This window comes from Streptomyces sp. NPDC027185, assembly GCF_055567035.1.
Map to the genome: position 1 here is coordinate 85,368 of NZ_JBVHRF010000005.1, position 115,343 is coordinate 200,710.

Below are 115,343 nucleotides of genomic sequence, written 5' to 3' on the forward strand. Positions count from 1 at the left end.
CTTCGCCCCGCCCGGCGACTTCCCCGCCGACGTCTGGGACGACGTCGTACCGCCGCGCACCCTGTCCGGGCGCCCCATCCGCCGCGTCCGCCGGGTCCGTACCGTCCCGGAGATGATGCGGACGGTCGCCGCCGGTGACGCCGTCCACATCTCGCTGATCTCCCTCGCCGACATCGCGCCGCCCGGTATCGAGGTGGTGCCGATCCACGACCTGCCGCCCGCCCCGGTCACCCTGGCGTGGCTGCGCGGCGCCGAACGGCACGACCACATCCGCGAGTTCGTCACCTCGGCCGAGGCGGCGGCCTCCCGATGAGCGCCGGTCCCGCTCCGTCGGGCAGCGACCGCCGCACACCGGTCGTCCTGCTGCACGCCCTGTCCCTGCACGCCTCGATGTGGGAGGCCCAGGAGCGCGCCCTGCGCGCCCGGGGCCACCGGGTCCTCGCCGTCGACCAGCGGGGCTTCGGCACCACCCCGCTCGGCGACGCCCCGCCCTCCCTCGACGTGGTCGCCGGCGACCTGGTCCGCACCCTCGACGCGCACGGTATGGACCGGGTGGTCCTCGCCGGCGCGTCCATGGGCGGCTACGTGGCCATGGCGTTCCTGCGCCACTTCCCCGACCGGGTCGCCGGGCTCGCCCTCCTGGGCACCCGCGCCACCGCCGACGGGCCGGAAGCCGCCGCCCAGCGGCTGCAGTTCGCGGAACTGGTCCAGGACGCGGCGCTCCGCCCGGTGGTCGTCGAGCGCGTCACGCATCTGCTGCTCGCCGAGGCCACCCGCGCCGAGCGGCCCGAGCTGCTCGCGCGGGTGCTGGCCGACGCCCACGCCGCCGACCCCGCCGCGCTGGTCTGGGCCCAGCGGGCGATCGCGGCCCGCCCCGACTCCACCGAGGTGCTGCGGGCCGCCCGGATACCCGCCCTGGTGATCGCCGGCGGCCAGGACGCGCTGGTCACACCGGAGGAGTGCCGCTACGTCGCGGACATCCTGCCGTACGGACGGCTGCTCACCCTCGCGCGCGCGGGCCACCTGCCGCCGCTGGAGGCCCCCGACGAGGTCACCGACGCGCTCTGCGGACTCCTCGACGAGATCGACGAGATCGACGGGACCGGCGGGAGCGCCACCGACGGGCACGGCGGGAGCGGCAGGGCCGACGGGATCGACGCCGCGGCCGGCGTCGGGAGCGGAGCGGCGGCGTGCTGACCGACGACCACAAGGACTGGGGCTACACCTCGTCGACCGGCCTCGGCTTCACCCACCACTCCATCGTCGACGCGCACTTCCGCGCCTGTGAGCAGCCCTATCTGGACCTGCTCGGCCAGGCCGGTATCGGCCCCGGTCAGCACGTACTCGACGCGGGCTGCGGCACCGGCGACTTCCTGCCGCACCTCGCCGCGCTCGTCGGCGACGGCGGCGCGGTCACCGCCGTCGACCTGGCCGCGGAGAACGCCGCCCTCGCCGCGGAGCGGGTGGCCGCCTGGCGCCTGCCCTGCCCCACCGGCCTCCGCACGGCGAGCCTGCTGGACCTGCCCTTCCCCGACGACACCTTCGACGCCGCCTGGTGCGCCAACACCACGCAGTACCTCGACGACGCGGAACTCGCCCGCGCCCTCGCGGAGTTGTCGCGGGTCGTCCGCCCCGGCGGCATCGTCGCCGTCAAGGACCTGGACGCCCACCTGATCACCGCCCGGCCCGCCGACCCCTACCTCTTCACCGACTTCTTCCGTGCCGCGGGCGCCGGTCCGGGATACGCGCACCAGCTCCTGCGCACCCGGGAGCTCTACCGCCACCTCAGGCGCGCCCAACTCACCGGCGTACGCCAGCAGACCCTGCTGATCGAGCACCACGCCCCGCTGACACCCGCCGCCCAAGACTTCTACAAGGCCGCCTGCGCGCGGCTGGCCGGGCAGGCCCTGGCGCTCGGCCTCGGCGACGCGTGGCGGCGCTTCGCCGACCCGGCCGGCCCGGACCACCCGCTGGACGACCCCGACGGCTACATCAGCGAGGGCAACGTGCTCGCCGTCGGCACCGTGCCCCCGCCCGCCCCCGCATCACGACGGCCGGCCGCCCAGGCCACGACGAGGAGCCCGTAGAGCCATGTCAGCAACGATCACCGCCCCCTGTCCGCCGGCCCCCGGGCGGGTCCCCGTCCTGGGCCATCTGCCCGCGATCCTGCGCAGGCCGCTGTCGTTCTTCGAGTCCATCAGGACCCGGGACCCGCTGGTCCACGTCACGTTCGGCCCCCTCGGCATCTACCTGGCCAACGACCCGGCCCTGGTGCACCGCATCCAGATCGACAGCGACTCCTTCGAACGCGGCCGCTTCTTCGAGGTACTGGCCGGACACTTCGGGAACCCGCCGATCGCCTCCGACGGGGAGGTCCACCGCCACCAGCGACGCGCCCTCCAGCCGGCCTTCACCCGGAGCAATGTGCGCGGCCACAGCCGGATCGTCGTCGAGGAGGCGGAGCGGCGCTTCGGTGCCTGGCAGCCGGGCGTGCCCGTGGCGGCGGACGAGGAGATGGCGGACTACGTCGCCGCGGTGGTGCTGCGCGCCCTGTTCAGCGCCGATCTGGACCGGGCCGTCGTCCACGACCTCCGGCGGACCTTCGGCATGATCGCCCACCGGCTGCTGCCCGGAACCGTCCTCCCCGAGGCCGTGACGTCCCTGCCCACCCCGGCCAACCGCCGCTTCGAGGCGGCCATGGCCCGCTTCCACGCCGTCATCGACGCACTGGTCCAGGACCGGCGCGCCCACCCCGGCACCGGCGCGCCGGACGTCCTCGACCTCCTGCTGAAGGCGACCCACCCGGACGGCGGCCGCCCCTTCACCGCTCACGAGATCCGCGGCGAGGTCCTGATCATGCTCTTCGCCGCCCTCGAAACCACCAGCACCTCCCTGTCCTGGGCCCTGTACGAGACGGCCGTCCGCCCCGAGGTGCAGCAGCGGATGCACGACGAGACGCGCAAGGTCCTGGACGGAGCGCCGCTCGCCTACGAACACCTCGGGGAGCTGGCCTACACCCGCAAGGTCGTGGACGAGGCGCTGCGGCTGCACGCGCCGATGCTGTCCACCCGGCGGGCCCGGCACGACGTCGTCGTCGCCGGCACGCTCGTCCCGGCGGGCGCGGAGATCGGCTACAGCCCGCGCGCCATGCACCGGAACCCGGCCACGTACGCGGACCCGCACCGCTTCGACCCGGAGCGCTCCGAGTCCGACGCCGGGCAGGACCTCCCCCGCGGCGCCTTCTTCCCCTGGGGCACCGGCCCGCACCGCTGCATCGGGGAACACCTCGCCGCGGTCACGATGACCGCCGCCCTGGCCACCGTCACCGCCCGCTGGCAGCTGCGCATCGCGCCGGGCAGCCGGATCCGGATGGTGCCCGCCTCCCTGCCGCATCTGCAGAGCCTGCCCCTGGTGGTGCGGCCACGCGGCTGACGCGGCACCCGTACCGCCGGAACCGACCCTTACGAGGAAGGGAGCCCGTCGTGGCCTTCGCAACACCGCTCGACCTGTCCGACGCCGAGGACGTGACGATCACCGGGCTGCTGCGCCGCAACGCCCGCGACCACGCCGACCGCCCGGCGCTCACCAGCGGCATCGGCCCGGACGCCACCACCTGGACCTGGTCACGGCTGCGCGCCGAGACCGCCGCGCTCACCCACGGACTGGCCGGGCTCGGCCTGTCGCGCGGCGAGCGGATGCTGATCGCCATGTCCAAGCGGCCCGAGCACTGGATCGCCGATCTGGCCGCGGTCCACCTCGGCGCGCCGGCCTGCACCACGTACGACACGCTCAGCACCGAGCAGCTGCGCTTCGTGGCCCGGCACAGCGCGGCCACCGTCGTCGTCCTGGAGGACGCCCGGCAACTGGAGCGCTGGGGGCCGGCGCTGGCGGAGATGGACCGGCTGCGCGCGGTCGTGCTCGTGGAGCCGGACGCCGCCCCGGCCGGCGACCCGCGCTGTGTCGCGTACGCCGACCTGATCCGCGAACTGCCCGACGAGACCGCCTTCGAAGAACTCACCGACGCCGCGACGCCCGGGACGCCGCTGACCGTCGTCTACACCTCGGGCACCACCGGCGACCCCAAGGGCGTGGTGCTCACCCACCACAACGTCATCCACGAGTCGGTGATGCAGGACCGGCTGGTCGCCGTGCCCGAGCACCCGCGCACGGTCGCCCACCTGCCGCTGGCGCACATCGCCGAGCGGGTGCTGGGCATCTACATGCCGATCTGCAACGCCGGTCACGTCACCCTCTGCGACGACCCGGCGCAGCTGCTGCCGACGCTGCGGGCGGTGCGCCCGCACGCGTTCTTCGGCGTCCCGCGGGTGTGGGAGAAGCTGGCGAGCGCGGCCCGCGCCCGGCTCGCGGAGCTGCCGCCCGAGGAGGCCGCGGCGCTCGCGCGGGCCCAGGAGACGGCCGTCGAGGTCTACCGGCTGCGGTCCAACGGCCGGGCCGTGCCTGGTGAACTCGCCGCCCGGCTGGAGAAGGCGGACGCGGCCGTGCTGCGGCCGGTCCGGGCCGCCATCGGGTTCGACGACTGCCACCGCGCCTTCAGCGGCGCGGCGCCGATCCCCACCGCCGTCCTGGAATTCCTCGCCGGCCTCGGGCTGTGCGTGTACGAGGTGTGGGGCCTGAGCGAGACCACCGGCGCCGCGACGATCAGCACACCGGAGCACTTCACGCTCGGCGCGGTCGGCCGGCCCGGCCCCGGCGTCGAGGTACGGACCGGCGCCGACGGCGAACTGTTCCTGCGCGGCCCGGTGGTGTGCGCCGGCTATCTGCGCGCCGACGGCGACAGCCTGTCCGTCGAGCCCGCCACCGACGCCGACGGCTGGCTGGCCACCGGCGACATCGGCACCGTGGACGCCCGTGGCCTGGTCACCGTCACCGACCGCAAGAAGGAGCTGATCATCACCGCCGGCGGCAAGAACATCGCCCCCACCCGCCTGGAGTCCCTGCTCCGCGCCCACCCGCTGATCGGCCAGGCCGCCGCCATCGGCGACCGCCGCCGCTACGTCACCGCGCTCCTGGTCCTGGACGAGGAGGCGGTGCCCGCGTGGGCCAAGTCCCACGGGATCGACCTGGCGGGGACGGACCGGCCGGCCCGCCACCCGGCCGTCCGGGACGCCGTGGCGCAGGCCGTCGCCGACGCCAACGCCGTCCTCGCCCGCGTCGAACAGATCAAGAAGTACCGGCTGCTGTCGGTCCCGTGGACGCCGGAGTCCGGGGAGCTGACCCCGAAGCTCAGCCTGCGCCGCACAGCCATAGCCGAACTCCACGCACACACCATCGAGTCGATGTACGCCGAGGACTGACCGCACCCGCGCCGGCCGCGGGCCGGGACGGCGACCGGCCCGCGGCCGGCGCCCCGCGGCCCTCGACCCGCCCGGACAGCTCCCCCGGCCGGCCCCCACCGGCCACCGCGGCCACGGCCGCCCGCAGGAAAGTGGCCGCCCCGCGCGGGGCGGCCACCTCGCACTCCCGATCCCCCCTCGTACAGCAAGCAGGAGCGACCATGTCCCTTCCGGCACCACGGCCCCCACGGAGTCACACCGTCGCCCTGGCGGTCCGCAAGGACATCCACCGTTACGGACTCGAAGGGATGCTGCGTTCCCTGGAGTCGATCACCGGCATCTTCAGCTATCCGACCATCGCCGGCGCCGCGGAGGCCGCCCCGGAGGCGGCACCGGACCTGCTGCTCACCTCCGCCGCCGAACTGGAGGAGGCCACGGACCCGGCGGTGGCCCGGAAACTGCGCGACCACGAGGTCCGCCTGATCGTACTCATCCGCCCCGACGAGCGGGTGAACTCGTGCTGGGCCCCGCACGTGCACGGCTTCGTGGACCGCTCGGCCCTCCACCTCAGCCTGCTGCGGGAGGCGCTGGACGATGTGTCCGCCGGGCGCTTCCACGTATCGGCGGGCCTGGCCCGGCAGCTGCTGGTACCGGCCGGGCCCGGCCCGTCCGTCGCCCTGACGGCGCGTGAGGTGCAGGTCCTGGAACTGGTCGCGGACGGCCTGAGCAACAAACAGGCCGCCCGCTCCCTGGGCATCTCCGAGAACGGCGTCAAACGGCTGATGGGCAACATCCTCGCCAAGCTCAACAGCCCCAACCGCACGCTCGCCGTGGTCAAAGCGCTGGAGATCGGGCTTCTCGTGAAGTGAGCAGCCGTTTCGCCAGCTCCCGTTTGAGGACCTTGCCGCTGGGCCCCAGCGGCAGGTGCTCGGCGAACTCCACCCGGCGCGGCCGCTTGTAGCCCGTCAGCTCCCGCCGCGCCAACTCGTCGATCCCGTCCCGGAGAGCGGCGTCGTCACCGGCGCCGTCCCGGCGCACCACGACCGCGCAGACCTCCTCTCCGCGTACCGGGTCGGGGACCCCGACCACGGCGATCTGCCCGACACCCGGATGGCGCAGCAACACCTCCTCGACCTCGCGCGGGTAGACGTTGTAGCCGCCCTGGATGATCACGTCCTTCTTCCGGTCCACGAGCGTGAGGTAGCCGTCCGGCGCCAGGTGCCCGAGGTCCCCGGAGCGGAACCAGCCGTCCACGAGCACCTCGGCGGTGGCCTTCGGCAGACCGAGGTAGCCGGCCATCACGTTGTGCCCCCGGATGACGATCTCGCCCACCTCGCCCACGGGCAGCAGCTCCACCCGGCCCTCCACCTCGGCACGGGCGACGGCCACCTCCACCCCCTCGACCGGCAGCCCCACGGTGCCGGGCCGCGGCGGGGTCCCCGGCTGGTTGTACGCGACGCACGGCGAGGTCTCGGTCAGCCCGTACCCCTCGTACACCTCGCAGCCGAAGGTGCGGCGCACCCGCTCCAGGACCGGCACCGCCAGCGCGGACCCGCCGCTGTAGGCGCGCCGCAGCCGGACCGCGGGCTCGCCCTCGGCCACGGCTTCGAGCAGGGCGTGGTACATGGTCGGCACGCCCATGAAGACGGTGCAGCCGTGACGCCGCATCTCCGTCAGCGCCTGCTCCGCGGTGAACCGGGGCGCGAGAACCAGCGTGGCCCCGGCCAGGAAGCAGGTGCCCATGACGCAGATCTGCCCGAAGGTGTGCGACAGCGGCAGACAGCCGTAGAGGACGTCGTCCTCCTGGACCCCGAAGGGCGAGACGGCGGTCACCTCGATGTTGGTGACGAGGTTGCGATGGGTCAGCATCGCGCCCTTGGGGCGGCCGGTGGTGCCCGAGGTGTAGAGGACCGCCGCCAGCTCGTCCGGGGCGACCGCGACCGGGTCCGCGAGCGGTCCGCCGGTGTGCGGCGCGTCGAGACCGATGCCGTCCGCGGGGCCGTCCCCGTGGCCGTCCGCCACGGTGAACAGCGTGAGCCCGGCGGCGGAGGCGGCCGGGGCGCCCTGCTCCAGGGCGGCGCCCTCGCCGATGAGGGCCCGCGCGTCGCAGTCCTTGAGGACGAACTCCACCTCGGCGGCGCGGGACTGCGCGTTCATCGGCACCACCACCGCGCCCAGGGCGAGGACACCGAAGTAGACGGCCGGGAAGCGGGGTGAGTTGGGCAGGAGCAGCACGACCCGGTCGCCGGGAGCGACACCGTGGCGGCGCAGCACTCCGGCGTAGAGGCGGGCCCGCTCCCACAGCCGCGCGTAGCTGACGGCGGTGCCCTCCCACACCAGAGCCGGACGGTCCGGCCGCCGTGCCGCCGTATCGGCGAGCACGGCGGCCAGCGGGCGGGTCACACGAGCTCCTTCGCCGCGGCGGTACGCCCGGCCGCGCGGTCGGACGCCGTAGCGATCTTCAGCTCCTGCCAGATACCGGCGAGCGCCTCGGCGAACTTCTGCACATCGGCCTCGGTGTGCGTCGCCGACGGCGCGATCCGCAGCAGCTCCTCGCCCGCGCGGACGCTGGGCGCGTTGATGGCCTGGACGTAGATCTTGTGCCGGTCCAGGAGCAGCGCCGACGCCTGCTTGCACAGCGCGTCGTCGCCGACGAGCGCCGAGACGATGTGCGAGTCGGACGACAGGTACGGCACGTCCGCCTCGTCCAGCAGCCGGTGCAGCAGCCGGGCGTTGCGGGCCAGGCTCTGCCGCTCGGCGTCGGAGGTGCGCAGATGGCGTACGGCGGCCAGCGCGCCGGCGGCGGTGGCGGGCGGCAGCGACGTGGTGAAGACGAACGCCCGCGACAGGGTGCGGACCGCGTCGATCAGGTCCTGCGGCCCGGCGATGTAACCGCCGGCGGTGCCCAGGCCCTTGGCGAGGGTGCCCATGATGATGTCGAAGCGGTCGGCGATGCCCTCGCGCGGCGCTATGCCCGCGCCCTCGGGCCCGTACATGCCGATGGCGTGCACCTCGTCGAGGAAGGTGGTCGCGCCGTACCGCTCGGCGAGGTCGGCGATCTCGGCGAGCGGCGCCACGTCACCGGACATGGAGTACACCGACTCCAGCACGATCAGCTTGGGCGCCTCCGGGTCGGCCTCGGCGAGGAGTTCGGCCAGGTGCGCGACGTCGTTGTGGCGGAAGATGCGCTTCTGGGCGCCGCTGCGCCGCAGCCCGTCGATGATCGACGCGTGGTTCAGCTCGTCGGAGAAGACCACGGTGCCCTCGGGGTTGCCCGCGATCACCGCGAGCGCGCCGTCGTTGGCGGTGTAGCCGGAGGTGAAGAGCAGCGCGGCGTCCTTGCCGTGCCAGTCGGCGAGTTCCCGCTCCAGCTCCACGTGGCGGTGGTTGGTGCCGCCGATGTTGCGGGAGCCACCGGATCCGGCGCCGAACCGGGCGACGGCGTCATGGACGGCGGCCAGCACGGCGGGGTGCTGCCCCATCCCGAGGTAGTCGTTGCTGCACCAGACGCTGACCTCGGCGTCCTCGTCGGCGGTACGGGCGATCGCGCTGGGGAAGTTGCCGGCCCGGCGGCCGATCTCCAGGAAGGTACGGGTGCGGCGCTGCTCATCGGTGAGCTGGTCGGTGAAGTAGTCCAGGTGGCGGGGCATGGGAATTCCTCTCGGTCAGCAAGGGATGAAGTGGCTGAGCTGGCAGGAAAGCCGGGTGACGCGGTGGATCAGACGGCGGCGGCGCTGTGCGCGCGCAGCCGCGCCTTGTCGGGCTTGCCCCCCGCGTTCATGGGGAGTTCGTCGAGCACCAGGACCCGCTCGGGGGCCTGTGCCGGGGAGAGGGCGGAGCTGATGTGCTTACGTGCCGCGTCGGGCTCGACGCGCGTGCCGGGGCGGCAGGTCACGGCGGCGTGCAGATGCTCGGTGCCGTCACCGTCGCGTACGCCGTAGACGGCCGCGAGGGCGACGCCGGGAAGGGTGAGCAACTCGCGTTCGACGACGGTCGGGTAGACCTTGACCCCGTCGACCTTGACGACATCGGAGACCCGGTCGAAGAGATGGAGGTTGCCGCGTGCGTCGCGGTAGCCGATGTCACCGGTGCGGTACCAGCCGCCGGACAGCACGTCGGCGTCGAGCGCCGGATCGAGGTAGCCGTCCATGAGCTGCGCGGAGCGCATCCGGATCTCACCGACCTGCCCGTCGGCCAGCAGCGCCCCGCTCTCCAGGTCCCGCACCTCCACCTCGACCTCGGGGAAGACCTGACCGACCGTCGCGGCCAGCTCGGCGTCGGCGTGCCCGGCCCCGTCGAGGAAGGCGATACGGCCGCTCTCGGTGGTGCCGTAGAGCTGCAGCAGGACCGGCCCGAAGACCTGGTACGCGGCGGCGATCCGGCTGGGCGCCGCCGACGTCCCGCTGTAGATCAGCCGCCGCAGCCCGGCCAGCCCGGCCGCTTCGGCGTTCCGGTGCCCCAGATCGTCGAGGTGGTCGAGGAGCCGGTACAGCTGGGTGGTGGCCATGAAGGTGCGGGTGACGCGGTGCTCGACGACGGCCCGCACGACCTGCTCCGCGTCGAACTCCGGCAACAGCACCACACTGCCGCCCACCGCCAGCGCCCCGTCGACCAGCAGCCCGGCGCTGTGGCTCAGCGGGGTGCTGAACAGCGCCGTGATCCCGTCGGCCTCCGCGGGCGTCTCGACCGCGATCCGGACGGACCCCTCCCAGGACCGCACCGACTTACGGATCCCCTTGGGACGCCCGGTGCTCCCGCTGGTGAACATGATCACCGACAGGTCGTCCGGCGCCCCGCACTCCGGGGCGACGTCCCCGGGGTCGTCGCCGGGCACGATCCCGGCGGTCCCGGGCTGCCCGGGACCGACCAGCACCGCACCGGAGCCCGCGGCCAGCTCGGCGGCGCGCGCCGCGCCGGTCCGGTCGGCGTAGAGGACGCTCGCCCCCGTGGCCCGCAGGATGCCGAGCTGATCGGTGAGCGGCAGCATCGCGGAGCTGGTACCCGGGTTGGTGGAGCGCAGGTAGCAGACGGCGGCACCGGCAAGGTGCGCGGCGTGCCGCACACTGATCATGTCCGGGCTGTTGGGCGCGGTGAGAACGGCGACCACGGTCCCCGGCCCGACCCCGTTCGCCCGCAGCACGCGGTAGGCCCCGGTGACGGCCCGCAGATACGCGGCCCCGGTCAGCTCCGTACCCGGGTAGCGCAGCACCACCTTCTCGGGGTGCTGGGCAACCACCCCCAGCACCTCGGGCACATAACCACCCACCGCCGCCCACCAGGCCCCGCCCGCACCCACCATGCCGCCGTCTCCTCCCTGCCCCGCAGAACGCGGCAGTCAGCTCTCGCTCCGACGACTGGAGTCTTCCGCCCACCCACCGCCGGGCACAGGCGTGTTCGTCCACCTCGATCGCACCCCCACGCGACCCCTCAACGGGGGTACCCGAACGGGCAGGGCCCCTGGCGCCCACATGTGCGCCCCCTCGGGCGCCCCTGCCCCGGACAGTTGGAACGACTGCCTTGTCAGGGGACCGCACGAGGGCCGCACACGAAACGGCGGAGGCCATCACACTCCGCCCCAGGAAACCCCCCACACAACGAAAAACCCCAGGTCACGAATTACGTGACCTGGGGTTTTCCTCCTGAGCCGCCTAAGGGAATCGAACCCTTGACCTACGCATTACGAGTGCGTCGCTCTGGCCGACTGAGCTAAGGCGGCGTGGTGCGCGGCCCAGTCTACACATGCCGGAGGGGTGGTTCGTACTCGGTGGAGGGGCTGGTCAGAGGGGTGGGGGCGGGGTCAGGTGCAGCGCTTGTTCTTCGGGGGCGGGGTGCCGTCGAGGAGGTAGGTGTTGACGGCCTTGTCGATGCACGTGCTGCCGCGGCCGTAGGCGGTGTGGCCGTCGCCCTCGTAAGTCAGCAGGGTGGCGCTGGAGAGCTGGGCGGCGAGGCCCTTGGCCCAGGTGTACGGGGTGGCGGGGTCGCGGGTGGTGCCGACGACGACGATAGGGGCGGCGCCCTTCGCCTCGATGCGTTCGGTGGTGCCGGTGGGCTTGACCGGCCAGTACGCGCAGTTCAGGGAGGCCCAGGCGAACTCGTCGCCGAAGACGGGGGACGCCTTGCGGAAGCGCGGGAGGTCGGCGCGGACCTGGGCGGGCGAGGTGTACGCCGGGGGCAGGTCGAGGCAGTTCACGGCCGGGTTGGCGTACATCTGGTTGGCGTAGTGGCCGTCCGGGTCGCGTTCGTAGTAGCTGTCGGAGAGGGTCAGCAGGCCGCTGCCGTCGCCCTTCTCCGCCTGGGCGAGGTATTCGCGCAGGACCGGCCACGCCTTCTCGTCGTACATCGCGGCGATCACGCCGGTCATGGCGAGCGATTCGGTGAGGGTACGGTCCCCGCCGGTGTCGAGCGGATGCGCGTCCGCCTTCTTGAACAGGGCGGAGAGGCGTTTGCCGGCGTCCGCGGCGCTCTTCGTGCCGAGCGGGCAGTCGGTGCGCTTGACGCAGTCCTCGGCGAAGGCGGTGAAGGCGGTGTTGAAGCCGGCGGTCTGCTCGATGTTGACCTGGCGGGGGCCGAGCGAGGGGTCCATCGCGCCGTCCAGCACCACCCGGCCGACGCGGGACGGGTACAGCCCGGCGTACGTCGCGCCGAGGAAGGTGCCGTACGAGGCGCCGACGTAGTACAGCTTGCGGTCGCCGAGGACGGCGCGCAGCACGTCCATGTCGCGGGCCGCCTCGACGGTGGAGACGTGCGGCAGGAGCTTGCCGGAACGGGCCTCGCAGCCCTTCGCGAAGTTCCGGTAGGCGGTGGTCAGCTTGTCGGCCTCGGCGGCGTCGTCGGGGGTCTGGTCGGTCCGGGTGTAGCGGTCCATCTGCTGGTCGGAGAGGCACTCCACCGGGGCGCTGCGGGCCACCCCGCGCGGGTCCATCGCGACCATGTCGTAGCGGGCGCGGACGGCGGCGGGCTCGGGCGCGTACTGCTGGAGGTAGTCGATCGCGGAGCCGCCGGGGCCGCCGGGGTTGACCATGAGTGAGCCGATGCGCTTGCCGGGGCCGGTGGCCTTCTTCCGGGCGACGGCGAGCTTGAGGTCGCCGCCCTCGCCGGGCCGCGCGTAGTCCAGGGGCGCCTTCATCGTGGCGCACTCGAAGCCGCTGACGCCGCACGCGCGCCAGCTGAGCTTCTGGTCGTAGTACGGCCGGAGGTCCGCGGGGACGGCGGTGGCGAGCGGGGCGAGCGTGGACTGCGGGGAGCTGCTGGACCTCCCGGACGCGTCGGCGTTCTCGGCGCGCCCCTGACCGGCCGCGGAGGGCGAGGAGGACGGTCCCGATGAGCAGCCGGAGATCAACAGCGCGGTGGCCGCGAAGAACGCGGCGGAGATACGGAACGGACGGCTGATGGCCATGGGCGGTCCCTTGTCCCTGTGAACTCGGTGGGCGAACGGCGGACGGGTGCGGCGTGCCGGGGCGCCGGCGGGGTGCGGCGCGCGGCGTCGGTGGTGCGGGGAGCCGGCGGGGCGGCACCGCGTCCGCCGCCGCCGGCGGCCGGCCGCGGGGCGCCGGCCCGGTGGCCGGTGCGGGGTATCGGGCGCGGTGCCCGAAATCTTATGAACGGAGCGTAGCGGGGCGGAGGCGGTGTGTGCTGTACGTGGGGCGGAGCGGCCGTGGCGGTATGCGCCTGCGGAGCCTCCGCCCCGGCGGCCGCCCGCCCGTGGCTTGTTTCGGGACACGGGGACGGAGGCCGGAGGTCGCGGGCCGGGACGCGCTGAGGCCGGGGCACCGGGGCCGGGGCACCGGGCCGGGAGCGGGGTGCGGCCGAGGCGCCGGGCCCGATGGGCCGAGGCCGATGGGCCAAGGCCGGAGCGGCACCGGAAAGAGGCCGGCCCGCGCCCGAACCGCCGGGGCCGATGGGCCGAGGCCGGGGCGCCACCGGAAGGCCCGCGCCCGGACGTCCGAACCGCCGGGCCACGCCCCGGGCGTACCGGAGCTGCCCCCTCCAACCGGACGCCTGGGCGGCACGGACGGCTCGCCCCGGCCCGTACCGGAGCTGCCTCCTCCGTGACCGGACCGGCGCGCGGACGGGCCACCGTGCGGTGAACGCCCCCGCTCTCACCCCGCCCGTAGCGCGGCCGTCATCGCCTCGACGGCCAGCAGGGGTGCGACGTTGCGGTCCAGGGCTTCCCGGCAGGCGAGGACCGCTTCTATGCGGCGCAGGGTGCGGGCCGGGGTGGAGGCGCGGGCGACGCGGTCGAGGCTGTCGCGGACCTCGTCGTTGGCGAGCGGGACCGAAGCGCCGAGCTGGAGGGCGAGGACGTCGCGGTAGAAGCCGGTGAGGTCGACGAGGGCGAGATCGAGGCTGTCGCGCTGGGTGCGGGTGGCGCGGCGCTTCTGGCGGTCCTGGAGCTCCTTCATCACGCCCGCGGTGCCACGGGGGAGGCGGCCGCCGGTGCCCGCGGCGGCGCCGAGAGCGGCCCGCAGCTCCTCGGTCTCCTTGGTGTCGACCTCCTCGGCGACCTGCTTGGCGTCCTCGCCCGCCGCGTCGATCAGCTCCTGGGCGGCCTTGAGGCAGCCGCCGATGTCGTCGACGCGCAGCGGCAGCTTGAGGACCGCGGCGCGGCGGGCGCGGGCCCGCTCGTCGGTGGCGAGGCGGCGGGCCCGGCCGATGTGTCCCTGGGTGGCGCGGGCGGCGGCCGCGGCCGCCTCGGGCGCGATGCCGTCGCGCCGCACCAGGACGTCGGCGACCGCGTCGACCGGCGGCGTACGGAGCGAGAGGTGGCGGCAGCGGGAGCGGATGGTCGGCAGGACGTCCTCGATGGAGGGGGCGCAGAGCAGCCAGACGGTGCGGGGCGCGGGCTCCTCGACTGCCTTGAGCAGGACGTTGCCCGCGCCCTCGGTGAGGCGGTCGGCGTCCTCCAGGACGATCACCTGCCAGCGGCCGCCCGCCGGGGAGAGCGAGGCCCGGCGCACCAGGTCACGGGTCTCCTTCACGCCGATGGAGAGCAGGTCCGTACGGACGATCTCGACGTCGGCGTGGGTGCCGACCAGGGTGGTGTGACAGCCGTCGCAGAAGCCGCAGCCGGGGGCACCGCCCAGCGCGCGGTCCGGGGAGACGCATTGAAGGGCGGCGGCGAAGGCGCGGGCGGCGGTGGAGCGGCCCGAGCCGGGCGGGCCGGTGAACAGCCAGGCGTGCGTCATCCGGGAGGCGCCCCCGGGCCCGGCCGGCCCGGCCGCCGGCTCACCGGGAAGCGCGGCGCCGAGGGCCTGGTCGGCGGAGACGAGGGCGTCCGCGTCCCGTGCGGCCGCGGCGAGCTCCTGTGTCACCCGCTCCTGGCCGACCACGTCGTCCCATACCGCCATCGCTGACCGCCGTCCCTCTCCCGCTCCGTGTCCGGGGCCGCCCGTCGCGGCCTCCGTTCCCGCTGGTCCAGGGGCTGCCGTCGCTCTCCCGGCCGCGCGGGGCGGGAGCGGGCCGACGGGCCCCGGCGCCGCTACGGCGGGGTGCGGGTGCCACCGCACGCGCCGCCGCGTCTCGCGCTCGTTCCATTGTGGTGCACCCCACCGACAATCCCGTCCGGCCGCCGTCCGCCGGCGGTGTACGAAAGCGCCCGTGGCCCGCAGCGGAGGGCTGCGGGCCACGGGCGTGCGGCGGTCGGCTCGGGTCAGCCGCGGTGACCCCGACGGTCGTCGCCGTCCTCGAAGCGGCGGCCGAACAGTTCGTCGGAGAGGGTCGGGAGGTCGTCCAGCGGGGTCTCCTCCGCCCACTCCGGGCGGCGCCGGGCGCGCTGCGGGGGCTCCGCGGGGCGGCCGGTCTCCGGGTCGAGCTGCGGGAGTTCGCGGGTGCGCTCGGCGCCGGACTCGGCGGGAGCCGGGTGCTCGTGCGCGGTGCCCCGCGCGCCGCCGTGCTCCTCGTCGCGGAAGAGCCACGACGGCACCCGGTCCTCGGGGGCCGCGTCGCGCTCCTCCGGGCGGACGGCCGGCAGCACGCTGGTCTCCTCGGAGTCCGGGTCGTACGCGGCGCGCGGCAGCACCGTCGTCTCGTCCGCCGCGCCGGCGGGCGTCCCGGGCAGCGGCAGGGCGGCGGTCCGCTCGCTGTCGGCACCGGAAGCGGAATCCGTGGCGCCGCCGCCGGCCGGGCCGGCGCCGCCCGGAGCGGAACCGGAACCGGAACTCGTACCGCCCGACGGCCCGGCGGACGACCCCGTCGGCCCCGTGGACGTTCCGCCCTCCCGCGCCGTCCGCTTGCGCAGGTCGGCGACGGGCGTCTCCGTCGTCGGCGCGTCGGCCGCGGTCCGGGCCTCCTCCGCCGCCTTCGCCTCCGCGGCGGCGGCCGCCTCGGCCGCCGCGACGCGGGCCTGCTCGGCGCGGAGCAGCGCCTCCTCGGCCTTGCGCTGCTTCTCCTTGCGGCGCTCCTCGGCCTCGGCGCGCAGCCGCGCCTCCTCGGCGGCCCGCTTGCGCAGCCGTTCCTGCTCCTCGGCGCGGGCCCGCTCCTCGGCCTCACGGCGCTTGCGCTCGGCCTCCGCGGCGAGGCGGGCCTCCTCGGCGCGCTGCCGGGCCTCCTCGGCCAGCCGGGCGGCCTCGCGGGCCTTGGCCTCCTCCAGCTCCTGGCGCTTGCGCTCCTCCTCCTCGGCGCGCAGCTTCGCCAGCTGTTCCTCGCGCTCGCGCGCCAGCCGCTCCTCCTCGGCCTTGCGCGCGGCCTCCTCCTCGGCCTTGCGGCGGGCCTCGGCCTCGGCCGCCCGACGGGCCTCCTCCTGCGCCTTGACCTCGGCCTCCGACAGCGGCAGCACCTGGTCCAGGCGGTGGCGTACGACGGTGGTGACGGCCTCCGGCTCCTGGCCCGCGTCGACGACGAGGTAGCGGGCCGGGTCGGCGGCGGCCAGGGTCAGGAACCCGGCGCGCACCCGCTCGTGGAACTCCGCGGGCTCGGACTCCATCCGGTCCGGCGCCTCGGTGAACCGTTCCCGCGCGGTCTCGGGGGTGACGTCCAGCAGCACCGTCAGATGCGGCACCAGGCCGTCCGTGGCCCAGCGGGAGATCCGGGCGATCTCGGTGGGCGCGAGGTTGCGTCCGGCGCCCTGGTAGGCGACCGACGAGTCGATGTACCGGTCGGTGATGACGACGGCGCCGCGCTCCAGGGCGGGCCGGATGACGCTGTTGACGTGCTCGGCGCGGTCGGCGGCGAACATCAGCGCCTCGGCGCGGTCCGACAGCCCGGAGGTGGAGACGTCCAGGATGATCGAGCGCAGCCGCTTGCCGATGGCGGTGGCGCCCGGCTCGCGGGTCACCACGACCTCGTGGCCCTTGGCCCGGATCCACTCGGCGAGCGCCTCGACCTGCGTGGACTTGCCCGCGCCGTCGCCGCCCTCCAGGGCGATGAAGAAACCGGTGGGCGCGGGCGCCTGCTCCGGGTCGCCGCCGCGCAGCGCCTCGCGCAGATCACGCCGCAGCGGCACACCGCTGCGGTCGTCGACCTTGCTGAGCACCCAGGCGGCGACCGGCAGCAGCAGCGCGCCGGTCAGCATCAGCGCGAACGCGGCGCCGCCGTGGTCGAAGGCGAACGCGCCGCCGCCGACCCGGTGCGGGCCGATGACCGCGGCCAGCAGCGGCGCGACGATCGCGGCCACCGCGACCGCGAGGCGGACCACGGCGTGCAGATGCCCGGTCGTCCGGGCGTGGTCGGCCTCCTCGGCCTCCTGCTCCAGCAGGACGTGGCCGGTGTTGGCGGCGACACCGGCGCTCACCCCGGCGAGCAGCGCCAGCAGCACCGCCGTCGTCGCGTCCGTCACCAGGCCCATGACCAGCAGGGCCAGGCCCGTCGCGGCGACCGCGAGGGCCAGCAGACGGCGGCGGGACAGCGCGGGGAGCACCCGGCGGGCGCCGCGGATCCCGGCGGCCGGGCCGCCGGTCAGCACCAGCACCAACAGGGCGAAGAGGACCGGCCCGCCGCCCAGGTCGGCGGCGTGCAGCACGGCGAGGGAGACCGCGGCGGCGACGGCCGCGGCGACCGCGGCGCAGGCGAGCACCAGCAGCGGGGTGGTGCCGGTGCGGCCCTTGCCGTCGCCGGTGCCCTTGGCGCGGCGCAGCCCCTCCAACGGGGAGCGCGGGCGCGGCGCGGCGCCGCCGGGCAGCTCGATGAAGTACAGGACCGACACGGACGCGGCGAACAGCCCCGCCGCCACGTAGGAGCCCAGGGCCGCCGGGTGACTGTCGAACCACGCGACGCCGGTGCCCAGCAGCTTGCCGAGGAGCGTGAGGACGACGAGCGCGGCGGCGGCGAGCGGCAGCGAGACGAAGGTGGTGCGCAGCGACAGCCGCCGCAGCGCGGCCAGGTTGTCGGGCAGCGGCCTCACCGCGGCGCCCTCGGGTGGCGGCGCGGGCAGCAGCCCCGGCGCCGCGCTCTCCCGCGCGACGGTCCAGAAGCGCTCGGCGACACCGGTCAGGAAGACCGTGACCAGCAGCCAGGCGAGCGCGTTCCCGTGCGTCCAGTCCAGCCAGAGCGGCGCGACGACCAGCAGCGCGACCCGTACGACGTCCGCGGTGATCATCGTCCAGCGGCGGTCGAGCGGTCCGGCGGGCGCGGTCAGCGCCGAGAGCGGGCCCAGCAGGACCGCCCCGAAGAGCAGGGTCGCCAGCATCCTCGCCGCGAAGACCACGGTGACCGCGAGGGCCGCGCCCCGGTAGCCGCCGCCGAACGCCGCCTGGCCGCCCAGGGGGACGTACAGCGCCGCCTGGAGGGCGAGGAGGACGAGGACCAGCATGGACAGGGCATCGCCGATGGCCCCGGTGAACTGGGCGCCCCACAGCCGCTTCAGCGGCGGGAAGCGCAACAGGGCTCGTACGGCGCGCTCGCGGGAATCCGCGGCAAGGGCGCCTGAAGTGGGGGTCTGGGCCGTTGGCTGCTCGGCACGCGTCATCCGCCCAGCCTATCGGCAGGCCCCGTCCGAGCGGGCCCCGCCCGAACAAAGGCGCGGCCCCGCCGGGCCCTTGCCCGCCTTGCCCGGCCTTGTCCTCGTACGGCGCCGGTACGGACACGTCGTACGCCGCCCTCGTACGGAACCGGCCGGGGCCGCACCACCGGCGCACGGGACGCGGCCGGGCGCCGGGGCGCACGGGATACGGCCACACGCCGGGCAGAGGCACCGACCCGCGAGCCACCCGCGGGGCCACGGGCCGGCACCGGACCGCGAAAGCACTGCCCCGGGCCACGGAGACACCGGCGGACCACCGGGCCAGGCCACCCGCCGGACCACCAAGAAGGCGCCGGACCGCGCGATGCGGCCCGGCGCCCCGGGGACGGAACGGGCGGCGGGCAAGGACCCGCCGCCCGTCCGCTCACTCCTCGCCCGACTCGCCGGACGCCGTCTTCGCCGCCGCGGTCTTCTTCGCCGCGGTCGTCTTCTTGGCGGCGGTGGTCTTCTTCGCCGCCGTGGTCTTCTTGGCAGCCGTCTTCTTCGCCGCGGTCTTCTTCGCGGGCGCCTTCTTGGCCGCCTTCTTCGCCGGGGCCTTCTTGGCGGTCTTCTTCTTCGCCGGGCCCTTGGCGCGCTTCTCGGCCAGCAGCTCGTAGCCGCGCTCCGCGGTGATCGTCTCGACGTCGTCGTCCCGCCGCAGCGTCGCGTTGGTCTCACCGTCGGTGACGTACGCGCCGAACCGGCCGTCCTTGACCACCACCGGCTTACCGCTGACCGGGTCGGTGCCCAGCTCCTTCAGCGGCGGCTTGGCGGCGGCCCGGCCGCGCTGCTTGGGCTGGGCGTAGATCGCCAGCGCCTCCTCCAGCGTGATCGTGAAGAGCTGCTCCTCGCTCTCCAGGGAGCGCGAGTCGGTGCCCTTCTTCAGATACGGGCCGTAGCGGCCGTTCTGCGCGGTGATCTCCACACCCTCGGCATCCGTGCCGACGGTCCGCGGCAGCGACATCAGCTTGAGCGCGTCGGCCAGCGTCACCGTGTCCAGCGACATCGACTTGAAGAGCGACGCCGTCCGCGGCTTCACCGCGTTCTTGCCGGTCTTCGGCGTGCCCTCGGGCAGGATCTCGGTGACGTACGGGCCGTACCGGCCGTCCTTGGCAACGATCTGGTGGCCGCTTTCGGGGTCGGTACCCAGCTCGAAGTCGCCGCTGGGCTTGGCCAGCAGCTCCTCCGCCAGCTCAACGGTCAGCTCGTCGGGCGCGAGGTCGTCCGGCACATCGGCGCGCTGGTGGCCCTCGGCGTCCTTCTCCCCGCGCTCGACGTACGGACCGTAGCGGCCGACCCGCAGCTTGATGTCGTCGCTGACCGGGAACGACGAGATCTCCCGGGCGTCGATCGCGCCGAGGTCGGTGACCAGCTCCTTCAGGCCACCGAGGTGGTCGCCGTCGCCGTTGCCGGCGTCCGAGGCGGCACCGGAGGCGCTGTCCTCGCCGCCCTCACCGAAGTAGAAGCGCCGCAGCCACGGCACGGACTGTGCCTCACCGCGCGCGATGCGGTCGAGGTCGCCCTCCATCCGGGCGGTGAAGTCGTAGTCGACGAGCCGCCCGAAGTGCTTCTCCAGCAGGTTGACGACGGCGAAGGAGAGGAACGACGGGACGAGCGCGGTGCCCTTCTTGAAGACGTAACCGCGGTCCAGGATCGTGCCGATGATCGACGCGTACGTCGACGGGCGGCCGATCTCCCGCTCCTCCAACTCCTTGACCAGCGTCGCCTCGGTGTAGCGGGCCGGGGGCTTGGTGGCGTGGCCGTCGGCGGTGATCTCCCGGGCGCCCAGCGCGTCGCCCTCGGCGACCTGCGGCAGCCGGCGCTCGCGGTCGTCCAGCTCGGCGTTGGGGTCGTCGGCGCCCTCGACGTACGCCTTGAGGAAGCCGTGGAAGGTGATGGTCTTGCCGGACGCGGTGAACTCGGCGTCCCGTCCGTCGGCGGCGCGGCCACCGATCTTGACGGTGACGGAGTTACCGGTCGCGTCCTTCATCTGGGAGGCGACGGTCCGCTTCCAGATCAGCTCGTACAGCCGGAACTGATCACCCGTCAGGCCCGTCTCGGCCGGGGTGCGGAAGCGGTCGCCGGAGGGGCGGATCGCCTCGTGCGCCTCCTGCGCGTTCTTGACCTTCCCGGCGTAGCTGCGCGGCTTGTCGGGCAGGTAGTCGGCGCCGTAGAGCTGGGTGACCTGCGCGCGGGCGGCGGAGATCGCGGTGTCGGAGAGCGTCGTGGAGTCCGTACGCATATAGGTGATGAAGCCGTTCTCGTACAGCTTCTGCGCCACCTGCATTGTCGCCTTGGCGCCGAATCCGAGCTTGCGGCTCGCCTCCTGCTGGAGGGTGGTCGTCCTGAACGGCGCGTACGGGGAGCGGCGGTACGGCTTGGACTCGACGGAGCGGACCGCGAAGGCGGTCTCCTCAAGGGCGGCGGCCAGCGCGCGGGCGTTCGCCTCGTCGAGGTGGAGCACCGCGTCGTTCTTCAGCCGGCCGTCGGCGCCGAAGTCACGGCCCTGGGCGACGCGGCGCCCGTCGACGGTGGCGAGGCGGGCGGTCAGCGTCGACGGGTCGGAGCTGTCACCGCTGCGTCCGGTGGCGAAGGTGCCGGTCAGGTCCCAGTACTCGGCGGAGCGGAAGGCGATGCGCTCGCGCTCGCGCTCGACGACGAGGCGGGTGGCGACGGACTGCACCCGACCGGCCGACAGGCGCGGCATGACCTTCTTCCACAGGACCGGCGAGACCTCGTAGCCGTAGAGACGGTCGAGGATGCGGCGGGTCTCCTGGGCGTCGACGAGCTTCTTGTTCAGCTCGCGGGGGTGCGCCACGGCGTCCCGGATGGCGTCCTTGGTGATCTCGTGGAAGACCATGCGGTGGACGGGGACCTTGGGCTTGAGGATCTCCTGGAGATGCCAGGCGATGGCCTCGCCCTCGCGGTCCTCATCGGTGGCGAGGAAGAGTTCGTCGGACTCGGCCAGCAGCTGCTTGAGCTTCTTGACCTGGTCCTTCTTGTCGCTGTTGACGACGTAGATGGGCTGGAAGTCGGCGTCGACGTTCACCCCGAGGCGGGCCCACGGCTCGCCCTTGTACTTCGTCGGGACCTCCGCCGCGCCGTTGGGGAGATCACGGATGTGCCCGACGCTGGCCTCGACCACGTATCCGGGGCCGAGATAGCCCTTGATCGTCTTGGCCTTGGCAGGCGACTCGACGATGACGAGTCGGCGGCCGCCGCCCTCTGCGGTCTCGCTGGTCGGGGACAACTTCGCTCTTCTCTCCGGTCGACGCCTGGATACCTCCAGGCGATAGCGCTGAAGGCGGACACTGCGGTGTCGCTTGACGCTGCGGAGTGTGACGGTACCTCCCGCCCCCGTGTCAAACGGAAAATCCCCGCAACGCCACTCGAACGGTAACCCGACTACATGCCTTCCTGCCGCCCGGACCGCGTCGCCCGCCGGCCGCGGCCCGGCCCGGGGGCGGGCGGCCGGCGCTGTCCGGTCCCGCTGTCCGGCGCCCGGCCCCCACACGGTGGCCTACTGGCAGGATGGCCGGGTACGGCTCCTCGTACCGACCACTCACCGTCGGCACCGCGCACACTCGGGGGACAGATCACCATGGCGCACCAGCAACCGGGCCCGTCCGGGGACGCACCGCATCCGCACGGCACACCGGGATCGCCCGCGGGGGCGGATCCGTCGGCGGGCGGCCCTTCCGCTCCGGCGGACCCGTCCGCCGGAGCGGGAGCACCCGCGGAAGCCGGGACAGCTACAGGGGCGGCCCCTTCCACGGGGGCGGACCCGTTCGTCAAGCCTGATGCGTTCGTGAAGTCCGATCCGCCGGCCACGCCTGATCCGATGGCCAGGACCGCTCCGGCGGCGGAGCCCGAGGGGGGCGCGCCGGGTGCGGCGCCCGGGGTGCCGCCGGTGCCCGGTACGCCGCCGCAGGCCGGTGCGGCGCCCGGCGTTCCGCCGCAGCCCGGTACGCCGCCGGTCGGTACGCCGCCGCCTCCTGCCGCCGCGCCCGCCCCGCCGGCCGGTCCCCCGCCGGCCGCCGCCCCGTACGGGTACCCGCAGGGCGGCCGGCCCGGGGAGCCCGGGTACGGCTACCCGCCCGCGCCGCAGCCAGGGTACGGCTACCCGGGCGGCGCGGTGCCGCCGGTTCCGCCCGCCGCTCCGCCGGCCGCTCCGCCGCAGCCGCAGGGCGCGCCGGGGTTCCCGCCACCGGGTGGCGGTTTCGCGCCGGGGCAGCCGCCGGGTGGCGGAGCCGTCTTCTCGATCGGTGACATCGCGGTCAGCGGCGACACGATCGTGACACCGGCCGGGCCGATGCCGCTGAAGGGCGCCGTCTGGACCGCGACGGACATGTCACGGACCGACGAGAAGATCCCCACCCACGCCGTCGTACTGGGCGTCGTCTTCTTCTTTTTCTGTCTGCTCGGTCTGCTCTTCTTCCTCATGAAGGAGCGGGTGACCACCGGCTTCGTGCAGGTCACGGTGGCCAGTGGCGGGCGCTACCACGCCACGATGGTCCCCGTGCACTCCCCGGAGCAGGTCATGTACGTGCTCAACCAGGTCAACCACGCCCGGTCGCTGAGCGTGTGAGATGACCGCCACCGGACCAGCGCCCCGCCCCGCCGCCCCGGCCGGACCACCGGACGGCGCCGCGCTCCGCGCCGCCACGCTCCGCCGTGCGGCACTGGGCCTCGGCATCGGCGCGGCGGGCGCCGTCTACCTCTGGAACACCAACCCCCACGAGCCGGGCCATCTGCTCCCCGGCTGCCCGCTGCGGTGGGCGACCGGCCTGCTGTGCCCGCTGTGCGGCGGTACCCGCCTGACGTACGACCTGCTGCACGGCGACGTGGTGGCGGCCTTCCACGACAACGCCGCCCTGCTCGTCCTGGGCGTACCGGCCGCCGCCTACGCCGTCGGGCGCTGGCTGACGGCCGGGCTGCGCGGCCGCTACTACCGTCTGCGGCTGTCGGGCCGCGCGGGCGCCGCGGTCCTGGGCGTCGCGATGGTCTGGATGCTCGTCCGCAACCTCGTGGGCTGAACGGGGACGGGCCCGGCGGGCGCCGATTCCCGGCGCGCCCTCGCCTCCTCGGCGGCCGTCGCCGCGGGGGTCCGCCTCTCGGCCGGCCCCCCGCGGCGACGGCGCGGTACGGCGGACGGGTCAGCGCACGGTGACCGTGACCTCGGGCGAGACCGTCGTGTTCACGGCCGTCCGCAGGTGGTTCACGCCCTTGATGCCGAGCTTCACCCGCACCGAGTAGGTGCCGGTGGCGCTCACCGGTGTCTGCGCGGGCAGCGAGACCCAGCGGGTGCCCTGCTTCTGCTGGACGGTGACCTTCGTGCCCTTGGCCACCCCCTGCGCGGTGCCGGTGATGCGGAACTCCTCCCACGCCTGGGCGGAGGCGACGCTCGCCTTGGCGGTGAGCGACGCCGTGGCCGGTGCCGTCGCCGTGACGGGGGTGGGCGAGTGGGTCTGGGCGGGCGCGGCGAACGCGGCGGCCCCGCCCCCGACGAGCAGGGAGGCGGTGATCATGCTGACGGCGGTCAAACGGAGTGCTCGGTTCATGACAGTCCTCACTGGCTGGGCTGATGGAGCTGACGACCGGACTCACGGCGGAGACCCGTCGCCTGCCCGGCGCCCCCGCCCGTCCTCATCCCGAGTGAGTGCCGGAACCGGCCCCGGGGTTCCGTCGCAGACCCCCTGATCCCGCACCGATCCGGATATGGCCGGATCCGAACCCTGAACGCGCCCCGGGTCACACACCGGACCACCGCGCACGGCCCACCGGGCAGCCGTACGCGGCGGGCCGCCGACGCCCCGTCAGCTCCGTCTCGCCGCCACCGTCAGCCCTCCCCCTCCACGGGCTCCAGGAAGCCCTGCTCCACCAGCATCCGGATCGCCTCCGGCGTCCGGTCCCGCAGCACCACCGGGTCCTCACCCATGAGTTGGGCGATGGCGTCCAGGATCCGGCCCGCCGGGAGCGAGCCGTCGCAGACCCCGGCGAACCCGGCGCCGACGGTGTCCACCTTGGTGGCGCGCCGCATGCCTCTGTTCTGCCGCAGCACCACGTGCTCCGGGTCCTCCGCGCCGGGCAGCCCGACCTGCTCCTGGACCACCTCGCCGGCCAGCCGGAAGTGCCCGGCCAGCAGCGCCGCGTCGTCCGTACGGCGCAGATAGTCCTGGCGCGCGAAATGCCCGACGACGGTCTCGCCCAGCGGCTGCTCCACCGGGTGCGGCCACTCCTCGACGAGGACCGACGGGTCGTCCGCACCGGACTTGCGCAGCGTGATCCAGCCGAAGCCGACGGCCCGGGTGCCGCGCGCCTCGAACTCGTCCAGCCAGGCGTCGTACCGCGCGGCGTACTCCTCGGGGGCGGCCCGGTGGTCGCCGCCGTCCCGCAGCCACAGCTCGGCGTACTGCGTGATGTCCTGCACCTCGCGCTGGACCACCCAGGCGTCGCAGCCGCGCGGCACCCACGAGCGCACCCGGTCGGCCCACTCCTCGCCCTCGACGTGCTGCCAGTTGGCCAGCAGCTGGCAGTACCCGCCGTCGTTGAGGTGCGCGGCGGCCTGCTGCACCAGGGTGCGGCACAGGTCGTCGCCGCCCATCCCGCCGTCGCGGTAGGTCAGCCGGGCGCCCGGGGAGATCACGAACGGCGGGTTGGAGACGATGAGGTCGTACCTCTCCTCGCCCACCGGCTCGAAGAGCGACCCCTCGCGCAGCTCGGCGGGGGCCGCCCCGGAGAGCGCCAGCGTCAGCGCGGCGATCCGCAGCGCCCGGGGGTTGAGGTCCGTGGCCGTGACGTGGGTGGCGTGCCGGGAGGCGTGCAGCGCCTGGATGCCGGAGCCCGTACCGAGGTCGAGGGCGCGGCCCACGGGCGTGGGGACGGTGATCCCGGCGAGCGTCGTGGAGGCGCCGCCGACGCCCAGCACCAGCTCGGAGCGGTCCGTCTCCCCGGCGCCGCGGATGCCGCCCGCGCCGCCGACCGCGCACCCCGGGTCGGAGACGACCCACCAGTCCTGCCCCTCGGGACCGCCGTACGGACGGACGTCCACCCGGGCGCGTAGCGCGTCGCCGTCCGCCACGAGCCAGCCGTCGGCGAGGCAGTCCGCCACCGGCAGGGCTGCCTCGGCGCGGGCGCGCCGCACCGGACGCTGGAGGAGGAAGAGCCGCACCAGCGTCTCCAGCGGGGAATCGCCCCGGGTGGCGCGCAGCGCGGGCACCGTCTCGCTGCGGGCCAGCGCGGCGTAGGCGGGCGCGCCCAGCAGCTCCAGCAGGCCGTCGGCGGTGAAGCCGGCGGCGAGCAGCGCCTCGCGCAGCCGGTCGGTGCGGGCGCGGCTCGCGGGGTCGCGGACATCTGTGGTGGGGAGGTGCGTACTCACACCGACCATTGTCGGCCCCGCCACTGACAATCGGCGACGGCCCGGCACCGCGCGCCTCGCGGGCGCGGCGCCGGGCCGTGGACCGGTTTCCGGGGTACGGACCGCGCGCGGCCCGCCGGTTACGACTTCTTGGACTCGCCGCCCGAGGGCGAGGCCGGCGCGTTCTGGCTCTGGCAGCCCTTCTGACCGGCCATCGCCTTGCCGACGTCGCCGGACTCCAGCTTCTTGAAGGCGGCCTCGCTCTGCTTGTTGAGCTTGTTGATGCCGTTGGAGAGGTCGCGCAGCCCGTCGGCGAACTTCAGCTTGTCGCCGGTGTCGAGGTTGTCGACCTGCTTCTTGAGGCCGGCGTACCCCTTGGAGAGGGCGTTGAGTTCCTTGACCGCGTCCTTCTGGGCCGTCTCGCCGTTGTCGCTCGGCGGGGCGCCCGCCTTGTCCAGGGAGGTGGCGAGGGCCGCGTAGGCGTCGGAGATCTTCTGGAAGGCCGCCGAGTCGGTCTGCTGGACCTTCTTGGAGTCCGTGGTGCCGTCATCGGCCGTCTGCATCGCGGCGTTGGCGTCCTGAATCTTCTTGAACTGTGCCTGTGCGGGGTCGCAGAACTTCTTGGCCCAGTCGTCGAGTTTCTTGCTGCTGTCGTCGCTGCACCCGGTCAGCGCGAGCATCAGTGCCGCACCGCCGGACAGCGCGGCCACAAGCTTCTTGTTCACCGGATCGGTCCCTTCCATGGCTCTCGGCCCCGGAACATACACGGCCAAAGGGCCTGGCCCACGAGCGGGCCATCCGCTACGTACCGTAATAAAGCCATTTGCACCAAGGAAGGTGAGGTCTTCCGCACTCGAACGACGACGGGTGGCGGGCGCCCGCCACGGAACGCCCGCCACCCGTCTGTCACCTCGTCAAAGACGCTTCCCCGTCAGGACGCGACGACCGTCTCGGCGGTCTTCGCGGACTTCTGGGAGTTGTCTTCGTCACCCACGGCGATGCCGCGCCGCTTGGAGAGGTAGACCGCGCCGACGATGATCAGCAGGGCGAGCCCCGCGGCGCCGATGCGTACCCCGGTGTTCTGGTCCGCGCCGTAGCTGAACTTCACGACCGCCGGGGCGATCAGCAGCGCCACCAGGTTCATCACCTTCAGCAGCGGGTTGATCGCCGGTCCCGCGGTGTCCTTGAAGGGGTCGCCCACGGTGTCGCCGATGACCGTCGCCTCGTGCGCCTCGCTGCCCTTGCCGCCGAAGTGCCCGTCCTCGACCAGCTTCTTGGCGTTGTCCCAGGCACCGCCGGAGTTCGACAGGAAGACCGCCATCAGCGTGCCGGTGCCGATCGCGCCGGCGAGGAACGAGCCGAGCGCGCCGACGCCGAGGGCGAAACCGACCGCGATCGGGGTGAGCACCGCGAGCAGTCCGGGGGTGGCCAGTTCCCGCAGCGCGTCCTTGGTGCAGATGTCGACGACCCGCCCGTACTCGGGCTGCTCGGTGTGATCCATGATCCCCGGGTGCTCGCGGAACTGCCTCCGCACCTCGAAGACGACCGAACCGGCCGACCGCGAGACCGCGTTGATCGCCAGCCCGGAGAAGAGGAAGACCACCGCCGCGCCGAGGACCAGCCCGACCAGATTGTTCGGCTGCGAGATGTCCAGACTCAGCCCCATCCCGCTCGCCGCCTTGCCGACACCCTGCACCGCCGTCGCGATGGCGTCCCGGTACGAACCGAACAGCGCCGCCGCGGCCAGCACCGCCGTCGCGATGGCGATGCCCTTGGTGATCGCCTTGGTGGTGTTGCCGACGGCGTCGAGGTCGGTGAGGACCTGCGCGCCGTCGCCGGTGACGTCCCCGGACATCTCCGCGATGCCCTGCGCGTTGTCCGACACCGGCCCGAACGTGTCCATCGCGACGATGACGCCGACGGTGGTGAGCAGCCCCGTACCGGCCAGCGCCACCGCGAACAGCGCCAGCATGATCGAGGCGCCGCCCAGCAGGAACGCCCCGTAGACCGCCAGGCCGATCAGCACCGCCGAGTAGACCGCCGACTCCAGCCCGATCGAGATACCGGAGAGGATGACGGTCGCGGGGCCGGTCAGCGAGGTCTTCCCGATGTCCTGGACGGGACGCCGCCCGGTCTCGGTGAAGTACCCGGTGAGCTGCTGGATCAGCGCGGCGAGCACGATGCCGATGGCGACGGCGACCAGCGCCAGGATCCGCGGGTCCCCGCCCCGGCCCAGGATCTCCGGGTCGGTGACGCCCGCCAGCTGCTGGTACGTCGACGGCAGGTAGGTGAACGCCGCTGCCGCCACCAGGAGCAGTGAGATCGTCGCGGAGATGAAGAAGCCGCGGTTGATGGCGGTCATCCCGCTGCGGTCGGCGCGGCGCGGCGCCACGACGAAGATCCCGATCATCGCGGTGACCACGCCGATCGCGGGCACCAGCAGCGGGAAAGCCAGCCCGGCGTCGCCGAACGCCGCCATGCCGAGGATCAGCGCGGCGACCAGCGTCACTGCGTACGACTCGAAGAGGTCGGCGGCCATCCCGGCGCAGTCGCCGACGTTGTCGCCCACGTTGTCCGCGATGGTCGCGGCGTTGCGCGGGTCGTCCTCCGGGATGCCCTGCTCGACCTTGCCGACGAGGTCCGCGCCGACGTCCGCCGCCTTGGTGAAGATGCCGCCGCCGACCCGCATGAACATCGCGATCAGCGCGGCACCCAGCCCGAAGCCCTCCAGCACCTTGGGCGCGTCGACCGCGTAGACCAGCACCACGCAGGACGCGCCGAGCAGCCCGAGGCCGACGGTGAACATGCCGACGACGCCGCCCGTACGGAAAGCGATCTTCATGGCCTTGTGCGAGACCGCCGTAAGATCCTTTTTCCCGATCCCGTCGTTCTCACCGCCGTCCGGAGTGGCTTCCCGGGCCGCGGCCGCCACCCGCACATTGCTGCGTACGGCGAGCCACATGCCGATATACCCGGTGGCCGCCGAGAATCCGGCGCCGATCAAGAAAAACACACTGCGTCCCGCCCGCTGCGTCCAATTGTCCGCGGGCAACAGCATGAGCAGGAAGAAGACCACCACGGCGAATACGCCGAGCGTCCGCAACTGCCGGGCCAGGTACGCTTTCGCGCCCTCCTGCACCGCGGCGGCGATCTTCTTCATACTGTCGGTCCCCTCGCCGGCGGCGAGCACCTGACGTACCAGCACCGCGGCGACGGCCAGCGCCGCCAGCGCGATGACGGCGATCACCAGCACGATCCCGCGGTTGCCCGCCGTCAGTGACGGTCCGGCGAGAAGGGAGGGGGAGTTCAGCGACTGAGGGGTGTATGGCCCCGCCATTCGTCCTCCTTGACGTTTGGCACATGGGCGCGCGCGAGCACGCTCAGGCGAACTGAGCAAGATGTGGACGGATTGTAGGGAGCCGCACGACAGCAAAACAGTACGCGTGAAACGGAATTCGGCCGCAGCCGGGAAGATCAAAAGGAACGCGCCTCACGAATTAGCCCGGACGATGGAATGCGGCTAATTAGCTGACCACTGAACGATGATCTCAGTTTCCTACTGATCACCGCTGCTCAAAGACGCCACTCCCGCCCCCGAAGCCCATTACGCATCCCCCGCAGCACGCCCCCGGAACGTTTCCCCGCCCCACGGAACGAAGCTTCCCGCCGGCCGAGCCAGCCCTGACACCACGTCAGTTTGCGTCCGGATCGGAGCGCCTGCCCTTCAACCCCGGCATCCCCGAGAAACGCCCGCCTCCGGCCAGAACCACCACGACCGGGCCAGGGGGCCGTCGAGCCGGACCGGCGGACGCACCGGGAAGCCCGACGGACAGGGCGAACAGCACGCCAGGAGCCAGAAAACCCCGGAGTCCGGGTGAAGGCCGCGGAGAGCGGAGCCGGAAGGCCCCGAGAGGCACGAGAGCAGCAAGGGGCACGAGAGCGCGAGGGCCGAAGGCGACGGGACCCCGGAGCCCCTACAAGGCCCGGATGATCACGGCAAGGGCCGAAAGCTGCCGGGGAGCCCGGCGGAGAACCCGGCACACCAGCCGGAAAACGCTCGGCAGGCGGGGCCGGACGCCATCGAAGGCCCGCCCGCCCACGGAAGAGTCATGAACCCGGCGCGCACACCACAGCGCCGGAGAAACGCTACGGCGCAGCCGTGGCCGCGGCCGTCGGCCAGCTCATGCGGATACGGCCGCCGTCCGCACCCGAGGTGACCTCGACCTCGTCGACCAGCCCGCTGATGACCGCGAGGCCCATCTCGTCCTCGCCGTCCGCGTCGGATCCGTCGTCGGAGGCATGCTCCCCGGGCCCGCTCGGCACATCGTCGCCGACCTCGATCGCGAACTTCTTCTCGTCCTCGATCAGGGCGACGTGGACGGGCGCGTCGATACCGTGCGCCAAGTGCAGGCCGACGGCCCGGCTGCACGCCTCACCGACGGCGAGCCGCACCTCGTCGAGCACCGCCTCGTCCACCCCGGCGCGCCTCGCCACCGCGGCCGCGACCAGACGCGCGGTCCGGACGTGCTCCGGCAGGGCGCTGAAACGGAGTTCGACGGTGGCCATGCCATCCCCCTCGATTTGCGGACGTGCAACGCAGGGGGCCGGACGGCGTCGCCCGGTACCCCCCACACTTCTTCCTCACCCACGCCTGCGCGCGGGCACCGCGGAGCCGTCAGTCGGTCGCTGCGACGGCGTCCTCGACCGAGGTGTGAATCGGGAACACCTTGGTCAGTCCGGTGATACGGAAGATCTTGAGAATGCGCTCCTGGTTGCAGACCAGGCGCAGCGAGCCCTCATGGGCACGCACACGCTTGAGCCCACCCACCAGCACACCGAGCCCGGTGGAGTCCAGGAAGTCGACACGCTCCATGTCCACCACGAGGTGGTAGCTGCCGTCGTTCACAAGCTCGACCAGCTGCTCGCGCAGCTTGGGCGCGGTGTATACATCAATCTCGCCACCGACCTCGACGACCGTACGGTCGCCAACGGTCCGGGTCGACAGGGACAGGTCCACGGATCCTCCAGCACCTTGCTATCGAGCGGTCGCCCCCCTGGGGCCTCCCCACCGAAAGGTAGGGGACGGATCGGCAGCCGCGATGGCATTCAATCACTTACCAGCAGGCGTGCACGACGCCCTTTCAGCATTGTCCGTCACACCGGTGACAGACTCGGTGCCGATGGCCTCCAATCGACTCCCGACGGATGCGGGCGCAAACCCTTCCCCCGGCATCATTCTCGACCGTCTCGCCAGGGGCGCGACCCGCGCTGCACGCATCACTCATACGGAGCACCTGCCCCCGCGTCCGGGCAGCCATGCCGACTGGCCGGAACGGATCAGGCCGGAAGTGATCTCCGCCCTCCGGGACGCCGGGATCGAGCGACCGTGGACCCATCAGGCCGTCACCGCCGAGCACGCGCTCAACGGCACCTCCGTCGTCCTCGCGACCGGCACCGCCTCGGGCAAGTCCCTCGCGTATCTGACGCCGGTGCTCTCCACCCTCCTGGACGGTGCCCGGCCCGCCGCGACGGGGCGGCTGCCGCGCGAACGCGGCGGGCCACCGGGCGGACGCGGCGCCACGGCGCTGTACCTCGCCCCCACCAAGGCGCTCGCAGCCGATCAACGGCGCGCCGTACGGGAGCTGGCCGCCCCGCTCGGCGACGCGGTCCGCCCGGCGGTCTACGACGGCGACACCCCGGTGGAGGAACGCGAATGGGTGCGCCAGTACGCGAACTACGTCCTCACCAACCCGGACATGCTGCACCGGGGCATCCTCCCCGGGCACCCGCGCTGGGCCTCCTTCCTGCGCGCGCTGCGCTATGTCGTCATCGACGAGTGCCACACCTACCGCGGAGTGTTCGGCTCGCACGTCGCCCAGGTGATCCGGCGACTGCGGCGGCTGTGCGCCCGCTACGGCTCCGAGCCGGTCTTCCTGCTCGCGTCCGCGACCGCCGCCGAGCCCGCCGAGGCCGCCGGCCGGCTCACCGGACTGCCCGTGGTGGAGATCACGGAGGACTCCTCGCCGCGCGGTGAGACGGTCTTCGCCCTGTGGGAGCCGCCGCTGACCGAGCTCCACGGCGAGCGGGGCGCGCCTGTCCGCCGGACCGCCACCGCCGAGACCGCCGACCTCCTCACCGATCTCGCGGTGCAGGGCGTCCGCACCGTCGCCTTCGTACGGTCCCGGCGGGGTGCCGAGCTGATCGCTTTGATCGCGCAGGAGCGGCTCGCGGAGGTGGACCGGTCGCTGCCCGCCCGGATCGCGGCGTACCGGGGCGGGTATCTGCCCGAGGAGCGGCGTGCCCTGGAGCGGGCGCTGCACGGCGGTGAGCTGCTCGGGCTGGCCGCCACCACCGCGCTGGAGCTGGGCGTGGACGTCTCCGGTCTGGACGCCGTGCTGATCGCGGGCTATCCCGGCACCCGCGCCTCGCTGTGGCAGCAGGCGGGCCGGGCCGGACGGTCGGGGCAGGGGGCGCTGGCGGTGCTGGTGGCCCGCGACGATCCGCTGGACACCTATCTCGTCCACCATCCCGAGGCGCTGTTCGACCAGCCGGTCGAGTCGACGGTGCTGGACCCCGGCAACCCGTACGTCCTCACCCCGCATCTGTGTGCCGCGGCGGCGGAAATACCGTTGACCGAGGCGGATTTCGCGCTGTTCGGGCCCACTGCCGCCACGTTGATGCCGCAGCTGGAGGCGGCGAATCTGCTGCGGCGGCGCGCCTCGGGCTGGCACTGGACACGCCGTGAGCGGGCCTGCGACCTGACCGACATCCGCGGGCAGGGCGGCGCGCCGGTGCAGGTCGTCGAGAGCGGTACGGGGCGGCTGCTCGGCACGGTGGACGCGGCCGCCGCCCATACGACGGTCCACGAGGGCGCGGTCCATCTCCATCAGGGCCGTACGTACGTGGTCGACCGCTTCGACCTGGCGGACGATGTCGCGCTCGTCTCGGGGGCCAACCCGCCGTACTCCACGACCGCCCGGGACACCACGGCCGTCTCCGTCCTCGAAACGGAGACCGAAGTGCCGTGGGGCGCGGGCCGGTTGTGCTTCGGGTCGGTCGAGGTCACCAATCAGGTCGTCTCCTTCCTGCGGCGCAAGCTCATCACCGGGGAGGTCCTGGGCGAGAGCAAGCTGGATCTGCCGCCGCGGACGCTGCGGACCCGCGCGGTGTGGTGGACGGTGACCGAGGACCAGCTCGACGCCGCCCGCGTCAATCCGGAACAGCTCGGTGGCGCGCTGCACGCCGCCGAGCACGCCTCGATCGGCCTGCTGCCGCTCTTCGCCACCTGCGACCGCTGGGACATCGGCGGTGTCTCCGTACCGCTGCATCCCGACACCCTCCTTCCCACCGTCTTCGTCTACGACGGCCACCCGGGCGGCGCGGGCTTCGCCGAGCGCGCTTTCCACACGGCCGCCGACTGGCTCACGGCCACCCGCGACGCCATCGCCTCCTGCGAGTGCGAGGCCGGCTGCCCGTCCTGCATCCAGTCCCCCAAGTGCGGCAACGGCAACGACCCCCTGCACAAACGCGGCGCCGTCCGCCTCCTGACCGAACTGCTGCGCGGCGCGCCGGAGGCGGCTCCGGAGGCCGCGGGATAGAGCGGGGCGGCCCTCGGGGCAGGCCCGCGGCCGGGCTTCTTCGACTGGTACGAGGGGCTGCTGCGGCACGGGGGCGGGGCTGGGGCGGTGGCCCCAGCGCTCCACGGCCGTGTGGCTGCCGCCCCCTCCGGACAGTGTGTGGGCCCACGGCCGGCCGAGGCCGCCGCGGTGCGCCGAGGCCGGGGCGGCGCGGCCCTCACGGGGCGGCTCGGGCACGCGATGCCTGCGGCTGTCCGGCTCGTGCGGGGCCGCCGCGGTACGGAAAGCCGCGGCCCGGGGCCGCCCCGGGCCGTGCCCACCCGGGGCGGCGTAGCCCGTGTCGGTACGGCCGGTGGCGAAATCTTCCCGGCGCGTCGCTGTCCGCCTCACGGCAGGCCCGGCCGGGAGGCCGCCGTACCGCCCGGCGGGGCCTGGCGGCGCGGGGCCCGACGGCGCCGCCCAGGGCGGCCCGGCCCGGGAGCGCACCCGGGCGGTGAAGGGGCCTTCGCGGGACTCGGCCGATACGTCGGCGACGGCGGCGGTCAGCGCGCAGCGCACCAGGCGGGTGTGTTGTGCCGCCGCCACCCGGCGGGCCGTGGCGCAGGCCGCGGCCGGTCCCCGCGCGGCCTGGTCGGCCGCGGCCAGGGCCGCCAGGTCCGCCGCGCCGCCCGCCCGGTGACGGGCCGCGACGGCCTGCCCCAGGGCGAGCAGGGCGGCGAAGACCGCGCACAGCGCCGCCGCGGCGAACACCGTCCACACCGTCGCGGAGCCCCGGTCAGCGCACCGTGTCCTCCGCAAGTGCCACCGCCTCTCCGCCGACCCGGACCGTCAACCGTCCGATTCCCGGCAGTTCCGCCGCGACCCGCACCCGCACCAGGTCGCCTTCGCGGCCCACCGTGACGTGGGCGCCTTCAGGTGCCGCACCACGTGCCGCCCGGAGCACCACGCCGTGCGGCTCCGAACGCGCGGCCATCCGTGCCCCTGCCCTCGCGGCGTCGACGCACTCGATCCGGGCGCAGGCCGCGATGAGCCCCCAGATGAGCACGGCGACCAGGGCCACCAGGACCGGCACCACCAAGGCGGTCTCCGCCGTGACGAAGCCCGCGTCCGCCCTCCGGGCTCCCCGGGGACGGACGGCCCTGAGCAGCGCGTACGCGGTCTCACACCGTGCACCACCCACCGGGCGCAGGCCGGCCCTCCCAGTGGCCCCGCCCACGGTGACCGGGCGGCCACGGGCAGCCGCGCCGACGCCGTCGCGGCCGTCCCACTGCGGGCCGGCTCCCTTCCGCGCCGCGCCCTTTGGCGTGGCGGCCTCCAGGGCGTGCCCGCCACCAACCTGTCCGGTGCCGTCCACGTCCGGGCCTCGCTGCTGCCGCGGGGCGCTCCCCGTCCGGCAGGTGCTGTCCGTACGCCGTGTCCATCCTCGTCCCCGTTCTCCCCCGGCCGCCCGGTGGCGGCTGCTCGTACGCCGTCCGTTCGCCGTCCGTCCTGCCGCAGCGGTTGTGCGGCGCGGGCCTTCCGCCGTGCGCCGGACGTCTCTTCCCGCCGCGCGCCGCCGTGTGCCACGGCGCGCCTCAGAACTGCGCATGGAGCGCCCTCTCGATCACCGACCGGAGCGCTGTCTGTACCGCCGCGCTGGTCACCACCTTGTAGAGCACGGCGGCCAGCGCGCAGGCGGCCAACGTTCCCACCGCGTATTCGGCCGTCGTCATTCCCCGGTCACGGCACCCGCGTACCGCCGCACGCCACCGTCGCCACATGTGTTCCTCCTGGTTTTCCGGATTGTCGAAGAAGCTGTTGTTGTCGAAGAAGTCCGTTGATGAATCGCCGAGTTGGTGACGTAAGTGAGTGAGGGCTGGGGCCACACGTCGGCCGACCGGATCGCTGACATATCTGCCAGGCAGCGCAGTTGATGCCGAAGACGGTCCGGGACGCTTGACGCGGCTCGACCTGTCCCCTGGCGTTTCGCACCGCTCGCTCGTGCCGTACCGCCGCGTCATCGGTGCCCCAACATCCCTCCGGCGAGGCCGATCAGCATCGGTGCCACCCCGAGCGTCAGGAACGCCGGGAGGAAACACGCGGCCAGCGGCAGGGTCACCAGTACGCCCGCCCGGCGGGCCCGCGCGGCTGCGGTCCGGGCGGCTTCCGCACGCAGTTCGGCGGCGATCCGGGACACCGCGTCCACGGCGGGCGCCCCCGATACCCCGGCGCGGGCCATGCACCGCGCCAGCCCTCCGGCGCCGGGAAGTTCCGCCAAGCGCCGCCAAACGACGGCCGGCTCGCCACCCAGCCGCAGCTCGGCGGCGACGGTGCGCAGCCGTTCCCCCACCGCGCCGTCCAGCGAACGCCCGACCGCGCCCGCCGCCTCCCGGGGGCCCGCGCCCGCCGCGAGACACGCGGCCAGCAGATCCCCCGCCGGAGCCAGTTCGGCCCGCACCGCGTCCCGCGCCGACCGGTCGGCGTCCACGGCGCGTTGCCGCAGTCGCCAGCGGTGGGCGGCGTACCCGGTGACGACACCCGCGACAGCACCGGACACCCCGCCGAGGAGCAGCACCACGAAACACGCCACGCCCACCGGCCCCAGCCACTGGGAGAACCGCCCGGGTCCCGGCACCCACCGGCGGCTACGCCCGGCGGACGCCCGCCCGGGGAGCGGCTGCACCAGGCGGCCCGCCCGTCTACGTACGATCTGCCTCCGGCGTTCCCTGCGGATCCGGACCCACGTCCACTCCCCGGCGAGAACCACGAGGAACATTCCGGCAGCCATCCACACCCTGTGGACAACTTCGGCGTTCATACCGGGACGCCTTCCGTACGCCGCCTCGGCATCACCGTCCGCCCCGACCGCGGGCCATACCCGGCGGCCCCCTGCACGGCCGGCTCCGCGCTCCGCGATACGCCGCCGCTCCCGTCGGGTGGCAGCGCTCCGGAGACGATGCGGGCCGTCCAGGCGACACCGGCCCACTCCAGGAGGCCGCCGGCCACCAGACAGCCCCAGCCGAGCGGGGTGTGCAGCAGGACCTGTAGCGGGTCGGCGCCGAGGGCCGTACCCATCAGCAGTCCGCCGGCGGGGAGCAGCGCGAGCATCAGCGCCGTGGCGCGGGGGCCCGCCAACTGGGCTTGCAACTCCTGCCGTTGGTCCTGAGCGGACCGGAGGGCCGCGGCGATGCGTTCCAGGCCGGTGGCCAGCCCGGCGCCGCCTTCGACGGCGACCCGCCAGCACGCGGCGACACCGTTGAGGCCGTCGGCCCCCGGAAGAGCCGCGGCGGTCCGCAGGGCCCGGGGCACGTCGCCGCCGTAGCGCGCGGCGGCCATGATCGCCGCGCCCGCTCCGTCGAGTCCCGGGGCGCCGGCGGCCAGCAGCGCGCGGTGCGGCTGCTGCCCGGCGCGCAGTTCGGCCGCGACGGTCGCGCAGAGCGTGGTGACCGCCGCCGCACGGCGCTCCCGCGCCCGCTCCGCCCGCCGCACCGCCAGGATCCGACGGACCACGAGCAGCGCCCCCAGGGAGACGAGGACCGGTAACACCGATCCCCCGACCATCCCGAGGAGCAGCCCGGCGGGCAGGCACCAGATCTCCTGCCCCGCGCCGGGCCACGAGGGGGCGCACGCCGCCCAGGCACCCTTGGCGCCCGCCCACCGGCCGACTCCGCCCCGCGCTCGCGGAACTCGTCCGGAGGCCGCCGCACCTCCGGCGGTCCGCGCCTCGGCCGCCAGCCATCGGCCCCGCCGCCGCAGCTCCCGCCGCCGGGCGACCGCCGGCCACCCGGCGGTGCAGACCCACCACACCATCGCTCCCACCGCCACCGAAGCGACCGCCACGTAACCCGTACCGCCCCCGCTCACCGCGCCACCTCCGCCACCGGCGCGCAGACCGCCGTACGCGCCCCCTCCGGGCCATCGGCGCCCCGGGCCTCACCCGGCCGGGCGCTGCGCCCGCCCCGCTCGCAGAGCCGCATCAGCCGCTCCCAGCCGGCCGCCCGTACGAAGCCGTCCGGGCTCCACAGCGCTGCCGGTCTGGTCACCACGAAGCCGTCGCGGTCCCGTTCCAGAACGTGGATCTCGGCGATCCGGCGCCGCCCTCCCCCGTCCCGTACGAGATGCAGCACCACCGACAGCGCGGCCGCCAACTGGCTGTGCAGGGCGGCGCGGTCCAGACCTGCCGTGGAGCCGAGCGCCTCCAGCCGGGCGGGGACGTCGCAGGCGGCATTGGCGTGGATCGTGCACGAGCCGCCCTCGTGCCCGGTGTTGAGGGCCGCCAGCAGGTCGGTGACCTCGGCGCCACGCACCTCCCCGACGACCAGCCGGTCCGGCCGCATCCGCAGCGCCTGGCGGACGAGATCCCGCAGCGTCACCCGCCCGACCCCTTCCTGATTGGCCGGACGGGTCTCCAGCCGCACCACATGGGGGTGAACCGGGCGCAGCTCCGCGGAGTCCTCGGCCAGCACGATCCGCTCCGCGGGGCCGACCAGCCCCAGCAGCGCACACAGCAACGTCGTCTTGCCACTGCCGGTACCTCCGCTCACCAGGAAGGAGACCCGGGCCGCCAGCAGCGCCCGCAGCAGCGCGTCGCCACCCGGCGGCACCGTGCCCGCCGCCACCAGCTCCGCCAGTCCGAAGACGCGGGGGCGCAGCACCCGGAGCGAGAGGCAGGTGCCCTCCACCGCCACCGGCGGCAGCACCGCGTGCAGCCGGGTGCCGTCCGGCAGCCGGGCGTCCACCCAGGGCCGGGCGTCGTCGAGCCGCCGCCCGGCCACCGCTGCCAGCCGTTGCGCGAGCCGCCGCACCTCAGCCGCGTCCCGGAAGCGGACCGGCGCCCGTTCCAATCCGCCGCCACGGTCCACCCACACCTCATCCGGGCCCGTGACCAGGACATCCGTCACCTCAGGTGCCGCCAGCAGCGGTTCCAGGGGGCCGCTTCCCACCATCTCGGAGCGCAAGGCCGCGACCACGCCCAGCACCTCGGCGTCCCCCAGGACCCGGCCCTCCTCCCGTAGAGCCAGCGCCACCCGCGCCGCCGTGGGCTCCGCCCCCGCCTCCGCGAGCCGCCGCCGCACCGCGTCCAGCAGTACGTCACTCATCGCCGGACCTCCCCGTCCCGCACCGGACCGGCGGGGGCACCGCCCGCCACCGGGGTGGCCTCCTCCGGCAGCGCCCGCTCCCAGAACGCCGCGCAGAACCGGGCGAGCGGCCCCCGGGCCCGCGCCCCGGGCGGGACACCCTGCGCCGCGCCGTCCACGGGCTCGGGATCCCACGGCAGCTCGCCCAGCAGCGGCAGCTCCACGAGGGCGGCGACCTCCTCGTCGCTCAGCCCCGGCGCGGCACCGGGAACGCCCCGGACGACGACCCGCAGATCCCGCGGCACGCCCGCCGTCCCGGCCACCACCCGCCGGGCCGCGGCGACGGCCCGCAGCTCGGCGGGCACCACCAGCAGCCCCAGATCCACCTGGTCCAGCGCCTCCGCGACCGCCTCGTCGGCCCGGCGCGGCAGGTCCACCACCACGACCCCGCCGCGCCGACGGGCCGCCGCCAGCACCGCCCGCATCGCCTCGGGCGGGATCGTCACCTCGGCGCCGCGATCCCAGCTGAGCACCCGTAAGGAGTGCGCCCTGGGCAGCGAATCGGCCAGCGTCCCGGCCCCCACCCGGCCGCGTGACTCGTGGAACGCCGGCCAGCGCAGCCCTTCCTCGCGCTCGCACCCGAGGAGGACATCGAGGCCACCGCCCAGCGGATCCGCGTCCACCAACATCGTGCGCAGGCCCTTGCGTGCCGCCGTCACCGCCAGGGCGCAGGCCAGGGTGGACGCGCCGGCGCCACCGCGACCGCCGAGCACCCCGATGGTCAGCGCGGCCGGTCCGGTGCCTTCGGCCGCGTCGGCGATCCGGTCGGCGAGCCACCGCTCCCCCTCGGGCAGGGTGATCACCCGCTCCGCCCCCACGGCCACGGCCAGTCGCCAGACCTCGGCCCGGTCCGCGTCCTGTGCGACGAGGACGATGCCGTCGCGGCGCCCCGCCCCGCGCAGCCGCATCGCGCAGTCCTCCCCGACAATCACCAGCGGCGCCTGCGGCCACCAAGCCGCGCGCGCCGGAAGGTCGGGGCGCACCTGCGGTGTCACCCCTGCCGCGGCGCACAGCCGCAGAAGGTCGTCGAGAAGCTGCTCGTCCTCGGTGACGAGCAGCGGCCCCGGACGCTCCTCGTCCGTTACGCCCGCCTCACCGGCCACCATGGATCCACGCATGTTCCATCCCCCTTGTCGCCTCGCGTACCGCTCTTCCGCGCTGTCGCGGACTTTTAGCGTGCGGCGATCGGGAAATCCGCGTGGATCTTGGTCAAAACCTGTGGACAACTCCGAGTTGTGAATATTCCTATCACCTATTCCGGGGACCGCTCATCCACATCCCGGCGGATTGAGAAGGATCCGCAGAGCAGCCTGACGGATACGAAGAGTGAAGAGTGCGGGCCGCCAGCCACGGCGGTTCAACGGCGCGAAGGGAGAGCGGACCGAAGTGCGGCGCTCGGGCCTGACCCGACAAAATGCGTCCGGACATGCGACGACCCCCGCCGGGGGGGAGAGCGGGGGTCGTCTTCCTCGGCCGACTCGGGGGGGGTGGAGTCGGACCGGGTTAGCACGGTCGCGAACGATCCGTGACTTCCATGGTGTACCCGAGAGCCTTCTCAAGCAAACCCACGCGCGGACCTTACCCCCGAATGGAGGGAGCCTATGCTCGGCCTGTGGAAAACCCCTCCGTGCGCCACTCGAAGCCCCGTACCGCTGCCTTCTTCGATCTCGACAAGACCGTCATTGCAAAGTCGAGCACGCTGACGTTCAGCAAGTCCTTCTACCGTGGTGGCCTGATCAATCGCCGGGCCGCACTGCGTACCGCATATGCACAGTTCCTCTTCCTCGCGGGCGGCGCGGACCACGATCAGATGGAACGGCTGCGCGCCTATCTCTCGTCGCTGTGCCGCGGCTGGGACGTCGCCCAGGTCCGCGAGATCGTCGCCGAGACGCTGCACGACCTGATCGACCCGATCATCTACGACGAGGCCGTCTCCCTGATCGAGGAGCACCATGCGGCCGGCCGCGATGTGGTGATCGTGTCCACCTCGGGCGCGGAGGTCGTCGAGCCGATCGGTGAACTCCTGGGCGCCGACCACGTGGTGGCGACCCGTATGGCCGTCGGCGACGACGGCCGGTTCACCGGAGAGATCGACTACTACGCCTACGGGCCCACCAAGGCGGAAGCCGTACGGGAACTGGCCGCGACCGAGGGGTACGACCTCGCGCGGTCCTTCGCGTACAGCGATTCGGCGACGGACATCCCCATGCTGGAGGCCGTCGGCCGGCCCTTCGCCGTCAATCCCGACCGGGCACTGCGCCGGGAAGCGGCCGCCCGGGAGTGGCCGGTGCTGTCGTTCAGCCGCCCGGTGCCGCTCACCCGGCCGCTGCCGGCGCTGCCCTCGCGGCCGGTGCTCACCCTCGTCGCCGCGGTGGGCGCGGCGGCCGTAGGCGCGAGCCTGGTGTACGCGGCGCGGCGCCGCCGGGGCTACGCGGCCTGAAGTGACGGGGCGCGCGGACGGGAAACTCCGGCGCGCCCCGATCCGTCCCGGAGATATTCCTGACGCGCCTTCGCCCGGAACCCTGAGATCTCCCGGAAAAGCGGCGCCGGGCCGATGGAATCCCCGGCGACGGGGCACCGTATACCCAACAGACCACCAGCCACTTCGCCCTTATCGCCCGTTATTGAAGGCAAAAGTAAAGAAATGCGGCCAAGGGTTCCGCTTGTCGGGGGCCTGGGGTACAAAGGAATCACGGCCCGCGAGACCAAGGACGTCCGAGAGGATCACCTGTAACGCAGTAAGGCCCACGGACCGATGCATGAATGCCGCGCACCCACGCGACGCCGACCCGTCGATTACGGGCCAGCCGCACCAGGCGACGGACGAAGTCTCCGGCCTGATGGGCATCGAGAGTGCACGCATGGTCACGCGGCGGACGTGCCAGCGGCGGTACGTATCAGCACCACGTACCGCCGCAACTCCTGCCCGGGGTCGGCCAGAGCGCCGAGAAGCCCTGGGCCTACGGGTACTCAAGCGGCGCCGCGCTGCAGCGCCTCGCAGACCGCCGTCGATTCCCTCACGCCCAGTTCCACGGCGCGGCCGCAGTGCGCGATCCAGGCGGCCACCCCGTCGGGCGTCCCGGAGACGTACCCCTCCAGCGCGGCCATGTATGCGGCCCGGCCCTGCTCCGCGTGACCGACCTCGGCCGGGCAGATGGACTTCGGGTCGAGGCCGCTGCCGATCAGCACGATCCGCTCCGCGGCGCGCGCCACCAGGCCGTTGTGCGAGCCGAAGGGGCGCAGCGCCAGCAGTTCACCGTGGACCACGGCGGCGGTCACCAGGGCGGGCGCCTCACTGCCGGCGAGCAGCAGCCGCGCCAGCCCGTCCAGCCGTCCCGCCACCTCGTCCGCGTCGGGCAGCGGCAGTTCGATCAATGGCTCGTCGACCGGCTCCGCCGCCAGCCGCGGGCGTCCGACCGTATCGTCCGCGCCGCTGCCACCGGCCGCCACCAGGTGCAGCCGTGCCAGCACCCGCAGCGGCGACTGCCGCCACACACTGAGCAGTTGGCCCGCCTCGGCGGTCAGCCGGAGCGCCGCACCGACCGTCGCCGGTTCGCCTTCCGCGCTGAAGTCGGTGCGCCGCCGGACCTCCTCCAGCGCCCAGTCGGCTCCCGCGAGCGCGGCGGAACCGCGCGCTCCGCGCAGCGCCGCCTCGGAGATGACCTCCACACTGCGGCGGCGCATGATCCGGTGCCCGTAGAGCCGGTCCACGCCCTTGCGCACGGAGTCCACCGCGTCGTCGACGCCCGGGAGCGATGCCAGAGCCGCCAGCGGATCGCCGTCCGCCCGCGGGGGATGCGGGGCCGTGCCCCGGGTGTCTGCAGCCATGGGTACGACCCTACGCACCCGGTGGCCGCACCCCCGAAGGAGTGGTCTTCTTCACGCGGGGTTCTCACTGAGCGCGATAAGCAGATTACTGTTGGTGAACATGAAGATCGCTTTCGTAGGAAAGGGCGGCAGCGGCAAGACCACCCTGTCCTCCCTGTTCATCCGCCACCTCGCGGCTGCCCACGTCCCCGTGATCGCGGTGGACGCCGACATCAACCAGCACCTAGGGGCCGCCCTGGGCCTGGACGAGGCGGCCGCCGCCGCGCTCCCCGCGATGGGCGCCCAACTTCCGCTGATCAAGGAGTACCTGCGCGGCAGCAACCCGCGCATCGCCTCCGCCGAGACGATGATCAAGACGACGCCCCCGGGAGACGGCTCCCAGCTCCTGCGCGTCGGCGGCGACAACCCCGTCTACGACGCCTGCGCCCGCACGGTGCCGCTCGACGACGCCTCGGTGCGGCTGATGGCCACGGGCCCGTTCACCGAGTCCGACCTGGGCGTCGCCTGCTACCACTCCAAGGTCGGCGCGGTCGAGCTGTGCCTGAACCACCTCGTGGACGGCCGCCAGGAGTACGTCGTCGTCGACATGACCGCCGGATCGGACTCCTTCGCCTCCGGGATGTTCACCCGCTTCGACATGACGTTCCTGGTCGCCGAGCCGACCCGTAAGGGCATCGCCGTCTACCGCCAGTACAAGGAGTACGCGCGGGACTTCGATGTCAGCCTGAAGGTGGTGGGCAACAAGGTGCAGGGCCCCGACGACCTCGCGTTCCTGCGCGCGGAGGTGGGCGACGACCTGCTGGTGACGGTCGGCCACTCGGACTGGGTGCGGGCCATGGAGAAGGGTCACCCCGCCCCGTTCGCCGAGCTGGAGGAGGCCAACCGCCGCGCCCTGGAGACCCTGCACGGCGCCGCCGACGCGTCGTACGCGCGTCGCGACTGGCAGCGCTACACCCGCCAGATGGTGCACTTCCACCTGAAGAACGCGGAGAGCTGGGGCAACGCGAAGACCGGCGCGGACCTCGCCGCACAGGTCGATCCGGCGTTCGTCCTCACCGAGGGGGCGGCGGCTCCGCAGCCGGTCTGATCCGCCCGCCGGCGGCGACCGCTCGCCGCCGGCCACGCCCACTCCTCTTTCCGGCCGCGCCTCTTTGGGACTCCGGCCGTACGCATGCGGCTTTACCGGATGAAACCCTTCAGGGGCCAGAATTCACCGGAATGGGCGACGAAAAGCAGAGCAGGGGCGCACGCATTCACCCTTCAGGGCGAATACATAGGTCACTTGCTCGAAAATGCTTCTCATGCTCTTTGCGCGAGATTACGCTCCCATTACCGAACACGGAGAGTGACCGAGTCTCGTCTCGCGCCATGTTCCACCGGCCGGCTCGTACCTCCGCAGCCACCGCGGCCCGTCCGAGCGCGCCGCCCCGAGGAGCCGGACATGTCGCAGACCGAGCAGAAGACACCGCAGCCACACACCACCCACCACCCGCACGACCCGCCCCGCACCGTTCCGCGCACCGCCCTGCGGCAAGGGCTCACCTTCGCCGCCCTCTTCCTCCTCGCCGCCCCGCTGTCGGCCGGTATCGCCCTCACGCCCGGCGCCGCCCCCGGAGAGCCACTCGATCCGACCGCGCTGGAGCGCTGGCTGCGGCACGGTGCGCCGAGTCTGGCGCGGATGGCGGGCGCCCCGGGCCACGCCGCCGACGACACCGCCCTGACCGGCCGCCCGGTGGCCGACGCCCAGGAACGGCTCGCGCTGGTCAACATCCGTCAGCAGCTCGACCACTTGCGGGCGTACCCCTGTGTGGCCCGCCGGGTGGCGGAGGGCTCACTCGCCCTCCACGGCATGTACTTCCACGTCGGCGAGGCCCAGGCGTACGTCCTGGACGACGTCGGCGGGCGCTTCTCGGCCGTACGCGCCGAAGCCGCACCGATACCGGCCTGACCTGCAAACTCTACAGGTCTACACCAATTTTCCCCGACAGCCCTTGTCAGGGCGTACCGCGGGCTGATGAGCTATGACCCGGGACACACCGGACGCCCTGGGAATGGGAGATGTCGTGAGCAACGAGAGCAGTCTGGCCAACCTCCTCAAGGAGGAACGGCGGTTCACGCCGCCCGCCGACCTGGCCGCGCACGCCAACGTCACGGCAGCGGCGTACGAGCAGGCGGCGTCGGACCGGCTGGACTTCTGGGCGGAGCAGGCCAAGCGGCTGAGCTGGCAGACGCCGCCCACCCAGACGCTCGACTGGTCCAACGCGCCCTTCGCGAAGTGGTTCGCCGACGGCAAGCTCAACGTCGCGTACAACTGCGTGGACCGCCACGTCGAGAACGGCCTGGGCGACCGCGTCGCGCTGCACTTCGAGGGCGAGCCCGGCGACAGCCGCTCGATCACCTACGCCGAGTTGCAGCGCGAGGTCTCCAAGGCGGCCAACGCCCTGACGGAGCTGGGCGTCGAGGCCGGCGACCGGGTCGCGCTGTACATGCCGATGATCCCGGAGACGATCATCGCCATGCTGGCCTGCGCCCGGCTGGGCGCCCCGCACTCCGTCGTCTTCGGCGGCTTCTCGGCGGACGCGCTGGCCACCCGTATCCAGGACGCGGACGCCCGCGTGGTGATCACCGCCGACGGCGGCTACCGCCGCGGCAAGCCGTCCGCCCTCAAGCCCGCCGTCGACGAGGCGCTGACCAAGCCCGGCACGGAGAACGTCCGCAACGTCCTCGTCGTGCGCCGCACCGGCCAGGACACCGCCTGGACCGAGGGCCGCGACCTGTGGTGGGACGAGACCGTCGGCCGGCAGAGCGAGACGCACACGCCCGAGGCGTTCGACGCCGAGCACCCGCTGTTCATCCTCTACACCTCCGGCACCACCGGTAAGCCCAAGGGCATCCTGCACACCACCGGCGGCTACCTCACCCAGGTGGCCTACACCCACCACGCCGTCTTCGACCTCAAGCCGGAGACCGACGTCTACTGGTGCACCGCCGACGTCGGCTGGGTGACGGGCCACTCGTACATCACCTACGGGCCGCTCGCCAACGGCGCGACGGAGGTGCTGTACGAGGGCACGCCGGACACCCCGCACCAGGGCCGCTGGTGGGAAATCGTCCAGAAGTACGGCGTCACGCTCCTCTACACCGCGCCCACCGCGATCCGCGCCTGCATGAAGTGGGGCGACGACATCCCGGCGAAGTTCGACCTGTCGTCGCTGCGGGTCCTGGGGTCGGTCGGCGAGCCGATCAATCCCGAGGCATGGATGTGGTACCGCAAGCACATCGGCGGCGACTCCGCCCCCGTCGTCGACACCTGGTGGCAGACGGAGACGGGCGCGATGATGCTCAGCCCGCTGCCGGGCGTCACCGCGGCCAAGCCCGGTTCGGCGCAGGGCCCGCTGCCCGGTATCTCCGCGACCGTCGTGGACGACGACGGCAACGAGGTGCCCGACGGCGCCGGCGGCTACCTCGTACTGACCGAGCCGTGGCCGTCGATGCTCCGCACCATCTGGGGGAACGACCAGCGCTACCTCGACACGTACTGGTCGCGCTTCGAGGGCAGGTACTTCGCGGGCGACGGCGCCAAGAAGGACGAGGACGGCGACATCTGGCTGCTGGGCCGGGTCGACGACGTCATGCTCGTCTCCGGCCACAACATCTCCACCACCGAGGTGGAGTCGGCGCTGGTCTCCCACCCGAAGGTCGCCGAAGCGGCGGTGGTCGGCGCCACGGATCCGCAGACCACCCAGGCGATCTGCGCCTTCGTGATCCTGCGCGGGTCGGCGGACGCGGAGGACGCGTCGCTGGTCGAGGAGTTGCGGGCGCATGTGGCGCAGCACCTCGGCCCGATCGCCAAGCCGAAGCGGATCATGCCGGTCGCCGAACTGCCCAAGACCCGCTCCGGCAAGATCATGCGCCGGCTGCTGCGGGACGTCGCCGAGAACCGCGACCTCGGTGACGTCAGCACGCTCACCGACTCCTCCGTCATGGATCTCATCCAGGCGAAGCTGCCTGCGGCGGCGAGCGAGGACTGACCTCGGGCGCGGCATCACCGCGCCCGACGCGGCACGGCCCGTGGGGGCACCGGCAGGACGGCCGGTGCCCCCACGGCGTTCTCCGGTCCGGCGTTCCCCCGTCCGCCCGAGAGGCCGGGAGCCGCTACGACGGCGCAGGTCAGGACGGCCGAGCCCACGCGCCCTCACACCGGAGTGAGATCGACACGGCGCCGCCCCCGCGGTCCGGACCCGGGGGGCACCTCGCCGCCGTCGCGGCGTCCGATGACAAGCACCGCGGGACGACCACCCCGACCGGCCGAGCTCGTGCCGCCCGCCCCACCCCACGGCGAACCCCCTCCCGCCGCCCCCAGGCCCATCCGGCGTTATGTCCGTAAAGTGAGGAAGGCCCCGCAGGTGAGGGCACCCGCCCGGTACAGTGGGAGCGGCGTCAAGGAAACGCCAAGATCTCAGGGTGCGCCGGGAAGTCTGGTCGGCAACTGCAACAGCCGTACTCAGCTGCCGAAACCGCCGGAGGTCAGCCCCGTGAGCGCCCCCCAGAACCGCCGTTCCCTCTTCCTCGGCCGTCTGCCACTGCCCGAGCGGAACTTCATCGCCGACGCGCTCCGCACCGAAACGGTCGGCGGAATCCTCCTCCTCGTCGCCGCCGTGGCCGCCCTGATCTGGGCCAACGCCTTCGGCGGCAGTTACGAGGCGGTCCGCGGCTTCCACCTCGGCCCCGCCTCCCTCGGCCTCGACCTCTCCATCGAGCACTGGGCCGCCAACGGCCTGCTGGCCCTCTTCTTCTTCGTCGCCGGCATCGAGCTGAAGCGCGAACTCGTCGCCGGCGAACTGCGCGACCCCAAGGCGGCGGCGCTCCCGGTGATCGCCGCGCTCTGCGGTATGGCGATGCCCGCGCTCGTCGATGTCGCCGTCAACCTCGTCGGGGGCGGCTCCCTGGGCGGCTGGGCGGTCCCCACCGCCACCGACATCGCCTTCGCGCTGGCCGTCCTCGCCGTCATCGGCACGTCCCTGCCGTCCGCGCTGCGCGCCTTCCTGCTCACCCTGGCCGTCGTCGACGACCTCTTCGCCATCCTGATCATCGCGGTCTTCTTCACCTCGCAGATCAACTTCCTGGCGCTCGGCCTGGCCGTCGTCGGCCTCGGCGTCTTCCACCTGCTGCTGCGCAAGGGCGTCCGCGGCTGGTACGTCTACGTGCCGCTGGGCGTGGTCATCTGGGCGCTGATGGAGAACAGCGGGGTGCACGCCACCATCGCGGGCGTCGCGATGGGCCTGATGCTGCGCTGCACCCCCCGCGAGGGCGAGACCCACTCCCCCGGCGAGCACATCGAGCACCTGGTCCGCCCGCTCTCCGCGGGCCTGGCCGTACCGCTCTTCGCACTCTTCTCCGCCGGGGTGTCCATCTCCGGCGGCGCCCTGCGCGAGGTCTTCACCCGCCCCGAGACCCTCGGTGTGGTCCTCGGTCTCGTCGTCGGCAAGACGCTCGGCATCTTCGGCGGTACGTGGCTGACCGCCCGCTTCACCCGCGCCCGGCTCAACCCCGACCTCAAGTGGCCCGACCTCTTCGCCGTCGCCACCCTCGCCGGCATCGGCTTCACCGTCTCCCTGCTCATCGGCGAACTCGCCTTCGGCGACGACCCGGCGCTCACCGAGGAGATCAAGGCGTCCGTCCTGCTCGGCTCGCTGATCGCCGCCGGCTGCGCCACCGTCCTGCTCAAACTCCGCAACAACAAGTACCGCGCCCTGTGCGACGAGGAGGAGCGCGACGAGGACCGGGACGGCATACCCGACATCTACGAGAAGGGCGACCCGGCGTACCACTTGCGGATGGCCGCGATGCTGGAGGCGCAGGCGGCGGAACACCGGCGGCTTGCCGAAGTGGCTACCGGCGCCGACGCCGGGGACGATGGTCCGGCATGATCTGAGAGGCTTTGCCTACGCAGCAGACATAAGGGAGACGGCGATGAGTTCAGCCGACGACGGCGCAGACCGCAGCCTCGGCCAGTTGGTGGCGACGGCCACCGCCGAGTTGTCCGCACTCGTGCACGACGAGATCGCACTGGCCAAGGCCGAGCTGCGACTGGACGCGAAGCGGGCGGGCATCGGCGGCGCCGCCTTCATCGTCGCCGGGGTACTGGTGCTCTTCGCCCTGCCGGTGCTGAGCTTCGCCGCGGCGTACGGCATCCACAACCTCGGCCTGGGACTTGCCTGGTCGTTCCTGATCGTCGGCGGCGCCTTCATCGTCATCGCGCTGCTGCTGGCGCTGATCGCGCTCGCCAAGATCAAGAAGATCAAGAAGCCGGAGAAGTCCATCGCCTCCGCCAAGCAGACCGCGGCCGTCCTCCAGAAGGCCAAGCCGCACCCGCGCCCGGAGCCCGCGGACCACCCGGTCCTGGAGTCCGTGACACGCACCTCGGCATGACGGTCCCCGACAGCACCGCACCGGTCGTACGCCCCGACGGACCCTGGACGCACCGGGACGTCGCGGCGAACGGCGCCCGGTTCCACATCGCGGAGATGGGCGACGGCCCGCTGGTGCTGCTGTTGCACGGCTTCCCGCAGTTCTGGTGGACCTGGCGTCACCAGCTGCCGGTGCTCGCCGAGGCGGGCTACCGCGCCGTCGCGATGGACCTGCGCGGCGTCGGCGGCAGCGACCGCACCCCGCGCGGCTACGACCCGGCCAACCTCGCCCTCGACGTCACCGGCGTCATCCGCTCCCTCGGTGAGCCGGACGCCGCGCTCGTCGGCCACGACCTGGGCGGCTACCTCGCGTGGACGGCGGCGGTGATGCGGCCGAAGCTGGTGCGCCGCCTCGCCGTCGCCTCGATGCCGCACCCGCGGCTGTGGCGCCGCGCGATGCTCGCCGACGCCCGGCAGACCCGCCGCAGCGCCCACATCTGGGGCTTCCAGCGACCGTGGCTGCCCGAGCGGGCGCTGGTCGCCGACGACGCCGCCCGGGTCGGCGAGATGCTTCACGACTGGTCCGGCCCGCAGCCCCTGGACGAGGACGCCGTCACCGTCTACCGGCGGGCCATGGGCATCCCCTCGACGGCCCACTGCTCCATCGAGCCGTACCGCTGGATGGTCCGCTCCCTGGGCCGCCCCGACGGCCTGCAGTTCAACCGCCGGATGAAGCTGCCGGTACGCGTCCCGACGCTGCATCTGCACGGCTCGCTCGACCCGGTGATGCGCACCCGCACCGCCGCGGGCTCCGGCGCGTACGTCGAGGCCCCCTACCGCTGGCGGCTCTTCGACGGGCTCGGCCACTTCCCCCACGAGGAGGACCCGGTGGCGTTCTCCACGGAGCTGGTCAACTGGCTCCGGGACCCCGAGCCGGACCGCTGACGGGGCCTGCCGGGCCCACGGAATCAGCCCGGCGAACCGGCGGGGAACGCGGCGGTGACAGGCGGCCAATTGCCTGGCGCATAGGCCGATTGGCGGGCCACGCGGCGGTTACGGACCTCGGACCACGGGCAGAGTCGAGGGTATGGGCTGGACGCACGACTACCGTGACGTGGCACGCAACCGCCGCAGCAGTGCCGCTGCCGTGGGTACGCGGGACAGGGGCACCACCGACCTCCGGGCCGGCGGGCCCGCGGGTCCCCCGCACCCGGATTCCGCGCACCCGATGGGCATCCCCCGCATCCTGCGCCGCAGAGCGCGGTGGATGAGCGCGCGGTTGCGCCATCCCCGCGGCTGACACGGCGACGGCGGGCACCGCGCGGGGCTTCTCCCGCCGATACCCGCCGCCCGGTCGCGCAGCTCCGGTCGCTCAGATCGCGCAGCCCTCGGTGTCCACCGGACGCCGGGCGGTCCGCCCCTTGACGACATCCTCGTGGATCTCGCGGGCGGTCAGCGCGTAGCCGGTCTGCGCGTCGTCGAGGGACTTGGCGAACACCACGCCGTACACCTCGCCCCTCGGGGTGAGCAGCGGGCCGCCGGAGTTGCCCTGCCGCACCGTCGCGTAGAGCGAGTACACGTCGCGGGCGACCGTGCCCCGGTGGTAGATGTCCGGGCCGTTGGCCTGGATACGGCCGCGGATGCGGGCGGCGCGGACGTCGTAGCCGCCGTTCTCGGGGAAGCCGGCGACGATGGCGCTGTTGCCGCTCGCCGCGCCGGAGTCGGCGAACCGCAGCGCGGGCGCCCGCAGCGCGGGGACGTCGAGCACCGCGATGTCCCGCTCCCAGTCGTAGAGGACGACCTTGGCGTCGTAGGTCGCGCCCTCGCCGCCGATCTGCACGGTCGGTTCGGAGACGCCGCCGACGACGTGGGCGTTGGTCATCACGCGGTGCGGCGCGAAGACGAAACCGCTGCCCTCCAGGACCTTGCCGCAACTGGGTGCCGTCCCGACGACCTTGACGATGCTGCGCTTGGCCCGGCCCGAGACCGGGCTGTGCGCCAGCTGCGGGTCGGGCGCCGGGACGGAGGTGATCGGTTCGTTGGAGAACGGTGTGAAGACCTGCGGGAAGCCGTTCTGCGCGAGGACCGAGGAGAAGTCCGTGAACCACGTCGTCGCCTGCTGCGGCATCACCCGCGAGACGCCCAGCAGCACCTTGGAGTTGCGGACCTCCTTGCCGAGCGTCGGCAGCGACGTACCGGCCAGCGCGGAGCCGATCAGCCAGGCCACCAGCAGCATCGCCACGACGTTGACGAGCGCGCCGCCGGTGGCGTCCAGCGCCCGCGCCGGTGACCACGTGATGTGGCGGCGCAGCTTGTTGCCCAGATGGGTGGTGAGCGCCTGCCCGACGGAGGCACAGATGATGACGATGGCGACGGCGGCGATGGCCGCGAAGGTGCCGGGGGTGGCGTCGTCGGTGACCTCGTTCCAGATCACGGGCAGGACGTAGACCGCGATCAGGCCACCGCCGAGGAAGCCGAGCACGGACAGGATGCCGACGACGAAGCCTTGCCGATAGCCGACGATCGCGAACCACACGGCGGCGACCAGCAACAGGATGTCCAGGACGTTCACGCCGGACACCGTCTCACGCGCTCCGGTCGAGCGGGACCTGCTTCGTGCGGTCCCACGGGATCTCCCAGCCCGCGTAGTGCAGCAGACGGTCGATGACTCCGGCGGTGAAACCCCAGACCAGGGCCGACTCGACGAGGAACGCCGGGCCGGTGTGGCCGCGCGGATGGCGGGCCGTCACCCGGTGGGCGGGGTCCGTGAGATCCGCCACGGGGACGGTGAACACCCGGGCCGTCTCCGCCGCGTCGACCGCGCCGACCGGACTGGGCTCGCGCCACCAGCCGAGCACCGGCGTCACCACGAAGCCGCTGACGGGGATGTAGAGCCGCGGCAGCACTCCGAAGACCTGCACGCCCGCCGGGTCGAGCCCGGTCTCCTCCTGGGCCTCCCGCAGCGCGGCCCGCACCGGACCGCTGCCTTCCGGGTCGCCGTCCTCCGGGTCGAGCGCGCCCCCGGGGAACGAGGGCTGCCCGGCGTGCGAGCGCAGCGTCCCGGCCCGCTCCATCAGCAGCAGCTCCGGGCCGCGGGGTCCCTGCCCGAAGAGGACCAGCACCGCGGACTGCCGGCCGCCGCTCTCCGGCGGCAGGAAGCTGCTGAGCTGGTGCGGTTCGACGGTCTCGGCCGCGCGGACGACCGGATCCAGCCACTCGGGCAGCCCCTCGGTGCTCACCCGGGCCTGCGGGAGGCGCCCGGCGCTCCCGGGCGCGGCGGTGGCCGCGGTTCCGGCCGCGGCGGTGGCCGCGGTTCCGGGCGCGGCCGTCCCGCCCCCGTGCGCCGCCGGTCCGTCCTGCGGCGCCGCTCCCCCGGCGGACCGCTGCGCCGCGGCCCGCCCGTCGCCGGTCCGCTCGCCGTACTGCTCCCGTGCACTCGTCATACGCGCCCCCTCAAGGCCCTGGTTCGGTGTGCGGCGCCCGGGGCGCGGCCTCGCGGCCCGTCCCGGGGGCCGCCGGTGCGGCCCGTACCGCCGAGGCGGCCGGGGCCGGTGTCATGAGGCGGCCGGGGCCCCCAGCGGGGGCGCTGGCCTGCCGGGGTAACCGGCGGGCGGGTTGAGCCGCTGCCCCGGCTGCCCGCCCAGCTCGTACTTGAGCAGCTTCTTCGCCTTCTCCGGGTCGGTCTCGCCCTCGCCGTACGACGGGCAGAGCGGGGCGATGCCGCAGGCGCCGCAGGCGGGCTTGCGGGAGTGGCAGACGCGGCGGCCGTGGAAGACGACGCGGTGCGAGAGCATCGTCCACTCGCTCTTGGGGAAGAGCGCGGCGACGTCCGCCTCGACCTTCTCCGGGTCCTCCTGCGTGGTCCAGCCGAAGCGGCGCGACAGGCGGCCGAAGTGGGTGTCGACGGTGATGCCGGGGACGCCGAAGGCGTTGCCGAGCACGACGTTGGCGGTCTTGCGGCCGACGCCGGGGAGCGTGACCAGGTCCTCCAGACGGCCGGGCACCTCACCGCCGAAGCGGTCGCGCAGCGCCGCCGACAGGCCGAGCAGCGACCGTGCCTTGGCCCGGAAGAAGCCCGTCGGCCGGATCAGCTCCTCCAACCGCTCCGGGTCCATCGCCGCCATGTCCTCCGGGGTGGGGCAGGCGGCGAAGAGAGCCGGGGTGGTCTGGTTGACCCGCAGGTCGGTGGTCTGCGCGGAGAGCACCGTCGCGACCAGAAGCTCGAAGGGGTTGGTGAAGTCCAGCTCCGGATGGGCGTACGGATACAGCTCGGCCAGCTCGCGGTTGATCCGCCGGGCCCGCCGCACCAGCGCGACGTGCGACTCGGGCTTCCGGGCGGGAGCCTTCGCGGTGGTCTTCCCGGTGGCGGTCTTCTTCGCGGTCGTCTTCTTGGCGGTCGTCTTTTTCGTGACGGTCTTCTCGGCAGCGGTCGCGGTCGTCCTCTTGGCTGCCGCCTTCTTCGCCGTGGTCTTCTTCACCGCCGCCCCGGCGGCCTTCTTGGCCGTGGCCTTCTTGGCCGTGGCCTGTTTCGCGGCCGCCTTCTTGACCGCCGCTCGCGACGTGGCCGCCTCCGCGCCGTTCCGCCCGGCCGGGGGTGTGGTCTGTTCCGTCGTCTTCGCTGGGGTGTGTTTCACGCGGCCCTCTTCCGTACCGACTTGCGCCGTGCCGACTTCCGTACCGGGTCCGCCGCCGGCCGCCTCGCGGGGTGTGGCGCACCGGGGGCGCGGGGCGTCCGCGCCGCCCCGCGCGCGTGCGGCGGCGGGAGCGGCGATTTGGTGCTTACCTTCGCTTCCGGGGCATTCACGGACGGGCGTTCGCCCAGAGCGGAATCGCGTTCGGCGGTCACTCGCTCAGCCCCCTCGTCCCGTGCTCTCACCGGCGTGTTGGACACTCGGCCAGACTACGGCCACCCACCGACATCCGACTCGATCACCGGTTTTCACCACCCCGATCGGCCCCCTGGCGTAGGGCTCGGGCCGGCGGTCCGGCAAACTTGTGATTGATCGCACTGTTTTGCATTCCGGCATGATGGGGACCACAGTCCCCCGGAGCATGTCGACAAGGAGAGATCTCGTGGACGACGTTCTGCGGCGCGCACCGCTCTTCGCGGCGCTCGACGATGAGCAGGCGGCGGAGCTGCGCGCCTCGATGGGAGAGGTCACGCTCGCTCGCGGCGACGCCCTGTTCCACGAAGGGGACCCCGGCGACCGCCTGTACGTGGTCACCGAGGGCAAGGTGAAGCTGCACCGCACCTCCCCGGACGGCCGCGAGAACATGCTCGCCGTCCTCGGCCCCGGCGAGCTGATCGGTGAGCTGTCGCTCTTCGACCCGGGCCCGCGGACCGCCACCGCCTCCGCCCTCACCGAGGTCAAGCTCCTCGGTCTGGGCCACGGCGACCTCCAGCCGTGGCTGAACGCCCGGCCCGAGGTGGCCACCGCCCTGCTGCGCGCCGTCGCCCGGCGCCTGCGCAAGACCAACGACCAGATGTCCGACCTGGTCTTCTCGGACGTTCCCGGCCGCGTGGCCCGCGCCCTGCTGGATCTGTCGCGCCGCTTCGGCGTGCAGTCCGAGGAGGGCATCCACGTCGTCCACGACCTGACGCAGGAGGAGCTGGCCCAGTTGGTGGGCGCCTCCCGCGAGACGGTCAACAAGGCCCTCGCCGACTTCGCGGGCCGCGGCTGGCTGCGCCTGGAGGCCCGCGCCGTGATCCTCCTCGACGTCGAGCGGCTGGCGAAGCGCTCCCGCTGACCCCGGGCGCCGCCCCCGCGGCGGCGCCCCGCTCCCGGCCCGTACGGCGCCGCGGAGCCGCCACTCCGCGCCCGGGGCCGTCCGGGGCCTGAAAACCGCATGAGCGGCCGCGTACGGCGTCTCCTTGGGCATGTACGCGTCCACCCCGCGCCTCCGGGACACGAAATCCGATGGCCCGCGCCCGGACGCGCCGTCATGCTGGCGCCATGAGCGACTCCACCGGGCCGGGACTCGACCAGGACGGCTGCTTCCTCCGGGAGGGCGCGCTCGCGCGGATCACCGAGGAGTTCGCCCCCGTGGCGGCGGCCGCCCGCGAGTGGAGCGGGGCGCGCTTCGGCGCCCGGCTGCACAGCGCGTACCTCTACGGCAGCATCCCGCGCGGCACCGCCGTCCCCGGGCTCTCCGACCTCGACCTGCTGCTCGCGCTCCACGAGGCGCCCACCCCCGAGGACCGCACCACCGCCGACGCCCTGGGCACGGAACTCGACGCGGCCTTTCCGCAGATCGACGGCGCGGGCGTGCTGATCGACGGGGTGGAGCGGCTGCTCAGCGCGCGGGAGCGGTACGACCTGGGCTGGTTCGTGGCCTGCCTGTGCACCCCGCTCGCCGGGCCCGATCTGGCCGCCCGGCTGCCCCGCTACCGCCCGACCTCACTGCTGGCCCGGGAGACCAACGGTGACCTCTTCCGGCTGCTGCCGGGGATGCGCGAGCGCGCCGCGGCGGCGCGTACGGAGGCGGAGCGGCGGCGGCTGACCCGGGGGATGAGCCGGCATCTGGTACGCACCGGCTTCACGCTCGTGATGCCGCGGTGGGGCGGCTGGACCAGTGATCTGGACGGGATGGCCGAGGCGTTCGGCCGCTACTACCCGGCGCGCGCAGAGCAGATGCGCGCCGCCGCCCGAGCCGCCCGCGCCCCGGCGGAGCACCCCGCACTGCTCGACGACCTGCTGACCGGTCTCGCGCCCTGGCTGGCCGACGAGTACCTGGCCGTCCACGGTCCGAAGGCGCCCCGCCCCTGAGCGGAGCGCCCCGGGCACCTCAGATCAGCCGGACGCCTCAGATCAGTCCGTGCTCCCCCAGGTACTCCAGCTGCGCCCGTACGGACAGTTCGGCGGCGGGCCACAGGGAACGGTCGACGTCGGCGTAGACCGCGGCGACGACCTCGGACGCCGTGCGGTGGCCGTCCTCGACCGCGGTCTCCACCTGGGCGAGGCGGTTGGCGCGGTGCGCCAGGTAGAACTCCACGGCGCCCTGGGCGTCGTCCAGGACCGGACCGTGCCCGGGGAGCACCGTCGTCACCCCGTCGTCGACGGTCAGCGAGCGCAGGCGGCGCAGCGAGTCCAGGTAGTCGCCGAGCCGCCCGTCGGGGTGGGCGACCATCGTGGTGCCGCGCCCCAGGACGGTGTCGCCGGTCAGGACGGCGGCGTCGGCGGGCAGATGGAACGAGAGCGAGTCGGCGGTGTGCCCGGGGGTGGGCACGACGCGCAGCTCCAGACCGCCGGTGGTGATCACGTCACCGGCGCCCAACCCTTCGTCCCCCAGGCGCAGCGCCGGGTCCAGGGCGCGGACGGCCGTGCCGGTCAGCTCGGCGAAGCGGGCGGCGCCCTCGGCGTGATCGTGGTGCCCATGGGTGAGCAGGGTCAGCGCGACCCGTTTGCCGGTCCGCTCGGTGGCGTCGATGACGGCTTGCAGGTGGCCCTCGTCGAGCGGCCCGGGGTCGATGACGACGGCCGACGAGGAGCCGGGCTCGGCGACGATCCAGGTGTTGGTGCCGTCGAGCGTCATCGCCGACGGGTTGGGCGCCAGGACGCACCGGGCGCGGTCGGTGGCCGGTCCGGAGACCACCGCGCCCCGGGGCTGTCCCGGGAGGGCTGCCGCGTTCGTCATACCGGGTCTCCGTCCGTGGCGCCGTCGGGGCCCGCCCCGTCCGGTGCGATGTGCTTGGTGAACTCCTCGTGGCCCGGCCAGGTCAGCTCGATCTCGCCGCCGCGCAGCCGCGCGCGGGCCAGTACCGGTGTCAGATCGCACCGCGCGGACGCCTCCAGAGCCGCGGCGGCGGACCCGTACGGCTCCAGGGCGCGCAGCGTGGCGAGGGTCGGCGGCATCATCAGCAGGTCGCCGCGTTCGTATCCGGCGATGGCGTCGGCCGGGCGGGTCCACACGGTGCGGTCCGCCTCCGTGGAGGCGTTACGGGTGCGCTGGCCCTCGGGGAGCGCGGCGACGAAGAACCACGTGTCGTAGCGGCGCGGTTCGAACTCGGGGGTGACCCAGCGGGCCCAGGCGCCCAGCAGGTCGGAGCGGAGCACCAGCCCGTGGCGGCCGAGGAAGTCGGCGAAGGAGAGGTCGTGGGCGACGAGGGCGGCGCGGCCGGCCTCCCAGTCGTCGCCGGTGGTGTCCGCGACGACGGTCGTCGCGGAGGGGCCCGCGAGCAGCACCCCGGACTCCTCGAACGTCTCGCGTACGGCGGCGCAGACGACGGACTGCGCGGTGGCCTCGTCGGTGCCGAGCCGCGCGGCCCATTCGGCGCGCGAGGGCCCGGCCCAGGCCACCGGCGCTTCGTCGCGCGGGTCCACGGAGCCACCCGGATAGGCGTACGCGCCTCCGGCGAAGGCCATGGAGGCGCGTCTGCGCAGCATGTGCACGGCGGGCCCGCCGTCGCCGTCCCGCAGCAGCAGGACGGTCGCGGCCCGCCGGGGCTCGGCGGGGGTCAGCTCGCCGTTCACGAGCGCCCGGATGAGGTCCGGCCACTCCGGCGGATACCACTGGCCATTGGTCGTCGACGACATGGCCGGATGCTATGCGCTCACGCGCGGATGTTCGAGGGGCCCTTTCCGGCACCCGGTGTGCGGCCCGCCCGGCCCCGTACGGCATCCGGCCCGCGCCAGCTCACCGGTGCGGGCCGGACGACCGGCGTACGGACCGCTACTCCGCGATCTCGACCTGGATCTCGACCTCGACGGGCGCGTCGACGGGCAGCACCGCCACGCCGACCGCGGACCGGGCGTGCACGCCCTTGTCGCCGAGGATCTCGCCGAGCAGCTCACTGGCGCCGTTGACGACCCCGGGCTGTCCGGTGAAGTCGGGCGCGGAGGCGACGAAGCCGACGACCTTCACGACCCGCTGGATCCGGTCCAGGTCGCCGAGGACGGACTTCACCGCGGCCAGCGCGTTGAGCGCGCAGACCGCGGCCAGTTCCTTGGCCGCCTCGGGCGTGACCTCGGCGCCGACCTTCCCGGTGGCGGGCAGGGCACCGTCCACCATCGGCAGCTGGCCGGAGGTGAAGATGTGGTTCCCGGAGCGCACCGCGGGCTGGTACGCGGCCAGCGGCGGCACGACCTCGGGGAGCTTCAGCCCCAGCTCCGCGATCCTCGCCTCGACGGCGCTCACGCCTTCTCCCGCTTCAGGTAGGCCACCAGCTGTTCGGGGTTGTTCGGGCCCGGAACGACCTGGACCAGCTCCCAGCCGTCCTCGCCCCAGGTGTCCAGAATCTGCTTCGTCGCGTGTACGAGAAGCGGCACGGTAGCGTATTCCCACTTGGTCATGGAGCGAGCGTAATGCCTGCCGGGACGGCCTCTCACGCCGCCGCCCCCGGCTGTCCGCCCTCCGCCGGGGAGGGCGGGGCCGGACGGGCCGGACCGCGCCCTTCCGCTCTTCCTCACCGCCCGCCGCCCGGCCCCTGCGGCGGGCCGGGCAGGCGAGGGGAGGGCGGCCCCCGCCTCCACTCCGGCGAAGGCGGCGAACCATTGCCACGCGTCACCGGCCGCGCCCGGAAATTCCCCGCCTCCCCCCGGCCTCTCGGCAGCGAGACCCCGCTCGACGGGGGAAGACTCCGCCGGCACCTCGTCCGTCCCTTCGTCACACACGGTGAGGGTGAGCGTGACGGTGCGGGCCGACCCCCTAGGGGGCATCCCCGGGGCGGGTCCGGGGTCGTCCCGTGCGTAGCCGCGGCGGGGACTGGTTAGGCTCCTTGACGTGAGCAGGCTCCATGTCGTCAGCGGCAAGGGCGGCACCGGCAAGACCACGGTCGCCGCCGCACTCGCCCTTGCCCTGGCCACCGAAGGCCGCCGGACCCTCCTGGTCGAGGTCGAGGGCCGGCAGGGCATCGCCCAGGTCTTCGAGACCGAGGCGCTGCCGTACGAGGAACGCAAGATCGCCGTGGCGCCGGGGCCGGACGGCGCGTCGGCCGGTGACGCGGCCCGCGGCGGACGCCGCCCCGGTGAGGTGCACGCCCTCGCCATCGACGCCGAGCGCGCACTGCTGGACTACCTCCAGATGTTCTACAAGCTCGGCAGCGCAGGCCGCGCCCTGAAGAAGCTCGGCGCGATCGACTTCGCCACCACCATCGCCCCGGGCCTGCGGGACGTCCTGCTGACCGGCAAGGCGTGCGAGGCGGTGCGCCGCAAGGACAAGCAGGGCCGGTACGTCTACGACGCGGTGGTCATGGACGCCCCGCCCACCGGCCGCATCACCCGCTTCCTGAACGTCAACGACGAGGTCGCGGGGCTGGCCAAGATGGGCCCGATCCACAATCAGGCCCAAGCCGTCATGCGGGTGCTGAAGTCCCCCGAGACCGCCGTGCACATGGTGACGCTCCTGGAGGAGATGCCGGTCCAGGAGACGGCGGACGGTATCGCGGAGCTGCGCGCCGCCGGGCTTCCGGTCGGCGGCATCGTCATCAACATGACCCGCCCCGCCGTCCTCGGCACCGGCGATCTCGACATCGCCGCCCGGGGCGCCCGCGCGGGCGTCGCCAAGGCGCTCTCCCAGGCGGGGCTGGGCGGGGCGCGCCGCGGCGGGCTGGCCGAGCGGCTGATCGATCCGCTGCTGGAGCAGGCCCGTGAGCACGCCGAGCGCGTCGATCTGGAGCGCGCCGAGCACGCCGAGCTGACCGCGCTCGGCCTGCCCACCTACGAGCTGGAGCTGCTCCCCGAGGGAGTGGACCTCGCCGGTCTCTACCGCCTGGCGAGAGACCTGCGGAGACAGGGGCCCATATGACCGCCGACGATCCGACGCTGGACGCCCCGGCCCCGTGGCTGGAGGTCGACGCGCTGCTCGACGATCCGGCCACCCGCATCGTGGTGTGCTGCGGCTCCGGCGGCGTCGGCAAGACCACCACGGCCGCGGCGCTGGGCGTGCGTGCCGCGGAGCGCGGGCGCCGGGCCGTCGTCCTGACCATCGACCCGGCCCGGCGGCTCGCCCAGTCCATGGGCATCTCCGAGCTGGACAACGTCCCCCGCCAGGTCAAGGGCGTCGATGGTGCGGCCGGCGGCGAGCTGCACGCGATGATGCTGGACATGAAGCGCACCTTCGACGAGATCGTCGAGGGCCACGCGGACGCCGGCCGGGCCCGCGCCATCCTGGAGAACCCCTTCTACCAGTCCCTGTCGGCCGGTTTCGCCGGTACGCAGGAGTACATGGCCATGGAGAAGCTCGGCCAGCTCCGCGCCCGCGACGAGTGGGACCTGATCATCGTCGATACCCCGCCCAGCCGCTCCGCGCTGGATTTCCTGGACGCGCCCAAGCGTCTCGGGTCGTTCCTGGACGGCAAGTTCATCCGGGTGCTGATGGCTCCGGCGAAGGTCGGCGGCCGGGCCGGGATGAAGTTCCTCAACGCCGGTATGTCGATGATGACCGGCACCCTCAGCAAGCTGATGGGCGGTCAACTACTGCGCGATGTGCAGACGTTCGTCGCCGCGATGGACACGATGTTCGGCGGTTTCCGCACCCGTGCGGACGCCACGTACCGGCTCCTCCAGGCTCCCGGCACGGCGTTCCTGGTGGTCGCCGCCCCGGAGCGGGACGCGCTGCGGGAGGCGGCGTACTTCGTGGAGCGGCTGGCGGCCGAGCGGATGCCGCTGGCCGGCCTCGTGCTGAACCGTGTGCACGGCAGTGGCGCGGCGACACTGAGCGCGGAGCGGGCGCTGGCCGCCGCCGAGACGTTGACGGACCGCGCCGCGGAGGAGAGCGAGGGGGCGCCGGAGTGCGGCGCGGAGCCCGCCGCTCCCTCCGGGGCGGACCCGGAAGCGGCGGAAAATCTTGGCGCGGACGGCATTGTGGATCAGGGCGGCGGGAAGGCTGCCTCCGGTACCGCCGACGGCCCCTCTCCCACCCTGGCGGCGCCTCCCGCGTCTCCCGCGGTCTCCGCCGAACACCTCGCCGCCGGACTTCTGCGCCTGCACGCCGAGCGCATGCAGGTCCTCGACCGTGAACGCCGCACGCGGGATCGTTTCACCGCACTGCATCCGGAGGTCCCGGTCGCCGAGATCGCCGCGCTCCCCGGTGACGTCCACGACCTCGACGGTCTGCGGCTGATCGGCGACCGTCTCGCCCTCGACCCCGCGCACACCGACGCCCCCGACTGACACCACTTTCCCAGCCGCTCCACCGCGCACGGCCCGGTGGTTCGGCCCATCGCATCCGCTCCTCGCACCAGGCACGTTGCCGCCGTACGGGCAGGGCGGACGTACTGCCGGGGCATGCACTCGCGATCCGGCTGGTGTTCTGACGCCTCGCCGGTCCGGTTCCCCGGGCGGATCGGTCAGCTGACCGCCGCGTAGGTGTCGCAGCTCTCGTCCTCGCACTCCACGGGCAGCATGCCGGTGCTGCGCTCGTACTCGGTGCGTGCCGTCTCCAGCAGACGCCGCCAGGACGTCACGGTCGGACGGCGGCGCAGCAGCGCACGGCGCTCGCGCTCGGTCATACCGCCCCAGACGCCGAACTCCACCCGGTTGTCCAGGGCGTCGGCGAGGCATTCGGTGCGTACCGGACATCCGGTGCACACGGCCTTGGCCCGGTTCTGGGCCGCCCCCTGGACGAAGAGTTCGTCCGGGTCGGTGGTGCGGCAGGCTGCTTGTGCGTTCCAGTCGGTTACCCAGCTCATGCTGGCGCCGTCCTCTCCCGAATCGAGGCTCCCCCACGGCGGCGAACGGCATATTCACCGTCGCCAGTTGAGGACGTTACGGAAGGCAGGCAGGGCGCAACACCCCCTTCGGGCCCAATCTTGAATGGTCCTAACGGACTATGCGTACGCGGCAGATCACCCAACGGAGTGAGCGAGCGGCATACATCGCTTTTCTCGCATCGCGGGGCAGGTCGCCGGGTACATACCGGAATTCCGGCGATACGAGCGGATGTTCGGGGCGCGGCCTCGTGCGCGGGCGGACGGGAGGGGAAGGACGGGCACGCTGGGGCGGGAAGCTCCGCTGTGACAGATGTGAAACAGCGTAGGCGAACAGTTGCGCCCCTGTCCGGCGATTGAGAACGTAGGGTGTCCTCATGGGTAAGAAGCGCGACGGCAGGGGTCTGAGCAAGACCCAGCAGGCCGCGAGATTCCTGGGCGTCAGCGTGCTGGCCGGAGCCGTTCTCGCGGGTCTCGCCCTTCCCGCCGCCGGAGCACTGGGCCTGACGGCCAAGGGCACCGTCGAAGGGTTCGACGAGATCCCCTCGGACCTCAAGGCGCCACCACTGAGCGAACGCACCATCGTGCAGGACGCCAACGGTACCGAGATCGCCAAGATCTACTCCCGGGACCGCACGGTCGTGGACCTCAAGGACATGTCGCCGTACATCCAGAAGGCGATCGTCGCGATCGAGGACGCCCGCTTCTACGAGCACGGCGCGGTCGACATGAAGGGCATCCTGCGCGCGGTCAACAAGAACGCGCAGTCCGGCGGCGTCTCCGAGGGCGCCTCGACGCTCACGCAGCAGTACGTGAAGAACGTCTTCATCGAGGAAGCCGGGAACGACCCCGACAAGGTCGCGCAGGCCACGCAGCAGACCATCGGCCGCAAGATCAAGGAACTGAAGTACGCGATCCAGGTGGAGAAGGAGCTCGGCAAGCGCAAGATCCTGCAGAACTACCTCAACATCACCTTCTTCGGGCAGCAGGCGTACGGCGTCGAGGCCGCCAGCCAGCGGTACTTCAGCAAGTCGGCCAAGGACCTCGGTCTCGGTGAGGCGGCGCTGCTCGCCGGTCTCGTGCAGTCCCCGACGCGCTACGACCCGCTCAACAACCGCGACGAGGCCACCCGCCGCCGCAACACCGTGCTCCAGCGGATGGCCGACCTGAAGGACATCACACAGGCGCAGGCGGACGAGGCGGCGAAGCAGCCGATCGAACTGGCCGTCAGCCGGCCCAAGAGCGGCTGCATCACCGCGACCGAAGGCGCCGGTTTCTTCTGCGACTACGTCCGTAACGTCTTCCTCAACGACAAGACGTTCGGCAAGACCGCCAAGGCCCGCGCGAAGCGGTGGAACCAGGGCGGTCTGACCATCCGGACCACCTTGGACCCGCAGACCCAGAAGTCCGTCCAGGCGTCGATAGGCGGTCACGTCTACAGCGCCGACCAGGTCGCCAGCGCCGCGACCATCGTGGAGCCCGGCACCGGCAAGATCCTCGGCATGGGCCAGTCCCGCCCCTACGGGTTCGGCAAGAACGAAACGGTGATGAACCTCTCCGTCAACCACGACATGGGCGGCGGCGCCGGCTACCAGCCCGGTTCGACGTTCAAGCCGCTGGTCGCCGCCGCCGCGCTGGATCAGGGCATGAGCCCGTACCAGGAGTACTCGTCGCCGTACCGGATGCAGTACCCGAGCCCGGTGCAGACCTGCAACGGTGAGTGGCAGGGGCACGACGCGACGCAGAACGAGAACAGGTCGGAGGTCGGCCCGTACGCGATGAAGGAGGCGACCGCGAAGTCGGTCAACACCTACTTCGTGCAGCTGATCAGCGATATGGGCATCTGCCCGGCGGTCAAGATGATCGACAAGCTGGGGATCGAGCGGGCCGACGGCAAGCCGATCCAGGAAGTGCCGTCGATGACGCTCGGCGTCCAGGAGATGTCGCCGCTGACCATGGCCGCGGCGTACGCCGCCTTCGCCAACAACGGCACGTACTGCACGCCCGTCGCGATCGCCTCGATCACCGACGCGAACGGCAAGCCGATGCCCGTCCCGCAGACCGACTGCAAGCCGGCGATGTCCGAGAACACCGCCAAGACGATAAACGCCCTGCTCAAGGGCGTGGTCGAGGACGGTACGGGTAAGGAGGCCGGCCTCCAGGGCCGCGACAGCGCGGGCAAGACCGGCACCAGCGACAGCCGCTACGCCGCCTGGTTCGTGGGCTACACCCCGAACATGGCCGGCGCCGTGTGGGTCGGCGACCCGATGCACAAGCGGAAGATGTTCAACATCACCATCGGCGGCACCTTCCACGACAAGGTCTACGGCGCGGACACCCCCGGCCCCATCTGGCGCGACGCGATGAACGGCGCCCTCGCCGGACGTCCGGCACCGGGCCTGCCGACGGTCCAGATCGACGATCCCGGCGACGACCGGCCGGCGGACGACGGCAAGGGCAAGGGGAAGGGCGGCGGCAAGGGCAAGCCGGGGAAGCCGGGCAACGGCCACGGCAAGCCCGGCGGCGGCTGGCACTTCCCCGACATACTGGGCCGCCTCCAGCAGCACCACTGAGGCCCGCGTACGCACGCCGAAGAGGGGCGCCCTCCCCGCTGGGAGGGCGCCCCTTCGGCGTGCGTACGGGGCGCGGCCGGACCGCGCGCCCGGTCTACTCCGCCAGCAGCTTCTTGACGACCGCGGCGACCCGGCCGCCGTCGGCCCGGCCCGCCACCTTCGGGTTGACGATCTTCATGACGGCGCCCATGGCGCGCGGTCCCTCGGCGCCGTGGCCCACGGCCTCCGCCACCGCGGCGGCCACCAGGCTCTCCAGCTCCTCATCGGTCAGCGGCTTGGGCAGGTAGCCGGCGAGGACCTCGCCCTCGGCCCGCTCCCGCTCGGCCTGCTCACCGCGTCCGCCCTTGTCGAACGCCTCCGCGGCCTCGCGGCGCTTCTTCGCCTCCCGGCCGATGATCTTCTCGACCTCGGCGTCGGACAGCTCGCGCGCCTCCTTGCCCGCGACCTCTTCCTTGTTGATGGCGGTCAGCGTGAGGCGGAGGGTCGAGGAGCGCAGCTCGTCGCGCGCCTTGATCGCGACGGTGAGGTCATCCTGGAGCTTGGACTTGAGCGTGGTCATGCCGTCGAGTATGCCCGCCCCCACCGGCGACCGCCGCGCCTTTTCCCCCGCCCGCGCCCCGGCCCGCCCCCGTGAACAGCCGGAACGCCGTACGCGACCGGGCCCGGCGCTCCCGGCCCGCCGCTCTGCGACGATGGAACCATGCGCGCGCGATACGGAGTTCCCCTGTCCCTGACCGCAGTCGGCGCGGCCGGCCTGGCCTACGCCGCCGGCTTCGAGGTCCGCTCGTTCCGCCTGCGGCGCGTCACCGTGCCCGTACTGCCCCGCGGTATGCGGCCGTTGCGCGTCCTGCAGGTCTCCGACATCCACATGGTGAGTGGTCAGCGCAAGAAGCGGCACTGGCTGCAGTCGCTGGCCGGGCTCCGCCCCGACTTCGTGATCAACACCGGGGACAACCTCTCCGACCCCGAGGGCGTCCCCGAGGTCCTCGACGCCCTCGGCCCCCTGATGGAGTTCCCGGGCGCCTACGTCTTCGGCTCCAACGACTACTACGGCCCCAAGCTGCGCAACCCGGCCCGCTACCTGATCGAGAAGGTCCAGGGACGCCACGGGCTGAACGGCAACGCGCCCGCCGTCGGCGTCGTCCACAACCCGTGGGAGGAGTTGCGCGACGCGTTCGACACCGCCGGGTGGGTCGGCCTGTCCAACACCCGAGGCCGGCTGAAGCTGGAGGGCATCGAGATCGCCCTGACCGGCCTGGACGACCCGCACATCAAGCGGGACCGCTACGCCGAGGTGGCCGGCGGCCCCGAGTCCGGCGCCGATCTCTCCCTGGCCGTCGTCCACGCGCCGTACCTGCGCTCCCTGGACGCCTTCACCGCCGACGGCTACCCGCTGATCATCGCCGGGCACACCCACGGCGGTCAGCTCTGCATCCCCTTCTACGGGGCGCTCGTCACCAACTGCGATCTCGACACCGACCGGGTGAAGGGCCTGTCCACCCACACCACCGGCGGCCGGACGTCCTTCCTGCACGTCTCCGCGGGCTGCGGCACCAACCGCTACACCCCGGTCCGCTTCGCCTGCCCGCCCGAGGCCACTCTCCTCACCCTCACCGCCAAGGAGTGACCCGCCGCGCCTTGCCCACCGGCCCCCGGGCGAGGCGCCCCGCGGTCGGCTCCCGGGAGCGGATTTCACCTCTGGGGATCAGTCCGCTAAAGTAGAGCTCGTTGCTTCGGGGTGTAGCGCAGCTTGGCAGCGCGCCTCGTTCGGGACGAGGAGGTCGTGGGTTCAAATCCCGCCACCCCGACTGAAGGAACAGATCAGGGCCCCGGTCCGCGAAAGCGGATCGGGGCCCTGGCGCATTTCCGGAGAACCTGCGGGAGGAATCCCGGAAAGGGCTCCTCCGCCCCGTCCGATTCCGGCTCTCCCGGCGGGGCCGCCGAGCGTGTGGCGTATGTCTCATGCTGTTTTCCCGGCGCTCCTTCCGGTTTCCGCCGGGTGGCCCCGCTGGAGTCGCGGGCAAGGCGGGCCGGGTCGGCGACGCGTCTGCGAGTGCGGGTGTTCTGACCGGTCGTACGGGTGCGGCATCGGCGGCGGGGGCAGGCCGTCGCCGCCGGTCCTGGACGGTGGCCGGGGCTCCGAATTCGCGTCGTCGGGGCGGGGGCGGCGGCGCGACCGGCGTGAGCGGACCGGATGCGGGGGCGCTGCCCCGCGCGGCGCCTGCCCCGCTGTTCGCCGAAGGCAGGCCACAGGCGTTCTCCCTGGCCGGCGCCGACGGGGAGAGGAGGTCCGTGCCGGTCGCGTCCGCCCGTTCGTTTTGAATTCCCTTTCTCCATAAGGGAGTTCCCGGAAAAATACTGCGAGCCCTCTCGCGTGCCGCACGTCACACCATCGGTGCTGGTGCGGAAGTTCGGTCAGAATTACACCTGTTCCCGTAGCGGGATCATCCGGCAGTAATCGGCGCAAGGGGTTGCCGGAGGCTTTCAGTGGAACGTCGGGGGCTTTCACCGAACAGGCGTCCAGTCTGTGAAATGGACTAGTGATATTTCCCGTCAACAGTTCTAGGGTGATCAGCGCGGTGGCCGGCTTCGGCGCCGGCTCATCCATGCTGACCAGGCCGTCTCCGCGGCCTGAGGAGTGCGGACCGTAGCGAAACAATTCCCCCGTAACCGCCGCCGGGCACAGTCCTTGCGGCACTCCGCCAAGGAGTGGGTCATGCGTACATATCGAGTCCATATCGCGGGCGAGGAACTCGACGGCAAAGGTTTCGTCCATGTTCCGAATGCTTCGACTTTCCTCACCGATCCGCTGTCCGTACTGACGCGCAAGGGCGAACTGGACGCCGGAGAAAATCCCGCCGCCCAGGAGCCCACCATGGCGGGCCGTGTCGCGATGGCCACCGATGAGCAGATACATCAGGCGCTCCGCGCCGCCCGCGAGGCACAGCCGGTCTGGGCGGCGGCCCCGCTGGCGCGGCGCATCTCCCTGATGGCCGCCTTCCGACAGGCCGTTCTCGACAACTTCGACGAACTGGTCGAACTGCTCGGCCAGGAAGGTCATCCGCCGCGGCTGGCCCGCTGGGAGCTGTCCGGCATCATCCACTCCGCCGCGCCCGAGAGTCTGGAGCGGCTGGCCTCGCTGATGGAGAGCCGGGGCACGACCGGGGACCGGGAGGTCCGGCTGATCCGGAAGGCCGACGGGGTGGTCTGCCTCAGTCCGCCGAAGAACGCGGCGCTGAGCAACGGCTGCATGGGGCTGTGGGCGCTGGTCGCGGGCAACGCGCTCGTCGTGGGCGCCCCGCGCAGTGCGCCCCTCGGCGTCGCCCACATCTACCAGCGCATCGTCGCGCCGATCCTGGAGTCGCTCGGCGCCCCGCCCGGCATCCTCAGCGTGGTGTGCGCCCCCACCGCGGGTCTGCTCGCCACGTGGCTGGAGAGCGACGACGTCGACGACATCTACTACTTCGGCTCCGCCGAGCGCGGGCGTCAGGTCGGCATCGATTGCTTCACCCGCGGCAAGAAGCCCGTCCTGGAACTGTCCGGCAACGACGGCGCCCTCGTCTGGCGGGACGCCGAGACCGACCTGGCCGCCCGCGCGCTGGCCGAGTGCTTCCACGGCGCCGGGCAGATCTGCATGGTGCCCCGCTACGCCCTCGCGCACCCCGACATCGCCGATCAGCTCCTCGGGCAGCTGGCCGAGGAGGCCCGCGCGGTGCGCCCAGGGCTGCCGGACGATCCCGAGGTCGTGACCAGCCCGGTGCTGCGGAAGGCGGAGTTCCTGGCCGCGGTGGAGCAGTGCACCGACGCCGGCGCCACCGTCGTCACCGGCGGATACATGACGGGGCTCGACGGCACGCCCGACCCCGACGGCTTCTTCGCCGCGCCGACGGTGGTACGTATCGACGGGCTCGCCGCCGCGCGGGAGTTGACGGCCGTCACGGAGGAGACGTTCTTCCCGCTGATGTGCGTGGTGGTGCCGACCCCGGAGGAGGCCGCCGCACCGACGCCGTTGCTCGACCAGGCGATCGGCTTCCTCAACCGGAACGCCTACGGTCTGCGCAACTCCCTGTGGGCGCAGGACCCCGAGGTCATCGAGGAGGTCGTCAGCCGGTTGTCCAACGGCGGTCTGCTGAAGATCAACGACTCGCACACCGGCTTCGTCGCCCAGCTGCCCACCCACGGCGGCACCGGCCTGACCAGCGGTCCGTTCGGGGAAGGGGCCCTGCCCAGCCTGCACACCAGCCATCTGCAGGGCGTCAGCATCGCCACCGGTGTCACGCCCCGCTCGGCCGTCTTCGACCTCGGCGTCTGACGGCGCCCGCCGTACCGGCCCGTGCCCGGCCTCCGGGGCCAGGGCACGGGCCGGTTGCCTATCCATGGCGTCAACACGCGGGGTTCTACGGGAGGTTGACGTCCATGACGGAGATCGGCATCGCCGAGGCGCTCACGGCACTGCGGCAGGAGCTGGCCGTGGCGGTGGCCGAGGGGGACGGGGAGGAGATCCGGTTCGGGGTCGAGTCGGTCACTCTCGACATGAAGGTGGAGCTGAAGAAGAGCAAGGGCGTCGGCGCCGGTATCAAGTGGGTGGCCAGCGTCGACGGCGAGGCGTCCTCCGAGCACACCACCACCCACACCGTCTCGCTCCAGCTCTCGGTCCGTACCGCGGCGGGGGAACCGCTGCCGGCGCGGGCGCCCGCCGGGGAACGGGACCAGTAGCGGGCCGCGTCGCCAGGAGGGCGGGGCCGGGCCGGGCCCCGTGAGGGAACGAGCGGGGGTGCGGCAGGTGCGGGACGCCACACTGAGCAGGGTGGTCCGGATCGCGACGGTGACGAACTCGGCTCCCAGGTTCGCCGGTTCGGGATTTCTGCCGGCCGGCGGGTTGGTGCTCACGGCTGATCACGTCGTCCCGGAGGCGCCCTGTGCGATCGCCGTCCGGTCCGACGGCGCGGCAGCGCCCTGCACCTCCGTACGGTCGGTGGTCCGTTACCCGGAGCGTGACCTGGCGCTGCTGGTGCTCGACCGGGAGCACGCGCCGCTGCCGCCCGCCGTGCTGCGGGCTCTGCACCGGGGCCTGAACCCGGTGGAGGCGACGGGGGTCGGATTCCCGGCATTCCAGAAGGATGCTGCCGCCCGGGGACGAGATGACGGGGGACGCCCCGAGGTGTTCACCGCGCTCTCCGGTGAGGTGCGGGTCTTCCGGCAGTTCGTCCGGCATCTGGCCCGGCTCGTGTCCGGTCTCGACCCGCAGAAGCGCACGCTGATGGCGACGTTCTGCCGGAGGTGGCTGGCCGGGCACGCCCAGCGGCTGGACCCGCTGCTGCTCGGTCCGTACGAGGGCGGGCGGGGCACCCTCACCGCCATGGCCCGCCGGGCACCGTGGCGGGAGTCCCTCGACGAGCTGTACGGGGCGGTGACGGCGCCCGGGGCGGATCCCCGGCCGTCGGCGGTGTTGCTGAGCACGCTGCTGCGGGCCTTCGCGGGGACGCCCGCGCTGCCCGCACTGGTCCGCGAGACGCTGTTCTGGTTGGAGCAGCACTGCCGGCAGGAGGCGGCGGGCCGGGTCCTGATCCGGCTGTTCACGCTGAAGGGCGGGCTCACCGAGGACCAGGGGCGCGCGGCGCGTGCGCACGCGCTGGCCTGGCTGGAGTCCAACGGCTCCCGGGGCAGGGCCCGTTACGTCGCCGAACCACTGCTGCGGCACCCGGACCTCACCCCGGCGGAGGACGCGTACGCCCGCCGGTGGTGGACGGCTCCTCCCGGGAGCGAAGCCGTACGCGACCGGGAGGGCCCGCCCGTACCGGCCCGGCAGCGGCAGCTCGACCAGCGGGCCGACGCCGCGCTGAGCGCCCTCGGCCGGGCGCGGCGCAAGGGCGACCGCAGCGCCCCCCCCCGGGTGCCGGTGGAGGCCGGCCATGAGGGGGTGGCGCAGGCGCTCGCCGCGCTGGAGGCGTCCCGCGGCGGCACCCCTGCTGAGAACCGGACGCTCCGGAGCATCCTGGGCCAGGAGCTGACGCTGCCCGGCCGCTGCTCCGGCGGGCCGTCGCCCTCACCCTGGAATGGCTCGACCGGCACCCCGTCGAGCGCACCCACACGCTGATCGGCCCGCTCGTCCGCAGCGACCGCCTGACCGTCGCCCAGGCCAGGGCGGCGACCGAGCATGTCAGGCATCTGCTCACGGAGCGGGGGCACACGGCCCCGGAGCTGAAAGAGATTTTCAGCGGCCTGCTGCGGCAGCCCCGGCGCCCCACCGAGAAACACGAGGACGTCGTCCGTTGGTCGCTGGAGTGGCTGACGGGCGGCAGGTGGCCCCGGAAGGACCGGCGCGCCGTGCTGAACTCGCTGCTGTCGTACGGCTTCCCGTCCGACGGCGCCCTGCGGGCAAGGCTGATCGAGCAGACCTTCGCGATGATCGACGAGCTGTGTCACCACGGTGGGTCGCCGCTGGGCGTGCTCAACGCATTGGCGCGCCGCGACGACCTCGGTCCGGAGCAGTGGGACGGCGCCGGGCGGCGGTCCGTGCCCTGGCTCGACGGGCACGCCGCCGAGCAACGCGCGTCGTTCCTGCTGTGCCGTCTGCTCACGAAGGCGCCCGCCGGTCCGTGGCGGGGGCAGGTCGTCGCCCATGCCGCGGCGTGGCTCGCCGCCAACGGGGAGCAGGCCGAGGACGGCGAGGAGCGCGAGCGGGCCGAGACGCTGCGGCGGATCGTCGCGGCCGGAGGGCCCGGCACCGTCGGGTGACGGTGCCGGGCCCTTCGGTCCGGTGCGGTCAGGTCCGGGTCAGACCCGGTCCGCCGCGATCAGGACGTACTGGAACGAGCCGTCCTCGTAGGAGTTGATGAAGGCGTCCTCGATGCCGGTGACCAGGGAGGACGTGGCGCGCAGCTTCCAGTAGGGGAGAGTGGCGGGGGTGAGGTCGATGACCGCCTGGGGGACGAGGCGGTTGTCGGCCATGGCGCGGAGGTACTCGCGGCGGGAGTGGATGTTGCACTCGAAGTGCGCGTTGATCTGGGAGACCCACTTCGAGGGCTGGCCGTAGCGCGGGTTCCAGCAGCCGGTGATGGTGACGTAGCGGCCGCCGACCTTGAGGATGCGGGAGTGCTCGGCGAAGAGGTCGTGCAGGTCGACGTACATGCTCGACTCGTTGTTCCACGAGGCGGCGGCCTGGCCGGTCTCGAAGGGGGTGGCGAGCATGTTGCAGACGCGGGCACGGACGTGGCCCTCGAAGCCGAGCTCGCGGGCGCGGTTGTTGGCGAAGTCGGCCTGCTTGGCGGAGAGGGTGACGCCCTCGACGCGGGCGCCGAAGCGCTGGTGGGCCATGATCATGGAGCCGCCGCGGCCGCAGCCGGCGTCGACGAGGGTGTCCTCGCCGGTGATGGCGCCGAGGTTCTCCAGGAGGACATCGGTCTGGGCCGACTCCAGGCGGTGGAGTTCGGCGATCAGCTTCTTCTCGTAGGCGCTGTCGGCTGGGTCGCCGAGTGCGCTGTGGTCGACGTCGCCGATGCCGTAGTGGTGGTGGTAGAGCCCGTCGACATCGCCGAGGCGGAGGTTCACGGGCCTGGCCTCCTGGTCCCAGTAACGGGCGATGTCCCCCTGATAGGGCGAGGCCGCGGCGGGGATGAAGACGGAGGTGCCGGTGGAGAGCTCGGTGCTGGTCACAGAAAAAATCCAATTCTTACCAGAAGTCGGGCAGGCTGTATCGATAGGTGTTGGTCTGATGCCAGTAGTGGTTGCCGTCGACCCATACGGCGACCCCGCGCAGGAAGCGGAGCACGGTCGGTACGGGGCAGTCGGCGGCCAGGGCGGCGGCTTCGGACTCGAAGGTGTGCATGAGGTCGTTGTGGACCTCGACGGCCTTCAGATAGGCGTCCCGCTCACAGACGCCTTCACGTTCGGCGATCACCACGGGGAGATTGAGGTGGCGGCCGGGGCTGTTGAGTTCCTTGGTGTACGAGTAGAGGTCGTTGACGATCGTCGTGGCGTTGCCGGCGAGCGCGATGACCCGCTGCATGGCGGGCAGGGCGTGCAGATCGGCGGGGAGTTCGTAGCCGCCGACGGTGTCGGTGATGGTGGGGCAGGGGCGGAAGTTGTTGAACTGACGCATCGCCAGGTATTCCCACACCTCCGGGACGTGGTCCTCCTGGGACCAGGCCGCTTCGGCGAGGTAGCCGAGGTGCAGGCGGGCCATGTCGTGCCGGTACCGGTCGGCCTGGGAGGCGCTGGACTGGCGGACGAAGTACTCCATGGCGGAGCGGTAGGCGCGCCGCGGGGCGTCGGAGCCGAGGGATTCGAGCCACGCCGGTTCGTACTCGCCGGTGGTGTGCAGCGGGTCGAGGGCGGTGTGGGCGAGGAGGAGGCGGCTGCCGAGGCCGATGGGTGAGCCGCCGTGGTCCTCGCAGTAGCAGTCGTCGACGGCGTTCTCGGCGACCATCAGCCGGGTGGCGATCATCAGGTGGTCGACGGTGGGCGCGTCCGGGTGGCAGGCGACCATGTAGCGGCCGACGGAGAAGCCGTCGAACTGGTCCTCCCACTCGGGCGGGAACGCCTGGACCTCGTCGACCGCCCACCGCTTGATCCGCCGGCTGACCTCTTCGACGCGCGCCTGATCGGGCTCCGGCACCGGGTGGTGGTAGAGCCCGGGGACCGGTGTGCCCGCCGCGGGCGCGCCCGTGGCCTCGGGCGTTCCGGGTACGGCGGGGGCCGCGGGCGCCGGTGGTTCCGTACGGCACGGGTGGAGGCTCGCGGTGCCCAGGCCGGTGGGTCCGCTCAGGATCCGGGCCAAGGCGGAGCGCCGGACCGTGACGGTGTCCTCCGGTGCCAGCGGGGCGGTCCGGGCGCCCGCCGGAGCTGCGGGCGGGTCCGCCGGGCGGGTCCGGGCGAAGGAGGGCGGGCCGGGCAGCGCGGGCCGGGCGCCGGTTGCGGGGCCGGTGGTGCCGGGGCGGCTCCCGGTGCGGGCCGCGAGGGCGGGGAGTCCCGGTGGCAGAGGGGAGGGCCCGGGGTCGGACATCCGTAACTCCTTGCTGAGGTGTGGTGGGCTGTCCCGGGTGCCGGGCCCCGGGAGGGCGCTCGCGCCGGGTGCGGGCCCGAGGGCGCCCGGGGTGCTCGCCCTGGGGCGGACGGGGGTACTCGCCCGGGACGGACGGGGTGCGTGCCCCAGGGCGGGCCAGGGCGCTGCGCGGCTACGGCCGCTGGTGGCCGCGGGCCGTCCCGCAGTGGCCCTCCTACGGCACCCCGGGCTCTGACCTGCGCCTTCCCGCAGGCCCGCCGGTACGGAGGGGCGGGGCGGGCCCGCTCCGGGGAGGGTGCGCGGGCCCGCCCCGGGGCGGCTCACCCGGGGGCGGCCCGGCGAGGAGGGGCGGCCCCGGTGCGGGCGCCGCCCCTCCGGCGTGTCCGTCCTAGCGCCGGTGGGCGATCTGTACGTTCTCCAGCACGCCGAGCGCGTCGGGCACCAGGACGGCGGCGGAGTAGTAGGTGGAGACCAGGTACGAGATGATCGCCTGCTCGCTGATGCCCATGAACCGCACGGACAGGCCCGGCTCGTACTCCTCCGGCAGGCCGGTCTGGCGCAGGCCGATGACGCCCTGGTTCTCCTCGCCGGTGCGCATGGCGAGGATGGAGCTGGTGTTCTCCTTGCTGATCGGGATCTTGCTGCACGGCAGGATCGGGACGCCGCGCCAGGCGGGGACCTGCTGGCCGCCGAGGTCGACGTGGTCCGGGTAGAGGCCGCGGGCGTTGAACTCCCGGCCGATCGCGGCGATCGCCTTGGGGTGGGCGAAGAAGAACTTCGTGCCGCGGCGGCGGGAGAGCAGGTCGTCGAGGTCGTCCGGGGTGGGCAGACCGGAGTGGCTCTGGATGCGCTGCTTGAAGGCGGCGTTGTGCAGCAGACCGAACTCGCGGTTGTTGATCAGCTCGTGCTCCTGGCGCTCGCGCAGCGCCTCGATGGTGAGCCGGAGCTGTTCCTCGGTCTGGTTCATCGGGCCGTTGTAGAGGTCGGCGACCCTGGTGTGGACCCGCAGGACCGTCTGTGCGACGGAGAGTTCGTACTCGCGGGGCTTCAGCTCGTAGTCGACGAAGGTGCCGGGGAGTTCGGGCTCGCCGGTGTGGCCCGCCGACATCGCGATCTCGGCCTCACCGTGACGGTTCTGCCGCTGGTGGGGCAGGGCGCGGACCTTCTCGATGTGGGCCTGGAGGGCCGGCGAGCCCGCCGCCACCGCGTCGAAGTCGGCGCGGGAGAGAGTCAGGAGCGTACCGGCGGTCTCCGCGGTGGCGGTGGCCTCCCAGGTGGCCTCACCGTGCATGAGGGCCTGTTCGCCGAAGTGCCCGCCGTCGGCGACGATGTTGACGGGTACATCGCTGCCGTACTTGCCCTCGGCGGTCTGGCTGATCCGGCCGTGGGCGACGAGGTGGATGCGCTCGGCGGGGGTGCCGCGCTCGACCAGCACCTCTCCGGCGCGGAAGTCGCGCTGGACGCAGCGGTCGGCGAGGGCCTTCAGCACCTCTTCGTCGTCGAAGCCGCGCAGCAGGGCGAGTTCGCCCAGTTCGCGGGGGATCACCCGGACACCGGCGCCGTCCTGGACGAACTCGATGTACCCGTCGCCGACGGTGTAGGTCAGCCGGCGGTTCACCCGGTAGGCGCCGCCCTTCGCCTCGACCCAGGGGAGCATCCGCAGCAGCCAGCGGGAGGTGATCTCCTGCATCTGCGGTGCGGACTTGGTCGTGGTGGCGAGATTGCGGGCAGCCGCGGTGCTCAGGCTGGTCTGCGGGGAGGTGGCCGGCTGGGCTTCCGGGCCGGTCTCGACGGTCATCTGGAGAGCGCTCCTTCGCAAGGGGTGTTCGGGTTACGCGGGCCAACCGGGAGAAGTGGAAAGAGGGTGGGGCGCGGGGGAATTGGGGAAAAAAGCGGACGGATTTCAGAATTCCGTCCGACTCCCGGGGACCAGTAAAGAGCCAGGTCGCCCCATCCACGCAAATAAAAGCGCCACTGTTACCCCGATGCGGTGACATCGTCCGGCGCGATGTTTAACCCGAGGCCCGAACGTTTTCGGACCCGCCGACACAGAGCGCGCCAGCAATACGGAAAAGCGCCCGGCCCGCTCTCTTTTCTGCTAACCAGGGAAGCCATTTGACGTTACGTCAGAAATTGGGGCCGCCACTCCGGCTCGTCGGGAGTCATCCGGCGCCCGCCGCCCGGACACCTCCGATTCACCCTCCGCATTCGGCATTCCCCGCCGCCTCGCACAACGCGGAGGCGACGCCCCACGACGGACGCGCCCGGTACGGATCGCCAGGAGCGGCACGGAGTCGGTGGCGGCGGACCGGCGCCGTCCCACGGACGGTCCGGAGAGGGCCGCCCCGACCGGTGGCGGGATCCGGTGCCCCCGGCAGGTAATCCCCTGACACCGCAGCTCGCGCCCTGTACCTTCCTTAGCGAAGCTAATTAGAAGTGTGAAGGGATCATTGTGTCCGAGCACCAGTGGAACGCCGTCGACGACTACTTCACCTCCCTGCTCACCCCGCCCGACGACGCCCTCGACGCCGCGCTGCGGGACAGCGCCGCCGCCGGGCTGCCCGAGATCGCCGTCTCCCCCACCGAGGGCAAGCTGCTGCACCTCCTCGCGCAGACCCAGGGCGCGCACCGCATCCTCGAACTGGGCACCCTCGGCGGCTACAGCACCATCTGGCTGGCCCGCGCCCTCCCCGACGGCGGGCGGCTGATCAGCCTGGAGGCGGACGCGAAGCATGCCGGGGTCGCGCGGGCCAACCTCGACCGGGCGGGTCTGTCCGGGGTGGCCGAGGTCCGTGTGGGCCCGGCACTCGATTCGCTCGCCGCGCTGGCGGAGGAGGGTGCCGAGCCGTTCGACCTGGTCTTCATCGACGCGGACAAGCCCAACAACCCGCACTACCTGGAGTGGTCGCTGCGGCTCACCCGCCCCGGCTCCCTGATCATCTGCGACAACGTCGTACGGGACGGCAAGGTCGCCGACGCCGGCTCCGCCGAGCCCGTCATCCAGGGCACCCGCCGCTGCCTGGAGATGATGGCCGAGCACCCGAAGCTGTCGGCGACCGCGATCCAGACGGTCGGCCCCAAGGGTTACGACGGTTTCGCGCTGGCCCGGGTCACCGGATAGCCGGTCGCCGTGGGGGCGCTCCCGGGTCCCGGGGCGCCCCTCGCCCGTCAGGCGGGCCGGGTGGCCTTGAGAGAGTACATGAGCGGGATGCGGGGGCGGTCGGCGGGGAGGCGGTAGAAGCCGTCGTCGCCGCGTTGCAGCGCGCCGAACCGCTGGAACATCGTCATGTCGTGCTCGTGGAGGAACTCGATCCGCAGCCCGGTCGCGGCGACCGCGCTGACCACGTCACCGATCGGGTGCTGCCACTCCACGGCGCGGTTGTGGACCGTCGGGGCGCCGAAGTCCGTGTACGTACCGGGGGTTTCCTCCACCCACGCGTCGCGGCTGAAGTAGTCGTGGGTGACGTAGGAGCCCGTGGAGTCGTCCAGCGCGTCGCACAGCGGATGGAACTCGGCGAGGTAGAGGAAACCGCCGGGCGCGACGAGGGAGGCGGCCGTCTCGGCCCAACGCTCCACGTCGGGCAGCCAGTTGAGCGCGCCGATACCGGTGTACACGATGTCGTAGGAGGAGTCGGGCACCGCTTCGGCCGCGTCGTAGACGTCGGCGGTGACGAACGAGGCGCGGTCGGTGTCGTGGCCGAGACCGGCGGCGGTGTCACGGGCCGCTTCGACGGCGGGCTCGGAGAAGTCCAGGCCGACGACATGGGAGGCACCGCGGTGCAGCCACGAGAGGGTGTCCTGCCCGAAGTGGCACTGGAGGTGCAGCAGGGAGCGGCCGGTGACGTCGCCGACCTCCGCCGCCTCGAAGGCACGGATCGTGTCCCGGCCGCCGCGGAACCCCTCGTGGTCGTAGTAGTCGCTCTCCAGGTGGAGGGGGACCCGCTCGTCCCACCTCGCGCGGTTGGCCTCGCGCCAGTCGTCGGGACCGGTGTGTCTTCGCATGCCGACGAAGTTATCCACAGGCGTGGACGCCCGCCACCACGATTTCTGCGACCGGGCGCAGAATGGGGCCATGACTGACGAGACCACAGACACCGCCGCCACCCCCACCGACCCGCCGGGCTCCCCGCTGCCGCACTCCTCCGCGGCCACCACCGACGGCGTGCCGGAGTGGGAGCAGCGGTTCCGCGCCCCCCGGGTCTCCCTGCCGGACTGGGCGCAGGACGCCCCGGACCGCTCCCTTTTCGTCTCCAACGCGACCGGCACCTTCGAGTTGTACGCATGGGACCGTGCCTCGGGCAGTCAGCGTCAGGCCACCGACCGGCCGAACGGCACCACGGACGGCACACTGACGCCGGACGGCGAGTGGATCTGGTGGTTCTCGGACACCGACGGCGATGAGTTCGGGGTGTGGATGCGCCAGCCGTTCGGCGGCGGCGCCGACGAACCGGCCGCACCCGGCCTCGCCCCCTCCTACCCCGCCGGGCTCGCCCTCGGGCGCGACGGTTCCGCCGTCATCGGCCGCTCCACGGACGAGGAAGGCTCGACGATCCACGTCGTCCGGCCGGGCACCGCGCCCGTGGAGATCTACCGCCACCAGGAGTCGGCGGGCGTCGGCGACTACTCCCACGACGGTGCGCTGATCGCGATCGAGCACACCGAGCACGGTGACGCGATGCACTCGGCGATCCGCGTCGTCCGCCCGGACGGCTCGGCCGTCGCCGAGCTGGACGACACCAAGGGCGGCACCGAGGAGCTGGGGCTGTCCGTGATGGGCTTCGCGCCGGTCGACGGCGACCCCCGGCTGCTCGTCGGCCACCAGCGGCGCGGCCGGTGGGAGCCGATGATCTGGGACCCGCTGACCGGCGTCGAGACCGCACTCGACATCGACCTCCCCGGCGATGTCGGCGCCGACTGGTACCCCGACGGCTCCGCCCTGCTGATCGAGCACGAATACCAGGCCCGCAGCGAGCTGTGGCGCTACGACCTCGGCGCGGACGGCCGGACCGGCTCCGGGCTGACACGGGTGGACACCCCGGCGGGCACGGTGTCGGGCGCGACCGCCCGGCCCGACGGCGCCGTGGAGTTCCTGTGGTCGTCGGCCGCCCGCCCCCCGGAGGTCCGCTCCACCAGCGGCGCCGTCGTCCTCGACCCGCCCGGCCGGAAGGCCCCCGCCTCGGTCGCGGTGACCGACGCCTGGGTGGAAGGGCCCGGCGGCACGATCCACGCCCTGGTCCAGCAGCCCGCCGGCGACGGCCCGTTCCCCACCGTCTTCGACATCCACGGCGGGCCCACCTGGCACGACAGCGACGCGTTCGCCTCCGCCCCCGCCGCCTGGATCGACCACGGCTTCGCGGTCGTCCGCGTCAACTACCGCGGCTCGACGGGCTACGGCCGTGCCTGGACGGACGCGCTCAAGCACCGCGTCGGACTGATCGAGCTGGAGGACATCGCCGCGGTCCGCGAATGGGCCGTCTCCTCGGGCCTGGCCGACCCGGACCGGCTGATCCTCTCCGGCGGCTCCTGGGGCGGCTACCTCACCCTGCTCGGCCTCGGCACCCAGCCCGATGCCTGGGCCCTCGGCCTCGCCGCCGTCCCCGTCGCGGACTACGTCACCGCGTACCACGACGAGATGGAAGCCCTCAAGGCGATGGACCGCACCCTCCTCGGCGGCACCCCGGAAGAGGTCCCCGAACGCTTCGAGGCCTCCTCCCCGCTCACCTACGTCGACGCGGTACGCGCCCCCGTCTACATCTCCGCGGGCGTCAACGACCCCCGCTGCCCCATCCGGCAGGTGGAGAACTACGTCGAGCGCCTGGAACAGCGCGCCCACCCGCACGAGGTCTACCGCTACGACGCGGGCCACGGCTCCCTCGTCGTCGAGGAACGCATCAAGCAGGTCCGCCTGGAACTGGACTTCGCCCTGCGGTACCTGAAGAGGAAGGAAGGGGAGGGAGAAGGAGAGGGAGGCAGCAACTGAGCTGATGGGGGGGGCCGGACCGGCCGCGGGCTGGTGGAGAGCCAGCGGGGCCGGGTGCGGGGGTATTTCCTGGCGGCCCGTGCCCGCGGTGGCGGTGATTCGGGGCGCGGGCTGGAGGCCGGGAGCGTGAGGCGGCCCGGGTGGGCGGTGCCGGATGGGGCGGGGGGGAAGGCGCCGGTCGCGGTCGGCTCTGCGGGCACCGTCGCGGGCGTGATCGCGCGGTCACGCGGTCACGCGGTCACGCGGTCACGCGGTCACGCGGTCACGCGGTCACGCGCGAGTGTGGGGTGGGGCGGGGCGGGGCGGGGTGGGAGGGGAGGGGGGAGGGGGAAGCCCCCTAAGCCACCTCCCCCGCCCCCTCCCCGATCCCCAGCTCCAGGTCCCTGGCCGCTTCCGCCTCGCGGCGGAAGAGCCGGAACCACATGAAGACGACGAAGCCGGCGAAGACGAACCATTCGCCGGTGTAGCCGAGGTTCTGGAACGCCTTGAGGTCGAGTCCGCTGCCTTCCGCGGCGGCCGGCGGTACGGCCTTCAGCGGCGCGGTGGTGTCGCCGAGCGTGATCCAGGCGTCGTGGACCGGGTACGGCACGATGTTGACCAGCGAGGCGGCGCTGATCATGCCGAGTTGGCCTTTGGGGAGGCCGCCGCCGGCCCGGACGCCGTTGGTGTCGATGTTCTCGGACGCCTGGAGGGCGCCGGTGACGGTCACCTCGCCGGTGGGCGGTGCGGGCACCTTGGCGGTGTCGGCGGGGTTGTCCGCGTCGCCGGGGAGCCAGCCGCGGACGACCGGGAGGGCCTTGCCGTCGTCGGTGCGCAGCGGCGTCAGGACGTAGAAGCCGGGGCGGCTGCCTGCTTTGCGGTCGAGGGTGCGGTCCGGGACGAGCAGTTGGTGCCCGGCGTCGTAGGTGCCGCGGGCGCGGGCCTGGCGTCCGGAGGTGACCTGGTCGACGGGGAGGAGGTCGGCGAGGGGCCGGGCGGCGGCCGTTTCGGCGGCGGCGGTCCGGTCCGCCTGCTGCCGGTGGGAGTCGACGCGGTCCTCGAAGCGGCCGAGCTGCCAGCTGCCCATGAAGATGCAGAAGGGGATCGCCAGTACGGCGAAGACGTTGATCCCCCACCACCGCGGGGTCAGCAGGAACCGGTACACGCCGTCAACGGTACGTGGCCCGGCCCGCGTCCCCGCACGGGGTCCGCCTTCCCCGCGGGACGCCCCGTACAGCAGGCCCCCACGGGGACCGGCGGTCCGCCCCTACGGGAGGGACCTCTCCTCAAGCCCGCGGCCGCCTCGTTCCGAGGTGCCTGCGGCACCCGGCCGACCGCCCTTTCCAGGTCGGGGGAACGGTCCCTCCCCCGTGTCGGCCCGGGTCGGCGGCTATTTCGCGTTGAGGATCCCGGTCCGGTAGACCGTCCCGGCGCAGGCGTCGGTGAGGGTGGTGTCGGCTGCCGCCGGTTCGCCCGCTTCGGGGGTGTGGCTGAGGACGACGGCACCGGGTGCGGCGCCGTCGCCGCCCGAGCCGCCGCCGTTGCCGCCGGGGGTGGTGCCGCCCTGGCCGCCGCCCGTGCTCTCGTTGCCGTCCGCCGCGGCGGGGGAACCGGCCGCGGGGCTGGACGGGGAGGGCGTCGGCGAGGGCCCCGTCCCGGCGCAGCCGCCGGACGCCGGTATCCACGCGAATTTGACCTCGTACGCCTGGCCGGGCTTGAGAACGAGCTGGTCGGGGGCGGTGGCGGGGTCGGGCAGGCCGGTGGCCTCGTCGCCGCTGGTGTGGTCGACGATGTGGATGCGGGTGGCGTCGGCGGAGCCCTGCGGGGTGACGTCCACAGTGCCGCCGCCGTCGACGGAGCAGGCCGTGGCGGAGGTGTTGACGACGCGGAAGGCGCCGTAGACGCGGCCCTTGGCATCGGCGGGGGCGACGCGGCCGGTGCCCTTGCCGAGTTGGTCGCGGCCGCACGCCGGGGAGGTGACGTCCATCGTTTCGTACGGGTCGGGACTGCCGGCGCCGGGACCGTCCCCGGGGCTGTGGGACGACGCTGGCCGACCGTGGCCGCCGTCGGTGCGTCCGGCGCCGCCGGTGCCCCCGCCGCTGCCGGAGGGTTGCTGTCCGGGGCGTACGGGGTCGCCGTCCGGGGCGCCGTCCGCGGGTCCGGTCCGCCGGTTGCCCGCGGCGTTCACGGGCCGGTCGTCGGGGGCGTCGTCGAGGTGGGCAACCTGCACCATCGCCGGGATGGAGGTGGAGCCGAGCAGCAGGGCGGCGACCGTGCCGACGACGGCGTGGCGGCGGCGCCGGCGGCGGGCGGGTACGGCGTGCCGGAGGTGGTCGAGGGCGTCCGGTGCCGGTTCCAGGTCGCCGACGGAGGAGTGCAGCAGGCGCCGCAGCGCGTCCTCGCCGCCGAAGCCGTCGCCGGGGTCCGTTTCCGGCCCGCCGGGGGCCGTGCCTGCGGAGACTGTGTCTGCGGGGCCGGTGCGGGCGCCGCCGTTCCCCGGTGCTGGGGCCGTGTCGTCGCCGGCGCGGGCCGCGTGGGCCCAGCCGGGGCCGCCGGACGACGGTCCGGTACCGCTCCCGTCGCTGCCGTCACTCCCGTAAGTCAGGAAATCTCCGGCACGGTCCGGGCCGCCGGGATCGCCCGCCCCGGAGTGTGCGCGGGCCGGGTCGACGGTGTCGCCGTTCATGCCGGTGCCTCCATCGCGACGCGGAGCGCCGCGATACCCCGGGAGCCGTACGCCTTGACCGAGCCGAGCGATATGCCCAGCGTCTCGGCGACCTGCGCCTCGGTCATGTCGGCGAAGTAGCGCAGCACCAGCACCTCGCGCTGGCGGCGCTGGAGCCCGCGCATCGCCCGGATCAGCTCATCGCGTTCGAGCAGGTCGTAGGCGCCTTCCTCGGCGCTGGCCATGTCCGGCATCGGCTTGGCGAGCAGCTTCAGGCCGAGAATGCGGCGGCGCAGCGCGGAGCGGGAGAGGTTGACGACGGTCTGCCGCAGGTAGGCGAGGGTCTTCTCCGGTTCGCGGACGCGGTTGCGGGCCGAGTGCACGCGGATGAACGCCTCCTGGACGACGTCCTCGCAGGACGCGGTGTCGTCGAGGAGCAGCGCGGCGAGGCCGAGCAGGGAGCGGTAGTGGGCGCGGTAGGTCTCGGTGAGGTGGTCGACGGTGGTGCCGGCGGCGGCCTCGTCGGTGTCGGCGCGCCGGTCGGTCTCACCGCGCTGGGAGGGGAGCTGGCCGGGCCGGGTGGTGGGCCAGGGCGCGATCACCGGCATGCCCCCGGCGCCACGGGCGTGCGGCGGACGCACTGCCGCGCCCGCTGCGCCCGCCGGGGCGATCGTGAATGCGAGAACCTCTGCCACGTCTGTTGGACACTCCACCCACCGCGAGGGTTGTACGCGTCCTCGGGATCGCGGGTCTTCTCGGCGCCGTACGGGCCGCCGGAGGCGTGGGCGCGGTGCGGGCCTTCCGGTCGGGGCGCGCTCTCGGGGTCATGCGCGTACGGTGCCGTCGCCGGTGCCGCGGTGTCTGCCCTCATTGCGTCCCAACTCTTCCTCGGTGCCCCGTCCGCCCCGACGTGTCCACTCCGGTATCACCTGTCACGGGGCTGCCGCCGGTCCGTCGCGACCGTCCGGCACCGTCCGTCCCGGGTGTCGCGTCCGCCCGCACCGCCCCGCGGGGTAGCACCCAAGACGCTCCGTTCCCGATCGCCGGTTCCCCCGTGGCCGGGGACGCACCGGCCGGGTGGCCCGGGGCGTCTCCGACCAGCTACGGAACGCCCGAACCACCGGACCGGTCACAGAAACTTCACACGTTTCACAAAGTATGTCGCAGGCGGGCGACGCTGCGACACCCCAATTCCGGAACCCGCCCCCGGCGACCGGAAGCCGCCCGCCCCTGATCCGGTCGGCCCCGTACACGCGAGCGGGCGGCCCGCCCCCGCCTCACGCGGGGAGCGGACCGCCCGGTCCCTCGTACGCGGGTCAGCGCCCGGTGCCGCCGTAGACCACGGCCTCGTCGCTGTCCGTGTCGAGCCCGAAGGCGGTGTGCACGGCGCGGACCGCCTCGTTGACGTCGTCGGCGCGGGTGACGACCGAGATCCGGATCTCGGAGGTCGAGATCAGCTCGATGTTCACCCCGGCGTTCGACAACGCCTCGAAGAACGTCGCGGTGACGCCCGGGTTCGTCTTCATCCCCGCGCCGACCAGGGAGATCTTGGCGATCTGGTCGTCGTAGCGGAGCGAGTCGAAGCCGACCGCCGCACGGGTCTTCTCCAGGGCGGCGACGGCCTTGCGGCCCTCCGCCTTGGGCAGCGTGAAGGAGATGTCCGTCAGCCCGGTCGAGGCGGCCGAGACGTTCTGGACGACCATGTCGATGTTGACCTCGGAGTCCGCGATGGCGCGGAAGATGCGCGCGGCCTCACCCGGCTTGTCCGGCACACCGACGACCGTGACCTTCGCCTCGGAGGTGTCATGTGCGACGCCCGAGATGATTGCCTGCTCCATCGGCTGGTCCCCTTGCGGTTCGTTGCTGACCCACGTGCCCTTGAGCCCCGAGAACGAGGAGCGGACGTGGATCGGGATGTTGTAACGGCGTGCGTACTCGACGCAGCGGTGCAGCAGCACCTTGGATCCGGAGCTGGCCAGCTCCAGCATGTCCTCGAAGGAGATCCAGTCGATCTTCCGGGCCTTCTTGACGACCCGGGGGTCGGCGGTGAAGACGCCGTCGACGTCGGTGTAGATCTCGCAGACATCGGCGTTCAGCGCGGCGGCCAGCGCGACCGCCGTGGTGTCCGAGCCGCCACGGCCCAGCGTCGTGATGTCCTTCTTGTCCTGCGAGACGCCCTGGAATCCGGCGACGATGGCGATGTTGCCCTCGTCGACGGAGGTCTGGATACGGCCGGGCGTGACATCGATGATCCGTGCCTTGTTGTGCACGGAGTCGGTGATCACACCGGCCTGGCTGCCGGTGAAGGACTGCGCTTCATGACCGAGGTTTTTGATCGCCATCGCCAGCAGCGCCATGGAGATTCGCTCTCCGGCGGTCAGCAGCATGTCGAACTCGCGCCCCGATGGAATCGGGGACACTTCCTGAGCGAGATCGATCAGCTCGTCCGTCGTGTCGCCCATCGCCGAAACCACCACGACAACCTGGTTGCCGTTCTTCTTGGCCTCGACGACTCGCTTGGCAACGCGCTTGATGCCCTCGGCATCCGCAACGGATGAGCCGCCGTACTTCTGCACGACAAGGCCCACGTGCGCTCCTCGCAACTGTCTCTTCGGGAGTTTCCTCCCGGACCCCCGGATATGGGGGTACTGCGGTCGACTCAGTTTAACGAGCAGGCGGAAACCGCCTCGCCGATGCCGCATGGTGAGACACAACGCTCAATCATCGGTCATTTCCGTACACCGATGATCACCGTGTCCCGCGGCGGCTCCGCGCGGCGCCCCGTCGCGCCCGCTCGGCCAGCACATGCCCGCTCCAGCACGGAGCACACGGGAACGTAAGCCAGGTCACACACCGCCACCGCCGCACCGCGTACGGTTCCCGCCACCTCGGAAACGTCCCGCGCGCCCCTTCGGCACCGCCCCGCCCACCGGCCCCGGACCACGCCCGCCGGAGGCTGCGCCACCGCTCCGCCCGGCCCGTACGCGACGGCCGGGCGCAGCGGCCTCATCCCCGGCGGATGCCCAGCGGCCCGGCGATCTCCGCCGCCATGACCTTGCCCGCCTCCTCGGCGAGGCGCTCCTCGTCGCCGCCCGCGTCGCTGTCGGTGTCCAGCCCGTCGAGCGCGTCCAGTGGCTGATCCAGCCGGACGTGGGCGACCAGCGACTGCAGTGCGCGCAGCGCCGCCGACGCGGTCGGACCCCAGTTGGTCAGGTAGGAGAACTGCCACCACCACAGCGCCTCGCTGACCCGGCCCGCGCGGTAGTGCGCGAGCCCGTGCCGCAGGTCGGTGACGATGTCCGCGAGGTCGTCGGAGATCCGGCAGGCCACCGGCTCGCTGCGCGGCACGTACGGATCGAAGACCTCGGAGTACACGTCGACCGGGTCGAGGAGGCGGGCGAACTGCTCGCGCAGCTCGTCGGCGTCCGGCTCCGGGCCGCTGTCCGGTTCGTAGCGCTCGTCCGGGACGATGTCCTCGTGGGCGCCGAGGCGTCCGCCGGTCAGCAGCAGCTGGGAGATCTCCAGCAGCAGGAACGGCACCGCGCTGTCCGGTTCGTCGCCCTTGGCGACCTCGGTCACCGCGACGATGAAGCTCTCGATCGAGTCGGAGATCGATACGGCGAAGTCGTCGGGGTTCTGCGTCGCGTTGTGCAGCGTGGCATCAGACATCGAGAAGTCTTCTCCCTTCGAAGGCCCGCCCGAGCGTGACCTCGTCGGCATACTCCAGGTCGCCCCCGACCGGCAGTCCGCTCGCCAGTCGCGTCACCTTCAGCCCCATGGGCTTGATCATGCGCGCCAGATACGTGGCGGTGGCCTCGCCCTCCAGATTCGGGTCGGTGGCCAGAATCAGCTCGGTGACGGTGCCGTCGGCGAGCCTGGCCAGCAACTCCCGGATCCGCAGATCGTCCGGCCCGACGCCCTCGATCGGGCTGATCGCCCCGCCGAGCACGTGGTACCGGCCGCGGAACTCCCGCGTCCGCTCGATCGCCACGACGTCCTTGGGCTCCTCCACGACGCAGATGACCGCCGGATCACGGCGTGGGTCCAGGCAGACCCGGCACTGCTCCTCCTGCGCGACGTTGCCGCACACGCTGCAGAACCGGACCTTCGCCTTGACCTCCATCAGCGCGTTCGCGAGCCGGCGGACATCGGTCGGCTCGGCCTGCAGAACATGGAAGGCGATCCGCTGCGCGCTCTTGGGACCGACGCCGGGCAGCCTGCCCAGCTCGTCGATCAGATCCTGAACCACGCCTTCGTACACGGAACGTCTTCTCTCTCTTCTGCCCTGCTCAGTACGCTAGTTGGCCACCGCCGGAAAGGGGAGACCGCGGTCGTCCCCCGGGCCCTCAGAAGGGCAGGCCGGGGATACCGCCGCCGCCCAGGCCCTGCGCCAGCGGGCCGAGCTTGCTCTGCTGGAGCTGCTGGGCGCCGGCGTTCGCGTCCCGTACGGCCGCGAGCACCAGGTCGGCGAGGGTCTCGGCGGTCTCCTGCGCGGAGTCCACATCGACCGCCTTCGGATCGATGACCAGGCTCTGCAGCTCACCGGAGCCGGTCACCGTCGCCTTGACGAGGCCGCCGCCCGCCGACCCCTCGACGGGCGTCTCCGCCAGCTCCTGCTGGGCGGCCGCAAGGTCCTGCTGCATCTTCTGGGCCTGCTGAAGCAGCTGCTGCATATTGGGCTGACCACCGGGGATCACGACGTGACTCCTGCCGTACGACAACGATTGGTGCGGTAGCCCGAGCCTACGTGCTTCCCCCGGCCCGCGCCTTACGCCGTACGGACGAGCCGCCGCACACCCGGCCGCCGCGTCCCGCACCCCATCCTCCCTCTCCGGGGTGAACGCCGCCGGTCCCCCCGGCCACCCGCGGCGGTACGCGGGGAGACCGGGCGGACGGACGTCCCGCTTCCGGGGTCCGTACCGGTACCACGGGTACCGGTACGGGCCGTCGGCGACGTCACCGGCCGCGGGGCCACTGTCACGGGTACGCGCGAGGGCGCCGACGCCTCCTGGCGGTCGTCGATGCGCTGCTCGGCGCCTGCCGCAGGTACGCGGCCGAGCGTCCCGGGCGGGCGGACCGGCAGGGCAGCGGCCTGTGGCCGGCCCGGCGGAGCGAAACGGCGTCGGGCGTCGGCGGGGTACTGCCTTGAGGCGCGGAGAGCGGGCGGTGCGGAGCGGAGAGCGAGCCCGGCAGCGCCGCGATGCCGAGGGAGGCGGCGCGGGCGGCCGGGAGCGGGCCCAGCCGCAGGGCGCTCCCGGGGGAGGCGGCCAACGGCGGCCCGGCCGAGCGCCGCCCCACCCTCCGCCGGGGTCACTCGTTGTTGAACTCCTCCACCACCGTCGCGCCCAGCTCCCGGACGATGAGGTCGTGGCCGCTCAGGGCGGAGTCGACGAGATCCGGGTCGTCCTCCTCCGGCATGTCGTACTCGACGGCCATCGGCGGCTCGGGGGACGCCTCGGGCTCCGGGGCGCGGCCGTCCGGACCACCGGACGCGGGCGGCGCCACGGCCTCCCGGGCCATCCGCGCGCCCGAGCTGCCGCCGGAGGGGCCGCCTCCGGCCGCCGGGCCGCCCTGCGACGGTGCGGGCGACGGCGGGCCGGACTGTGCGGGACCGCCGTAGCCACCACCTTGACCTGCGCCGTAACCGCTCCCCTGGCCGCCGAAGCCGCCACCGCCACCGCCACGAGCGGCGCCGGCCGGCGGGTTGGCGCCGCCCGACGGGTCGACGATGGCCTCCACCCGCCACTGCACATGGAATGTCTCGGCGAGCACCTCCTTGAGCACGTCCTCGCTGCCGCCGTTGGCGAAGCTGTCGCGCGCTCCGGCGTTGGGGAAGCCGATCTGGAGGGTGGTGCCGTCGAAGCCGGAGACCTGGGCGTTCTGGCTGAGCAGGATCCAGGTGAAACGCCGGCGGCCCTTGACCGCGTCCAGGATCTGCGGCCACATCTGCCGCACCTGCGCCGCGCCCTGCCCGCCCCCGGCGGGGGCCTGCGGTGCGGGCGCCTGCGCGGCGGGCTGCTGCGGGGCCGCCGCCGGAGCGGACGGACGCGCCCCCTGCCCCGGAGCAGCGGCCGACGGCCACCCCCCGGGCCGCCGTCCGGCACCGTCCTGACCTGCGCCACCGCTCCCGGGCCAGGCACCGGGCCGCGCGGGGCCGCCCTCGGCGGGCGCGGGGCTCCCGGTCGGTTCCTGCGCGCCGGTCGTCGGGCCGCTGCCGGGCGCCGCGGCTCCGGGCCAGGCACCGGCCGGACGCGGCTGTTCCGCGGCCCGCTCGGCCGCGTGCGATCCGCTCCGCGGGACCGCGCCCTCCGCCGGCCCGGCGGCCGGGGGCGCCTCCGCCGGCTGGGGAGCCACGGGCGCGGCTGCGGGCCGGCCGGCCGCGGGAGCGCCGGGGCCGCCGCCGGTCGCGCCACGTACCGCCGCCCGCGCCGCCGCCGGGCCCGCGGGACCTGCGGGCGGCCCCACCGGATGGGCCTCCGGTCCCGGCACGTACCCGACCGCGGGGCCCCCGCCGTCGATCACCGGGGCACCGCCGCCCGCGAACGCGGCCCCGCCCCCGGCGGGCCCCGCCGCGCCGACACCACGCTCCAGCCGGTCCAGCCTGCTCTGCACGGACCGCTCGTCGTCGTACGCCGCGGGCAGCAGCACCCGGGCGCAGATCAGCTCCAGCTGGAGGCGCGGCGAGGTGGCGCCGCGCATCTCGGTCAGGCCGGTGTTGACCAGGTCGGCGGCGCGGCTCAGCTCGGCGGCGCCGAACACCGACGCCTGGGCCGTCATCCGCTCCACGACATCCGCGGGCGCGTCGATCAGCCCCTTCTCCCCCGCGTCCGGCACCGCGGCGAGAATGACCAGGTCACGCAGGCGTTCCAGCAGATCGGCGACGAACCGGCGCGGGTCGTTGCCCCCCTCGATCACCCGGTCGACGACCTCGAAGGCCGCGGCGCCGTCCCCGGCCGCGAACGCCTCCACGATCGCGTCCAGCAGCGATCCGTCCGTGTATCCGAGCAGCGCCGTCGCCATGGCGTACGTCACACCGTCGTCACCGGCCCCGGCGAGCAGCTGGTCCATGACGGACATCGAGTCCCGCACCGAACCGGCACCGGCGCGCACCACCAGCGGCAGCACACCGTCCTCGACCGGCGCGGACTCCTGCCGGCACACCTCGGAGAGGTAGTCGCGCAGCGTCCCGGGCGGCACCAGGCGGAAGGGGTAGTGGTGGGTACGCGAGCGGATCGTCCCGATGACCTTCTCGGGCTCCGTCGTCGCGAAGATGAACTTCAGATGCTCCGGCGGCTCCTCGACCACCTTCAGCAGGGCGTTGAACCCCGCCGAGGTGACCATGTGCGCCTCGTCGATGATGTAGATCTTGTACCGGCTGGACGCGGGCCCGAAGAACGCCTTCTCCCGCAGGTCACGGGCATCGTCCACACCGCCGTGCGAGGCGGCGTCGATCTCGATGACGTCGATCGACCCCCGGCCGTTGCGCGCCAGGTCCACACAGGACTGGCAGGTGCCGCACGGCGTCGGGGTGGGGCCTTCCTCACAGTTCAGACAGCGCGCCAGGATGCGCGCACTGGTCGTCTTGCCGCAGCCGCGCGGGCCGCTGAACAGGTACGCGTGGTTGACGCGGTTGTTCCGCAGGGCCTGCTGGAGCGGATCGGTCACGTGCTCTTGCCCGATGACCTGGGCGAAGGTCTCGGGTCGGTAGCGGCGGTACAGCGCGAGGGACGACACGCATACGACGATATCGGCCCCCACTGACAACCGGGCCGCCCGCAAACGCAAACGCCCCTCACGCACCCGCCAGAGCCGACCTACCCTTGCTGCCTTCCGGCCCTGGGGGAGTTCAGTCAGATAGCGCCACGTGAGGGGCTGCGCACCACAGTAGCGGATCCCCGCCCCCGAACACGACCCGCCCCCACCTGCGACTCCCTCCCGACCCCACCCGGACCCCCGCCCTCCGGATCATGGTCGCGAGCACCCCTCGACGTCTTGTATTGTTTGCGGCGGAGGATTCGCCTAGTGGCCTAGGGCGCACGCTTGGAAAGCGTGTTGGGGGCAACCCCTCACGAGTTCGAATCTCGTATCCTCCGCCAGTGCCTCACCGGGCACGATGTTGAAGGGCCCCGCTGCTTGCAGCGGGGCCCTTCGACGTTTCTCAGCACCCGTTGTCCTGGTCTTTGTCCACGAAGGCGGTCCCCAGGGGCCCTGGATCGCTGTTCTGACCTTCCGGGCCACTTCCTTCCTTCAGCAGGTGGCCCAGCACACCGAGCTAGCACAAAACCCGCCTGGCCAGCAGAAGGTACGTGTTCGCGGTTCACGCACTGAGCTTCCTCAGCCTCCTACTTATTGACGGGCCACTGGAGGCCCGCCTATCTCAGGGAGATGCTTGTGGAAGCGCCTACGGCAGCCATCGTGATCGTTTCAGTCGCCATCACAGAACTGTGTGTCACCTGCAGGCTCTGGATGCGGCTCCGACGAGACGAGCGGGGCGACCAGGCCCAGTACGAGCACGCGCTTGCGATTGCCCAGCTCCTGTCGTCGTCCGACAACCTCGAGTTTGGGGAACATGACATTGACGAAAGAGGCCAGAGCATCAGGTTGTTGTCCACTTCCCGTCCCAGGCAAGCGAACGGCATCGCGTGAACCGGCGTGACCCAGCCGAGGAGACCGGCCACACAACTGCCAACGGTCGGCCGTTCAGCAAGGCAGTCGACGAGGACAGTCATCACACCCGTCGCTCGGTGGACCAAGAGTTCTCGGCCTTCTACCGCAACACGATCGACAAGCTCGTCGGCTTCCTGATCCACCAGGGAGCCTCTCTGCCGGTGGCGGCCGACATCGCACAGGATGCAATGACCACGGCCTACAGACGCTGGGAAGAGATCAAACAACCGTCCGCGTGGCTCCACACTGTGGCTTCGCGGGCGCTCGCACGACGCATCGCCGATATTCGTGAGGATGCCTTCGAACACGTTCCAGAACCGACGGCTCTGCTGCCTCGTCCTGAAGCCCTCGCAGAGTGGGAGGAGCATCAAGAGATTCTTCGCGTTCTCAGACAACTCCCACCACGCCAGCGTCAGGTTCTGGCTTGGACCCTCAACGGCTACAGCCCCACTGAGATCGCTGCGGAGCTCCGCATCGCACCCGAGGCGGTACGCGCCAGCCTCAAGAAGGCACGCCGCGCGGCAGCAGCCTTGGTCAGCGGAGAGGAGGAGTAGTGGCCAAGGACCGCGTTGACTCAAATGACGAGGAGCTCGACCGTGCCGTGGACCACCTGCTCGGTGGGCACACGCACGACCTGTCGGCAGCCCTCCGAAACGCACTAGATATCGAGGCCGGGCTGCGCGACGTCCTGCTGCTCTCTCAACACGACGATCTTGTTGACAGCCTCGGTGCGGTCCTCAACGTTGAAGCTGGCCTGGCTGACGTCATCGGCACTGATGCCTCACAGCAACGATGGAGGTCCGGGAAAAACAAAAGGCGCGGCGGGAAGACAGCTACCGCAACAGAACAGTGCCTCCAGATGGTCAGTCCTGAGATCCGCGTCACTCTGCGCGTCAGTCCCGATGTCGCGACTGCGGCACTGACCTTCGAGAAGGCACATCGACTCCTCTCGGGCCTGACGCAGGTCAAGCATTCCGCGCTCGGGCTGAAGGCAAGCCTGGGCCAGCGTCTCGCGTTCGCTGTGAGCAGTGAGCTTCACTCCGCCCACGAACACGCCATCGGGATCGCAGGCGACCTCGCCCACACAGGTGCTTCCCTAGCCTCGCGCGACCTGGCTCGCAGCCTTACCGTCGGCCTCGCCGGCGATCTGGACATGGCGCGAACAGCAGCGGAGACCCTCCTCCAACGCGACCCGCATTCCACGAGCCCCGCCGAGATCAGGCAGCTAGCCGACGCTCTGTCCAGAGCAGCAACTCGCAACTGCGCCCGCAGTCGGCGTCTCCTCCGGCTTTGCGCCGAGGAAGTCCGAGGCGCAGTCAGCACAGTCCTCGGTCGAGACCTGCCCCTCCTCGACGAGGAGTCAATCAGTGTGTTTCTGGACGACTTCACAACCTCGGACCTACGCGCCGCCGACCTGCTCGGTGTTGTGCTGGACGGCATTCGCTGGTCGGAGCACGGCACGCTCTGGCCTGCTTTTGTGAACGTCGAGGCCCTCAAATCCCGATCGGATGAGACGCCCCCAGGAAGCGGAAAATACACCGTGCGGAAAGGCACTGCCCCGATGCACAACACCTATGCAGGCCTGATCTGAATAGTCATACCTACCGACGTACACAGCAGGAGTTTCCCAGTGACGCACTATGCCTACGCCGTCGAGTCACATGCCCTGATGGCAACTTGGGCAACCACGAGGGGCAGGACGTCCGTCATTGTCGCCACTGCGCCCGAGACCATCACGGGCGACGAGATACTTGATCTCGCGCGAAACCTGGAACACCTCTCACAGGTAGCCTGGCGCACCTACGTCCGCCCCGCCACTGCCAGTACATCCCAGCAAGTCAACGGCGAGGGCTGGCGCCGTAGGCAGGAACGGTCCTCCTTCCTAGAAGCGCTCAAGGGCGTAACGCACCCGAATCTGCCACAAGATGGCCACCTACTCGTCAGCTACAGCCCAATCATCGAGTCGGGCCATCGCATCGGACGCACGCTCCACTCCATCGCCGATGACCAGCTCACCAAGGCTGTCCTCGCTGAGACAGAGGCCGAACTCGCCTCGGTGGAACAGGCCGAACTCGGCAATCTGGACGGCCGGGCGCGTCAAGCGGTCCTGCTCACCCGAGAAGACGTCTCACCGGTACAACTGGCTGCCGCCGACGGTCTTCTCCACGCCGACCCGTTCGGATCCTCATCGCTGCAGACCGACGTGGATCCGACCGCTGCCGCCATCGCCGCTGCCCACTGGCTCCAGGCCGCCGCGGACATCACGTCTGAGCTGGCAGGAGTCCACCCGACAGACATCGTGGTAGAAGCCGATAACATCGAAGCCCTCCCACACGAAACGCCCACTCGCGTCCTCGAACTCATCGACGAAGGAGCGTCTCCTCACGAAGCCGTGGTCACGCTCATCAGGGATGCGTTGGCCGTGGCCGAGGGGCTGATCCCCGACAGGTCCGGCCTACTCAATCAAATTGACCGGGTGGAGGAGCTAGTCGAACGGCACGCCAGCACGGACGACGTGCTGGCAGAGGAACTATGGCGGATCCGACTCACACCGCTCGATCCCCAGCGCCCAGCTCCCGACCTCTTGGAAGACCTGCTGGCCGGAATACGGGCCTGCTGGCTGCTCTTCGATGAGTACACAGAATACCCGTACTACCCCGATGACGAATGGGATGAAGCAGCGTGGGAGAAGTCGCACGACGGCATGCGTAACAAGTTCATCGACCAAGTCCGGTCGGAGGCTGCGCGGACACGCAAGCGGCTCATGTAAGCAGGCCGCAATGCGCCGCCCCAGATGTACCGACAATCACGGTGCATCTGTAGGGAGGGTCGTGATGAACCGCACCATGATCGATCTGGTACCGCCCTCCAGGAGATGCTGGAACCGGCGACGGGCACTCGTGCTCACACGGCTGCGGGCCACGGCCAGCGAAGACCCTTTCGATCTGGAGCTCGTCAAGGACGAGTGGGGCAGCATCGCAGTGCTGGGGCTGGTGAGTTCGTCGTAGCTGCAACCATCGAGCTCAAAGGACTGACGCTGCTGTGTCGAGACCGTGACTTCGAATGCGTGGCCGCTGTCAAGGGGCAGACACTCCAGTGGTCTGGGACCAATCCGGGCAAGTAGTAATTCACCGGTGCACAACACTGGCCTGAGGTTCCACTCACACCGGCTGCACCACAGGTCAGAACGCCCCCGCACACCCCAGAACCCCCGGGCGAAGACTTGGAAAGCGTGTTGGGGGCAACCCCTCACGAGTTCGAATCTCGTATCGTCCGCACTCGCCCACCAGGGCAGACGAAGGCCCGACCACTTCAGTTGTCGGGCCTTCGTCGTTGCATGGCTTCAGTTACACGGCACAGGCGGCTGTGAACTCTCGTGGAGAGGCTCCAGCTGCTCTCGGGGTGCCGTGGCGTTCTTGGCCGACGCGCTCCGGATTGCCCGGGCTGTCGTGAACGCCGAGAAACACTCCGGCGAAGTTGCCCTGCGGACGACGCCCACGTAGGCATCCTGTCTCGGGACATCCAGGCTGGTCCCCATCGGGCCTCACCACAAACGGTGCAATCAGGCTCCCCTTCCTGGACACAGGTGATCTCTCCGCAAACCAGAGGAGGAGGTGACCGAATTCAGTCCTGCGACCCCTCGTGTGCACTTGCATGCGCTCCCCTGCGCTCTTCTAGCGTCCAACGGCTCACGCCACACAACAACGACAGAGGGGCGCCGTTGAACGAGGACGAAACCAAAACCATCCCCGAGATCCTGAACGAACTGGCCACGGCCTCCAACGTTCAGGTCCGCTCGTCTCACGAACTCGCCGCCGAGGTCAGTAAGGCGGCTGCGGACGAGGACAAGAAACGTGCGGAGGACGGGCGGGGCCCGCTGCGCAGGCGCACCGACTACAGGGCTGTTCGGAATGCGCCGCAATCACTGTCGCTCACCCCTTGGCAAGTCCTGCACGCCATCGGCCTTGGCGCTGCGGCGGCCCGTCAGGGGGCCGGGCGGGGACTCGCCGAGCACTGGGGCAGCCTGCGCTACAGCCAGGCGCTGGAAGCGAACCGGGGTCGATTCCTGCAGTTGTCGTCCGAGGGACGCGACCTCCTGCGCTTCTACAAGGCCACGCAGTCCGGAGAGATCGGCACCGGCTTCGCCTCGCTGCTGGCCGAGCACATAGTCAGGTCCCGGTACCCCGACCACTCGGTTTCCGTGATCCCGGCGGACATCGCCCTGAAAGCCGGCTGGACCCTACGCAGCACTGGCGTCGGGCCTCGCCCGGAACCGTTGCAGCGGCGCCCGCATTTCTTCGTCGAAGCCTGGCAACCCGGACAGCCCTCCAAGATCTTCCTGATGTCCTCGAAGGGGACGCACAGCAGCATTCACCAGGTATACAAGCAGCTCAGCACCGCTAGCGCCCACGTGGAGTCGGTCCACATCGGGCCCTATGGCACTGTCCCCTACCTGCTCATCGGCACCGAGATCCCGGCCAAGGAAAATCTCGCCCTGCATGTTCTGGAAGCACCGGGCACAACCCTGCTCCGCCCGCCCGGCGAGAAAACGGGAGTCGACCTCGACCTTGCGCTCGAGCAGGAAGAGTTCGTGCCCGAAGTCGTACTGCCCACGGAAGGTGACGGGGCGGCCGTTCCCGGGTTCCAGATACTGCCCGGCTCCTTCGCCTGGTTCAGCATCGTGCTGGCCCGGACGGAAGCAGCCGCGCTCACCGCCTTCACCGGAGGTGGCAAACCCACCGCTCGGTACCTGACCAAGGAACAAGGGCGACGTCACTTCCAGCACGACACCCACGCCAGCACGGCCAAAATACGAGACGCGGAGCACCGCATCCACGACATCGACTTCGTCGGCACCGATCACATCTACCGCCTCAACGGCACCCGGGTAGAAGCTTTTTCCGGTCTAGAGAGAAGTCTTTACACGCATCTCCACCACGGGCACGTCAACGAGTACCGTCGCGAGGCGCACAGCTGGCGAGGAGAGTGGCCGCAGCGCAGCACAGCGAAGCACTGGAACACGGTATCGATCCGATCCGACGGGACAGTGCTGGCCATCCGCCTCCGGGACAAGTGACCGAGAAGTCGATGAAAGCTCCTGGTCCACGCTGAGGCCGGTCGGTGGAGGTGTACACAGCCGCGCAGCGCTCGTGAAAAGGTGCGGCGCGGCTGGATCTCCTCTTCGGCACGGCTCTCGATGGCTCATTCACGCCGAGCAACTTCCGTCCATGCGCGGGCGCCCCGAACGCTCCGCCGCAGATGAGTACGCCCACAGCTCCCATGCGGATCCAGGACAAAGATCTGGAAAGCATGTCGGGGGCAACCCGCCATGAGTCCAAGTCTCGCATCTTCCGCCAATGCTCTCACCTGACAATACACCGATTTTCCCCACAGATTGCTGCGAGGCCTTCGCGGTCACCTCAGCCCGCTGCCCTCCGGCGACTGCTGAAACTTGCTTCACATGAGCCTCCGATACCCTGGTTGCCAGGTAAGGCGAGTACCCCGACCACTCAGCGGCCGGGTCTTTTCTCATTTGCGATGCCGAGCACGCCGAAAAGGGACTGCTGGCGCCACCCAGCACCTTATCTGCCGCACATGAAAATCTTCTGCAAGGTAAGAGCCGACCCCAGTTCAGTGGACAGGTTTTTCGAGAAATCAACCGTAGGCAAAACTAAGTGGAGGTTCACTTGTACGATCTTGTCTATCTCTCAGAGCAGAAACTCAACGCCTGCCTTCTGGGCGCCACGGAAACCCGCTTGCCGTTTCTCAGCGGCTCATTCCAGACCCCTGCGGGGCCGGTGACCGCCCAAGCCGCTCCCGGCGCACCGGAAACCAGCACCATGGTGACAGAAGCTGCGTTGAACCGTGCAGTCAAGCGCTTGGTGCAACACCATGCTCCGTCCACTCTGAGCTCTCCTGACCTGCGCCCCAACCAGTGGATCGAATTCGAACTGGACATGGCGCTCAAGACGGCACACGAGGACAGCGGGACGGTACCGGACGATGTGGTACTGCTCGTAGGCACAACTCCAGCCCCGGATCCCGGAATGACGGACACCGGTCTGCTCTTGTGCGGATCGGTTCAGCATTTGCGTGCTCATGCGCAGTCCGCCGGCCGCTTGGGTTCTGGCACTTCCTGGCTGCACGAGTTGATCGCAGAGATCGCCCGCCGTGACGCACAGGGTGTCGGGGTAATCCCTGAGTTTCTGACGGAGATGCTGCCAAATTGGAGACGCCCCGTCGACAGCATCGAAGATGCGTGCCTCGGCGTGTACTCCTGGATGAGCCGCGAGTACCCGGCTTCTTCCCGCAGCAGGATGCGTGGCTACGCGAAGGTCCTCGTCGACACAGGCACTCAGGCGTATGCCCACCGCCTGGTCGTCGCCACGCCCCTGTACGTCGAAACCCCTCCCCAGCGTCCCGCACGGCTGAGTTGGTGGCGACGCCGAACTGCTCGGCGCAGCGTCTCCGCTACCTGAACCTGTTACCGGACTCCCAGGTCGCTACGGGCCTGATCGCGGATCTCGTCGAGAATCCCGTGCATGTGGTTGAACGACTCCCACAGCCGTCTACGGGTTTCTTCCACCCGCTCCCCGTCCGAGCCCTGGTCGAACGCTGCTCTCGCCCGATTGACGAAGTCTGCGGACTCGCCGGCGAACTTCCTGATCGCAGCTCGTATCCCGCTCCCCCAGTAGAGCCGGGCACCACTTGCCTCGACCGGTACGACGAGTGTCTCCCATGGCCAGTGACGCACAATCAACTCTGCCTTCGTACGGATCGGTTCCTCCGTCGAGTGAACGCCTGACCACACTTCGTCGATGGTCCGGTCGAGATCATGCAGCCAGCGCCCCAGAGCCTCATATGCGAGACCTATCCGCTCTTCCGTCCGGCGATCTCGTTCAGCAGCAAGCTGCTTCTTGAACTGTTGTTCTGCGAAAAGCAGTTGGGCGTTCACTTGACGATCCATCACTTCGAGGTCCCGATCACGTTGCCGACTGGCATGTCCCGCGCCGACCAAGTAGCCCGCGCAAGCGAGGCCGGCAACTACAAGCAAGCCGATCATTGTTGGCATACTGGAAACGCTCCTGTTCCTTGAGCCTTGCGACCTGTCGAGAGCCGCTTCGATGTTCAGCGGTAGGTGCTTAGACGCTCCGGGAGTCCCCGCAGCAGCCCCCACATGGGGCCTCAGACGGTGCTGTCCGAGTGCGCAGTCAACGGCACCCAGGACTTTCGGTGGCAACAAGTTGCCTGGTACTCGAAAAAATGCCACGACGCCCGTTCAGCGCGTCCTGACGAGCATGCCCAGCAGCAGACCAAGACCCGGGCGAACCCTGCCGGGTACTCGGATGAATATTTGGAAAGCGTGTTGGGGGCAACCCCTCACGAATTCGCATCTCGTATCCTCCGCCAGTGCCTCACCAGGCACGTTTTTGAAGGGCCCCACCGCTTGCGGTGGGGCCCTTCAACGTTTATCGAGGTTTGCAGTCGTGAGGCTTTGTCCGCACGAGGGGGCCAGGCCCGAGCCTGTTCCGGAGCGGAGCGGGCGGGGGGTCGGGGCGGGCCGGCCGGCGGGTGGGGTTACGCGTGGGCGCTGATTTCGCCGCCGGCGGTGAGGACGATGTATATGCCGTTGGCGTCGAGGCCGGCGGAGGCGTTCTCGTCGGCTTCCAGGGTGGCGTCGACGGAGCCCTCGTGGCCGATGATCTCTGCGCGGTAGTGGAGCTCGCCGAGCTTGGTGATCTTGGCCTGCCAGCCGCCGGTGAGGGTGACGAGACCCGGGCCCCGCTGTTCGCCGCCCATCCAGGAGTGGACCTCGCCGCCCATGGTGAGGACGACGTACATGCCGTTGAGGGCGGCGCCGGCGTCCGTGTCGTGCGTCTCCAGCGTGGCCAGGGTTTCGCCGTCGTTGACGATCCGGGCGCGGTGGTTCTGGTTGCCGAGGTCGGTGATCTCGGCCGTGCTGCCGTCCACCAGGGTCACGGTCTTGTCCGGGGCGCCCGCCTCGTCCGCGGTCCCGGACGCGCCGCTCGACCTGGTTCCGGCGTTGGCCGCGGAGCCGGACTTGGCGGCGTTCTGCGCGTCCGTTCCGCCGGTCCGGTCGGTGGCCGCGTGGCTCGCGGACTTCGTACCGGAGGCTTCGTCCGCGGCGCCGGAGCAGGCGGTCAGGGTGAGGCCGGCGACGGCGGTCAGGGCCGCGAGGGCGACGCGCAGGGTGCGGCGGCGGGTGGTGCGGGTGGTGGTGGCGCTCATGTCGGGTCCCCCCGGGCAGTCGGTGTCGTGCTCTCCTCGGTACGGGATCCACTCTGCGCGGGGTCACTAGCGCGGGGCTGCTCCGGTGCTAACGCCTGGCTAATGGGGCGGGGACGGCCGCTTCCGTCGCTCGGTTCCGTACCTCCGGCGACGGGGTCCGAAATGGTGGTTCGCTACAGGTCCGTGGGGCCCTGGGTGCTGGTGAAGCGGCGGATGTAGTGGGTGGGGGTGGTGCCCAGGTGGCGGGCGAAGGCGCGGCGGAGGGATTCGTCGGTGCCCAGGCCGCTGTGGTGGGCGGCGGTGGTGACGGTGTGGCCGGTGAGGAGGAGGTGGCAGGCGCGGTCCAGGCGGACACGTTCGACCCAGCGGGCGGGGGTGGTGCCGAGTTCGGCGCGGAAGCGGCGGGTCAGGTGGCGGGGGCTCACGGCCGCGGTGGCGGCCAGTGCGGGGAGGCTGTGGTCGGCCGCCGGGTCGGCGAGGACGGATTCCAGGACGGGGCGGAGCAGGTCGCCGCGGATGGGCGGGGTGTCGAGCGCCGCGGAGAACTGTGACTGGCCGCCCGGCCGGTGCAGGAAGACGACCATCTCGCGGGCGATCGCGCGTGCCGCCGCCGTGCCGTGGTCGTCCTCCACCAGCGCGAGGGTCAGATCGATGCCCGCGCTGATACCGGCCGAGGTGAGGTAGCGGCCGTCGTGGAGGTGGAGGGCGTCAGGTTCGACGCGTACCCGGGGGTGGCGGCGGGCGAGGGTCGCGGCGTGGCGCCAGTGGGTGGTGGCGCGGCGGCCGTCGAGCAGGCCGAGGGCGGCGAGGACGAAGGCGCCGGTGCAGACGGAGGCGACCCGCCGGGCGCCGGGGGCGAGGGTGCGTACGGCGGTGAGGAGGGCGTCGTCGGCCGGTTCCTGGGCGAGGCGGTCGCCGCCGGCGACCAGCACCGTGTCGGCGGGGCCGGCCGCGTCCGGCGTGACGGTGCCGGTCAGGGCCGGCCCGGCGGCGGTGGTGACGGGGCCGCCGTCGGGTGAGACCAGCGTCAGTTCGTACGGGTGGCCGAAGCGGCCCGCCTGGTGCAGTACCTCCGACGGGCCACTGACGTCGAGGAGGGTCACGCCGTCGAAGACGACGAGCGCCACCCGGAGCGGCGGGGCGGGGGCCCGGTGGGATGTCCGGATCTGTGGTTCATGTGGCCGTGAGGACATGGCGTCAGGGTAGGCACCCGGGCGAATCTGGGGAGCGGGAACGGGAGCGGGAACGGGAGGAGGCACGGGGGCGGGTGGGGATGCGGGCGCGGATTTCCGTGTGTCCCCGCCCCGCGTCCGTGGAGCCGTGCGGTTCCCGCAATCACGCCGTGCATCCGCATCGACCGGGAGGACGTGTTCCATGCGTACAACGATCGCCGGAGTGGAGATTCCGGACAGTGCTCTGGCCCGGGAGGCCACGGAGTTGGTGCGGGAGGCCGCGTCACCGCTGGTCTTCCATCATTCGCGGCGGGTTTTCCTCTGGGGGACGTTGCGGGGGCGCGAGGAAGGGGTGGTCGCGGATCCGGAGCTGCTGTACGTCGGGGCGATGTTCCATGATCTGGGGCTGACGGAGCGGTTCCGGCGGACGGATCAGCGGTTCGAGATCGACGGTGCCGATGAGGCACGGCGGTTCCTGCGCTCCCACGGGGTGTCCGGGGAGGCGGCCGAGCTGGTCTGGACGGCCATCGCGCTGCACACCACGCCCGAGATCCCGCTCCATATGGCGCCGGAGATCGCGCTGGTCACGCGGGGTGTGGAGCTGGATGTGCTGGGCATCGGCTACCGCGCGGTGACGGACGGGGAGCGGGCCGCGGTGGTCGCGGCGCATCCCCGTCCGGACTTCAAGAACGGCATCCTCGCCGCGTTCACGGAGGGCATCAAGGACCGGCCGGGGACGACGTTCGGCAACGTCAAGGCGGATGTGCTGGCCCATTACGTGCCCGGGTTCGTGCGGGGCGACTTCGTCGAGGTGATCAAGGACTCCGACTGGCCGGAGTGAGGCCGTCAGGTCCCGCCGTTGATCGTGGTGCGGGTCACCGCGCCCGCCTCCAGGCCCCATTTCTTGAGGATCTTGCCGTAGGTGCCGTCCTCGATGAGGCGGTCCAGGGAGGCGCGGACGGCGTCGCGCAGCGCGGTCTTGCCCTTGGCGACGGCGATACCGCAGACGCGCGGGGCGATCTGGTGGCCGGTGAGGGCGAGTGCGGGGTGGTCGGCGACGGCGCGGGCGGCGCGCGGGTAGTCGTCGAGGCAGGCTTCGGAGCCGCCCTTGATGACGTCGCCGTACATCTCCTCGGGGGTGGGGAACTCGCGGATCTGCGGCTTCCGCGTGCCGAGTCCGGCCAGGTGTGCGCGGGCCTCGGTGCCCGCCTGGACGGCGGCCTTCTTGCCGGACAGGTCAGCGAGCCCCTTGATCCGCGTGCGGGCGGCGCGGGGGACGGCGAGGACGAGGCCGGTGCGGAAGTAGTCGATCAGGTCGACGCCGTGGTCCTGCCGGTCGGCAGTGTCGGTGAGGGCGGAGAGAACCAGGTCGTGGCGGCCCGAGGCGAGGCCGGGCAGGAGGGTGCCGAAGGAGCCGTTCCGGTACGAGACCTCGATGTGCAGGTCCCGGCCGATCGCTTCGCCCAGTTCGATGTCGCATCCGGCGGGGCCGTCGGCGTCGCGGAACTCCATCGGCGCGTAGCTGAGGTCGGTGCCGATGTGGAGGACGCCCCGCTCGCGGAGGTCGGCCGGCAGCGCGGCGCGCGAGGAGCCACCGGGCGACGCCTTCCCGGACGGCTTCCGGTCGGGGGAGGTGGAGCCGACGGACGGGTCCCGGCCGCTGTCACCACCGTCCGGCAGCAGCAGCCAGGCCAGCGCCCCGACCCCGGCGGCGGAGAGCGCCCCGGTCACCGCCCGGCGCCGGATCGGCCTGCCGCCGGTGCGCGCCGGTACCGGCGTCTTCCGGGACGGTGACGGTGTCTCCGGGGGCGGTGCCGCCGTCGCCGTCCCGGAAGGCGGCATGACGGGCGCCGGGCCGTACTCCCCCTGCGGGGCGCCCGGGGTGCCGGACGGGGCATCGGGGGCGGACGGGTACGGGCCGTGCGGTGTCCCGAGGGCCCCGGGCGTCCCGGATGACAGCTGCGCGTGGTGCGGGGGTGTGGCGTCCCGGGGCCGCGGGGCGGGACCCGGGAAAGCGGCGGGCGGAGTGGCGGCCCCCGGGGCGAGCGGGCTCGGCGTCCGGTCCGTGCCGCCCACCCCGTCCGGTGTGCGGTCCGCCCCGTCCGGTGTGCGGTCCGCCCCGTCCGGCGTTCCGTCCGGTGTCCACGGTGCGGCGCCCGGCTGCCGTGGGTCGCGCAACCGGTCGGAGAGGCTGCGGAGTTGGGCCATCAGTGGAGCCGGGAGCCAGTCGGCGTACGGGGCCGGGGTGCCGACCTGAGCCATGAGGTCGGTGAGGGCGGGGCGCCGCTCGGGCTCCGCCACCAGACACGGGCTCGCCAACTTGCCTATGTCTTCCGGGAGTTCGTCCAGTCGGGGCTGTTCGTGGACGGTGCGGTACATGAGGATCTGCGGTTCGGCGTTGCCGTACGGGCCGCTGCCGGTCGCCGCGTACACGATCACGCCGCCGAGGGCGAAGACGTCGGCGGCGCCGGTGATGTCGCCGCCGGCGAGGGTGAGTTGTTCGGGGGCCATGAAGCCGGGGGTGCCGAGGGCGGCGCCGGTGGCGGTCAGGGCGGTGTCGGTGGCGGAGTGCGCGATACCGAAGTCGATGACGCGCGGGCCCTCGGCGGTGAGCAGGATGTTCGACGGTTTGAGGTCGCGGTGGACCAGGCCCTGCGCATGGACCGCGACCAGCGCCTGGAGCAGTCCGGCCGTCAGCGCCCGCACCGTGGGCACCGGCAGCGGCCCGGCGTCGTGCACGGCGTCGCTGAGCGAGACGCCCGGTACGTACTCCGTCGCCATCCAGGGGATCTCGTCGTGCGGCGCCGCGTCCACCACCGGCGCCACGAACGGCCCCCCGACCCGCCGGGCCGCGGCCACCTCCCGCGCGAACCGTTTACGGAACCCCAGGTCATCGGCGAGTTCGGCGCGCGCGGTCTTCACCGCCGCGGTCCGTCCGTCCGCCCCGCGCCCGAGGTAGACCCGCCCCATCCCGCCGCCCCCGAGCAGCCCGACGATCCGGAACGTCCCGATCTGCCGCGGATCACCCTTGCCCAGCGGTCGCACCGATTCCCCCTGCCTGTGGCGTCAGTTGCGTAGGCAGTATCGCGGACGGGGGCGGGTGGCGGGACGGGCCCCGCCTCGAACGGCGGGGCCCGTCATCTGCCGTGGGGGCTCCTGGGACCGCCAGGGGCAGGTCAGCCGGAGCCGGGGGTGTGCGGGTGCTGGGGCCCGCCCTCGTGGGGAGGCTCGAGCCGGTCCGTGGCCGCCGGGGTGTCCTGACCGCTGGAGTCCGCGGGCGGCATGGCCCAGACCCGGGGAGGCGCGGTGGGCGGTCCGGGCAGGGGCACCGCCGGTCCGTCGCCGGACGGTTCGGGCCGGCCGTCCCACCACGGGGTGCCGTCGGCCGGCGGCACGGCGTTCGCGAGCGGGGCGCCGTCGGCTCCGGGGTGCCCTGTCATCGGCGCGTCATTCGGCGGCGGAGCGTACTCACCGTCCGGTGCCTGCTCCGGCGGCGTTCCGTAACTGTGCCGGGGGTCGTGGGCCGGGGCAGTGGGCCGGTCGGGGCCGTCGAACGGGAACGTGCCAGCGGGGGCGTCGTGCGGGGACGGTTGCGGGGCCGGGGTGTGGATGCCGTCGGAGGCGGGCGCGGAGTGCGGGGTGGCGTGCTGCCTGTCGGGGGTGGGCCCGTCGCCGCCGGTGTATCCCGCGCCCGTGTCCGAGTCGGTCGGGGGCGCGTCGGCCGGGGGCACGTCGGCGAATCGTCCCTCATGGGGCCGGTGGCCCGCGTAACCGTCGACGGGGCTGCCGTCGAACGGACTCGCGGGGGCGGTGGGGGGTTGCTCGGGGCGGTGGCCCGGGGCCCGGCCCTCCTCGGTGGCGGGGCCGGGGGCCCAGCCCTCCTCGGTGGCAGGGTCGTGCGGTGCGTCGGTGGCAGGGGCACCGGGCCGGCTGTCCGGGGCCGGCGCCCCGCCCGTGGGGGCGTTGTGGTCTCCGGGGTGCCGCGTGGTGGGGCCGGTGAACGGCGGCTGGGTCTCCTGGGGCGGGCAGCGGTCCGGAAGCAGCCGCTGCCTGATCCGTTCGGCCTGCTCGGGCAGCCCGGCGGCCTCGGTGGTGCGGGCGACGCGTTCGACGTACGCCTCACGCTCCGGCGACCCTTCTTTCAGGCCGAGTTCGTCGAGCAGCCCGGCGATGAGGTCGACCGGATCGCTGTCCGAAGCCGCGGTCGCGGCGGTGTGCGGGGCCGGCTCGCCCGGTGTGGACGCAGTGCGCCGCAGCCATGCGGGGACGTCGTCGGAGGTGCCCGCCGCCCGGCCGCCGGAGAACGGGGGCCGCTCCTCGTCCGGCATGGGCGCCCTGCCGGTGTCCTCCGTGCCGTTATCGGTCCGCGTGGTGTCCGCCTCGCTCACGGCGGCAAGGTAGGACTCACGGTCCGGGTATCCGGCGACGACGTGGCGGAACGGTTCGGGGATGTCGGTGTCGTTGGCGGCGGCCGACAGCTGAGCGAGCGGGCCGATCATGTTGACCGCGTCCTTGACCCGTTCGTCATGGCGGGCCAGCCACCAGACGACGGCGGTTCCGGGGGTCTTGAGCACTTCGTCGCCCAGGTAGGCGCGGCGGCTGCGTTCGAAGTGACGGTCACGTTCCCAGTCCTCCTCGTCCTTCCGGAGCTGGGACAACTTCTCCAGCCGGACGCGGTCGTCCTCGTCGAGCGTCAGGCTGATGCCGTCCGCGAGAACGGTGATCAGATCCGAGGGATCGTTCTGCCGGAACCCCAACTCGCCCTGCAAACGGCGGTGGACTGTCTCCCAATGCTCGGGTTCCTCCCGGCCGACGACCGCCTGGGCGCGGGAGAGCACGGTGGACTCGGCGAGGTCCGCGAGGCCTGGTTGTACGGGGCCCACGTCACCGCCGAGCGGGCGCCACCACACCGTGGCGGAGAAGACGAACGTGTAGTCCGCCCGTGCGCTGGCCAGCCGGACGCGGTCCACCCGCCTCTCGTTGAAGGGCGGTTCGGGTGGTGCCATGAGTGCGGTCGTGAAAGGCGACGGCACGGGGGCGGTGCCGTAGGGCGGCGTCCCGGGCTCCGCCACGGGCGCCGGATCGGGCCGGTACGGGTCGGCTCCTCGGTCCGCCTCGGTGGACTGGTACACCACCAGCAGGGACAGGCCCGCCACCAGCGCCAGCGCCGGGAAGACGGTCACCCAGCCGGGCCAGCCGAGTTGCAGTCCGAGCAGGACGGGCACGGCGCCGCTGAGCAGGACGAGGAGTACGGGAACGGTCTTGCTTCGGAATGTCATCGGGATTCTCCCTGGGGGGCGCCGGGGTGGTCGGTCGTGAAGTCCAGGCCCTGCGCGGCGTCGATCTTCTGCCGAAGCCCGGCGGCTCTCTCCTTGCGGGCCGCACGGTCGAGCGGCGTCGGCGCGGCCGCCGCCCAGTCGCAGGTGAGGACGTAGAGGTGGTTCAGGACGCCCGGATCACCGTCGGCCGCGCGTATCAGGACGTCCGGCGCACGGCGCCAGTCCGGCCGTTCATGGGCGGCGGTGAAGAGCGCGAGCGCCGACGGCTGCCAGTCCGCCGGGGCATCGGCGCGGTCCAGCACCGCGCGCCAGGCATCCTGGAGGGCCTGCCGGTACGGGCAGAAGCCGAGCCGGGCAGGGTCGAGCAGGTCGAGAAGGAGCCGGAACTTCCGCTCCGCCACGCCCCGCCGCACGGTCAGCAGCCGGTGGATGAGCCGGGCGTGGAGGCGGCGGCTGCTTCCTGCCAGGTCCAGAAGGTCCTCCCATGCCACCTCGGCCTCCTCGCCGGGGCGGAGCGCCAAGTGGTGCAGACGCACCAGGGCCTGGTCGGGGTGAGTGGCGGCGAGGACCTGTCGGCAGACGCCGGTCAGGACGCGGGCGAGGCTGATGCCGAGCTGGGCCCCGGTCACCCAGTCGTAGATCTGGGTACGGACACGGGCGGCGTGCCGTACGTGTACCAGGCCCTGTTCGAGCAGGGCCGCCGTCTCCGCCTCCATCGAGCGGGAGACGGTGGGGCCGGTCCATCGCTCGGCCACCGAGCAGAGGTCATCGGGGCGGCCGACGGCCAGGCACTGTTCCGCGAGCCGCACCGCCAGACGCTGCCGGTCGCTGCCGGTGAGGTCCGGATACTGGGCCACCTCTGCGCCCCAGTCCCGTAACTCGCTGCGTAGATCCGGATAGTTGGTCCAGAAGTGCAGACGCACCGCCGCGTCGTATGCGAGCTTCCCGAACCGGACCCGGCCGTCCTCCTCCCGCCGGACGTCCAAGGCGTCCAGCCGCTCTCCGAGTCCGGGCCGGGCGAGAAGCGGCTGCTTCTCCTCTTCGTGCCCGAGTCTGGCGAGGAGTTCGACCGCTCCCTGGTGCACAGCGTCCGCGGGGGCGTCGCTGAGCATGGCGGCGGACAGCAACAAGGCACGCTCCGGCACGTCCCCGTGCTTCTGCACGAGGGCGGTCACCTCTTTGGAACGGTCGGTGACCGCGGCGAGCGCTTCTGCGCACCAGTCGGCGAATCCGCCCCGGTGGCCGGCCCGTTCGCGGGCACGACGCACCATGTCCGAGAACTCGAAGATCTCCCACATCGGCGATTCGTGGAGCAGATGCTTCAACTCCGGCCTGTCCAGACTCCCCCGGCCGACGTCGATGCCATCCTGCCGGAGCGTCAGCGCGAGCACCCGTAGCCCGTCGGGCCGCCCCAGATCGACTGTGGCCGGGGCCAGGTCTGGGCGCAGCAGGTGTCTGAGGCCGGTGGGCAGCACCACGGCCATCCACGCACTGCGCTCCGCCACCCTCGCGCGATAGGTGACCAGGCGTTGCTGGGCCTCCTGGTAGCCGTCGTCGGAGATCGTGGAGAGGTCGAGCAGGTACCGGACGCCTTCGGCGATATCAGGAACGTCCTCGTCGTTCTTCTCCCCTCCGGCGGACAGTTCCTCGAACGGGCCGGCCGGGGCGTCCAGCCGGTGGAGCAGCATGGTGGCGGCGGTCCGCAGCCCGACGCCCTCCGGGCCGTCCAGCAGGACGGTGTTTCCGGGAAGGGCCAGCCGGTCGACGGCCTTCCCGAAGCCGGCCGGCGGGACGAACCGCCGGCTGAGCCAGGCGCGGTGTTCCCGGGCGACCGTCAGCGGGTCCTTACCCGTACGGACCGGCCGGGCCGGGCCGTCACCGGCAGTGCCGTGGTAGTGAACGTGAGTGGCCGAGTTGTACTGGGGTCCGGGCCCGGCGTTGACCGGCGCCTGGGAGCCGCTGATCCAGGTGGCCCCGTCCTCGTCGGTCACCTGTCGCTGTCCTCGGCTGCGCGGTGGTTGTCGTGGTGGGCGCCGATGGTTCCGATGGTTCCGATGTGGTCCCCGGTGAGGCGGGTGGTGTTCTGGTCGCCTGCGATGTGGGTGTCGCCGACCTGTCCGGTGACGTCGCCCGCTACGTAGTTCGCACCGTTACCGGAGAACTGCGGGGCGTGGTGCGCGGTGTGCTGCGGGCCGCTCCCCGTGTTGACGGGTCCGTTCGGCCGGTCGAAGTACGTCCCGTGGAAGCCGCCGGCGAGGTTGCCGATACCGCCGTTCTGGTGGATGGTGCCCGCTTGTGCCTGGACGCCTTCCACCTGGTTGCCGCCGACCGCCCCGGCCGTCCCCCGCGTCTTCTCCTCGGCCGCCTGCTGGTCGGCGTCCGTGAGATGCGGGGCCAGCTCGGCGATGTCGTCGCCGATGCGCCGGAGGCCGGCGGTGTGGTCACGGTGGTAGAGCCGCCGGTACTGGCAGTCGGCGAGCCAGGCGAGGGCCTTCGGCAGCTGCGCGCGCTGCAGCCGGTGCGTGTCTCCGACCAGTACCGGGATGACCTGCGCGGATCCGGACGCCTCCAGGATCTCGCGGCGTGTCCAGTCCTCGGGGACGTCCAGCGCCCGCCTGCCGTCCCCGGCCTGCACCGTCAACCAGTCCGGCCCGATCACCGCGAGCAGGACGTGGCAGCGGCGGGCGGCGGCGACCAGCTCCGTCCGGAAGTTCCGGCCCGCTTCGATGGACTTGCCGGCGCGGAAAACCTGATCGGTCCCGAAACGCTGGGAGAGGTAGACGTCGAGCGTGGTGGCGGTGGCCTCTTCGTCCTTGGTGCGGTAGTTGATGAAGACGTCGCGCATGGCGGTGTTCTCTTTTCCTCTTCGGTTCTCTGCGGGATCGGTCCGCCGTGGGGCGGCGGGCCTGGTCTGCGGCGGATCGGCGAAAGATCCGGGTTCGGTGCGCGCCGGATGTCCGGGCGTGGCGAGGGACCGCTGCCAACGGCCGGGGTCCGGTGCGAAGGCCACGACGGGGCCGCCGTACAGCCTCGGGGCGTACCGGTCCCCCACGGGCAGGCGTCATCGCCCCCGTACGGCGAGGATCGGGCAGGGTGGTGTCGCCCGGCGGCGGGAGGCCGGGCGCAGCGGCCGTCAGGGCCGGGTGAGGGTGAGCGCTCTGGAGAGCGCGGGTTGCAGCTCGCGTACGGCGCGGAGGGTACGGAACCGTGCCAGCTCCCTGGCGAGGTTGCGGACGTCCGCGGTCACGGTGGCGGAGCGCACGGCCACCGTCAGGTCGAGCAGCTCGGCCGCGATCTCGCAGGCCCGCTCGACCTCACCGGCCGCGGCGTGCGCCCTGGCATGCCGGAGGCCGTACCGGGTGCGGGAGCGCAGGGCATGGGGCGGGATGCGCAGGCACTCCCGGTCGAAGACCTCGGCGGCCTCGCGCGGCCGGCCCAGGTCGAAGAGACACCAGCCGGTGACCATCGCGGCGGGGTCGGTGAGGTGCGAGGTGCCGATCACCGGGTCGTCGCCGGTCCGGGCGGGCTCCGCGGCGAACAGCGTACGAGCCCGGTCGAGGCTGGTCAGACAGGCACGCTCGTCGCCGGCGAGGGCATGGCCCTGGGCCTCCCGCTGGGCGGCGAGTGCCTGGATGCGGGAGGGCAGCCGGTCGGACTGTGCCCGGCCCGCGAGAGCGACGGTCTGCGCCGCATCGTGGTCGTAGAAGGCCACCAGCGCCTGCCGGACCAGGGCGTACGACGACAGGTTCCGGTCGCCGCCGGCCTCCGCGAGGTCGACGGCCTTGGCCGTCCAGTCGAGTGCGGCCCGGTTGTCGCCGCTCTCCTGCGCCATCCAGCCGGTGTAGTTGGCGAAGTGCGCGGCGAGAACGAGGAGTTCGGCGCCGTCGGACGAGCCCTGGGCGACGGCGAGCCGGGCGACGGTGCGGGTCTGCACCCCGAGCAGGTCGAGGAGGGTGCCGGGGTCCGTGCTCTGGCCCAGGCGGCGCATCTGCTCCAGCTGCGCCCGGAACGGGTCGGCGAGCGAGACGCCCGCGGGTCGGTCGGCGCCGGCGCCGTTACCGGACGGGAAGCTGTAGCCGATCAGTGAGGCCGCCCCGGCGGTGAGCAGGCCGCGCCTGCCGAGGGGCCGGTCGGGCAGCGGTAACGCGTCGATGAGGTCGGGCGGTTCCTCCTCTGCCAGCTCCTGCAGCCGGCCGTCGGCCCGGAACAGGACGTCGCAGCGGCGGGCCAGCGCGACCGAGGGCCGCTTTTCCCCTCGCTCGATGCGGCTGAGGTGACTCCGGCTGTAGTTGGTCTCCTGCGCCAGGTCGTGCAGCGTGCGTCCGCTCTGCTCCCGCAGGCGGCGCAGTTCGCCCCCGAAGGTGGGGTTCATGGGCATGCCAAGTCCTCTCGTCGCGGCGCACGCGTCGACAGTTCCGGGTGGGGTCGGAGCGCGATTTCCGCTCCACCATGAGCTTGGCACGCGAAGAGGGCTCCGCACGGCAATCCGGACGCGTTGTCCGTTGCCTCTTTCCGGTAACCGGACGCGGAACGGCGGCCCGGGGCGGGCCCTCGCGGCGGCGGCGCCCCGTGGCCGCGAACCGCGGGGACCGTTGCGTGCGTTCTTGCCGCGCTTGCGGCCCGCACGCAACGAGGAAAGGCGAACACCCGGTCGATAGGAGCGAGTTGGCGCGAACCCGGCACCCGAGGCCCACCGCCGCGGCTCCCGCCGGGCCACCGGGGCCCAGGCCCGGCCCGGGGCCCCGTACCGCACGCCCCCGCGTCCTCATCCCCTCTGCTTCACCGCCTCCGCCAGGGCCGCGTTCAGTTCCAGGACGTTGACGCGGGGTTCGCCGAGGAAGCCGAGGGTGCGGGGGGTGGTGTGGGTGGTGACGAGGTGGGTGACGCGGTCCACGGGGAGGTGGTTGCGGGCGGCTACGCGGTGAATCTGGAGGGTGGCGTAGGCGGGGGAGATGTCGGGGTCGAGGCCGGAGGCGGAGGAGGTGACTGCGTCGGCGGGGACGTCGGAGGGGCGGGGGGTGTAGCCGGGGACGGTGTTGTCGGCGAGGACGGTGGCCTTGGTCTCCTTGACGGACTTGATGAGGTCGGGGTTGTCGCCGGCGAGGTTGGTGGCGCCGGAGACCTGGAGCTTGTACCGGGTGTTGAGGGTGTTCTCGGTGAGGCCGCCGGAGGGGCGGGGCTGGAACCAGCGGAGGTCGGGGGCGGGGGTCTCCTGGCCCTTCGTCAGCGGCAGGTCGTAGCGCTGGCCGAGGAGGGAGGAGCCGATGGACCGGCCGTCGCTGCGGAGTTCGGAGCCGTTGGCCTGGTGGGGGAAGAGGCCCTGGGCGAGGCCGGTGACGGCGAGGGGGTAGAGGACGCCGCACAGGACGGTCAGGGCGAGGAGGGCACGGAGCGCGGCGCCGGTGAGGCGGGCGGTGTTGGCCAGGGAGGTGTTCATGGTGGGCGTCACCCGATGCCAGGGATGAGGGTCAGGAGCAGGTCGATGAGCTTGATGCCGATGAACGGCGTGATGAGGCCGCCGAGTCCGTAGAGGGCGAGGTTGCGGCGGAGCATGCGGTCGGCGCTCATCGGGCGGTAGCGGACGCCCTTCAGGGCGAGCGGGACGAGCGCGACGATGACCAGGGCGTTGAAGATGACGGCCGACAGGATCGCGGACTGCGGGGATGTCAGGCCCATGATGTTGAGCTTGTTCAGGCCCGGGTACACCACCGCGAACATCGCGGGGATGATCGCGAAGTACTTGGCGACGTCGTTGGCGATGGAGAACGTCGTCAGGGCGCCGCGGGTGATCAGCAGCTGCTTGCCGATCTCGACGATCTCGATGAGTTTGGTGGGGTCGGAGTCGAGGTCGACCATGTTGCCGGCCTCTTTGGCGGCGGAGGTGCCGGTGTTCATCGCGACGCCGACGTCCGCCTGGGCGAGGGCCGGGGCGTCGTTGGTGCCGTCGCCGGTCATCGCGACGAGTTTGCCGCCGGCCTGTTCCCGCTTGATGAGGGCCATCTTGTCCTCGGGGGTGGCCTCGGCGAGGAAGTCGTCGACGCCCGCCTCCGCCGCGATGGCCTTCGCCGTCAGCGGGTTGTCGCCGGTGATCATGATGGTTTTGATGCCCATCCGGCGCAGCTCGTCGAAGCGCTCGCGCATGCCGTCCTTGACGACGTCCTTGAGGTGGATGACGCCGAGGACCCGGGCGCCCGCCCCGTCCTCGACCGCGACGGGCAGCGGGGTGCCGCCCGCCTCGGAGATGGCGGTGGCGATGCGCTCCACGTCGGCGGCGACGGTGCCGCCGCGTTCGGTCACCCATGCGGCGACGGAGGCGGTGGCGCCCTTGCGGACCTTGCGGGCCGGCTGCGCGGCGCCGTCCGCGGGCAGGTCGACGCCGGACATCCGGGTCTGGGCGGTGAACTCGATCCACTCGGCGCCGGTCAGCTGTGCCTGCTGCCGGGCGGTGAGGCCGTACTTCTCCTCGGCGAGGTCGAGGACGGAGCGGCCCTCGGGCGTCTCGTCGGCGAGGGAGGAGAGCTGGGCGGCGTCGGCGAGTTCGGTGGCGGTGACGCCGGGGACGGGGACGAACTCGGCGGCCCGGCGGTTGCCGTAGGTGATGGTGCCGGTCTTGTCGAGGAGGAGGGTGGAGACGTCGCCCGCCGCCTCGACGGCGCGGCCGGACATCGCCAGGACATTGCGCTGCACGAGCCGGTCCATGCCGGCGATGCCGATGGCGGAGAGCAGTGCGCCGATGGTGGTGGGGATCAGGCAGACCAGCAGCGCGGTCAGCACGATCATCGACTGCTCGGCGCCCGCGTACACCGCGAACGGCTGGAGGGTGACGACGGCCAGCAGGAAGACGATGGTCAGGGACGCCAGCAGGATGTTGAGGGCGATCTCGTTGGGGGTCTTCTGCCGGGCGGCGCCCTCGACGAGGTTGATCATCCGGTCGATGAAGGTCTCACCGGGCTTGGTGGTGATCTTGATGACGATGCGGTCGGAGAGGACCTTCGTACCGCCGGTGACGGCCGAGCGGTCGCCGCCCGACTCGCGGATGACCGGCGCCGATTCGCCGGTGATGGCGGACTCGTCGACGCTGGCGACGCCCTCGACGACATCGCCGTCGCCGGGTATGACGTCCCCGGCCTCGCAGACCACCAGGTCGCCGACGCGCAGGTCGGTGCCGGGGACCTGCTCCTCGTCGGTGCCGGTCAGGCGGCGGGCGACGGTGTCGGTCTTGGCCTTGCGCAGGGTGTCGGCCTGCGCCTTGCCGCGGCCCTCGGCGACCGCCTCGGCGAGGTTGGCGAAGAGGGTGGTCAGCCAGAGCCAGGCGGTGATCGCCCAGCCGAACCACTCGCCGGGGTGGAGCAGCGCCAACACGGTGGTGAGCACCGAGCCGATCAGCACCACGAACATCACCGGGGACTTGATCATCACCCGGGGGTCGAGCTTGCGGAACGCGTCGGGCAGCGAGCGGAGCAGCTGCTGGGGGTCGAAGAGCCCGCCGCCGACGCGGCCGCCTCCGGGGTGTTCGGGGGCGGGCGCCTCCTGCTGCGGCGCCCGGTCCTGGGTGACGGTGGACATCGCGTCGTCCTCGTGGTTCTCGGTGGGGGTGGGCGCCTGCGCGCCGGTGGGTCGCTGCGTACCGGTGGTCATGACGCGAGCCCCTCGGCGAGCGGGCCCAGGGCCAGGGCGGGGAAGTAGGTCAGCCCGGCGACGATCATGATCGTGCCGACCAGCAGCCCGGAGAAGAGCGGCTTCTCGGTACGGAGGGTGCCCGCGGTCTTCGGTACGGGCTGCTGCTCGGCGAGCGAACCGGCGAGCGCCAGCACGAAGACCATCGGGACGAAGCGGCCGAGCAGCATCGCCAGGCCGATGGTGGTGTTGAACCACGGGGTGTCGGCGGAGAGTCCGGCGAAGGCGCTGCCGTTGTTGTTGGCGCCGGAGGTGTAGGCGTAGAGGATCTCGGAGAAGCCGTGCGCACCGGAGTTGAGCATCGAGTGCGGCGGGGTGGGCAGCACCAGCGACGCGGCGGTGAAGCAGAGCACCAGCGCCGGGGTGACGAGGATGTAGCAGGCGGCGAGCTTGATCTCGCGGGTGCCGATCTTCTTGCCGAGGAACTCCGGCGTCCGGCCGACCATCAGCCCGGCGAGGAACACCGCGATGACCGCCATGATCAGCATGCCGTAGAGGCCGGAGCCGACGCCGCCGGGCGCGATCTCGCCGAGCTGCATGCCCAGCATCGTGATGCCGCCGCCGAGCCCGGTGAAGGAGGAGTGGAAGCTGTCGACGGCGCCGGTCGAGGTGAGGGTGGTGGCGACCGCGAAGATCGACGAGCCGCCGATGCCGAAGCGGGTCTCCTTGCCCTCCAGGGCGCCGCCGGCCACCTGGAACGCCGCTCCGTGACCGCCGGATTCGGCCGCCCACATCAGGGCGGTGAAGCCGATCCAGATGACGGCCATGGTGCCGAGGATCGCGTAGCCCTGCTTGAGGGAGCCGGTCATCCGGCCGAAGGTGCGTGTCAGCGCGAACGGGATCACCAGGATGAGGAAGACCTCGAAGAGGTTGGTGAAGCCGTTGGGGTTCTCGAAGGGGTGGGCGGAGTTGGCGTTGAAGTAGCCGCCGCCGTTGGTGCCCAGCTCCTTGATGACCTCCTGGGAGGCGACGGCGCCGCCGTTGACCTGCTGGTGTCCGCCGAGGAACTGCCCGATCTCATGAATGCCGGAGAAGTTCTGGATCGCGCCGCACGCGACGAGGATCAGCGCGCCGACGACGGATATCGGCAGCAGCACCCGGACGGTGCCGCGGACCAGATCGGCCCAGAAGTTGCCGAGTTCACCGGTACGGGACCTCGCGAAGCCGCGGACCAGCGCGACGGCGACGGCGATGCCGACCGCCGCCGAGACGAAGTTCTGCACCGCGAGCCCGGCGGTCTGCACCACGTGGCCCATGGCCTGCTCACCGGCGTACGACTGCCAGTTGGTGTTGGCGACGAACGACGCGGCGGTGTTGAACGCCTGGTCCGGGTCGATCGAGGCGAAGCCGAGGGAGCCGGGCAGGCTGCCCTGGAGCCGCTGGAGCAGGTAGAGGAAGAGCAGGCTGACGGCGGAGAAGGCGAGGACGCCGCGCAGGTAGGCCGGCCAGCGCATCTCGGTGTGCGGGTCGGCGCCGATGGCCTTGTAGATCCACTTCTCGACGCGCAGGTGCTTGTCGGAGGAGTAGACGCGGGCCATGTGGTCGCCGAGCGGCCGGTAGGCGAGGGCGAGCGCCGCCATGAGGGCGAGCAGCTGGCCCGCCGCGGCGACGCCGGGGCTCAGCACGCCGGAGGCGGCAGCGAGGGAGTTCACCGTCAGAACCTCTCCGGCTTGATGAGGGCGAGGACGAGATAGCCGAGGAGGGCGACGGCCACGAGCAGCCCGATCACGTTCTCGATGCTCTGGGCGCTCACAGCTTCGCCACCCCCTTGGCGATGACGGCCACCAGCGCGAAGACCGCGAGCGTGGTGACGACGAAGGCCACGTCGGCCATCGTGAACTCCTGGAAGAAGGGCAAAACGGAACGGCCGGGCACTTCCACCCGGCCGTGTGGACCCCTCGACGAAACCTCTTTTCGGCCATCCCGCCGATCCCGTTGACGGGTCCCTTACGGCCCCGGGCCCGCTCTTGACGCGTCCCGTACGCCACCTCCGGCCTGTTCCGGAGAGGCGCACGGGGCGCGGGCGTGAAGCGCCATTTTCCGCCGGTCTTCAGAAATCGGTTGTTTTGCGTGCAGGAGCGGCGATCTTCGCTGGCGGGAAGCACGTCATCCGCAAGGCTGACCTCCGGAAGGACATGCGGTTTTCGCCTTCGGATCCGGCACGATCAGGACGCATTCCCCATCGGCGAAAGGCCCTCCACGGCACTGTCCGGGCACCCGCCCGCGCAGACTTCGCCCCTGCAATCGGACGGGACCGATATGACCGACCACATTCTGACCGGTACGACCGGATTCGTCGGCAGCCATCTGCTCTCCGACCTCCTCCGCGACGACACGACCGGCAGCGTGTACGCGCTGGCCCGCGGCACCGCGGAGCACTCCGCCGCCGACCGCGTCCACGCGGCGTTGAAGGTCGCCGGCCACCGCTCCGCCGACGACCGGCGGCCCCTGACCGTGGTGGAGTCGGAGCTCACCGAACCGCTGTGCGGGCTCGAAGCCACCGCTGTCCCCCGCGGCGGCGGCCCCCTCGTCTTCTGGCACATAGCGGCTTCGCTGCAGTGGCAGCAGAAGAACCGGGCGAGCGTGCTCGAAACCAACGTCGAAGGCACCCGGCACGCGCTGGAACTGGCGAAGAGCCTTGGCGCGGACCTCTTCGTGTACGTCTCCACCGCGTACACCTGCGGCACCCTGCACGGTGACCTTCCGGAGGCGCTGCACCAGCCCCCGGCCTTCAACAACGCGTACGAGGAGAGCAAGTGCGCGGCAGAGCACCTCGTGGCCGGATTCGAGGGGGTGAGGACCCTGATCCTCCGTCCTTCGGTGGTCACGGGAACGTCCCACGACCACCGGCCGAGCGGAAGCTACACGGGCCTCTACGGCTACCTCACCACATTGCGCAGGTTCAAGAGCGAGCTCGACGGCTCCGGCGGACCC

90 protein-coding genes, 3 tRNA genes, 1 other RNA gene and 1 pseudogene (2 of these 95 cut by a window edge) are annotated in these 115,343 nt (G+C 72.3%); 39 read left to right on the forward strand and 56 right to left on the reverse strand.

All coding sequences use genetic code 11. The features are described 5' to 3' along the window. The 6 genes from ACZ4M8_RS17685 to ACZ4M8_RS17710 all read left to right on the forward strand — a co-directional run. Positions 1 to 313: the final stretch of a substrate-binding domain-containing protein gene (locus tag ACZ4M8_RS17685; RefSeq protein ID WP_467608232.1), read on the forward strand. 326 nt of this gene lie to the left of the window's left edge; the window shows 313 of its 639 coding nt (coding positions 327-639); its start codon lies off the left edge, out of view; the stop codon is at positions 311 to 313. Then, positions 310 to 1,197, forward strand: a complete 888-nt coding sequence (locus tag ACZ4M8_RS17690) for an alpha/beta fold hydrolase (RefSeq protein WP_467608233.1) — start codon at positions 310 to 312, stop codon at positions 1,195 to 1,197. The genes ACZ4M8_RS17685 and ACZ4M8_RS17690 overlap by 4 nt, the downstream gene beginning before the upstream one ends. Next, entirely contained in the window at positions 1,191 to 2,087 is an 897-nt protein-coding gene (locus ACZ4M8_RS17695) for a class I SAM-dependent methyltransferase (protein ID WP_467608236.1), read from the forward strand. The genes ACZ4M8_RS17690 and ACZ4M8_RS17695 overlap by 7 nt, the downstream gene beginning before the upstream one ends. 4 nt (positions 2,088 to 2,091) lie before the next feature. After that, the gene (locus ACZ4M8_RS17700) at positions 2,092 to 3,432 is read left to right on the forward strand and encodes a cytochrome P450 (protein ID WP_467608238.1); all 1,341 of its coding nucleotides are present in this window, start codon (positions 2,092 to 2,094) and stop codon (positions 3,430 to 3,432) included. A gap of 50 nt (positions 3,433 to 3,482) precedes the next feature. Next, a complete protein-coding gene (locus ACZ4M8_RS17705) occupies positions 3,483 to 5,315 on the forward strand; it encodes an AMP-dependent synthetase/ligase (protein WP_467608239.1) in 1,833 nt (610 codons plus the stop codon). A gap of 200 nt (positions 5,316 to 5,515) precedes the next feature. After that, entirely contained in the window at positions 5,516 to 6,163 is a 648-nt protein-coding gene (locus ACZ4M8_RS17710; protein ID WP_467608242.1) for a helix-turn-helix transcriptional regulator, read from the forward strand. Here ACZ4M8_RS17710 and ACZ4M8_RS17715 read toward each other — a convergent pair. From ACZ4M8_RS17715 to topA, 8 genes are all read right to left on the reverse strand, one after another. After that, positions 6,129 to 7,697, reverse strand: coding sequence for a long-chain-fatty-acid--CoA ligase (locus ACZ4M8_RS17715; RefSeq protein ID WP_467608244.1), 1,569 nt, complete (start codon positions 7,695 to 7,697; stop codon positions 6,129 to 6,131). The two genes, ACZ4M8_RS17710 and ACZ4M8_RS17715, sit on opposite strands and share 35 nt — an antisense overlap. Continuing rightward, complete coding sequence (gene hemA / locus ACZ4M8_RS17720) at positions 7,694 to 8,944, reverse strand: 5-aminolevulinate synthase (RefSeq protein ID WP_467608247.1); 1,251 nt, start codon at positions 8,942 to 8,944, stop codon at positions 7,694 to 7,696. The genes ACZ4M8_RS17715 and hemA overlap by 4 nt, the downstream gene beginning before the upstream one ends. A 68-nt stretch (positions 8,945 to 9,012) precedes the next feature. Continuing rightward, positions 9,013 to 10,593: a class I adenylate-forming enzyme family protein gene (locus ACZ4M8_RS17725; protein WP_467608250.1), complete on the reverse strand. Its 1,581-nt coding sequence runs from the start codon at positions 10,591 to 10,593 to the stop codon at positions 9,013 to 9,015. A 343-nt stretch (positions 10,594 to 10,936) separates the two neighbouring features. Beyond that, positions 10,937 to 11,010 (reverse strand) — tRNA-Thr (locus ACZ4M8_RS17730). 81 nt (positions 11,011 to 11,091) lie between these two features. Further along, positions 11,092 to 12,690: an alpha/beta hydrolase gene (locus ACZ4M8_RS17735; protein WP_467608252.1), complete on the reverse strand. Its 1,599-nt coding sequence runs from the start codon at positions 12,688 to 12,690 to the stop codon at positions 11,092 to 11,094. A 703-nt stretch (positions 12,691 to 13,393) separates the two neighbouring features. Next, on the reverse strand, positions 13,394 to 14,641 hold the full coding sequence (locus ACZ4M8_RS17740; RefSeq protein ID WP_467608255.1) for a DNA polymerase III subunit delta': 1,248 nt from the start codon (positions 14,639 to 14,641) through the stop codon (positions 13,394 to 13,396). A gap of 302 nt (positions 14,642 to 14,943) precedes the next feature. Beyond that, complete coding sequence (gene tmk / locus ACZ4M8_RS17745) at positions 14,944 to 18,195, reverse strand: dTMP kinase (RefSeq protein ID WP_467608257.1); 3,252 nt, start codon at positions 18,193 to 18,195, stop codon at positions 14,944 to 14,946. 418 nt (positions 18,196 to 18,613) lie between these two features. Beyond that, positions 18,614 to 21,478: a type I DNA topoisomerase gene (gene topA / locus ACZ4M8_RS17750; RefSeq protein ID WP_467608260.1), complete on the reverse strand. Its 2,865-nt coding sequence runs from the start codon at positions 21,476 to 21,478 to the stop codon at positions 18,614 to 18,616. A gap of 591 nt (positions 21,479 to 22,069) precedes the next feature. Between topA and ACZ4M8_RS17755 the strand changes: the two genes are divergently transcribed. Together ACZ4M8_RS17755 and ACZ4M8_RS17760 are read left to right on the forward strand one after the other, a co-directional pair. Then, the gene (locus ACZ4M8_RS17755) at positions 22,070 to 22,816 is read left to right on the forward strand and encodes a hypothetical protein (protein WP_467608262.1); all 747 of its coding nucleotides are present in this window, start codon (positions 22,070 to 22,072) and stop codon (positions 22,814 to 22,816) included. Position 22,817: 1 nt separating this feature from the next. Next, complete coding sequence (locus ACZ4M8_RS17760) at positions 22,818 to 23,264, forward strand: DUF2752 domain-containing protein (RefSeq protein WP_467608265.1); 447 nt, start codon at positions 22,818 to 22,820, stop codon at positions 23,262 to 23,264. 120 nt (positions 23,265 to 23,384) lie between these two features. Here ACZ4M8_RS17760 and ACZ4M8_RS17765 read toward each other — a convergent pair whose 3' ends face one another. From ACZ4M8_RS17765 to bldG, 6 genes are all read right to left on the reverse strand, one after another. Beyond that, the gene (locus ACZ4M8_RS17765; protein ID WP_467608267.1) at positions 23,385 to 23,789 is read right to left on the reverse strand and encodes a hypothetical protein; all 405 of its coding nucleotides are present in this window, start codon (positions 23,787 to 23,789) and stop codon (positions 23,385 to 23,387) included. A gap of 278 nt (positions 23,790 to 24,067) precedes the next feature. Beyond that, complete coding sequence (locus ACZ4M8_RS17770) at positions 24,068 to 25,606, reverse strand: DUF7059 domain-containing protein (RefSeq protein ID WP_467608270.1); 1,539 nt, start codon at positions 25,604 to 25,606, stop codon at positions 24,068 to 24,070. Positions 25,607 to 25,725: 119 nt separating this feature from the next. After that, the gene (locus ACZ4M8_RS17775; RefSeq protein WP_467608272.1) at positions 25,726 to 26,310 is read right to left on the reverse strand and encodes a small secreted protein; all 585 of its coding nucleotides are present in this window, start codon (positions 26,308 to 26,310) and stop codon (positions 25,726 to 25,728) included. Between the two features lie 206 nt (positions 26,311 to 26,516). Further along, on the reverse strand, positions 26,517 to 28,922 hold the full coding sequence (locus ACZ4M8_RS17780; RefSeq protein ID WP_467608275.1) for a sodium-translocating pyrophosphatase: 2,406 nt from the start codon (positions 28,920 to 28,922) through the stop codon (positions 26,517 to 26,519). 809 nt (positions 28,923 to 29,731) lie between these two features. Then, a complete protein-coding gene (locus ACZ4M8_RS17785) occupies positions 29,732 to 30,151 on the reverse strand; it encodes an ATP-binding protein (RefSeq protein ID WP_467608277.1) in 420 nt (139 codons plus the stop codon). 109 nt (positions 30,152 to 30,260) lie between these two features. Beyond that, on the reverse strand, positions 30,261 to 30,602 hold the full coding sequence (gene bldG / locus ACZ4M8_RS17790) for an anti-sigma factor antagonist BldG (RefSeq protein ID WP_365110777.1): 342 nt from the start codon (positions 30,600 to 30,602) through the stop codon (positions 30,261 to 30,263). A gap of 82 nt (positions 30,603 to 30,684) precedes the next feature. On the opposite strand from bldG, the gene ACZ4M8_RS17795 reads away from it, so the two are divergent. Continuing rightward, a complete protein-coding gene (locus ACZ4M8_RS17795; RefSeq protein ID WP_467608280.1) occupies positions 30,685 to 33,183 on the forward strand; it encodes a DEAD/DEAH box helicase in 2,499 nt (832 codons plus the stop codon). Positions 33,184 to 33,687: 504 nt separating this feature from the next. Here the strand turns inward: ACZ4M8_RS17795 and ACZ4M8_RS17800 are convergent. From ACZ4M8_RS17800 to ssd, 7 genes and pseudogenes are all read right to left on the reverse strand, one after another. Continuing rightward, a pseudogene (locus ACZ4M8_RS17800) lies at positions 33,688 to 33,921 on the reverse strand (Rv3654c family TadE-like protein); the annotation flags it as partial. 16 nt (positions 33,922 to 33,937) lie between these two features. Next, the gene (locus tag ACZ4M8_RS17805; protein ID WP_467609130.1) at positions 33,938 to 34,237 is read right to left on the reverse strand and encodes a TadE family type IV pilus minor pilin; all 300 of its coding nucleotides are present in this window, start codon (positions 34,235 to 34,237) and stop codon (positions 33,938 to 33,940) included. A gap of 499 nt (positions 34,238 to 34,736) precedes the next feature. Next, positions 34,737 to 34,922 carry a DUF4244 domain-containing protein gene (locus tag ACZ4M8_RS17810; RefSeq protein ID WP_467609132.1) on the reverse strand — a complete coding sequence of 62 codons (186 nt, stop codon included), beginning with the start codon at positions 34,920 to 34,922 and terminating at the stop codon, positions 34,737 to 34,739. A gap of 236 nt (positions 34,923 to 35,158) precedes the next feature. Further along, positions 35,159 to 35,776, reverse strand: a complete 618-nt coding sequence (locus ACZ4M8_RS17815; RefSeq protein ID WP_467608282.1) for a type II secretion system F family protein — start codon at positions 35,774 to 35,776, stop codon at positions 35,159 to 35,161. A 179-nt stretch (positions 35,777 to 35,955) separates the two neighbouring features. After that, positions 35,956 to 36,951 (reverse strand): type II secretion system F family protein, encoded by a 996-nt coding sequence (locus ACZ4M8_RS17820; RefSeq protein WP_467609134.1) that lies wholly within the window; start codon positions 36,949 to 36,951, stop codon positions 35,956 to 35,958. Positions 36,952 to 37,001: 50 nt separating this feature from the next. Continuing rightward, positions 37,002 to 38,240 carry a TadA family conjugal transfer-associated ATPase gene (locus ACZ4M8_RS17825; protein ID WP_467608284.1) on the reverse strand — a complete coding sequence of 413 codons (1,239 nt, stop codon included), beginning with the start codon at positions 38,238 to 38,240 and terminating at the stop codon, positions 37,002 to 37,004. Then, positions 38,237 to 39,397, reverse strand: a complete 1,161-nt coding sequence (gene ssd, locus ACZ4M8_RS17830; RefSeq protein WP_467608286.1) for a septum site-determining protein Ssd — start codon at positions 39,395 to 39,397, stop codon at positions 38,237 to 38,239. Before ssd ends, ACZ4M8_RS17825 begins: the two co-directional genes overlap by 4 nt. A 470-nt stretch (positions 39,398 to 39,867) precedes the next feature. Here ssd and ACZ4M8_RS17835 point away from each other — a divergent pair, with 470 nt between their 5' ends. Beyond that, positions 39,868 to 40,719 (forward strand): HAD family hydrolase, encoded by an 852-nt coding sequence (locus tag ACZ4M8_RS17835; RefSeq protein ID WP_467608289.1) that lies wholly within the window; start codon positions 39,868 to 39,870, stop codon positions 40,717 to 40,719. A gap of 530 nt (positions 40,720 to 41,249) precedes the next feature. On the opposite strand, the gene ACZ4M8_RS17840 is transcribed toward ACZ4M8_RS17835, so the two are convergent. Continuing rightward, a complete protein-coding gene (locus tag ACZ4M8_RS17840) occupies positions 41,250 to 42,107 on the reverse strand; it encodes a Fic family protein (protein ID WP_467608291.1) in 858 nt (285 codons plus the stop codon). A gap of 100 nt (positions 42,108 to 42,207) precedes the next feature. Here ACZ4M8_RS17840 and ACZ4M8_RS17845 point away from each other — a divergent pair, with 100 nt between their 5' ends. From ACZ4M8_RS17845 to ACZ4M8_RS17875, 7 genes are all read left to right on the forward strand, one after another. Then, the gene (locus tag ACZ4M8_RS17845; protein ID WP_467608294.1) at positions 42,208 to 43,194 is read left to right on the forward strand and encodes an ATP-binding protein; all 987 of its coding nucleotides are present in this window, start codon (positions 42,208 to 42,210) and stop codon (positions 43,192 to 43,194) included. Between the two features lie 354 nt (positions 43,195 to 43,548). Beyond that, positions 43,549 to 44,055 carry a carbonic anhydrase gene (locus tag ACZ4M8_RS17850; protein WP_467608296.1) on the forward strand — a complete coding sequence of 169 codons (507 nt, stop codon included), beginning with the start codon at positions 43,549 to 43,551 and terminating at the stop codon, positions 44,053 to 44,055. Between the two features lie 115 nt (positions 44,056 to 44,170). After that, positions 44,171 to 46,138 (forward strand): acetate--CoA ligase, encoded by a 1,968-nt coding sequence (gene acs, locus ACZ4M8_RS17855; RefSeq protein WP_467608299.1) that lies wholly within the window; start codon positions 44,171 to 44,173, stop codon positions 46,136 to 46,138. A 504-nt stretch (positions 46,139 to 46,642) separates the two neighbouring features. Beyond that, positions 46,643 to 48,037 carry a Na+/H+ antiporter NhaA gene (gene nhaA / locus ACZ4M8_RS17860; protein ID WP_467608300.1) on the forward strand — a complete coding sequence of 465 codons (1,395 nt, stop codon included), beginning with the start codon at positions 46,643 to 46,645 and terminating at the stop codon, positions 48,035 to 48,037. Positions 48,038 to 48,080: 43 nt separating this feature from the next. After that, on the forward strand, positions 48,081 to 48,539 hold the full coding sequence (locus ACZ4M8_RS17865) for a phage holin family protein (protein ID WP_467608302.1): 459 nt from the start codon (positions 48,081 to 48,083) through the stop codon (positions 48,537 to 48,539). Next, positions 48,536 to 49,462, forward strand: a complete 927-nt coding sequence (locus ACZ4M8_RS17870) for an alpha/beta fold hydrolase (protein WP_399087724.1) — start codon at positions 48,536 to 48,538, stop codon at positions 49,460 to 49,462. Before ACZ4M8_RS17865 ends, ACZ4M8_RS17870 begins: the two co-directional genes overlap by 4 nt. 142 nt (positions 49,463 to 49,604) lie before the next feature. After that, positions 49,605 to 49,817, forward strand: a complete 213-nt coding sequence (locus ACZ4M8_RS17875) for a hypothetical protein (protein ID WP_399087726.1) — start codon at positions 49,605 to 49,607, stop codon at positions 49,815 to 49,817. 72 nt (positions 49,818 to 49,889) lie between these two features. Here ACZ4M8_RS17875 and ACZ4M8_RS17880 read toward each other — a convergent pair whose 3' ends face one another. The 3 genes from ACZ4M8_RS17880 to nth form a co-directional block, all read right to left on the reverse strand. Next, positions 49,890 to 51,089, reverse strand: coding sequence for a MarP family serine protease (locus ACZ4M8_RS17880; protein WP_467608305.1), 1,200 nt, complete (start codon positions 51,087 to 51,089; stop codon positions 49,890 to 49,892). A 13-nt stretch (positions 51,090 to 51,102) separates the two neighbouring features. After that, a complete protein-coding gene (locus tag ACZ4M8_RS17885; protein WP_467609136.1) occupies positions 51,103 to 51,756 on the reverse strand; it encodes an NUDIX hydrolase in 654 nt (217 codons plus the stop codon). Positions 51,757 to 52,071: 315 nt separating this feature from the next. Beyond that, complete coding sequence (nth, locus tag ACZ4M8_RS17890; RefSeq protein WP_467608307.1) at positions 52,072 to 53,151, reverse strand: endonuclease III; 1,080 nt, start codon at positions 53,149 to 53,151, stop codon at positions 52,072 to 52,074. A gap of 439 nt (positions 53,152 to 53,590) precedes the next feature. On the opposite strand from nth, the gene ACZ4M8_RS17895 reads away from it, so the two are divergent. Together ACZ4M8_RS17895 and ACZ4M8_RS17900 are read left to right on the forward strand one after the other, a co-directional pair. Beyond that, positions 53,591 to 54,265, forward strand: coding sequence for a Crp/Fnr family transcriptional regulator (locus ACZ4M8_RS17895; protein ID WP_006604164.1), 675 nt, complete (start codon positions 53,591 to 53,593; stop codon positions 54,263 to 54,265). A 206-nt stretch (positions 54,266 to 54,471) separates the two neighbouring features. Beyond that, positions 54,472 to 55,284: a nucleotidyltransferase gene (locus ACZ4M8_RS17900; protein WP_467608309.1), complete on the forward strand. Its 813-nt coding sequence runs from the start codon at positions 54,472 to 54,474 to the stop codon at positions 55,282 to 55,284. Positions 55,285 to 55,321: 37 nt separating this feature from the next. On the opposite strand, the gene ACZ4M8_RS17905 is transcribed toward ACZ4M8_RS17900, so the two are convergent. The 4 genes from ACZ4M8_RS17905 to ACZ4M8_RS17920 all read right to left on the reverse strand — a co-directional run bounded on the left by ACZ4M8_RS17905 (position 55,322) and on the right by ACZ4M8_RS17920 (position 57,807). After that, complete coding sequence (locus ACZ4M8_RS17905; protein WP_467608311.1) at positions 55,322 to 56,152, reverse strand: MBL fold metallo-hydrolase; 831 nt, start codon at positions 56,150 to 56,152, stop codon at positions 55,322 to 55,324. Beyond that, positions 56,149 to 57,051 carry an NUDIX hydrolase gene (locus ACZ4M8_RS17910; RefSeq protein WP_467608312.1) on the reverse strand — a complete coding sequence of 301 codons (903 nt, stop codon included), beginning with the start codon at positions 57,049 to 57,051 and terminating at the stop codon, positions 56,149 to 56,151. Before ACZ4M8_RS17910 ends, ACZ4M8_RS17905 begins: the two co-directional genes overlap by 4 nt. A 136-nt stretch (positions 57,052 to 57,187) precedes the next feature. Continuing rightward, entirely contained in the window at positions 57,188 to 57,652 is a 465-nt protein-coding gene (locus ACZ4M8_RS17915) for a RidA family protein (protein WP_399087740.1), read from the reverse strand. Next, positions 57,649 to 57,807 (reverse strand): DUF4177 domain-containing protein, encoded by a 159-nt coding sequence (locus tag ACZ4M8_RS17920; protein WP_003967454.1) that lies wholly within the window; start codon positions 57,805 to 57,807, stop codon positions 57,649 to 57,651. Before ACZ4M8_RS17920 ends, ACZ4M8_RS17915 begins: the two co-directional genes overlap by 4 nt. Before the next feature lie 430 nt (positions 57,808 to 58,237). Here ACZ4M8_RS17920 and bagA point away from each other — a divergent pair, with 430 nt between their 5' ends. Together bagA and bagB are read left to right on the forward strand one after the other, a co-directional pair. Then, positions 58,238 to 59,260, forward strand: coding sequence for an ATPase BagA (gene bagA, locus ACZ4M8_RS17925; protein ID WP_467608314.1), 1,023 nt, complete (start codon positions 58,238 to 58,240; stop codon positions 59,258 to 59,260). Beyond that, complete coding sequence (bagB, locus tag ACZ4M8_RS17930) at positions 59,257 to 60,627, forward strand: ATPase BagB (protein ID WP_467608316.1); 1,371 nt, start codon at positions 59,257 to 59,259, stop codon at positions 60,625 to 60,627. The genes bagA and bagB overlap by 4 nt, the downstream gene beginning before the upstream one ends. Before the next feature lie 176 nt (positions 60,628 to 60,803). Here the strand turns inward: bagB and ACZ4M8_RS17935 are convergent, their stop codons facing one another. Then, the gene (locus ACZ4M8_RS17935; protein ID WP_467608318.1) at positions 60,804 to 61,145 is read right to left on the reverse strand and encodes a WhiB family transcriptional regulator; all 342 of its coding nucleotides are present in this window, start codon (positions 61,143 to 61,145) and stop codon (positions 60,804 to 60,806) included. Positions 61,146 to 61,540: 395 nt separating this feature from the next. On the opposite strand from ACZ4M8_RS17935, the gene ACZ4M8_RS17940 reads away from it, so the two are divergent. After that, positions 61,541 to 63,736: a transglycosylase domain-containing protein gene (locus tag ACZ4M8_RS17940; protein ID WP_467608321.1), complete on the forward strand. Its 2,196-nt coding sequence runs from the start codon at positions 61,541 to 61,543 to the stop codon at positions 63,734 to 63,736. A gap of 94 nt (positions 63,737 to 63,830) precedes the next feature. Here ACZ4M8_RS17940 and ACZ4M8_RS17945 read toward each other — a convergent pair whose 3' ends face one another. Continuing rightward, complete coding sequence (locus ACZ4M8_RS17945; RefSeq protein WP_467608323.1) at positions 63,831 to 64,295, reverse strand: GatB/YqeY domain-containing protein; 465 nt, start codon at positions 64,293 to 64,295, stop codon at positions 63,831 to 63,833. Positions 64,296 to 64,436: 141 nt separating this feature from the next. Between ACZ4M8_RS17945 and ACZ4M8_RS17950 the strand changes: the two genes are divergently transcribed. The 6 genes from ACZ4M8_RS17950 (at position 64,437) to ACZ4M8_RS17975 (ending at position 70,474) form a co-directional block, all read left to right on the forward strand. Next, positions 64,437 to 65,363 (forward strand): metallophosphoesterase, encoded by a 927-nt coding sequence (locus tag ACZ4M8_RS17950; RefSeq protein WP_467608324.1) that lies wholly within the window; start codon positions 64,437 to 64,439, stop codon positions 65,361 to 65,363. 107 nt (positions 65,364 to 65,470) lie between these two features. Beyond that, a tRNA-Pro gene (locus tag ACZ4M8_RS17955) sits at positions 65,471 to 65,544 on the forward strand. A 908-nt stretch (positions 65,545 to 66,452) separates the two neighbouring features. Next, positions 66,453 to 68,048, forward strand: coding sequence for an aldehyde dehydrogenase family protein (locus ACZ4M8_RS17960; RefSeq protein WP_467608327.1), 1,596 nt, complete (start codon positions 66,453 to 66,455; stop codon positions 68,046 to 68,048). 104 nt (positions 68,049 to 68,152) lie between these two features. After that, positions 68,153 to 68,452: a trypco2 family protein gene (locus tag ACZ4M8_RS17965; RefSeq protein ID WP_467608328.1), complete on the forward strand. Its 300-nt coding sequence runs from the start codon at positions 68,153 to 68,155 to the stop codon at positions 68,450 to 68,452. Positions 68,453 to 68,561: 109 nt separating this feature from the next. Beyond that, positions 68,562 to 69,833, forward strand: a complete 1,272-nt coding sequence (locus tag ACZ4M8_RS17970; RefSeq protein WP_467609138.1) for a S1 family peptidase — start codon at positions 68,562 to 68,564, stop codon at positions 69,831 to 69,833. A gap of 230 nt (positions 69,834 to 70,063) precedes the next feature. Further along, the gene (locus tag ACZ4M8_RS17975) at positions 70,064 to 70,474 is read left to right on the forward strand and encodes a hypothetical protein (RefSeq protein WP_467608330.1); all 411 of its coding nucleotides are present in this window, start codon (positions 70,064 to 70,066) and stop codon (positions 70,472 to 70,474) included. Between the two features lie 39 nt (positions 70,475 to 70,513). Here ACZ4M8_RS17975 and ACZ4M8_RS17980 read toward each other — a convergent pair whose 3' ends face one another. The 3 genes from ACZ4M8_RS17980 to ACZ4M8_RS17990 all read right to left on the reverse strand — a co-directional run bounded on the left by ACZ4M8_RS17980 (position 70,514) and on the right by ACZ4M8_RS17990 (position 74,538). After that, positions 70,514 to 71,392, reverse strand: a complete 879-nt coding sequence (locus tag ACZ4M8_RS17980; protein ID WP_467608333.1) for a geranyl diphosphate 2-C-methyltransferase — start codon at positions 71,390 to 71,392, stop codon at positions 70,514 to 70,516. Between the two features lie 16 nt (positions 71,393 to 71,408). Then, a complete protein-coding gene (locus ACZ4M8_RS17985; RefSeq protein WP_467608335.1) occupies positions 71,409 to 72,740 on the reverse strand; it encodes a family 2 encapsulin nanocompartment cargo protein terpene cyclase in 1,332 nt (443 codons plus the stop codon). A gap of 388 nt (positions 72,741 to 73,128) precedes the next feature. Beyond that, on the reverse strand, positions 73,129 to 74,538 hold the full coding sequence (locus ACZ4M8_RS17990) for a family 2B encapsulin nanocompartment shell protein (protein WP_467608338.1): 1,410 nt from the start codon (positions 74,536 to 74,538) through the stop codon (positions 73,129 to 73,131). 654 nt (positions 74,539 to 75,192) lie between these two features. Between ACZ4M8_RS17990 and ACZ4M8_RS17995 the strand changes: the two genes are divergently transcribed. Then, a complete protein-coding gene (locus ACZ4M8_RS17995; protein ID WP_467608339.1) occupies positions 75,193 to 75,861 on the forward strand; it encodes an O-methyltransferase in 669 nt (222 codons plus the stop codon). Positions 75,862 to 75,908: 47 nt separating this feature from the next. On the opposite strand, the gene ACZ4M8_RS18000 is transcribed toward ACZ4M8_RS17995, so the two are convergent. Next, positions 75,909 to 76,742 carry a class I SAM-dependent methyltransferase gene (locus ACZ4M8_RS18000; protein WP_467608341.1) on the reverse strand — a complete coding sequence of 278 codons (834 nt, stop codon included), beginning with the start codon at positions 76,740 to 76,742 and terminating at the stop codon, positions 75,909 to 75,911. Between the two features lie 70 nt (positions 76,743 to 76,812). Between ACZ4M8_RS18000 and ACZ4M8_RS18005 the strand changes: the two genes are divergently transcribed. Then, complete coding sequence (locus ACZ4M8_RS18005; protein ID WP_467608343.1) at positions 76,813 to 78,720, forward strand: S9 family peptidase; 1,908 nt, start codon at positions 76,813 to 76,815, stop codon at positions 78,718 to 78,720. Positions 78,721 to 79,057: 337 nt separating this feature from the next. On the opposite strand, the gene ACZ4M8_RS18010 is transcribed toward ACZ4M8_RS18005, so the two are convergent. The 9 genes from ACZ4M8_RS18010 to ffs all read right to left on the reverse strand — a co-directional run bounded on the left by ACZ4M8_RS18010 (position 79,058) and on the right by ffs (position 89,241). Next, positions 79,058 to 79,864, reverse strand: coding sequence for an SURF1 family protein (locus tag ACZ4M8_RS18010; RefSeq protein WP_467608346.1), 807 nt, complete (start codon positions 79,862 to 79,864; stop codon positions 79,058 to 79,060). A 225-nt stretch (positions 79,865 to 80,089) separates the two neighbouring features. Next, a complete protein-coding gene (locus ACZ4M8_RS18015) occupies positions 80,090 to 81,385 on the reverse strand; it encodes a hypothetical protein (RefSeq protein ID WP_467608349.1) in 1,296 nt (431 codons plus the stop codon). Next, entirely contained in the window at positions 81,382 to 82,059 is a 678-nt protein-coding gene (locus ACZ4M8_RS18020; protein WP_467608351.1) for a SigE family RNA polymerase sigma factor, read from the reverse strand. The genes ACZ4M8_RS18015 and ACZ4M8_RS18020 overlap by 4 nt, the downstream gene beginning before the upstream one ends. Before the next feature lie 621 nt (positions 82,060 to 82,680). Continuing rightward, positions 82,681 to 83,952, reverse strand: a complete 1,272-nt coding sequence (locus tag ACZ4M8_RS18025; protein WP_391645975.1) for an aspartate kinase — start codon at positions 83,950 to 83,952, stop codon at positions 82,681 to 82,683. Positions 83,953 to 84,370: 418 nt separating this feature from the next. Continuing rightward, positions 84,371 to 85,033, reverse strand: coding sequence for a DUF5063 domain-containing protein (locus tag ACZ4M8_RS18030; protein ID WP_467608355.1), 663 nt, complete (start codon positions 85,031 to 85,033; stop codon positions 84,371 to 84,373). Next, the gene (gene recR / locus ACZ4M8_RS18035) at positions 85,026 to 85,625 is read right to left on the reverse strand and encodes a recombination mediator RecR (protein ID WP_030285547.1); all 600 of its coding nucleotides are present in this window, start codon (positions 85,623 to 85,625) and stop codon (positions 85,026 to 85,028) included. Before recR ends, ACZ4M8_RS18030 begins: the two co-directional genes overlap by 8 nt. Before the next feature lie 85 nt (positions 85,626 to 85,710). Continuing rightward, positions 85,711 to 86,061 (reverse strand): YbaB/EbfC family nucleoid-associated protein, encoded by a 351-nt coding sequence (locus tag ACZ4M8_RS18040; protein ID WP_467608358.1) that lies wholly within the window; start codon positions 86,059 to 86,061, stop codon positions 85,711 to 85,713. Positions 86,062 to 86,674: 613 nt separating this feature from the next. Next, entirely contained in the window at positions 86,675 to 89,098 is a 2,424-nt protein-coding gene (locus ACZ4M8_RS18045; RefSeq protein ID WP_467608361.1) for a DNA polymerase III subunit gamma and tau, read from the reverse strand. A 44-nt stretch (positions 89,099 to 89,142) separates the two neighbouring features. Next, positions 89,143 to 89,241, reverse strand: an RNA gene (gene ffs, locus ACZ4M8_RS18050) — signal recognition particle sRNA small type. Positions 89,242 to 89,372: 131 nt separating this feature from the next. On the opposite strand from ffs, the gene ACZ4M8_RS18055 reads away from it, so the two are divergent. The 7 genes from ACZ4M8_RS18055 (at position 89,373) to ACZ4M8_RS18085 (ending at position 96,510) form a co-directional block, all read left to right on the forward strand. Then, a tRNA-Ser gene (locus tag ACZ4M8_RS18055) sits at positions 89,373 to 89,460 on the forward strand. Between the two features lie 546 nt (positions 89,461 to 90,006). Further along, complete coding sequence (locus ACZ4M8_RS18060) at positions 90,007 to 90,585, forward strand: RNA polymerase sigma factor (protein WP_467608363.1); 579 nt, start codon at positions 90,007 to 90,009, stop codon at positions 90,583 to 90,585. Continuing rightward, on the forward strand, positions 90,585 to 91,622 hold the full coding sequence (locus tag ACZ4M8_RS18065) for a hypothetical protein (RefSeq protein ID WP_467608366.1): 1,038 nt from the start codon (positions 90,585 to 90,587) through the stop codon (positions 91,620 to 91,622). The genes ACZ4M8_RS18060 and ACZ4M8_RS18065 overlap by 1 nt, the downstream gene beginning before the upstream one ends. A 39-nt stretch (positions 91,623 to 91,661) precedes the next feature. Next, positions 91,662 to 92,801, forward strand: a complete 1,140-nt coding sequence (locus tag ACZ4M8_RS18070) for a hypothetical protein (RefSeq protein ID WP_467608368.1) — start codon at positions 91,662 to 91,664, stop codon at positions 92,799 to 92,801. Positions 92,802 to 92,865: 64 nt separating this feature from the next. Beyond that, complete coding sequence (locus ACZ4M8_RS18075) at positions 92,866 to 93,039, forward strand: hypothetical protein (RefSeq protein WP_467608371.1); 174 nt, start codon at positions 92,866 to 92,868, stop codon at positions 93,037 to 93,039. Positions 93,040 to 93,752: 713 nt separating this feature from the next. After that, complete coding sequence (locus ACZ4M8_RS18080; RefSeq protein ID WP_467608373.1) at positions 93,753 to 95,108, forward strand: hypothetical protein; 1,356 nt, start codon at positions 93,753 to 93,755, stop codon at positions 95,106 to 95,108. 610 nt (positions 95,109 to 95,718) lie between these two features. Continuing rightward, complete coding sequence (locus tag ACZ4M8_RS18085) at positions 95,719 to 96,510, forward strand: SAVMC3_10250 family protein (RefSeq protein ID WP_467608376.1); 792 nt, start codon at positions 95,719 to 95,721, stop codon at positions 96,508 to 96,510. Positions 96,511 to 96,515: 5 nt separating this feature from the next. Here ACZ4M8_RS18085 and ACZ4M8_RS18090 read toward each other — a convergent pair whose 3' ends face one another. The 3 genes from ACZ4M8_RS18090 to ACZ4M8_RS18100 form a co-directional block, all read right to left on the reverse strand. Further along, on the reverse strand, positions 96,516 to 97,094 hold the full coding sequence (locus ACZ4M8_RS18090; RefSeq protein WP_467608379.1) for a hypothetical protein: 579 nt from the start codon (positions 97,092 to 97,094) through the stop codon (positions 96,516 to 96,518). A gap of 515 nt (positions 97,095 to 97,609) precedes the next feature. Further along, entirely contained in the window at positions 97,610 to 98,281 is a 672-nt protein-coding gene (locus tag ACZ4M8_RS18095) for a hypothetical protein (protein ID WP_467608382.1), read from the reverse strand. 173 nt (positions 98,282 to 98,454) lie between these two features. Beyond that, entirely contained in the window at positions 98,455 to 99,474 is a 1,020-nt protein-coding gene (locus ACZ4M8_RS18100; RefSeq protein ID WP_467608385.1) for a GlxA family transcriptional regulator, read from the reverse strand. Positions 99,475 to 99,655: 181 nt separating this feature from the next. Here ACZ4M8_RS18100 and ACZ4M8_RS18105 point away from each other — a divergent pair, with 181 nt between their 5' ends. Beyond that, a complete protein-coding gene (locus ACZ4M8_RS18105) occupies positions 99,656 to 100,294 on the forward strand; it encodes an HD domain-containing protein (RefSeq protein WP_467608387.1) in 639 nt (212 codons plus the stop codon). 5 nt (positions 100,295 to 100,299) lie between these two features. On the opposite strand, the gene ACZ4M8_RS18110 is transcribed toward ACZ4M8_RS18105, so the two are convergent. The 9 genes from ACZ4M8_RS18110 to kdpF form a co-directional block, all read right to left on the reverse strand. Further along, positions 100,300 to 102,498, reverse strand: a complete 2,199-nt coding sequence (locus tag ACZ4M8_RS18110) for a protein kinase domain-containing protein (protein ID WP_467608390.1) — start codon at positions 102,496 to 102,498, stop codon at positions 100,300 to 100,302. Positions 102,499 to 102,629: 131 nt separating this feature from the next. After that, complete coding sequence (locus ACZ4M8_RS18115) at positions 102,630 to 104,732, reverse strand: hypothetical protein (RefSeq protein WP_467608393.1); 2,103 nt, start codon at positions 104,730 to 104,732, stop codon at positions 102,630 to 102,632. Then, positions 104,729 to 106,723: a hypothetical protein gene (locus tag ACZ4M8_RS18120; protein ID WP_467608395.1), complete on the reverse strand. Its 1,995-nt coding sequence runs from the start codon at positions 106,721 to 106,723 to the stop codon at positions 104,729 to 104,731. The genes ACZ4M8_RS18115 and ACZ4M8_RS18120 overlap by 4 nt, the downstream gene beginning before the upstream one ends. After that, positions 106,720 to 107,577 (reverse strand): toll/interleukin-1 receptor domain-containing protein, encoded by an 858-nt coding sequence (locus ACZ4M8_RS18125; protein ID WP_467608398.1) that lies wholly within the window; start codon positions 107,575 to 107,577, stop codon positions 106,720 to 106,722. The genes ACZ4M8_RS18120 and ACZ4M8_RS18125 overlap by 4 nt, the downstream gene beginning before the upstream one ends. A gap of 288 nt (positions 107,578 to 107,865) precedes the next feature. Further along, positions 107,866 to 109,110: a helix-turn-helix transcriptional regulator gene (locus tag ACZ4M8_RS18130; RefSeq protein WP_467608401.1), complete on the reverse strand. Its 1,245-nt coding sequence runs from the start codon at positions 109,108 to 109,110 to the stop codon at positions 107,866 to 107,868. A gap of 387 nt (positions 109,111 to 109,497) precedes the next feature. Beyond that, positions 109,498 to 110,169 carry a potassium-transporting ATPase subunit C gene (locus tag ACZ4M8_RS18135; RefSeq protein ID WP_467608404.1) on the reverse strand — a complete coding sequence of 224 codons (672 nt, stop codon included), beginning with the start codon at positions 110,167 to 110,169 and terminating at the stop codon, positions 109,498 to 109,500. Between the two features lie 8 nt (positions 110,170 to 110,177). Continuing rightward, a complete protein-coding gene (kdpB, locus tag ACZ4M8_RS18140) occupies positions 110,178 to 112,298 on the reverse strand; it encodes a potassium-transporting ATPase subunit KdpB (protein ID WP_467609140.1) in 2,121 nt (706 codons plus the stop codon). A 68-nt stretch (positions 112,299 to 112,366) separates the two neighbouring features. Next, positions 112,367 to 114,031: a potassium-transporting ATPase subunit KdpA gene (gene kdpA / locus ACZ4M8_RS18145; protein WP_467609142.1), complete on the reverse strand. Its 1,665-nt coding sequence runs from the start codon at positions 114,029 to 114,031 to the stop codon at positions 112,367 to 112,369. 32 nt (positions 114,032 to 114,063) lie between these two features. Further along, positions 114,064 to 114,162: a K(+)-transporting ATPase subunit F gene (gene kdpF / locus ACZ4M8_RS18150; protein WP_030285908.1), complete on the reverse strand. Its 99-nt coding sequence runs from the start codon at positions 114,160 to 114,162 to the stop codon at positions 114,064 to 114,066. A gap of 506 nt (positions 114,163 to 114,668) precedes the next feature. Here kdpF and ACZ4M8_RS18155 point away from each other — a divergent pair. Further along, on the forward strand, positions 114,669 to 115,343 hold the 5' portion of the coding sequence (locus tag ACZ4M8_RS18155; protein WP_467608407.1) for an SDR family oxidoreductase. 378 nt of this gene lie beyond the right edge of the window; the window shows 675 of its 1,053 coding nt (coding positions 1-675); the start codon lies at positions 114,669 to 114,671; the stop codon falls past the right edge of the window.

Coding starts and splice junctions, on each gene's coding strand:
- ACZ4M8_RS17690 (WP_467608233.1), top strand. CDS start 310: ATGAGCGCCGGTCCCGCTCCGTCGGGCAGCGACCGCCGCACACCGGTC.
- ACZ4M8_RS17700 (WP_467608238.1), top strand. CDS start 2,092: ATGTCAGCAACGATCACCGCCCCCTGTCCGCCGGCCCCCGGGCGGGTC.
- ACZ4M8_RS17710 (WP_467608242.1), top strand. CDS start 5,516: ATGTCCCTTCCGGCACCACGGCCCCCACGGAGTCACACCGTCGCCCTG.
- hemA (WP_467608247.1), bottom strand. CDS start 8,944: ATGCCCCGCCACCTGGACTACTTCACCGACCAGCTCACCGATGAGCAG.
- ACZ4M8_RS17725 (WP_467608250.1), bottom strand. CDS start 10,593: ATGGTGGGTGCGGGCGGGGCCTGGTGGGCGGCGGTGGGTGGTTATGTG.
- ACZ4M8_RS17735 (WP_467608252.1), bottom strand. CDS start 12,690: ATGGCCATCAGCCGTCCGTTCCGTATCTCCGCCGCGTTCTTCGCGGCC.
- ACZ4M8_RS17740 (WP_467608255.1), bottom strand. CDS start 14,641: ATGGCGGTATGGGACGACGTGGTCGGCCAGGAGCGGGTGACACAGGAG.
- tmk (WP_467608257.1), bottom strand. CDS start 18,195: ATGACGCGTGCCGAGCAGCCAACGGCCCAGACCCCCACTTCAGGCGCC.
- ACZ4M8_RS17755 (WP_467608262.1), top strand. CDS start 22,070: ATGGCCAGGACCGCTCCGGCGGCGGAGCCCGAGGGGGGCGCGCCGGGT.
- ACZ4M8_RS17760 (WP_467608265.1), top strand. CDS start 22,818: ATGACCGCCACCGGACCAGCGCCCCGCCCCGCCGCCCCGGCCGGACCA.
- ACZ4M8_RS17765 (WP_467608267.1), bottom strand. CDS start 23,789: ATGAACCGAGCACTCCGTTTGACCGCCGTCAGCATGATCACCGCCTCC.
- ACZ4M8_RS17780 (WP_467608275.1), bottom strand. CDS start 28,922: ATGGCGGGGCCATACACCCCTCAGTCGCTGAACTCCCCCTCCCTTCTC.
- ACZ4M8_RS17785 (WP_467608277.1), bottom strand. CDS start 30,151: ATGGCCACCGTCGAACTCCGTTTCAGCGCCCTGCCGGAGCACGTCCGG.
- ACZ4M8_RS17795 (WP_467608280.1), top strand. CDS start 30,685: ATGGCATTCAATCACTTACCAGCAGGCGTGCACGACGCCCTTTCAGCA.
- ACZ4M8_RS17810 (WP_467609132.1), bottom strand. CDS start 34,922: ATGTGGCGACGGTGGCGTGCGGCGGTACGCGGGTGCCGTGACCGGGGA.
- ACZ4M8_RS17820 (WP_467609134.1), bottom strand. CDS start 36,951: ATGGTGTGGTGGGTCTGCACCGCCGGGTGGCCGGCGGTCGCCCGGCGG.
- ACZ4M8_RS17825 (WP_467608284.1), bottom strand. CDS start 38,240: ATGAGTGACGTACTGCTGGACGCGGTGCGGCGGCGGCTCGCGGAGGCG.
- ssd (WP_467608286.1), bottom strand. CDS start 39,397: ATGCGTGGATCCATGGTGGCCGGTGAGGCGGGCGTAACGGACGAGGAG.
- ACZ4M8_RS17835 (WP_467608289.1), top strand. CDS start 39,868: ATGGAGGGAGCCTATGCTCGGCCTGTGGAAAACCCCTCCGTGCGCCAC.
- ACZ4M8_RS17840 (WP_467608291.1), bottom strand. CDS start 42,107: ATGGCTGCAGACACCCGGGGCACGGCCCCGCATCCCCCGCGGGCGGAC.
- ACZ4M8_RS17845 (WP_467608294.1), top strand. CDS start 42,208: ATGAAGATCGCTTTCGTAGGAAAGGGCGGCAGCGGCAAGACCACCCTG.
- ACZ4M8_RS17850 (WP_467608296.1), top strand. CDS start 43,549: ATGTCGCAGACCGAGCAGAAGACACCGCAGCCACACACCACCCACCAC.
- ACZ4M8_RS17865 (WP_467608302.1), top strand. CDS start 48,081: ATGAGTTCAGCCGACGACGGCGCAGACCGCAGCCTCGGCCAGTTGGTG.
- ACZ4M8_RS17870 (WP_399087724.1), top strand. CDS start 48,536: ATGACGGTCCCCGACAGCACCGCACCGGTCGTACGCCCCGACGGACCC.
- ACZ4M8_RS17875 (WP_399087726.1), top strand. CDS start 49,605: ATGGGCTGGACGCACGACTACCGTGACGTGGCACGCAACCGCCGCAGC.
- ACZ4M8_RS17900 (WP_467608309.1), top strand. CDS start 54,472: ATGAGCGACTCCACCGGGCCGGGACTCGACCAGGACGGCTGCTTCCTC.
- ACZ4M8_RS17905 (WP_467608311.1), bottom strand. CDS start 56,152: ATGACGAACGCGGCAGCCCTCCCGGGACAGCCCCGGGGCGCGGTGGTC.
- ACZ4M8_RS17910 (WP_467608312.1), bottom strand. CDS start 57,051: ATGTCGTCGACGACCAATGGCCAGTGGTATCCGCCGGAGTGGCCGGAC.
- ACZ4M8_RS17920 (WP_003967454.1), bottom strand. CDS start 57,807: ATGACCAAGTGGGAATACGCTACCGTGCCGCTTCTCGTACACGCGACG.
- bagB (WP_467608316.1), top strand. CDS start 59,257: ATGACCGCCGACGATCCGACGCTGGACGCCCCGGCCCCGTGGCTGGAG.
- ACZ4M8_RS17935 (WP_467608318.1), bottom strand. CDS start 61,145: ATGAGCTGGGTAACCGACTGGAACGCACAAGCAGCCTGCCGCACCACC.
- ACZ4M8_RS17940 (WP_467608321.1), top strand. CDS start 61,541: ATGGGTAAGAAGCGCGACGGCAGGGGTCTGAGCAAGACCCAGCAGGCC.
- ACZ4M8_RS17945 (WP_467608323.1), bottom strand. CDS start 64,295: ATGACCACGCTCAAGTCCAAGCTCCAGGATGACCTCACCGTCGCGATC.
- ACZ4M8_RS17950 (WP_467608324.1), top strand. CDS start 64,437: ATGCGCGCGCGATACGGAGTTCCCCTGTCCCTGACCGCAGTCGGCGCG.
- ACZ4M8_RS17960 (WP_467608327.1), top strand. CDS start 66,453: ATGCGTACATATCGAGTCCATATCGCGGGCGAGGAACTCGACGGCAAA.
- ACZ4M8_RS17965 (WP_467608328.1), top strand. CDS start 68,153: ATGACGGAGATCGGCATCGCCGAGGCGCTCACGGCACTGCGGCAGGAG.
- ACZ4M8_RS17985 (WP_467608335.1), bottom strand. CDS start 72,740: ATGTCCGACCCCGGGCCCTCCCCTCTGCCACCGGGACTCCCCGCCCTC.
- ACZ4M8_RS17990 (WP_467608338.1), bottom strand. CDS start 74,538: ATGACCGTCGAGACCGGCCCGGAAGCCCAGCCGGCCACCTCCCCGCAG.
- ACZ4M8_RS18000 (WP_467608341.1), bottom strand. CDS start 76,742: ATGCGAAGACACACCGGTCCCGACGACTGGCGCGAGGCCAACCGCGCG.
- ACZ4M8_RS18005 (WP_467608343.1), top strand. CDS start 76,813: ATGACTGACGAGACCACAGACACCGCCGCCACCCCCACCGACCCGCCG.
- ACZ4M8_RS18015 (WP_467608349.1), bottom strand. CDS start 81,385: ATGAACGGCGACACCGTCGACCCGGCCCGCGCACACTCCGGGGCGGGC.
- ACZ4M8_RS18030 (WP_467608355.1), bottom strand. CDS start 85,033: ATGTCTGATGCCACGCTGCACAACGCGACGCAGAACCCCGACGACTTC.
- ACZ4M8_RS18075 (WP_467608371.1), top strand. CDS start 92,866: ATGAACCGCACCATGATCGATCTGGTACCGCCCTCCAGGAGATGCTGG.
- ACZ4M8_RS18090 (WP_467608379.1), bottom strand. CDS start 97,094: ATGATCGGCTTGCTTGTAGTTGCCGGCCTCGCTTGCGCGGGCTACTTG.
- ACZ4M8_RS18095 (WP_467608382.1), bottom strand. CDS start 98,281: ATGAGCGCCACCACCACCCGCACCACCCGCCGCCGCACCCTGCGCGTC.
- ACZ4M8_RS18100 (WP_467608385.1), bottom strand. CDS start 99,474: ATGTCCTCACGGCCACATGAACCACAGATCCGGACATCCCACCGGGCC.
- ACZ4M8_RS18105 (WP_467608387.1), top strand. CDS start 99,656: ATGCGTACAACGATCGCCGGAGTGGAGATTCCGGACAGTGCTCTGGCC.
- ACZ4M8_RS18115 (WP_467608393.1), bottom strand. CDS start 104,732: ATGACATTCCGAAGCAAGACCGTTCCCGTACTCCTCGTCCTGCTCAGC.
- ACZ4M8_RS18125 (WP_467608398.1), bottom strand. CDS start 107,577: ATGCGCGACGTCTTCATCAACTACCGCACCAAGGACGAAGAGGCCACC.
- ACZ4M8_RS18130 (WP_467608401.1), bottom strand. CDS start 109,110: ATGCCCATGAACCCCACCTTCGGGGGCGAACTGCGCCGCCTGCGGGAG.
- ACZ4M8_RS18135 (WP_467608404.1), bottom strand. CDS start 110,169: ATGAACACCTCCCTGGCCAACACCGCCCGCCTCACCGGCGCCGCGCTC.
- kdpB (WP_467609140.1), bottom strand. CDS start 112,298: ATGTCCACCGTCACCCAGGACCGGGCGCCGCAGCAGGAGGCGCCCGCC.